The 113735-nt window shown below is 67.8% G+C and carries 107 protein-coding genes (2 of these 107 only partly in view); 51 read left to right on the top strand and 56 right to left on the bottom strand.

The genetic code is table 11. From position 1 onward, the window contains the following. Window positions 1-212: the start of a PAC2 family protein gene (locus tag KIH31_RS04135; RefSeq protein WP_214425825.1), read on the bottom strand. Its footprint begins 673 nt before the window's first position; the window shows 212 of its 885 coding nt (coding positions 1-212); its start codon is at window positions 210-212; the stop codon falls past the left edge of the window. A 116-nt stretch (window positions 213-328) separates the two neighbouring features. Here KIH31_RS04135 and KIH31_RS04130 point away from each other — a divergent pair, with 116 nt between their 5' ends. From KIH31_RS04130 to KIH31_RS04045, 18 genes are all read left to right on the top strand, one after another. Next, window positions 329-1084, top strand: coding sequence for an HAD family phosphatase (locus KIH31_RS04130; protein ID WP_214425824.1), 756 nt, complete (start codon window positions 329-331; stop codon window positions 1082-1084). Further along, a complete protein-coding gene (locus KIH31_RS04125) occupies window positions 1081-2235 on the top strand; it encodes a site-2 protease family protein (protein ID WP_214425823.1) in 1155 nt (384 codons plus the stop codon). The genes KIH31_RS04130 and KIH31_RS04125 overlap by 4 nt, the downstream gene beginning before the upstream one ends. A 42-nt stretch (window positions 2236-2277) precedes the next feature. After that, window positions 2278-3315, top strand: coding sequence for a tRNA (adenine-N1)-methyltransferase (locus KIH31_RS04120; RefSeq protein ID WP_214425822.1), 1038 nt, complete (start codon window positions 2278-2280; stop codon window positions 3313-3315). Window positions 3316-3460: 145 nt separating this feature from the next. Next, window positions 3461-5161 carry a proteasome ATPase gene (arc, locus tag KIH31_RS04115; RefSeq protein ID WP_214426225.1) on the top strand — a complete coding sequence of 567 codons (1701 nt, stop codon included), beginning with the start codon at window positions 3461-3463 and terminating at the stop codon, window positions 5159-5161. Window positions 5162-5175: 14 nt separating this feature from the next. Further along, window positions 5176-6765, top strand: coding sequence for a depupylase/deamidase Dop (gene dop / locus KIH31_RS04110; protein ID WP_214426224.1), 1590 nt, complete (start codon window positions 5176-5178; stop codon window positions 6763-6765). 102 nt (window positions 6766-6867) lie between these two features. Next, the gene (locus tag KIH31_RS04105) at window positions 6868-7071 is read left to right on the top strand and encodes a ubiquitin-like protein Pup (RefSeq protein WP_214425821.1); all 204 of its coding nucleotides are present in this window, start codon (window positions 6868-6870) and stop codon (window positions 7069-7071) included. Between the two features lie 5 nt (window positions 7072-7076). Beyond that, window positions 7077-7886, top strand: a complete 810-nt coding sequence (prcB, locus tag KIH31_RS04100) for a proteasome subunit beta (RefSeq protein ID WP_214425820.1) — start codon at window positions 7077-7079, stop codon at window positions 7884-7886. A gap of 1 nt (window position 7887) precedes the next feature. Further along, window positions 7888-8631 carry a proteasome subunit alpha gene (prcA, locus tag KIH31_RS04095; RefSeq protein WP_214425819.1) on the top strand — a complete coding sequence of 248 codons (744 nt, stop codon included), beginning with the start codon at window positions 7888-7890 and terminating at the stop codon, window positions 8629-8631. A gap of 1 nt (window position 8632) precedes the next feature. After that, window positions 8633-9997 carry a Pup--protein ligase gene (pafA, locus tag KIH31_RS04090; protein WP_214425818.1) on the top strand — a complete coding sequence of 455 codons (1365 nt, stop codon included), beginning with the start codon at window positions 8633-8635 and terminating at the stop codon, window positions 9995-9997. 85 nt (window positions 9998-10082) lie between these two features. Further along, window positions 10083-11063, top strand: a complete 981-nt coding sequence (locus tag KIH31_RS04085; RefSeq protein WP_214425817.1) for an FKBP-type peptidyl-prolyl cis-trans isomerase — start codon at window positions 10083-10085, stop codon at window positions 11061-11063. Between the two features lie 25 nt (window positions 11064-11088). Further along, window positions 11089-11484: an FKBP-type peptidyl-prolyl cis-trans isomerase gene (locus KIH31_RS04080; RefSeq protein ID WP_214425816.1), complete on the top strand. Its 396-nt coding sequence runs from the start codon at window positions 11089-11091 to the stop codon at window positions 11482-11484. A gap of 116 nt (window positions 11485-11600) precedes the next feature. After that, window positions 11601-13604, top strand: coding sequence for a YafY family protein (locus KIH31_RS04075; RefSeq protein ID WP_214425815.1), 2004 nt, complete (start codon window positions 11601-11603; stop codon window positions 13602-13604). A gap of 23 nt (window positions 13605-13627) precedes the next feature. Beyond that, window positions 13628-13975: a hypothetical protein gene (locus KIH31_RS04070; protein ID WP_214425814.1), complete on the top strand. Its 348-nt coding sequence runs from the start codon at window positions 13628-13630 to the stop codon at window positions 13973-13975. Between the two features lie 26 nt (window positions 13976-14001). Beyond that, the gene (gene tatA / locus KIH31_RS04065; RefSeq protein WP_214425813.1) at window positions 14002-14271 is read left to right on the top strand and encodes a Sec-independent protein translocase subunit TatA; all 270 of its coding nucleotides are present in this window, start codon (window positions 14002-14004) and stop codon (window positions 14269-14271) included. Window positions 14272-14317: 46 nt separating this feature from the next. Further along, complete coding sequence (gene tatC / locus KIH31_RS04060) at window positions 14318-15112, top strand: twin-arginine translocase subunit TatC (protein ID WP_214426223.1); 795 nt, start codon at window positions 14318-14320, stop codon at window positions 15110-15112. 24 nt (window positions 15113-15136) lie between these two features. Beyond that, on the top strand, window positions 15137-17959 hold the full coding sequence (locus KIH31_RS04055) for an RNA helicase (RefSeq protein WP_214425812.1): 2823 nt from the start codon (window positions 15137-15139) through the stop codon (window positions 17957-17959). Between the two features lie 44 nt (window positions 17960-18003). Beyond that, window positions 18004-19650: an amidohydrolase gene (locus KIH31_RS04050; RefSeq protein ID WP_307857535.1), complete on the top strand. Its 1647-nt coding sequence runs from the start codon at window positions 18004-18006 to the stop codon at window positions 19648-19650. A gap of 490 nt (window positions 19651-20140) precedes the next feature. After that, the gene (locus KIH31_RS04045) at window positions 20141-20872 is read left to right on the top strand and encodes a polyprenol monophosphomannose synthase (RefSeq protein WP_214425811.1); all 732 of its coding nucleotides are present in this window, start codon (window positions 20141-20143) and stop codon (window positions 20870-20872) included. A 102-nt stretch (window positions 20873-20974) separates the two neighbouring features. Here KIH31_RS04045 and KIH31_RS04040 read toward each other — a convergent pair whose 3' ends face one another. The 4 genes from KIH31_RS04040 to KIH31_RS04025 form a co-directional block, all read right to left on the bottom strand. Continuing rightward, window positions 20975-21322, bottom strand: a complete 348-nt coding sequence (locus KIH31_RS04040) for an RNA polymerase-binding protein RbpA (protein ID WP_214425810.1) — start codon at window positions 21320-21322, stop codon at window positions 20975-20977. Between the two features lie 196 nt (window positions 21323-21518). Continuing rightward, a complete protein-coding gene (locus tag KIH31_RS04035; protein WP_214425809.1) occupies window positions 21519-22490 on the bottom strand; it encodes an SPFH domain-containing protein in 972 nt (323 codons plus the stop codon). Window positions 22491-22536: 46 nt separating this feature from the next. Next, window positions 22537-23025, bottom strand: a complete 489-nt coding sequence (locus tag KIH31_RS04030) for an NfeD family protein (protein ID WP_214425808.1) — start codon at window positions 23023-23025, stop codon at window positions 22537-22539. Window positions 23026-23180: 155 nt separating this feature from the next. Next, the gene (locus KIH31_RS04025; protein ID WP_214425807.1) at window positions 23181-24587 is read right to left on the bottom strand and encodes a PLP-dependent aminotransferase family protein; all 1407 of its coding nucleotides are present in this window, start codon (window positions 24585-24587) and stop codon (window positions 23181-23183) included. 127 nt (window positions 24588-24714) lie between these two features. On the opposite strand from KIH31_RS04025, the gene KIH31_RS04020 reads away from it, so the two are divergent. Next, on the top strand, window positions 24715-25356 hold the full coding sequence (locus KIH31_RS04020) for a YitT family protein (RefSeq protein WP_214425806.1): 642 nt from the start codon (window positions 24715-24717) through the stop codon (window positions 25354-25356). Here the strand turns inward: KIH31_RS04020 and KIH31_RS04015 are convergent. Continuing rightward, window positions 25340-26191, bottom strand: a complete 852-nt coding sequence (locus KIH31_RS04015) for a methyltransferase domain-containing protein (protein WP_214425805.1) — start codon at window positions 26189-26191, stop codon at window positions 25340-25342. The two genes, KIH31_RS04020 and KIH31_RS04015, sit on opposite strands and share 17 nt — an antisense overlap. A gap of 83 nt (window positions 26192-26274) precedes the next feature. On the opposite strand from KIH31_RS04015, the gene KIH31_RS04010 reads away from it, so the two are divergent. Beyond that, entirely contained in the window at window positions 26275-28296 is a 2022-nt protein-coding gene (locus KIH31_RS04010) for a S9 family peptidase (RefSeq protein ID WP_214425804.1), read from the top strand. Here the strand turns inward: KIH31_RS04010 and KIH31_RS04005 are convergent. Then, the gene (locus tag KIH31_RS04005) at window positions 28293-28925 is read right to left on the bottom strand and encodes a peptide deformylase (RefSeq protein ID WP_214425803.1); all 633 of its coding nucleotides are present in this window, start codon (window positions 28923-28925) and stop codon (window positions 28293-28295) included. The two genes, KIH31_RS04010 and KIH31_RS04005, sit on opposite strands and share 4 nt — an antisense overlap. A 144-nt stretch (window positions 28926-29069) precedes the next feature. Here KIH31_RS04005 and KIH31_RS04000 point away from each other — a divergent pair, with 144 nt between their 5' ends. From KIH31_RS04000 to KIH31_RS03990, 3 genes are all read left to right on the top strand, one after another. Further along, window positions 29070-29294 (top strand): hypothetical protein, encoded by a 225-nt coding sequence (locus KIH31_RS04000; RefSeq protein ID WP_214425802.1) that lies wholly within the window; start codon window positions 29070-29072, stop codon window positions 29292-29294. Next, the gene (locus KIH31_RS03995) at window positions 29287-30405 is read left to right on the top strand and encodes a Vms1/Ankzf1 family peptidyl-tRNA hydrolase (protein WP_214425801.1); all 1119 of its coding nucleotides are present in this window, start codon (window positions 29287-29289) and stop codon (window positions 30403-30405) included. Before KIH31_RS04000 ends, KIH31_RS03995 begins: the two co-directional genes overlap by 8 nt. 62 nt (window positions 30406-30467) lie before the next feature. After that, window positions 30468-30932: a hypothetical protein gene (locus tag KIH31_RS03990; RefSeq protein ID WP_214425800.1), complete on the top strand. Its 465-nt coding sequence runs from the start codon at window positions 30468-30470 to the stop codon at window positions 30930-30932. A gap of 20 nt (window positions 30933-30952) precedes the next feature. On the opposite strand, the gene KIH31_RS03985 is transcribed toward KIH31_RS03990, so the two are convergent. Next, window positions 30953-31114 carry a hypothetical protein gene (locus KIH31_RS03985; RefSeq protein ID WP_214425799.1) on the bottom strand — a complete coding sequence of 54 codons (162 nt, stop codon included), beginning with the start codon at window positions 31112-31114 and terminating at the stop codon, window positions 30953-30955. 162 nt (window positions 31115-31276) lie between these two features. Between KIH31_RS03985 and KIH31_RS03980 the strand changes: the two genes are divergently transcribed. Beyond that, entirely contained in the window at window positions 31277-33667 is a 2391-nt protein-coding gene (locus KIH31_RS03980) for an excinuclease ABC subunit UvrA (RefSeq protein WP_214426221.1), read from the top strand. A 24-nt stretch (window positions 33668-33691) separates the two neighbouring features. On the opposite strand, the gene KIH31_RS03975 is transcribed toward KIH31_RS03980, so the two are convergent. Together KIH31_RS03975 and KIH31_RS03970 are read right to left on the bottom strand one after the other, a co-directional pair. Then, entirely contained in the window at window positions 33692-34075 is a 384-nt protein-coding gene (locus KIH31_RS03975; RefSeq protein WP_214425798.1) for a nuclear transport factor 2 family protein, read from the bottom strand. Between the two features lie 8 nt (window positions 34076-34083). Then, window positions 34084-34989: an SRPBCC family protein gene (locus tag KIH31_RS03970; protein WP_214425797.1), complete on the bottom strand. Its 906-nt coding sequence runs from the start codon at window positions 34987-34989 to the stop codon at window positions 34084-34086. 706 nt (window positions 34990-35695) lie between these two features. Here KIH31_RS03970 and KIH31_RS03965 point away from each other — a divergent pair. After that, complete coding sequence (locus KIH31_RS03965) at window positions 35696-35920, top strand: hypothetical protein (RefSeq protein WP_214425796.1); 225 nt, start codon at window positions 35696-35698, stop codon at window positions 35918-35920. A 19-nt stretch (window positions 35921-35939) separates the two neighbouring features. Here the strand turns inward: KIH31_RS03965 and KIH31_RS03960 are convergent, their stop codons facing one another. Further along, window positions 35940-36362: a VOC family protein gene (locus KIH31_RS03960; protein ID WP_214425795.1), complete on the bottom strand. Its 423-nt coding sequence runs from the start codon at window positions 36360-36362 to the stop codon at window positions 35940-35942. A 314-nt stretch (window positions 36363-36676) separates the two neighbouring features. Between KIH31_RS03960 and KIH31_RS03955 the strand changes: the two genes are divergently transcribed. Further along, the gene (locus tag KIH31_RS03955; protein ID WP_214425794.1) at window positions 36677-37114 is read left to right on the top strand and encodes a helix-turn-helix transcriptional regulator; all 438 of its coding nucleotides are present in this window, start codon (window positions 36677-36679) and stop codon (window positions 37112-37114) included. 7 nt (window positions 37115-37121) lie between these two features. Here KIH31_RS03955 and KIH31_RS03950 read toward each other — a convergent pair whose 3' ends face one another. The 4 genes from KIH31_RS03950 to mgtA form a co-directional block, all read right to left on the bottom strand. Further along, entirely contained in the window at window positions 37122-37391 is a 270-nt protein-coding gene (locus KIH31_RS03950) for a hypothetical protein (protein WP_214425793.1), read from the bottom strand. 143 nt (window positions 37392-37534) lie between these two features. Continuing rightward, complete coding sequence (locus KIH31_RS03945; RefSeq protein ID WP_214425792.1) at window positions 37535-37858, bottom strand: DUF1508 domain-containing protein; 324 nt, start codon at window positions 37856-37858, stop codon at window positions 37535-37537. Between the two features lie 181 nt (window positions 37859-38039). Then, on the bottom strand, window positions 38040-38993 hold the full coding sequence (locus KIH31_RS03940) for a diacylglycerol kinase family protein (RefSeq protein WP_214425791.1): 954 nt from the start codon (window positions 38991-38993) through the stop codon (window positions 38040-38042). Next, window positions 38947-41628, bottom strand: coding sequence for a magnesium-translocating P-type ATPase (gene mgtA, locus KIH31_RS03935; protein ID WP_214425790.1), 2682 nt, complete (start codon window positions 41626-41628; stop codon window positions 38947-38949). Before mgtA ends, KIH31_RS03940 begins: the two co-directional genes overlap by 47 nt. Window positions 41629-41792: 164 nt before the next feature. Here mgtA and KIH31_RS03930 point away from each other — a divergent pair, with 164 nt between their 5' ends. The 3 genes from KIH31_RS03930 (at window position 41793) to KIH31_RS03920 (ending at window position 42813) form a co-directional block, all read left to right on the top strand. Then, window positions 41793-42026 (top strand): DUF2630 family protein, encoded by a 234-nt coding sequence (locus KIH31_RS03930; protein WP_214425789.1) that lies wholly within the window; start codon window positions 41793-41795, stop codon window positions 42024-42026. Between the two features lie 35 nt (window positions 42027-42061). Next, window positions 42062-42469 carry a DUF3054 domain-containing protein gene (locus tag KIH31_RS03925; RefSeq protein ID WP_214425788.1) on the top strand — a complete coding sequence of 136 codons (408 nt, stop codon included), beginning with the start codon at window positions 42062-42064 and terminating at the stop codon, window positions 42467-42469. A gap of 62 nt (window positions 42470-42531) precedes the next feature. After that, window positions 42532-42813: an Lrp/AsnC family transcriptional regulator gene (locus KIH31_RS03920; RefSeq protein ID WP_214425787.1), complete on the top strand. Its 282-nt coding sequence runs from the start codon at window positions 42532-42534 to the stop codon at window positions 42811-42813. Window positions 42814-42862: 49 nt separating this feature from the next. On the opposite strand, the gene trpD is transcribed toward KIH31_RS03920, so the two are convergent. Continuing rightward, on the bottom strand, window positions 42863-43921 hold the full coding sequence (gene trpD / locus KIH31_RS03915; RefSeq protein ID WP_214425786.1) for an anthranilate phosphoribosyltransferase: 1059 nt from the start codon (window positions 43919-43921) through the stop codon (window positions 42863-42865). Between the two features lie 177 nt (window positions 43922-44098). Between trpD and KIH31_RS03910 the strand changes: the two genes are divergently transcribed. From KIH31_RS03910 to KIH31_RS03895, 4 genes are all read left to right on the top strand, one after another. After that, the gene (locus tag KIH31_RS03910; protein ID WP_214425785.1) at window positions 44099-44737 is read left to right on the top strand and encodes a heme-copper oxidase subunit III; all 639 of its coding nucleotides are present in this window, start codon (window positions 44099-44101) and stop codon (window positions 44735-44737) included. A gap of 84 nt (window positions 44738-44821) precedes the next feature. Beyond that, complete coding sequence (locus KIH31_RS03905) at window positions 44822-45610, top strand: cytochrome c (protein ID WP_214425784.1); 789 nt, start codon at window positions 44822-44824, stop codon at window positions 45608-45610. 96 nt (window positions 45611-45706) lie between these two features. Continuing rightward, window positions 45707-46738 carry a ubiquinol-cytochrome c reductase iron-sulfur subunit gene (locus KIH31_RS03900; protein ID WP_214425783.1) on the top strand — a complete coding sequence of 344 codons (1032 nt, stop codon included), beginning with the start codon at window positions 45707-45709 and terminating at the stop codon, window positions 46736-46738. Then, window positions 46739-48421 (top strand): ubiquinol-cytochrome c reductase cytochrome b subunit, encoded by a 1683-nt coding sequence (locus KIH31_RS03895; RefSeq protein ID WP_214425782.1) that lies wholly within the window; start codon window positions 46739-46741, stop codon window positions 48419-48421. A gap of 152 nt (window positions 48422-48573) precedes the next feature. Here KIH31_RS03895 and KIH31_RS03890 read toward each other — a convergent pair whose 3' ends face one another. The 6 genes from KIH31_RS03890 to KIH31_RS03865 all read right to left on the bottom strand — a co-directional run bounded on the left by KIH31_RS03890 (window position 48574) and on the right by KIH31_RS03865 (window position 54581). After that, window positions 48574-49365: a GntR family transcriptional regulator gene (locus KIH31_RS03890; protein WP_214425781.1), complete on the bottom strand. Its 792-nt coding sequence runs from the start codon at window positions 49363-49365 to the stop codon at window positions 48574-48576. 141 nt (window positions 49366-49506) lie between these two features. Continuing rightward, on the bottom strand, window positions 49507-49905 hold the full coding sequence (locus tag KIH31_RS03885) for a cytochrome c oxidase subunit 4 (RefSeq protein WP_214425780.1): 399 nt from the start codon (window positions 49903-49905) through the stop codon (window positions 49507-49509). Then, entirely contained in the window at window positions 49905-51632 is a 1728-nt protein-coding gene (gene ctaD, locus KIH31_RS03880; RefSeq protein ID WP_214425779.1) for a cytochrome c oxidase subunit I, read from the bottom strand. The genes KIH31_RS03885 and ctaD overlap by 1 nt, the downstream gene beginning before the upstream one ends. Before the next feature lie 15 nt (window positions 51633-51647). Beyond that, entirely contained in the window at window positions 51648-52511 is an 864-nt protein-coding gene (gene coxB / locus KIH31_RS03875) for a cytochrome c oxidase subunit II (protein WP_214425778.1), read from the bottom strand. A gap of 166 nt (window positions 52512-52677) precedes the next feature. After that, a complete protein-coding gene (locus KIH31_RS03870; protein ID WP_214425777.1) occupies window positions 52678-53058 on the bottom strand; it encodes an iron-sulfur cluster assembly accessory protein in 381 nt (126 codons plus the stop codon). A gap of 122 nt (window positions 53059-53180) precedes the next feature. Next, window positions 53181-54581, bottom strand: a complete 1401-nt coding sequence (locus tag KIH31_RS03865; RefSeq protein ID WP_214425776.1) for a dipeptidase — start codon at window positions 54579-54581, stop codon at window positions 53181-53183. Between the two features lie 60 nt (window positions 54582-54641). On the opposite strand from KIH31_RS03865, the gene KIH31_RS03860 reads away from it, so the two are divergent. Both KIH31_RS03860 and KIH31_RS03855 read left to right on the top strand, forming a co-directional pair. Next, entirely contained in the window at window positions 54642-55247 is a 606-nt protein-coding gene (locus KIH31_RS03860; protein ID WP_214425775.1) for a DUF3043 domain-containing protein, read from the top strand. 119 nt (window positions 55248-55366) lie between these two features. Further along, entirely contained in the window at window positions 55367-56371 is a 1005-nt protein-coding gene (locus KIH31_RS03855) for an aldo/keto reductase family protein (RefSeq protein WP_214425774.1), read from the top strand. A 22-nt stretch (window positions 56372-56393) separates the two neighbouring features. On the opposite strand, the gene KIH31_RS03850 is transcribed toward KIH31_RS03855, so the two are convergent. Beyond that, window positions 56394-57461, bottom strand: a complete 1068-nt coding sequence (locus KIH31_RS03850; RefSeq protein ID WP_214425773.1) for a quinone-dependent dihydroorotate dehydrogenase — start codon at window positions 57459-57461, stop codon at window positions 56394-56396. 61 nt (window positions 57462-57522) lie between these two features. On the opposite strand from KIH31_RS03850, the gene KIH31_RS03845 reads away from it, so the two are divergent. Continuing rightward, on the top strand, window positions 57523-59202 hold the full coding sequence (locus tag KIH31_RS03845) for an FAD-binding dehydrogenase (RefSeq protein ID WP_214425772.1): 1680 nt from the start codon (window positions 57523-57525) through the stop codon (window positions 59200-59202). 46 nt (window positions 59203-59248) lie between these two features. Here the strand turns inward: KIH31_RS03845 and KIH31_RS03840 are convergent, their stop codons facing one another. The 3 genes from KIH31_RS03840 to leuA form a co-directional block, all read right to left on the bottom strand. Then, window positions 59249-60064 (bottom strand): isoprenyl transferase, encoded by an 816-nt coding sequence (locus tag KIH31_RS03840; RefSeq protein ID WP_307857534.1) that lies wholly within the window; start codon window positions 60062-60064, stop codon window positions 59249-59251. 2 nt (window positions 60065-60066) lie between these two features. Continuing rightward, window positions 60067-60819, bottom strand: a complete 753-nt coding sequence (gene recO / locus KIH31_RS03835; protein WP_214425771.1) for a DNA repair protein RecO — start codon at window positions 60817-60819, stop codon at window positions 60067-60069. Window positions 60820-60924: 105 nt separating this feature from the next. Beyond that, window positions 60925-62670, bottom strand: coding sequence for a 2-isopropylmalate synthase (gene leuA, locus KIH31_RS03830; protein ID WP_214425770.1), 1746 nt, complete (start codon window positions 62668-62670; stop codon window positions 60925-60927). A 196-nt stretch (window positions 62671-62866) separates the two neighbouring features. On the opposite strand from leuA, the gene KIH31_RS03825 reads away from it, so the two are divergent. Beyond that, a complete protein-coding gene (locus KIH31_RS03825; protein ID WP_214425769.1) occupies window positions 62867-64819 on the top strand; it encodes a M13-type metalloendopeptidase in 1953 nt (650 codons plus the stop codon). A gap of 108 nt (window positions 64820-64927) precedes the next feature. Here the strand turns inward: KIH31_RS03825 and KIH31_RS03820 are convergent, their stop codons facing one another. From KIH31_RS03820 to KIH31_RS03800, 5 genes are all read right to left on the bottom strand, one after another. Continuing rightward, window positions 64928-66535: an LCP family protein gene (locus KIH31_RS03820; RefSeq protein WP_250545476.1), complete on the bottom strand. Its 1608-nt coding sequence runs from the start codon at window positions 66533-66535 to the stop codon at window positions 64928-64930. Window positions 66536-66639: 104 nt separating this feature from the next. Then, window positions 66640-67590: a GTPase Era gene (gene era / locus KIH31_RS03815; RefSeq protein WP_214425768.1), complete on the bottom strand. Its 951-nt coding sequence runs from the start codon at window positions 67588-67590 to the stop codon at window positions 66640-66642. Beyond that, entirely contained in the window at window positions 67587-68990 is a 1404-nt protein-coding gene (locus KIH31_RS03810) for a hemolysin family protein (protein WP_214425767.1), read from the bottom strand. The genes era and KIH31_RS03810 overlap by 4 nt, the downstream gene beginning before the upstream one ends. Further along, a complete protein-coding gene (gene ybeY / locus KIH31_RS03805; RefSeq protein WP_214425766.1) occupies window positions 68987-69460 on the bottom strand; it encodes an rRNA maturation RNase YbeY in 474 nt (157 codons plus the stop codon). The genes KIH31_RS03810 and ybeY overlap by 4 nt, the downstream gene beginning before the upstream one ends. Continuing rightward, on the bottom strand, window positions 69457-70551 hold the full coding sequence (locus KIH31_RS03800) for a PhoH family protein (protein ID WP_214425765.1): 1095 nt from the start codon (window positions 70549-70551) through the stop codon (window positions 69457-69459). Before KIH31_RS03800 ends, ybeY begins: the two co-directional genes overlap by 4 nt. Before the next feature lie 377 nt (window positions 70552-70928). Between KIH31_RS03800 and KIH31_RS03795 the strand changes: the two genes are divergently transcribed. Beyond that, window positions 70929-71819 (top strand): GerMN domain-containing protein, encoded by an 891-nt coding sequence (locus KIH31_RS03795; RefSeq protein ID WP_307857533.1) that lies wholly within the window; start codon window positions 70929-70931, stop codon window positions 71817-71819. A 22-nt stretch (window positions 71820-71841) separates the two neighbouring features. Here the strand turns inward: KIH31_RS03795 and KIH31_RS03790 are convergent, their stop codons facing one another. Genes KIH31_RS03790 through hrcA form a run of 3 tightly spaced genes read right to left on the bottom strand, consistent with a single transcriptional unit; the run spans window position 71842 to window position 74822 of the window. Further along, a complete protein-coding gene (locus KIH31_RS03790; RefSeq protein ID WP_214425764.1) occupies window positions 71842-72615 on the bottom strand; it encodes a 16S rRNA (uracil(1498)-N(3))-methyltransferase in 774 nt (257 codons plus the stop codon). A 3-nt stretch (window positions 72616-72618) separates the two neighbouring features. Continuing rightward, window positions 72619-73752, bottom strand: coding sequence for a molecular chaperone DnaJ (dnaJ, locus tag KIH31_RS03785; protein WP_214425763.1), 1134 nt, complete (start codon window positions 73750-73752; stop codon window positions 72619-72621). Window positions 73753-73808: 56 nt separating this feature from the next. Further along, complete coding sequence (gene hrcA, locus KIH31_RS03780) at window positions 73809-74822, bottom strand: heat-inducible transcriptional repressor HrcA (RefSeq protein WP_214425762.1); 1014 nt, start codon at window positions 74820-74822, stop codon at window positions 73809-73811. A 180-nt stretch (window positions 74823-75002) separates the two neighbouring features. Here hrcA and KIH31_RS03775 point away from each other — a divergent pair, with 180 nt between their 5' ends. Beyond that, complete coding sequence (locus KIH31_RS03775) at window positions 75003-75851, top strand: DUF3097 domain-containing protein (protein WP_214425761.1); 849 nt, start codon at window positions 75003-75005, stop codon at window positions 75849-75851. Between the two features lie 102 nt (window positions 75852-75953). Beyond that, a complete protein-coding gene (locus KIH31_RS03770; protein ID WP_214425760.1) occupies window positions 75954-76379 on the top strand; it encodes a DUF4870 domain-containing protein in 426 nt (141 codons plus the stop codon). A gap of 156 nt (window positions 76380-76535) precedes the next feature. Here KIH31_RS03770 and hemW read toward each other — a convergent pair whose 3' ends face one another. Together hemW and lepA are read right to left on the bottom strand one after the other, a co-directional pair. Next, complete coding sequence (gene hemW, locus KIH31_RS03765; protein ID WP_214425759.1) at window positions 76536-77768, bottom strand: radical SAM family heme chaperone HemW; 1233 nt, start codon at window positions 77766-77768, stop codon at window positions 76536-76538. Then, entirely contained in the window at window positions 77768-79624 is a 1857-nt protein-coding gene (lepA, locus tag KIH31_RS03760; RefSeq protein WP_214425758.1) for a translation elongation factor 4, read from the bottom strand. Before lepA ends, hemW begins: the two co-directional genes overlap by 1 nt. A gap of 115 nt (window positions 79625-79739) precedes the next feature. Here lepA and KIH31_RS03755 point away from each other — a divergent pair, with 115 nt between their 5' ends. Beyond that, complete coding sequence (locus KIH31_RS03755; protein ID WP_214425757.1) at window positions 79740-80237, top strand: type II toxin-antitoxin system PemK/MazF family toxin; 498 nt, start codon at window positions 79740-79742, stop codon at window positions 80235-80237. Window positions 80238-80404: 167 nt separating this feature from the next. Next, window positions 80405-80665 (top strand): 30S ribosomal protein S20, encoded by a 261-nt coding sequence (rpsT, locus tag KIH31_RS03750; RefSeq protein ID WP_214425756.1) that lies wholly within the window; start codon window positions 80405-80407, stop codon window positions 80663-80665. Between the two features lie 147 nt (window positions 80666-80812). Here the strand turns inward: rpsT and holA are convergent, their stop codons facing one another. From holA to leuS, 6 genes are all read right to left on the bottom strand, one after another. Further along, complete coding sequence (holA, locus tag KIH31_RS03745; RefSeq protein ID WP_214425755.1) at window positions 80813-81820, bottom strand: DNA polymerase III subunit delta; 1008 nt, start codon at window positions 81818-81820, stop codon at window positions 80813-80815. A 114-nt stretch (window positions 81821-81934) separates the two neighbouring features. Continuing rightward, the gene (locus KIH31_RS18065; RefSeq protein WP_214425754.1) at window positions 81935-84598 is read right to left on the bottom strand and encodes a ComEC/Rec2 family competence protein; all 2664 of its coding nucleotides are present in this window, start codon (window positions 84596-84598) and stop codon (window positions 81935-81937) included. A 1-nt stretch (window position 84599) separates the two neighbouring features. Continuing rightward, window positions 84600-85559 carry a helix-hairpin-helix domain-containing protein gene (locus tag KIH31_RS03735; RefSeq protein ID WP_214425753.1) on the bottom strand — a complete coding sequence of 320 codons (960 nt, stop codon included), beginning with the start codon at window positions 85557-85559 and terminating at the stop codon, window positions 84600-84602. Window positions 85560-85687: 128 nt separating this feature from the next. Next, window positions 85688-85873 (bottom strand): hypothetical protein, encoded by a 186-nt coding sequence (locus KIH31_RS03730; protein ID WP_214425752.1) that lies wholly within the window; start codon window positions 85871-85873, stop codon window positions 85688-85690. A gap of 86 nt (window positions 85874-85959) precedes the next feature. Then, entirely contained in the window at window positions 85960-86928 is a 969-nt protein-coding gene (locus KIH31_RS03725; protein WP_214425751.1) for a DegV family protein, read from the bottom strand. Between the two features lie 88 nt (window positions 86929-87016). After that, a complete protein-coding gene (gene leuS / locus KIH31_RS03720; RefSeq protein WP_307857532.1) occupies window positions 87017-89536 on the bottom strand; it encodes a leucine--tRNA ligase in 2520 nt (839 codons plus the stop codon). A 212-nt stretch (window positions 89537-89748) separates the two neighbouring features. Here leuS and KIH31_RS03715 point away from each other — a divergent pair, with 212 nt between their 5' ends. The 3 genes from KIH31_RS03715 to KIH31_RS03705 all read left to right on the top strand — a co-directional run bounded on the left by KIH31_RS03715 (window position 89749) and on the right by KIH31_RS03705 (window position 91889). Continuing rightward, a complete protein-coding gene (locus KIH31_RS03715; protein WP_307857531.1) occupies window positions 89749-90006 on the top strand; it encodes a mycoredoxin in 258 nt (85 codons plus the stop codon). 168 nt (window positions 90007-90174) lie between these two features. Beyond that, window positions 90175-91260 (top strand): S-(hydroxymethyl)mycothiol dehydrogenase, encoded by a 1086-nt coding sequence (locus tag KIH31_RS03710; protein WP_214425750.1) that lies wholly within the window; start codon window positions 90175-90177, stop codon window positions 91258-91260. Beyond that, entirely contained in the window at window positions 91260-91889 is a 630-nt protein-coding gene (locus tag KIH31_RS03705; protein WP_214425749.1) for an MBL fold metallo-hydrolase, read from the top strand. The genes KIH31_RS03710 and KIH31_RS03705 overlap by 1 nt, the downstream gene beginning before the upstream one ends. On the opposite strand, the gene KIH31_RS03700 is transcribed toward KIH31_RS03705, so the two are convergent. Further along, window positions 91873-92580 (bottom strand): lipoate--protein ligase family protein, encoded by a 708-nt coding sequence (locus KIH31_RS03700; protein ID WP_307857530.1) that lies wholly within the window; start codon window positions 92578-92580, stop codon window positions 91873-91875. The two genes, KIH31_RS03705 and KIH31_RS03700, sit on opposite strands and share 17 nt — an antisense overlap. A 160-nt stretch (window positions 92581-92740) precedes the next feature. Between KIH31_RS03700 and KIH31_RS03695 the strand changes: the two genes are divergently transcribed. Then, a complete protein-coding gene (locus tag KIH31_RS03695; protein WP_214425747.1) occupies window positions 92741-94417 on the top strand; it encodes a hypothetical protein in 1677 nt (558 codons plus the stop codon). Window position 94418: 1 nt separating this feature from the next. Here the strand turns inward: KIH31_RS03695 and KIH31_RS03690 are convergent, their stop codons facing one another. Then, window positions 94419-95318 (bottom strand): NUDIX domain-containing protein, encoded by a 900-nt coding sequence (locus KIH31_RS03690; RefSeq protein WP_214425746.1) that lies wholly within the window; start codon window positions 95316-95318, stop codon window positions 94419-94421. A 14-nt stretch (window positions 95319-95332) separates the two neighbouring features. Here KIH31_RS03690 and KIH31_RS03685 point away from each other — a divergent pair, with 14 nt between their 5' ends. Next, a complete protein-coding gene (locus tag KIH31_RS03685; RefSeq protein ID WP_214425745.1) occupies window positions 95333-95872 on the top strand; it encodes a DM13 domain-containing protein in 540 nt (179 codons plus the stop codon). Window positions 95873-95902: 30 nt separating this feature from the next. Here the strand turns inward: KIH31_RS03685 and KIH31_RS03680 are convergent, their stop codons facing one another. After that, a complete protein-coding gene (locus tag KIH31_RS03680; protein ID WP_250545474.1) occupies window positions 95903-96499 on the bottom strand; it encodes a peptidase M50 in 597 nt (198 codons plus the stop codon). Between the two features lie 262 nt (window positions 96500-96761). Between KIH31_RS03680 and KIH31_RS03675 the strand changes: the two genes are divergently transcribed. Then, complete coding sequence (locus KIH31_RS03675; RefSeq protein WP_214426214.1) at window positions 96762-97451, top strand: endonuclease/exonuclease/phosphatase family protein; 690 nt, start codon at window positions 96762-96764, stop codon at window positions 97449-97451. 19 nt (window positions 97452-97470) lie between these two features. Here the strand turns inward: KIH31_RS03675 and KIH31_RS03670 are convergent, their stop codons facing one another. The 4 genes from KIH31_RS03670 to KIH31_RS03655 form a co-directional block, all read right to left on the bottom strand. Beyond that, a complete protein-coding gene (locus KIH31_RS03670) occupies window positions 97471-97920 on the bottom strand; it encodes an SRPBCC family protein (RefSeq protein WP_214425744.1) in 450 nt (149 codons plus the stop codon). Window positions 97921-98033: 113 nt separating this feature from the next. Further along, window positions 98034-99995 carry a hypothetical protein gene (locus KIH31_RS18285; protein WP_214425743.1) on the bottom strand — a complete coding sequence of 654 codons (1962 nt, stop codon included), beginning with the start codon at window positions 99993-99995 and terminating at the stop codon, window positions 98034-98036. Between the two features lie 162 nt (window positions 99996-100157). Continuing rightward, entirely contained in the window at window positions 100158-100355 is a 198-nt protein-coding gene (locus KIH31_RS03660) for a hypothetical protein (RefSeq protein ID WP_214425742.1), read from the bottom strand. 89 nt (window positions 100356-100444) lie between these two features. Next, a complete protein-coding gene (locus KIH31_RS03655; protein WP_214425741.1) occupies window positions 100445-100852 on the bottom strand; it encodes a MarR family winged helix-turn-helix transcriptional regulator in 408 nt (135 codons plus the stop codon). A gap of 116 nt (window positions 100853-100968) precedes the next feature. On the opposite strand from KIH31_RS03655, the gene KIH31_RS03650 reads away from it, so the two are divergent. Further along, complete coding sequence (locus KIH31_RS03650; RefSeq protein WP_214425740.1) at window positions 100969-102780, top strand: ABC transporter ATP-binding protein; 1812 nt, start codon at window positions 100969-100971, stop codon at window positions 102778-102780. A gap of 68 nt (window positions 102781-102848) precedes the next feature. On the opposite strand, the gene KIH31_RS03645 is transcribed toward KIH31_RS03650, so the two are convergent. Further along, window positions 102849-104153, bottom strand: coding sequence for an ammonium transporter (locus KIH31_RS03645; RefSeq protein ID WP_214425739.1), 1305 nt, complete (start codon window positions 104151-104153; stop codon window positions 102849-102851). Window positions 104154-104371: 218 nt separating this feature from the next. Beyond that, a complete protein-coding gene (locus tag KIH31_RS03640; protein WP_214425738.1) occupies window positions 104372-104686 on the bottom strand; it encodes a hypothetical protein in 315 nt (104 codons plus the stop codon). Between the two features lie 194 nt (window positions 104687-104880). On the opposite strand from KIH31_RS03640, the gene KIH31_RS03635 reads away from it, so the two are divergent. Beyond that, window positions 104881-105366 carry an NUDIX domain-containing protein gene (locus tag KIH31_RS03635; RefSeq protein WP_214425737.1) on the top strand — a complete coding sequence of 162 codons (486 nt, stop codon included), beginning with the start codon at window positions 104881-104883 and terminating at the stop codon, window positions 105364-105366. Here the strand turns inward: KIH31_RS03635 and KIH31_RS03630 are convergent. The 5 genes from KIH31_RS03630 to KIH31_RS03610 form a co-directional block, all read right to left on the bottom strand. After that, on the bottom strand, window positions 105363-105974 hold the full coding sequence (locus KIH31_RS03630; protein WP_214425736.1) for a hypothetical protein: 612 nt from the start codon (window positions 105972-105974) through the stop codon (window positions 105363-105365). The genes KIH31_RS03635 and KIH31_RS03630 overlap by 4 nt on opposite strands. 88 nt (window positions 105975-106062) lie before the next feature. After that, a complete protein-coding gene (gene nrfD, locus KIH31_RS03625; protein WP_214425735.1) occupies window positions 106063-107013 on the bottom strand; it encodes an NrfD/PsrC family molybdoenzyme membrane anchor subunit in 951 nt (316 codons plus the stop codon). Beyond that, window positions 107010-107828 carry a 4Fe-4S dicluster domain-containing protein gene (locus KIH31_RS03620; protein ID WP_214425734.1) on the bottom strand — a complete coding sequence of 273 codons (819 nt, stop codon included), beginning with the start codon at window positions 107826-107828 and terminating at the stop codon, window positions 107010-107012. The genes nrfD and KIH31_RS03620 overlap by 4 nt, the downstream gene beginning before the upstream one ends. Continuing rightward, on the bottom strand, window positions 107825-111070 hold the full coding sequence (gene fdh, locus KIH31_RS03615; protein ID WP_214425733.1) for a formate dehydrogenase: 3246 nt from the start codon (window positions 111068-111070) through the stop codon (window positions 107825-107827). Before fdh ends, KIH31_RS03620 begins: the two co-directional genes overlap by 4 nt. 118 nt (window positions 111071-111188) lie before the next feature. Then, the gene (locus KIH31_RS03610) at window positions 111189-112361 is read right to left on the bottom strand and encodes an FAD-dependent monooxygenase (protein ID WP_214425732.1); all 1173 of its coding nucleotides are present in this window, start codon (window positions 112359-112361) and stop codon (window positions 111189-111191) included. 205 nt (window positions 112362-112566) lie between these two features. On the opposite strand from KIH31_RS03610, the gene KIH31_RS03605 reads away from it, so the two are divergent. Next, window positions 112567-113735, top strand: partial view of a choice-of-anchor D domain-containing protein gene (locus tag KIH31_RS03605; RefSeq protein WP_214425731.1) — the 5' end (the start) only. The gene runs 2368 nt beyond the window's last position; only the first 1169 of its 3537 coding nucleotides appear in the window; its start codon is at window positions 112567-112569; its stop codon lies off the right edge, out of view.

The raw sequence follows: 113735 nt of genomic DNA, 5'->3' as shown, positions 1-113735 counted from the left end.
AACTGGAAATCGTAATACTCGTCCGGATCGATGGAGGCGACCTTTTTCCCGCCCCACTCCGCGCTGAGGTACTTGAGGGCGTCGCTGGCGGCCTCGCCGGCGTCGTTCCAGCCTTCGAAAGCGGCCAGCATGACGGTGACCCGCTCACCGTCGGCGACGGGACGGACCAGCCTGGGGGCTGTGCCCGCCGCGTCCTCATCGAAACTCATCATCTGTCCACCCTACGACGGTGCGGCGGCTCCGTGCAGGTGCCCGGCCGTATTCCGGCGGCGCTTCGCGCACAGCTGACGGTCAGCGCCTGTCCAGCTGCTCCGCTTAGACTTGGAGCATGCACTCGAACCGCCAGCCCTCGTCCGCGCCCGGACCCGTGTCGCTTCAGGCAGTGCTCTGGGACATGGATGGCACTCTGGTGGACACCGAGCCGTACTGGATCGAGTCCGAATACGATCTGGTGGAGCGTCACGGCGGCTCCTGGAGCGAGGGACAGGCACGCCAGCTCGTGGGTCAGTCCCTGGTCTATTCCGCGGGGCTGCTCCAGGACGCCGGGGTGCGCCTGGAGCGGCGCCAAATCATCGACGAGCTGATCGGCCAGGTGATCTCCAAGGTTCGCCGGTATATTCCGTGGCGCCCGGGGGCCCGGGAGCTGCTCCACGGACTGTACGAGGCTGAGGTTCCCTGCGCCCTGGTCACGATGAGCGAGGGCCCGCTGGCCGCGGAAATCGTCTCCCGCCTGCCGCACCCTTATTTCCGGCTGCATGTCACCGGCGACATGGTCGCCAATGGCAAGCCCCACCCCGAGCCGTACCTGCTCGCGCTGGAACGGCTGGGCGAGACGGTGGAAGGTATCACCGCTGCCGGCTGCGTGGCATTGGAGGATTCGCTCCCGGGGGCCACCTCGGCGCAGGCTGCCGGGCTGACGACGGTCGGCATCCCGCACATCATTGCGCTGCCCGAGGACGCCGGCCGGGTGCACTGGGACACCCTTTCCGGGCGGACCGTGGCTGACTTGCGGAACCTGCTGGCCGCGGGGGACCGGAGTGCCTTCTCCTCCGCAGGTACCCGCGCAGGGGACTGGGCTGAATGAGCGGGACACCCGCGCCCGAGGCGCCCGCCCGCGAAGGCATCCCGCTGGGCCGTATTGCCGGTATCCCCATCGTCCTGGCCTATTCGTGGTTCGTGATCGCCGCGTTCACCGTCCTGGTGTTCGGACCCCAAGTGGCCGCACGGTTCCCGCAGATCGGGTTCGGTGCCTACCTCGTGGCGCTGGCCTACGCCGTGCTGCTGCTTCTTTCCGTGCTGATCCACGAACTGGCGCACGCCCTGAGCGCACGGATCTACGGGTGGCCCACGCAGAAAATCGTCCTGAACCTGTGGGGCGGCCACACGCAGTTCGAGAACTTCCAGGCCTCACCGGGGCGCTCCGTGATCGTCGCGCTGGCCGGACCTGCCGCCAACTTCGTGCTCGCAGCGATCGGCTGGGGGATCGTAGGGATCACGGACCCGCGCACGGTCGCTGACCTGCTGGCGAACATCTTTACGTGGGCCAACCTGCTGGTCGCGGTGTTCAACGTTCTTCCCGGCCTCCCGCTGGACGGCGGCCGGCTGGTCGAGTCGGCGGTCTGGAAGGCCACCGGCAGCCAGGAGAAGGGGACAGTCGCCGCCGGCTGGGCCGGCCGGATCATCGTGATCCTGCTCCTGGTCGTTTCGCTCGGTGTCCCGTTGCTGCAGGGCGACGCGCCAAACCTGCAAACAGTCATCCTCACCGTGATGGTCTGCGCCTTCCTCTGGATGGGAGCGAGCGCGGGCATTGCCGGGGCCAGGATGCGGCTGCGCCTTCCGGCCGTCAGTGCCGGCAAGCTGGCGGTCCCGGCGCTGGGCATGGCCGCCTCTTCCAGCGTTGCCCAGCTCGCGGCAGCCCGTAGGGCGAGCCCTGCTGCCATTGTGCTCTGCGGCCCGGACGGCCGCCCTGAGGCACTGGTCGACGACGGCGCCCTCGCCGGCGTCCCGGACGCTGCGGCGGCAGGCACTCCGGCCACCGCCGTCGCCAGGGCCCTCGCGCCGGGGGCGTACGTTCCCGAGTGGTCCGCCGGCCAGGAGCTGGTGCAGTATCTTGCGCAGCTCGCCGGCAAGGAGTACGCCGTCATCAGCGCCAGCGGCCAGGTGGTGGGCCTGCTCCACCAAGGCACCGTGGTCGCGGCCATCACCGGCAAAGCCGACCCCCGGCCCGGTCTCTAACCCTTTCAGCCCCCTTTTTCCCTCCTCAGAAGGAACTCCCGCATGAGCAGCAACACGTCCGGCACCGAATCAGCCCCCGCCGGCAAGGAACCGCACGGCGCCGCCGTCCGCCGGGGACCGTTCCGGGCCGGCGAACGCGTCCAGCTCACCGACGAGCGCGGCCGGATGAACACGATCACGCTCTCAGCCGGAGGCGCGTTCCACACACACAAGGGCTTCCTGAACCACGACGAACTCATCGGCAAGCCGGAAGGATCCGTGGTCGCCAACACCACGGGCCAGCGGTACCAGGCGCTGCGGCCGCTCCTCAGCGACTTTGTGCTTTCGATGCCCCGCGGCGCTGCCGTGGTCTACCCCAAGGACGCCGGACAGATCATCACGATGGCTGACATCTTCCCCGGCGCCCGCGTCGTGGAAGCGGGCGTGGGGTCCGGCGCACTGTCCATCTCGCTCCTGCGCGCCGTGGGGGACAACGGGTACCTGCACTCCTTCGAGCGCCGCTCCGAATTCGCGGACATCGCCCGGGGCAACGTCGAGACGATCTTCGGCGGTCCGCACCCGGCCTGGAAAGTCACCCTGGGCGATCTTGAGGAACAGCTCGGCCAGACCGAGGAACCGGGCAGCATCGACCGGGTGGTCCTGGACATGCTCGCCCCGTGGGAATGCCTTGATGCGGTGGCCACGGCTCTCGCGCCGGGCGGCGTCCTGATCAACTACGTCGCCACCGTCACCCAGCTCTCGCGCACGGCTGAAGCCATCCGCGCCGACGGCCGGTTCACCGAGCCGGACGCGTGGGAATCGATGGTGCGCGGCTGGCACCTCGAGGGCCTGGCAGTCCGGCCGGACCACCGGATGGTGGCGCACACCGGCTTCCTGCTGACCACGCGCAGGCTGGCCGACGGCGTCACCGGCCTGACGCCGAAACGGCGGCCTTCGAAGACCGAATTCAGCGACGAAGACCTCGCGGCCTGGACCCCGCAGGCCGTCGGAGAGCGGGCCGTGTCGGACAAGAAACTGCGCCGCGCCGCCCGGGACGCGGCGCCGGTCATGCCGGACGCCGCGCCGAAGGACTTGGGGTAACAAAGTCCCTTGCCCGGACGTTGAAGAGGCATAGTGTCTTCATAGAGGCAATATTGCCGCCGGAAGGAGGGCCGTCAACGTGGGCAGCACATCGGAACCGAACCACCCCGCTCCGGCTAGTCCTGAGCCAGGCCAGGCCGCGGGCATGGCGAACGAACTGCTGATCGCCGAGCGCCAGCTCAACGTCCTGCGGGACAAGCTCCGCTACGTCGACAAGCAGCTCGCTGCAGCCACGCAGAACAACGCGCGGCTGGTTAGCATGCTGGAAACCGCGCGGGCCGAAATCCTCAAACTCAAGAGTGCCCTCGAGCAGGAGGGCCAGGCTCCGTTCAGCTTCGGCACCGTCCTGCAGGTCAACCCCAAGCGCCAAGGCAGCGCCGGCGCCTCCGGCATCGCCGCCACCGAGGAGTCGGTGGACATCTTCAACGCCGGCCGCAAGATGCGCGTCGGGCTGAGCCCGCTGGTGAACATCAAGCAGCTGCAGCCGGGCCAGGAGGTCCTGCTCAACGAATCGCTGACCGTGGTGGCATCCCTGGGCTTCGAGCGGGCCGGTGAACTGGTCACGCTCAAGGAGATGCTCGGCGCGGACCGCGCGCTGGTAGTCGGCCGCGCCGACGAGGAACGGGTGGTGCGGCTTTCCGGCGCGCTGCTGAGCCAGAAGCTGCGGGTGGGGGACGCGCTCTCCATCGACAGCCGCACGGGGTACGCACTGGAGAAAGTGCCCCGCTCCGAGGTCGAGAACCTCGTCCTCGAGGAAGTCCCGGACATCTCCTACGAGGACATCGGCGGCCTCGGGCCGCAGATCGAGCAGATCCGTGACGCGGTCGAGCTCCCGTTCCTGCACCCGGACCTCTACCGCGAACACGGGCTCAAAGCACCCAAAGGAATCCTGCTCTACGGCCCTCCGGGCTGCGGCAAGACCCTGATCGCCAAGGCGGTGGCCAACGCACTGGCCGCGCGCGCGGTGGAGCGGGCCGGCCGCGACCAGAAGAGCTACTTCCTGAACATCAAGGGACCGGAACTTCTGGACAAGTATGTGGGCGAGACAGAACGGCACATCAGGCTGATTTTCGCCCGTGCCCGTGAGAAGGCCTCGGACGGCAGCCCGGTCGTGGTGTTCTTCGACGAGATGGACTCGCTCTTCCGCACCCGCGGGACCGGCGTCTCTTCGGACGTCGAGACCACGATTGTCCCGCAGCTGCTGAGTGAGATCGACGGCGTCGAGCGGCTGGACAATGTGATCGTCATCGGCGCCTCCAACCGTGAGGACATGATCGACCCGGCGATCCTGCGGCCCGGCCGCCTGGACGTCAAGATCAAGATCCAGCGCCCGGATGCCGAAGCCGCCGGCGAGATCTTCGCCAAGTACGTCACCACGCAACTGCCGCTGCACGCCAACGACCTGGCGGAGCACGGCGGGGATCCGCAACAGACAGTGGAAGCGATGATCCGGCGCACGGTCGAGGCTATGTACGCGACCGAGAAGGCCAACGAATACCTCGAAGTCACCTACGCCAACGGTGACACCGAAATGCTGTACTTCAAGGACTTCAACTCCGGCGCCGTCATCCAGAACGTGGTGGACAGGGCGAAGAAGTACGCGATCAAGGACCTGCTGACCACGTCGCAGAAGGGGCTGCGGATCGACCACCTGCTCCGGGCCGTCGTGGACGAGTTCCGCGAGCACGAGGACATGCCGAACACCACCAACCCCGACGACTGGGCCCGCATCTCCGGAAAGAAGGGGGAGCGGATCACCTACATCCGCACCATCGTGCAGAGCAAGACAGGCCAGGAACCCGGCAAATCGATCGAGACCACGCCGAACCCGGGCCAGTATCTGTGAGCGTTGTCCGTGTGATGGGCACGGAGACCGAATACGGTATCCACGCGCCCTCTGCCCCGGGGAGCAATGCGACACTGCTCTCCTCGCAGATCGTCAACGCCTACGCCTCGCTCACGCGCCAGCGCGCCGCCGGCGGAGCGGAGACCCGCTGGGACTATTCGGACGAGGATCCCCTGCATGATGCCCGCGGCTGGGACGTGCCGCGGGAAGACGCCCACCCCTCGCAGCTGACCGACCAGCCCGCCGTGCTGGACGCGGAGGCCGTGGCGCTGGCGGACGGCCCGCTGGAGACCGACGGGGAGGACCCGTTGTCCTCCATGCTGATGAACATGGTGCTTGGCAACGGGGCACGGCTCTATGTGGACCACGCGCACCCGGAGTACTCCAGCCCGGAAGTAACCAATCCTTTCGACGCGATGGTGTGGGATGCCGCCGGCGACGCCGTGGTGCTGGCCGCCGTCCGCCAGATCGCCGCCAATCCGGGCCTGCCCGACGTCAACCTGTACAAGAACAACACGGACAACAAGAGCGTTTCCTACGGCTCGCATGAGAACTACCTGATGCCGCGGCATGTGCCGTTCGGGCACATCGTCTCCGGCCTGACACCGTTCTTTGTCAGCCGGCAGGTGATCTGCGGCGCCGGCCGGGTCGGCATTGGACAGGACGGGCGCGGGGCGGGCTACCAAATAGCCCAGCGGTCCGATTTCTTCGAAGCCGAAGTGGGGCTGGAAACCACCATCCGCCGGCCGATCATCAACACGCGGGACGAGCCGCACGCCGTCGCGGACAAGTACCGGCGGCTGCACGTGATTATCGGGGACGCGAACCTTAGCCAGGTGTCCAATTACCTCAAAATGGGCACCACGGCTCTCGTGCTGGACCTCGTCGAGGCGGGCGAGGCGCCGGCCATAGAGGTGGAGAATCCGGTTGCGTCGCTGCGGGCCGTCAGCCACGACACCTCGCTGACCCATACTGTCCGGCTGCGCGACGGCCGCCAGGTCACCGCCCTGGACATCCAGGAGATCTACCTTGAGGCGGCCCGGCGGCGGACCCAGCGCACCGGCGTGGCGGACCCGGCCTCCGGGGACGGCCACACCGCGGCGCTGCTGGCCAAATGGGAGTCGGTGCTGGACCAGCTGCGGCGGGACCCGGCCGGCGCGGCCGCGCAGGTGGAGTGGGTGGCGAAGCTGTCCCTGCTGGAGGGATACCGGCAACGGGACGGGCTGGACTGGAACGATGCCCGACTTGGCCTCATCGACCTCCAGTGGTCGGATGTGCGCCCGGAGAAAAGCCTCTATTCGCGGCTGCTGGCCCGCGGCCGGATGGAACGGCTCGCGACCGATGAGCAAATCGCCCGTGCCGCCGTCGAGCCGCCGCCGGACACCCGCGCGTACTTCCGCGGCAAGTGCGTGCAGCGGTACTCGAAATTCGTGGTCGGTGCGAGCTGGGACTCGGTCATCTTCGACCTGCCGGGCAACCGCCGCCTCCAGCGGGTGCCGACCCGCGAGCCGCTGCGCGGCACGCGGGCCCTCACGGGAGGCCTCTTCGAACGGCATGACGACGCCGAAGGCTTCCTGGCGGAACTGCTCGGCGGCCAACGGTGATTGAGGTCCGGATACCTGCCTCCGGCCGGGTCCGGCGTGGCAAGATTGACATAAGGACACCACAGGGCCGCAGGGCCCGCGAGGCGTAGGAAGGGCAGTACGATGGCCGCTCAGGAACAGAAGAACGTCAGCCCCCGCACGGACGAGGTCGAGGTCGACGACGACGTCGCCACCCCGCCGCCGGCCGCCCCGCAGACCTCCGAAGCCACCGAGGGCGTGGATGACCTGCTGGACGAGATCGACGGTGTGCTCGAGACCAATGCGGAAGAATTCGTGCGCGGCTTCGTCCAGAAGGGCGGCCAGTAGCCTCGATGCAGGAACCGAGAGTCCAGCAGATCGCCGCCGCGGCGTCCTCGTCCTTCTCCGAACACCTGGCCGCCACCCGGCCCGACCTGCTTCCGTACCACCGCAGCCTCCCCGCGGGCACCGTGCCGGACGTGCCCCACGCGACCACCATCGTGGCGCTCGAGTTCGCCGGCGGCGTCCTCATGGCGGGGGACCGGCGCGCAACCATGGGCAACCTCATCGCCAGCCGCCATATTGAAAAGGTCTTCGCTGCTGACCGCTATTCCGTGCTCGGGATCGCCGGGTCGGCGGGCATCGCCATCGACATCACCAAACTGTTCCAGGTCGAGCTGGAGCACTACGAAAAGATCGAAGGCACCCTGCTGAGCCTGGACGGAAAGGCCAACCGGCTCGGCGCGATGATCCGGGGCAACCTGCCGCTGGCGCTGCAGGGCATGTCGGTCGTCCCGCTGTTCGCCGGGTTCGACACCACGCTGGGCGTCGGCCGCCTGTTTTCCTACGATGTGACCGGCGGCCGGTACGAGGAGCAGGAGCACCACAGCGTCGGGTCCGGCTCGATGTTTGCGCGCGGCGCCCTGAAGAAACTGTGGCGGCCGAACCTCACCGAGGACGAAGCGGTGTCGGTGGCGGTCGAGGCGCTCTACGACGCGGCCGATGACGACTCGGCCACCGGCGGCCCGGACATGGTGCGCCAGCTCTGGCCCGTCGTCTTCAGCGTCACCCGCAGCGGGGCGCGGCGGATCCCCGAACGCGAGCTCGCCGCCGTGGCCGGGCGCGTCGTCGAAGCCCGCTCCGCGGCCGGACGGGAGGCCTGAGATGACTCAGCAGTTCTACGTCTCGCCCGAACAGGTCATGAAGGACCGGGCGGACTTCGCGCGCAAGGGCATCGCGCGGGGTCGCTCGGTGATCGTGGTCAGCTGCTCCGAAGGCATCGCGCTGGTCGCGGAGAATCCTTCGCCGTCGCTTCACAAGATCGGGGAGATCTACGACAAGATCGCCTTCGCCGCCGTCGGCAAGTACAACGAGTTCGAGAGCCTGCGCCAGGCGGGCGTGCGCTACGCCGATGTGCGCGGCTACTCCTACCACCGGGAGGATGTGACGGCCCGGGGCCTGGCCAGCGTGTACGCGCAGAGCCTGGGCGCGGTCTTCACCGCCGAACAGAAGCCCTTCGAAGTGGAACTGGCGGTCGCGGAAGTAGGGACCGGCCAGGCCGACGATCATCTCTACCGGCTGACGTTCGACGGCTCGATTGCCGACGAGCCGGGTTATGTCGTGATGGGCGGCCAGGCGGACCAGGTGTCGGCGTCGCTGGCTGCCGGATGGTCCGCGGAGGCCGGCTTCAGCTCTGCCATCCGGGCCGCGGTGCACGCCTTGTCCGTGAACCACCCGGCCGCGAAGCCGTCCGAAGAGCACGCGGCACGGCCCGCCCTTTTGGACGCTTCCCTGCTGGAGGTCGCGGTGCTGGACCGCAACTCCGAGACCATGCGCGGAACCCTGCGCGCCTTCCGGCGGCTCTCCGCCGCGGAGGTCACGGACATCTTGTGGGGAGAGGAGATCTGAGATGGACAAGCGGATCTTTGGCATCGAAACCGAATTCGGCATCGCCTACTCCAGCCCGAACTCGCGGCCGCTCTCGCCGGAAGAGGTGGCGCGCTACCTTTTCCGCAAAGTGGTCAGCTGGGGCCGCTCCTCGAATGTCTTCCTGACGAACGGCTCCCGCCTCTATCTCGACGTGGGCTCGCACCCCGAATACGCCACCGCCGAATGCGACGACCTGGCGCAGTTGATCGCGCATGACCGCGCGGGCGAGCTCATCCTCGACGACCTGGTCGACGAGGCCCAGACGAGGCTGAACACCGAAGGCTTCAACGGCACCGTCTACCTCTTCAAGAACAACACCGACTCAGCCGGCAACTCCTACGGCAGCCACGAGAACTACCTCATCCCGCGCCGGGGTGAATTCTCGCGGCTGGCCGAGATCCTGATTCCCTTCCTCGTCACCCGGCAGCTGGTTGCCGGCGCGGGCAAGGTCCTCAAGACGCCGCAGGGCGCCACCTACGCGTTCTCCCAGCGGGCGGACCACATCTGGGAAGGCGTGTCCTCGGCCACCACCCGATCCCGGCCCATCATCAACACCCGCGACGAACCGCACGCGGACGCCGAGTACTACCGCCGGCTGCACGTCATCGTGGGGGACTCGAACATGTCCGAGACGACGACGATGATGAAGATCGGCACCGTGGACCTGCTGCTGCGCATGATCGAGGAGGGCGTGATCATGCGGGACCTGCGGATGGAGAACCCCATCCGCAGCATCCGGGAGATCTCCCATGACCTGACCGGCCGGCAGCTGGTACGCCTGGCCACCGGGCGGCAGCTTTCCGCGCTCGAGATCCAGCGGGAGTTCCTGGCCAAGGCCACGGACTTCGTGGACCGCAGCGGCGCCCACAACCGGCATGTTCCGCGCATTCTCGAGTTGTGGGGGAGGACCCTGGACGCGATCGAGACCGGAGATTACAGCGGCATCGACACGGAGATTGACTGGGCCATCAAGAAGAAACTGATCGACGGTTACGCTGCCCGTCACGATCTGGCTTTCGATTCGGCCCGCGTCGCCCAGCTGGACCTCACGTACCACGACATCTCCCGCAAGCGAGGACTGTTCTACCTGCTGGAGGCCCGAGGCGCAGCCAAGCGGGTGGTGGAGGACACGCAGATCAAGGACGCGGTGGATACACCTCCGCAGACGACGCGCGCCAAGCTGCGCGGGGATTTCGTCCGGCGTGCCCAGCAGATGGGCCGGGACTACACCGTGGACTGGGTTCACCTGAAGCTCAACGACAGGGCCCACCAGACCATTTTGTGCAAGGACCCGTTCCGCAGCGTCGACGACAGGGTCGAGGCGCTGCTCGACTCCATGGGGTAATTCCCAGCCAGTCGCGCTAGGCTGGATGGGGTTTGCGCGCGCCCGACCGCCGCAAACAGCTACTGTCCTCGACGAAAGTTACCTAGTGCGCCGACTCATAGCCATTGTTTTCTCCGGCCTGCTGCTGGTCCTGACCGGTTGCAGCGCCGGCAACAGTTCCTCGGCCAGCTCCGCCACTGCGGAGCCGACCAGCCAGTCCTCCGGCCAGGTCGCAGCCCTCGACTCCGTGAAGGTCACCGTGGAGGACAAGACCAAGGCCCCGAAGGTGGACTTCAAGAAGCCGCTGAGCGTTTCGGAGCCGACCATCAAGCTCGTCAAGGACGGCGATGGCGAGCGGGTGAAGGCCGGCCAGAGCGTCGTGCTGCGCTACGTGATTTTCAACGGCAACGACGGATCCGTGCTGGAGGACTACTACAAGCAGCCCAAGGGCGAGGCTCTTGAGGTCGGCGACGACCTCAAGCAGGGCAATGCGATGGTGTACAACGCCCTCGTCGGAGCGAAGGTCGGCTCGCAGATCGCCTTCGCCGTTCCCGGGCAGGCCTCCTCGACCGCCCCCTCGCCGTCGGCATCTCCCTCGGCCGCGCCTGCGGGCCCGAGCCAGCTGATGGTGCTTCAGATCGAAAGCGTGAAGGACACTGTCAAGCCGCTGACGAAGCCCGAAGGTGACAAGGTGACCCCGCCGGCCGGCCTGCCGACCGTGGCGGAGGACGCCAAGGGTGTGCCGACCATTACCGTGCCCAAGACTGCTGCGCCGGACAAGCTCGTCGCCCAGGACCTGATCAAGGGCAAGGGTGCGCAGGTCCAGGCCAGCGACACCATCGTCGCCAACTACGTCGGCGTGACGTACTCCGACGGCAAGAAATTCGATTCCAGCTTCGACCGCGGCCAGGCCGCAACCTTCCCGCTCAACGGCGTGATCAAGGGTTGGACCCAGGGCCTGACGGGCAAGACCGTTGGTTCACGCGTGCTGCTCGTCATCCCCGCGGACCTCGCCTACGGCAACGGCGGGTCCGGCAAGCCCAAGGGCACCCTGGTCTTCGTCGTCGACATCCTCGGCGTCAAGTAACTTCGAATCCCCAAAGGAGCACATTATGTCTTTCGGAAAGCGCGACTACGACCGCACCAAGCCCGAGATCGATTTCCCGGACCACGACGCTCCCACCGAGCTCGTGATTGAGGACCTGATCGTCGGGGACGGTGCCGAGGCCAAGGCCGGCGACACCGTCTCGACCCACTACGTGGGCGTGGCCTTCTCCACCGGCGAGGAATTCGACTCCTCCTGGGGCCGCGGGGCCCCCCTGGACTTCAGGGTTGGCGTCGGCCAGGTCATCCAGGGCTGGGACCAGGGCCTGCTCGGGATGAAGGTCGGCGGCCGCCGCCGCCTGGAAATTCCCGCGGACCTCGCGTACGGGGACCGCGGTGCCGGCGGGGCGATCGCTCCGGGCGAGTCGTTGATCTTCGTCGTCGACCTCGTGGGCGTGCGCTAAGCGTGGGTTGAGCCTGGGCTGAGTCCAGCCGTGCAAGGGCGCGCCGGACCGGTTTGAAGAACCGGGCCTGGTGCGCCCTTTGCGTTGCGCGGGAAAGGATTCGGTAGGTTAGGACCGTGTCTGCCTCCCGTACCGAACGCCTGCTCAACCTGCTGATCGCCCTGCTGGAAACCCGGCAGGGCCGCAGCCGCGAGTTCCTCCGCGAGAACATCCCCGGGTACCGGGAGTCGCCCAGCCAGGAGGCCTTCGAGCGGATGTTCGAGCGGGACAAGACCGATCTGCGCACCATGGGCATTCCGGTCGAGACCGTCACGGAAGGCGGTCTGTTCGAAGATGACCTGGCCACCGCGCGGTACCGCATCCCGAAGGAGGCCTACCGCCTGCCGGAGCTGCGTTTCACGCCCGAAGAGGCCGCCGTCCTCTCGCTCGCAAGCAGGCTTTGGCAGCAGGCGTCCCTCGGCTCCGCCGCCGCCCGGGCCCTGCGAAAACTCGAAACCAAGGGCGTGCTCCCCGAAGCGGACATCGTGCTTGGTGTTGAACCCCGCATCCGGCCCGGCGAACCGGCCTTCGAACCCCTGCTGGCGGCGGTCACCGGCCACCGCGAGGTGACCTTCGGCTATCTTGCGGCACGCAGTACCGAGGAGCAGCAGCGCCGCGTGCAGCCCTGGGGGCTCGGCAGCCGGTACGGCCAGTGGTACCTGGTGGGGCTGGACCTGGACCGGCACGCGCGGCGGATGTTCCGGCTTTCCCGGATCACGACGGCCGTGGGCACCGACCAACGCAGAACATTCGAGCCGCCTGCCGACTTCGACCTCAAGGCCTCGCTGGCCGAGCTCGATTCGCTGGCCGAACCCGCTACCGCGCGCCTGCTCCTGAAGCCCGGAACGGTCCAGCTTCTGCGCGACAGCACCCGCCCGGCTCCCGGCCCGGCGCCCGCCGGCTGGGACGCAGTGGAGCTGGACTTCGCGGACACGGAGGTGCTCGCGGACGAACTCGCCGCGCACGGCCCGCACGCCGTGGTCCTGGAACCTGCCGACCTGGCGGCCGCTGTGCGGCGCCGGCTGCAGGGCGTCCTCGACGCGGCCGCGCGGCCGGTGCCTGCCTACTCGTTCGAGGAGTCGAAGCCGGCCGCGCGGCCAAGGCCTGCTCCGGAGGATCGGCTGCGCCGGCTGCTGGACCTGGTGCCCTATCTGGTCCACAACCCCGGCAGGAGCGTGGACGACGTGGCCCGCGAATTCGGCGTGAGCCGGTCACAGCTGGAGAAGGACCTCGAGCTCGTCTTCGTGTCCGGGCTTCCCGGCTACATGCCGGACCAGCTGATGGACGCGCGCTGGGACGACGGCTACATCTACCTCGACAACGCCGATGAACTTTCCGAACCGGTCCGGTTCAGCGTCGACGAAGCCTGCGCGCTCCTGGTCGGGCTCCAGGCTCTGGCCGGAGTGCCGCGGCTCACCGACCGGACTGCTCTGGAGTCGGCCACCGCGAAGATCAGCCTCGCTGCAGGGGAAGCGGGCACGGCGGCGTCCGCTGTCCAGGCAGGTCTCGGTCCGGGGACCGACCCGGAGCTGCTTGAGACCCTGCACCGGGCTGCCGCCGACGGGCAGCAGCTGCAGCTGCGCTACCTGGTGCCGCACCGGGACGAGATCACCGACCGGGTTGTCGACCCGTGGCGGCTCTTCTCGGTCAACGACGCCTGGTACCTCGAGGCATGGTGCCACAGCGCCGAAGCCGTGCGGAACTTCCGGCTGGACCGGATCAAGGAAGCTGTGCCAGCCGGGGCCAAGATTGCCAGGAAACCCGACGGTGGCAGTTTCCCCGCGAGCCTTTTCACGCCCGGCGCCGACGACGTCGAGGTCACCGTCCAGCTGGACCGGCGCTTCCTTTTTGTCGCCGGTCAGTACGAGGCCGTGCGGTCGACGGTCCTGCAGGACGGCACCGCGGTCGCCGTCCTCCGGGTCGGGTCCACGTCCTGGCTGCCGCAGTTCGTGGCGCGCACCGGCGGCGGCGTTCGGGTCCTGGAGCCGCGGGCGGTGGCGGATGCCTCCGCGGAGTGGGCCGCACAGGCGCTCTCCCTTTACGCGGGCGGCAACCCTGGGGCCGGCGGCCAGGGACACTGACCTTCCACGGCTAGACTGGAGGCATGCCTTGGTGGTCGTGGATTGTGATCTGGGTAGCGCTGCTGGCGCTCTCCGCTGTGTACATCGGCCTGTTGGGCTGGAAAGTCTTCCGGGACTTCGCCGCAACAATGCGTTCCCTGCAGGAAGCAGGGGAGCGGTTCGGATCCGGTATGAGCTTTACTGGAGCTGCAGCGGAGGCCACGAAGCCGCGTCCGCAGCCGCAGCCGGCCGTCTTTTCGGAGCCCGAACAGGTACGCCAGGCATACGAAGAAGGCAAGGCGGCACGCCAGACCGAACGGCGCCTGCGCCGGGTGCGACGCAAGGCAGAACGCGGCCAGCCGCAGTCACTCAGGGACCTTGACCTAACGTAGGATTGACTCGAACGAAAGGACTCTTTGTGGGACGTCTATTTGAATCGCCGTGGCCGATCATCGTGATCATCATCGTGGCGCTGCTCCTGTTCGGAGCCCCGAAACTTCCCGGCATGGCCCGCAGCCTCGGCCAGTCGATGCGCATCTTCAAGTCCGAAGTGAAGCAGATGAAGGATGATGACAAGCCGAAGGCCGAAGAGCCCTCGGAGCCCGTTGAGGGCAGGATTGTCAACAACCCGGCCAGCCCGCGCGAGACCGGCGGCACAGAAGAGCCGCCGACCAACCGACCTGTCTGAGGACGTGGGCGCCACAAAGAGCCGCAAGTCCAATCCCGAAGGACGGATGGCCCTTGCGGACCATCTGCGCGAACTCAGGAACAGGCTCTTCAAATCCGCCCTCGCCCTGCTCGTCGGAGGAGTGGGCGGCTGGCTGCTCTACGACACCGTCTTCGAGCAGATCCAGCGGCCGATCTTCGAAATCGCGGCCCAGCAGCACCGCACGGCCGTCATCAACTTCGACAGCATCGCCTCACCGTTCGACCTGAAGATCCAGGGCGCACTCTTCATCGGCGCCCTGATCAGCAGCCCGGTCTGGATCTACCAGATCTGGGCGTTCATCACGCCGGGGCTCACCAGCAAGGAGCGGCGCTACACGCTCGGCTACATGGCGGCCGCGATCCCGCTGTTCCTCGTGGGCGTCTGGACCGGCTGGCTGGTACTGCCCAACGTCGTGAGGGCGCTGACCCAGTTCGCGCCGTCGGAAACCGCCAGCGTGCTGCCCGCCACGGACTACATCACCTTCGTGATGCGCATGCTGCTGGCCCTGGGCTTCGCCTTCCTCGTCCCCGTGATCCTGGTGGGGGTGAACATGGCCGGTGTACTCACCGGCAAGCAAATGCTCAAGGCGTGGCGCATCACCGTCTTCCTCGTCTTCGTCGTGGCCGCGATGGCCGCACCCGGAGCGGACGCGCTGTCGATGTTCCTGCTGGCCTCCCCGCTGCTCGTGCTGTACTTCGCGGCGATCGGGATCTCCTTGCTGCACGACCGCCGACGCGAGCGCCGGGAGGCAAAACGCACCGCTGAGACCGAAGCCACGGCCGACGTCGCCACTTCCCGCGAGGATCTGGATAGCCTCTGACCGCCGTGCGGCTAGGCTGGTGGTATGTCCTCGCCGTCCGAGCGCTACGCCGCCGCCGCCTTGAGAACGGCAGCGTCCCGCACACGCCTTGCCTCCTTCAAAAAGACGCTCCAGTTCGAGCTGGACGATTTCCAGGATGAGGCCTGCGCAGCGCTCGAGGCCGGGCGCGGCGTCCTCGTTGCTGCTCCCACCGGCGCCGGCAAGACCATCGTCGGCGAGTTCGCGATCTACCTCGCCTTGCAGCGCGGGCTCAAAGCTTTCTACACCACCCCGATCAAGGCGCTGAGCAACCAGAAATACAGCGAGCTCGCTGCCACTTACGGTGCTGAGAACGTCGGTTTGCTCACCGGCGACACCACGATCAACGGTGAGGCACCCGTGGTGGTCATGACCACCGAGGTGCTGCGCAACATGCTGTACGCGGCGTCCGAGACCCTCGACGACCTCGGCTACGTGGTGATGGACGAAGTGCACTACCTGGCGGACCGGTTCCGCGGCGCCGTCTGGGAAGAGGTCATCATCCACCTTCCGAGCGAGGTCCAGCTCGTCTCGCTGAGCGCGACCGTGTCCAACGCGGAGGAGTTCGGCGCCTGGCTGGACACCGTGCGCGGGCACACGGACGTCATCGTCACCGAACACCGGCCGGTACCGCTGTGGCAGCACGTCATGGTCGGCCGGGAGATCCTGGACCTGTTCGCCACCGACACCCCCTTTGACGAGGTCTCCGGTGAGGACGCCGCGCGAGGGGACTTCGTCGTCAACCCGGAACTGGTCGAACTCGCCCGCGCAGACGCGCAGCTGAACAGCCGGGCCCGCTTCGGCCACCGGGGCAGGACCCGCCGCGGCCCTGAGCGCGGACGGCCCGGGGGCGCTCCGCAGTCCGTGACGAGGACGGCGAGCCGGCCGCAGGTCATCACCGCCCTCGACAGGGCAGGGCTGCTGCCCGCCATCACCTTCATTTTCTCCCGCAACGGCTGCGACGGCGCGGTCCGGCAGTGCGTCGCCTCCGGTCTCTGGCTCACCACCGAGAAAGAGCAGCAGCTGATTGCGGCCCGGGTCGACGAGGCCAGCCAGGACATCCCCTCCGACGACCTTGAAGTGCTCGGGTTCTGGAGCTGGCGGGAGGGCCTGATCCGCGGGTTCGCCGCGCACCACGCCGGCATGCTCCCCACTTTCAAGGAAGTCGTCGAGAAGCTCTTCGCCGACGGTCTGGTGAAGGCGGTCTTCGCCACGGAGACCCTTGCCCTGGGCGTCAACATGCCCGCCCGCTCGGTCGTCCTGGAGAAGCTGGACAAGTTCAACGGCGAAGCGCACGTGAACATCACGGCAGGGGAGTACACCCAGCTGACGGGCCGCGCCGGGCGGCGCGGGATCGACGTCGAAGGCCACGCCGTGGTGCTCTGGCAGCCGGGCACCGACCCGGCCTCGGTCGCCGGGCTGGCCTCACGCCGAACCTACCCGCTGAACTCGAGCTTCCGGCCCACTTACAACATGAGCATCAACCTGATCGCGCAGTTCGGCCGGGAACGCGCACGCCAGATCCTCGAATCCTCTTTTGCCCAGTTCCAGGCGGACCGCTCCGTGGTCGGCCTGGCGCGCCAGGTGCGCAGTCGTGAGGAGTCCCTGGCCGGCTACGCCGAGTCGATGACCTGCCATCTGGGGGATTTCAACGAGTATTCCCGGCTTCGCCGCGAGCTCTCGGACCTGGAAGCCAAGGCCTCGCGGCAGGGGCAGCGGGTACGGCGGTCGGCGGCCGAGGAGTCCCTCGCCCGGCTGCGGCCGGGCGACGTCGTCGACGTCCCCGCCGGGCGGACGCCCGGCTACGCAGTGGTGCTTTCGGTGGACACTATCTCGCATGAGCCGCGTCCGACGATCCTCACGCTGGAGAAGCAGCTGCGCCGGCTGGGCGTCCACGACCTCGAGGGTCCGATCTCGCCGCTGACAAGCATCAGGATTCCCAAGCAGTTCAACGCCAAAACCCCCAAGGACCGGCGGGATCTGGCCTCGTCGCTGCGGAACGCTCTGCACGACCGGCGTCCGCCGCGCCGGACCGAAGGCCGCCAGGACTTGTTTGCCGGGGCCGGCACGTCCGAGCAGGAGCAGAAAATCGCGGAGCTGAGGCGCAAGCTGCGCGCCCACCCCTGCCACGGATGCAGCGACCGTGAAAACCACGCACGCTGGGCCGAGCGCTGGTGGCGGCTCCGGCGGGAGACGGACGGATTGGTCCGGCAGATCCAGGGCCGCACCAACACCATCGCGAAGACTTTCGACCGGGTCTGCGGCGTGCTCGAAGGCTACGGGTACGTGACTGAGAACGCGGAGGGCATCACCTCCCTCAGCGACGACGGCCAGCGGCTGCGCAGGATCTATGGCGAAAAGGACCTGCTGATCTCCCAGGCGCTGCGCGAAGGGGCCATGTCGGACCTGGACGCCGCCGAGCTCGCAGCGCTGGCCACCGTGCTGGTCTACCAGGCCAAGCGCGAGGACCGCGGACTGCGGCCGAAAATGCCCAGCGTCTCGCTCGAGGTTGCCGTGGACATTGTGGTCCGCGAGTGGTCCCGGCTGGAGGACGTGGAGGACGCGCAGAAGCTCCCGCTGACCGGTGAGCCGGAACTGGGGCTGGTCTGGCCGATGTACAAATGGGCCCGCGGCCGCCGGCTGCAGGACGTGCTGGAAGGCACGGACCTGGCCGCCGGCGACTTCGTCCGGTGGGCCAAGCAGGTCATCGACCTGCTCGATCAGCTGGCCAAGATCCGCCACCTCGATCCTGCTCTCAGCCGGCTCTGTACGCAGGCCATCGCCACCGTCCGGCGGGGCGTCGTCGCCTACTCCGCCGTCGCCGAATAGAACCGCTGCTCCGGCTGCCGCCGCCCGACTGAAGGAGATTGAGAGTGCCAGATTCCCCCGTGGGCGGACGCCCCCGCTTGTACCGCAACGGTTCCGTTTACAGCGCTGCCGACCCGTTTGCTACGGCCATGCTGGTCGACGGTGACACGGTGGCCTGGGTCGGGTCCGAGCAGGCCGCTTCCTCACTCGCCGACTCCTCGATGGAGGTCGTCGATCTCGACGGCGCCCTGGTCACGCCGGGGTTCGTCGACTCGCACGTGCACATCACCGAGACCGGGGTGGCCCTGAGCTCCCTGGACCTCTCCGGTGCTGCGTCCCTGGCCCAGGTGCTGGATCTCGTGGCGGGCGCGGCGGCGCGGACCAGCGGCACGATCCTCGGCCATGGCTGGGACGAGACGCGCTGGCCCGAGGGCCGGCCGCCGACGGCAGAGGAGCTCGACCGGGCGTCCGGCGGGATCGCTGTCTTCCTCTCTCGCGTCGACGTGCACTCGGCTGTTGTTTCCTGGTCCCTCGCAGACCGGCTCGACCTGGCCACGATGGACGGCTGGCTGGGGAAGGGCCAGGTGGTCCGGGACGCACACCGCCGGGCCGCGGAGGCCGCGCACTCGTTCCCGCCGGAGGAACGCGGTTCCTATCAGCTGGCCGCCCTGCGGCACGCCGCCAGCCGCGGCTACGTGGCGCTGGCGGAGATGGGGGCCCCGCATGTGGCGCCGCCGGAGGACCTTCGGATGCTGGTCCGGTGGGACTCCGAGGGGGAGACGGCGGGAAGGCTGCCGCGCGTGCTGCCCTACTGGGGGCAGCTCGTCGGCAGCACCGAGGAGGCACGCTCTCTCCTTGCCGGCCTCGGCGCCGGCGTTCTGGGCCTGGCCGGGGACCTCAATATCGACGGCTCCATCGGCTCCCGCACGGCGCTGCTCCGCACGCCCTATGCGGATGCGCCCGCCGAACACGGCACCCGGTACCTCACTGTGGAGCAGGTCACCGCGCACCTTGCGGCCACGTCCGAACTGGGCATCCAGGCTGGGTTCCATGTGATCGGGGACGCCGGAATGGACATCGCCGTCGAGGGGCTGAAGGCCGCCGCAGGACAGGTCGGCGCCGACAAGGTCCGGGCCGCCGGCCACCGGCTCGAGCACGCCGAGATGGCCGATGCGGGGACGATCGCCGCCCTCAAGGAATTCGCTGTCACGGTCAGCGTCCAGCCGATGTTCGACGCCGCATGGGGCGGCACCGACGGCCTCTACGGCAAGCGGCTGGGAACCGAACGCGGACCCGCCCTGAACCCCGTGGCGGACTATTTTGCCGCCGGCGTGCCTGTCTGCTTCGGCAGCGACAGCCCGGTCACCCCGCTCACCCCCTGGGCGAGCGTGCGGGCCTGCGTCATGCACCGTACCCCGGCACAGCGGATCTCCGCCCGCGCGGCCTTCCTCGGCCACACCCGGGCAGGCTGGCGGGCGGCGCGGTCGCGCAACCCGATGGAAGGGCAGCTGGTGCCGGGGGCTCCGGCCAGCTTCGCTGTCTGGGAAGTCGAGCAGCTCATGGTTCAGGTGGCGGACGAGCGGGTCCAGTCCTGGAGCACGGATCCGCGAGCCCGCACCCCGCTGCTGCCGGCCCTTGACACCGGCACGGACCCGCGCTGCCTGCAGACGGTCAGGGACGGCGTCGAGCTTTACCGCAGCAGCGATTTCTGAGCCCGGGCCCGCACGGCGGCGTGCCGCTCCGACACGCCGGGGCTCCGAATCCTTTCCCGGTTTTCCCGCCGAATCGCGCGGGCGCCGCACCCGCGGCTGACCTGCGGAGACAAGCATCCTCGCAGGTCAGCGGCTCGTTGACAGGCACGGCTGAGCACGTAGGCTGTTAGCTCAACGGGTCCGGAAAGCAGCACTCAAAGGGCCTGTCCGTCGCCGCCGCGGAGCACCGCGGAACCGCACTCGGTGCGGCCCCGATGCTGCCGAACGGCACGGTTGTCGAACACGGATGGGTTCGCGCGTCAGTAGATAACGTTCCGCCCCGCCTCCGGGCGGCGGCAGGGTACTGGGCCGACGACGCGCGAACCCACCCGTGGCCAGCCGGCCGCCCGATCCGGACAGCCATCCGCAGTCCGTATACTTGAGGGTTGGGTCAGCTACTGTCTTAGGTGCCCATTTGTCCTGTTGCCGGAGCAAGGAAAGGCACCCCCTCTTGCGTGTCCTCACCATCATTCCCACCTACAACGAGCTGGAGTCTCTGCCGGTCACCCTCGGAAGGCTGCGCGCGGCCGTTCCCGACGCGGACGTCCTGGTCGTAGACGACAACAGCCCCGACGGCACCGGGGAGCTCGCCGATCGGCGCGCGGCGGAGGACAGCAACGTCCATGTGCTGCACCGCAAGAGCAAGGAGGGGCTGGGGGCCGCGTACATTGCCGGGTTCCGGTGGGGCCTGGCCGCAGGCTACGACGTCCTCGTGGAGATGGACGCCGACGGCTCGCACCAGCCCGAGCAGCTTCCGTCCCTGCTTGAGGCGGTCCGTAACGGCGCTGACCTCGCCATGGGATCGCGCTGGGTTCCCGGCGGCAAGGTGGTCAACTGGCCGTTCATCCGCAAGGCCATTTCCCGGGTCGGCAGTACCTACTCCCGGATCATGCTGGGGCTGAAGATCAAGGACGTCACGGGCGGTTACCGGGCATTCCGGCGCGAAACCCTCGAGGCCCTGAACCTGGCCGAGGTTGAGTCCGTCGGTTACGGCTTCCAGGTGGACCTGGCCTGGCGCACCGCAAAGCTGGGGCTGAACATCGTTGAGGTGCCGATCACCTTCGTCGAGCGCGAACTCGGGGATTCCAAGATGAGCGGCAACATCGTCGTCGAAGCCATGGTGAATGTCACCAAGTGGGGTCTGACCGCGCGCTGGAAGAAGCTCACCGGCAAGACTGCCTGAGACTTCCCGGAAGCGGAGGTCGCTCCGCGCACGAAAGAGGGCCGGTTCCCGCGGGAACCGGCCCTCTTTCGTTCCCGCATTCGCGGGGAGGTGCGGTGACTCTTAGGCTGAACGCCGCTCGCCGCGGCGTTCGCGGAGGATGTTCAAACGGTCCTCGAGGATCTGCTCCAGCTCGGGGATCGTGCGGCGCTCAAGCAGCATGTCCCAGTGCGTGCGGATCGGCTTCTCGTTGGAGTCAACCGGCTTCTCGCCGTCGACCAGGAGAGCTTCCTTGCCGGTCTTGGACACCCAGACGGGGGGAATCTCCGCTTCGGCGGCGAAGGTGACGAACACCTGCTCGCCGTCTGCGCAGCGGTATTCCACACGCTGGCGCGGAGCCGGCTCCACGCCGGATTCGGTCTCCATGCTTTGCGCGCCCAGTCGCATGCCACGGAGGCTACGGTCGCTCATGATCTCTCCCTCGTTCAGTTCGCGGAGCAGGGCTCCACGCTAGCCTTCCGGACCAGTCCCGGCAGGCTACGGTGTGCACTAATGAAACGCGCGAGGAACACCGATTGTTCCTGCGAAGTCATTGACGCCAGACAAACAATCGATTATAGGTGCTCCGGGGCCCTGCGGTAAAGCCGGTTCCAGCGGCCGGCAGGCGTCAGGGCCGGGCGTCCTGCCCGCCGCCCGCGGGGGAGGAGGGCGCACTGTCCTCGGCGGCGCCCCCGAACAAGCCGGCCTGGTCCGGACCGCCGCTGAGTGCGCTGCCAACGCCTTTGAGTGCTTCGCCCACCTCGCTGGGGATGATCCAGAGCTTGTTGGAGCTTCCCTCGGCCAGCTTCGGAAGCGTCTGCAGGTACTGGTACGCCAGAAGCTTCTGGTCCGGGTTGCCCTTGTGGATCGCGTCGAAGACCTTCTGGATGGCCTGTGCCTCGCCGTCGGCGCGGAGGATCGCGGCCTGCGCGTCGCCCTCGGCCTTCAGGATCGCGGCCTGCCGCTGACCCTCGGCGGTCAGGATCTGTGACTGCTTGGTGCCCTCGGCGGTCAGGATCACCGCGCGGCGGTCCCGCTCGGCCCGCATCTGCTTCTCCATCGAGTCCTGAATCGAGTGCGGCGGTTCGATGGCCTTGAGCTCCACGCGGGAAACGCGGATGCCCCACCGGCCGGTCGCCTCGTCGAGCACCACCCGCAGCTGCCCGTTGATCTCGTCCCGCGATGTGAGGGCCTGTTCCAGGTTCAATCCGCCGACCACGTTGCGCAGCGTCGTCGTCGTCAACTGTTCGACAGCCTGAATGTAATTGGCGATCTCGTAGGTCGCTGCCCTTGCATCGGTGACCTGGAAGTAAACCACCGTGTCGATCGAGACGACGAGGTTGTCCTCAGTGATCACCGGCTGCGGCGGGAAGGATACGACCTGCTCGCGCAGGTCCAGCAGCGGCAGCAGCCGGTCGACGAACGGTATGAGGATCGTCAGGCCCGGGTTCAGCGTGCGCTGGTACTTGCCGAGCCGCTCGACGACGCCGGCCCGCGCCTGCGGGATGATCCTCACCGCCCTGACCAGGACAATGATGACAAAGACCACCAGCACGAGCAGGACAACTGTCAGACCCAGTGCGCCCCCCGAAATATTCATCCGTTCCTCAGTTCCCCACGTAGATTGGCGTGCATAGCATGGCGGCCTATTGCTGCGGACCGGCTGCGTGCCGGCCAGGCTCAGCAACGGTGCCCGGGCCGGCCACGATGGCGGTGGCACCGGAAATTTCGCTCACGGCCACCCGTGTGCCGGCGGGGAAGATCTCTCCGCGGCTGCGGGCGGTCCAGGTGTCGCCGCCGATCTTCACCAGCCCTCCGGCTTCGCTGACATCCTCCAGGACGACGGCGGGCTGGCCGAGCAACCGGTCAACGTTGGTGCGTTGCTCGGGCGGTCCTTTACGCAGGTGGCGCAGGCCCAGCGGGCGGACGAAAAGGATCATCAGGAGCGCGACGACACAGAACACGACGATCTGCAGCCACAGGGGCGTTCCCAGGAAGTATGCGACAAGGGCCGCCAGCGCGCCGCCCGACATCATGATGAAGAACAGGTCGAGGGTGAGCATCTCGACGACGGCAAGCACAAGGAACACGGCGAGCCACAGGGCCCACCCGTTCCCAACCAACCAGTCCAACATCCGTCCCCCTGGTGTGCACCGGAGCGGCTGCGGGCCATTGCCCGCGAGTCCTGACCTGCGCTACCGCCAGCCTACTACCGGCAGTTCGCGGGCAGGCAGAGTAGAAAGGTTGCGGATCGCTTACGGTTACGCACCAGGCTCGGCTGAGCGGCCCCTCAGATCACGGCCTGCAGCGGCACCCGTGCCGGGGCCTCACCCACCCGCATCATCGCGCGGCGCAGCATCGCCACTGCGTCGGTGAGGTCCTCCTGCGGGTAGCAGAACGGCAGGCGCAGGTAGCGTTCGAAGGCACCGTCGATGCCGAACCGCGGGCCCGCCACGATCCCGAGGCCCTCGTTGCGCGCTGCCAGGACCAACGACGACGTCGAGGTTTCGCCTGCAGGAAGCCAGAAGGACAGGCCGCCCTGCACCCGCGGCAGCTCCCACTGGGGTAACTCCTTCCGCAGCAGTGCGGCCAGATGGTCGCGGCCCTGCCGGAGCTGCCGGCTGCGGAAGGCCAGCAGGGCGTCCTCCTGCCGCAGCAGCGCGGCCGCCGTGAGCTGTTCCAGCAGGGGAGTGCCAAGGTCCACCGAAGGCCGCCGGCGCAGCACCCGGGCCAGCAGGTCCCGCGGCCCGCGGATCCAGCCGATGCGCAGGCCGCCCCAGGCGATCTTGCCCATCGAACCGATGGTGACGGCGCCGCTGCCGAAGGCAGCCATCGGCTGGCGCGGCCCGCGCTCAATATCCAGGCCGGCAGTGGTCTCGTCGATGATGAGGGTGGTGCCCTCCCGGGATGCCGCCCGGCTCAGCTGCTCCCGGTCTGCCTCCGGCATGCTGGATCCGGTCGGGTTCTGGAAGTCCGGCATCAGGTAGGCGAGCGAAGGAGAGGACCTGCGCAGCAGCGTTTCGGCTTCGGAGATGTCCCAGCCGTCGGGTCCCACGGGCACGGCGAGCAGCCGGGCGCCTGCGGCGGTAAACGTGTCCAGGGCGTGCGGGTACGTGGGGTGCTCGACCAGGATCCGGTCGCCCGGCGTGTACAAGGCGCCGGCGAGAAGGTTCAGGGCGTGCTGGGCTCCGACCGTGACCAGGATCTGCTCCGGCGATGTCGGCAGGCCGCGGCGTTCGAAGTGGGCGGAGATGGCTTCGCGCAGCTCGGGCAGGCCGACCAGGTCGAAGCCGGGGTGGCCGAAGTAGCCCGGCAGCCGGTCCATGGCCTCCCGGTAGGCAGCCTCCAGGCCCGGGTACGCCGGCGGCGTCGCCTTCGTGAAGTCCACGGCGAGACCCTCCTCCGGCTGATAGCTGCCGCGCCGGCCGTCCGGCAGCGCGAGGGTGGTGCCCGAGCCCCGGACGCTCACCGCGAATCCGAGCTCGCGCAACAGCGCGTAGGCGCCGGCCACGGTCGTCCGGCTGACGTCAAGCATCTGACTCAGTTCGCGCTCGGCGGGCAACCGCGACCCGGTGGACAGGCGCCCGTCCAGGAGCAGGATCCGGATGCGGTCGGCCAGCGCCTGGTAGGCGGCCCCGGACCCACGCCAATCGCCAAGGTCGCGCAGGAGCCGCCGGGCAGTGATCAGGGGAGTCATGGAGCCACATTATTCGATTTGGACCTGTACGGGAATGCCAATTCCGCGGTCAACTGGTTCAAACGGAGCCCTACGGGCTGCCCAGGGACCCGGCCCCGAGACACTGCCCAGAGACAAAGGAGAGGCGATGCGCGCGATTCTGACGAGCCGAAAGATTGGAGTGCGGCTCGGCCGGCTCTTCACAGGACTTTTCGGCTACGGCATCGCCATCGCCCTGATGATCCGCGCCAACATCGGCGCCTCACCGTGGGATGTGTTCGGCCAGGGTGCCGCGCGGACGCTGGGGATCAGCTTCGGGGCGAGCACGATCGCGATCAGCGCCCTCGTGCTGCTCCTGTGGATCCCGCTGCGGCAGCGTCCCGGCTTTGGCACCATCAGCAACGCCGTGCTGGTGGGAATCTTCGCGGATCTGGGCCTCTCGGTCCTGCCCGCAGCGTCCGGTCTCCCGATGCAGGTGCTTTCCTTCGCCGCTGGCCTGGCACTCCTGGCTGTCGCCACCGCACTGTACATCGGAGCAGGGCTGGGGCCCGGACCGCGTGACGGGCTGATGACGGGCCTGGTGCGGGTGACCGGATGGAGGGTGTGGGTGGTGCGGACGGGGATCGAACTTTCCGTGGTGGCGGCCGGTTGGGCGCTCGGCGGCGTCGCGGGCGCAGGCACCGTGGCGTTCGCCGCGGCCGTGGGGCCGCTCACGCAGCTGGCCCTGAGACTGCTCGGCGTCCGGTTGGAGTCACGAGAGCGCCCGGCAGCCGTCAGCGCCGCCGCGTGAACTCCTGAAGGCGGAACCGCGCAGCTACCGGCCACGGGTCAGGTGCCGCCGCCAGCTTCTCCCGCAGGGCTGCAGGGTCCAGGTGATGTCCCGCAGGTCCCATCAGCGCCGCGTTGGCCACGTCGGTCCGGGACAGCGACAAGGACAGGGAAATCCGGCGGTCCGGGCCGGCCTCAAACGCATCCTGCAAGGCCTCGGCAAGGTGGCGCTGCTTGTCTTCCTCGATGCCCAGCAACCCTGCCGCTTCGGCGATCTCCGCCAAGTGGCCGCGATCCGGCGTCACCACAAGGAGTCTTCCGCCCGGTTTGAGGACGCGGGCGAACTCCGGCGGATTGCGCGGCGAGAAGATGTTCAGGATGACATCGACCGACTTGGCGGCAACGGGCAGCGGATCCCAGAGATTCCAGGCGAGGTTGAGCGCCCCGGGGTTCGTCCTTGCCGCCCGCCGAAGCGCGAACTTGGAGATGTCCAAGGCGATTGCCTGAGCCGGGTGCGCGGCGAGGACCTGCCGCAGGTAGTAGCCCGTGCCCGTGCCCGCGTCGAGGATCACCGGCTCGGCGGAAGCGTTCTTCACGGCGTCCACAGCGGCGGATACGACAGCGTCGGCGAGCGGGCTGTAATGGCCGGCAGCAAGGAAATCGGCCCGGGCCGCGATCATGGCTGCCGTGTCCTGGCTGAAGCGGGTCCCATGGCCGGTCAACAGGTTGATGTAGCCCTGACGGGCGGCGTCGAAGGCGTGGCCTTCGCTGCAGCGCAGGGCTCCGTCCACGGCACGGGCGGGAAAGGTGCCGGCACAGTGCGGGCACATCAGGGCGGCCAGGGCGGCGTCAGGCATGCTCCCATCCTAGGTGCCGCCCTTCGCAGCCGACGGCGAGGCGTGTTGACGCAGGAGACGAGGAGCAGATTAGGCTCACTCGTGTGAAAGCAGAACATCTTCCCTTGCTCAAGTCCGTGTCCGCCCCCGCGCTGCACCCTGACGGCAGCAGGGTCGTCGTCGCCGTAACCCGTCCGGATTTCGCCGCCGACAGCTACGTCGGCCAGCTGTGGGAAGTGCCGCTGGAAGAGGGCAGCCCGCGCCGCCTGACCCGCGGATTCCGCGACACGGCGCCGCGCTTTTCGCCCGACGGCAGCATGCTCGCCTTCCTTCGTGCCGAGGCTGGCGGACGGCCCCAGCTGCATGTCGCCGATGCCCGCGGCGGGGAGCCGTTCGCGCTCACTGACCAGAAGCTTGGGGTCAGTGAATTCGACTGGTCTCCCGACTCGACCCAGCTCGTCTTCGGCTCACGGGTGCCCGAGGAAGGCCGCTACGGCACGGTGGACGGCGTGGCGCCCGGCGCGGAGGACCCGCGGCGGATCACCGGCTTCAAGTACAGGATGAACGGGGCGGGCTACCTCACCGACAAGCGCGCCCAGCTCTTCGTGGTCGACGTCCCTGACCTGGACCACGAGCCCCCCGTGCCCCCGGCCGGCCGCGCCAAGAAGGACGCGGGGGAGACCCCCTTCAGCGCCGTGCCGCAGGCGCGGCAGCTGACGAAGGCGGACGCCGACCACACCGGGGCAGCCTTCACCGCCGACGGCGCCCGGATCCTCTTCACCGCCTCCCTGCACGAAGGCGCGGATGAGGACCTGATTTCGGACCTGTACGCTGTCGGCGTCGACGGCGGTGAACCGGAGCGGCTTACCAACACCGTCGGCAACCCGCGCCTGTCCGTGGCCGCGGGGACGACGTCGGCGGACGGCAACTGGCTCTACTTCCTGGCCCAGGATGTTTCAGCCACGGGCATCGACTTCGTGGCCAGGAACACCGTCCTGTGGGGCGCGCCGATCGGTCAGCCGGCCGCCGCTGAACCGCTGACAGACGCCGAACAGATCGACCTCGGTGAGGCCGGTTCCGGGCTGGTCCGGTACGGCAGCGACGGCGTGCTGGTGCAGAACCGCACCCGCGGCGCGGTCGAACTGCTTGCGGTGGGCCCGCGCGGCGGCACGCAGCGGCTGCTGGGCGGCCCGCTGGTGGTGACCGGTGCAGACGCAGCCGCAGGGACCGTCGTCGTCAGCTACAGCGATGCCCGCACGGCCGGTGACGTCGGAGTGGTTGCGGACGGCGCGCTGCGGCCGCTCACCGATTTTTCCGAAGAGCTGCGGGGCGCCGGCGTCATCGAGCCTCAGGAGGTCACCTATCCATCCAAGGACGGGTATCCCGTGCACGGTTGGCTGCTGGTCCCCGAGGGCGAGGGACCGCATCCGGTGCTGCTGAACATCCACGGCGGCCCCTTTGCCCAGTACGGCTGGGGGTTGTTCGACGAGGCCCAGGTTTACGCCGGCGCCGGCTACGCGGTCCTGATGTGCAACCCGCGCGGCGCTGCCGGCTACGGGCAGGAGCACGGACGCGCGATCAAGGAGCAGATGGGCACCCTGGATCTCGACGACGTCCTCGGTTTCCTCGAGGGAGCCCTCGCGGCGCAGCCGCAGCTCGACGCCGACCGCGTCGGCATCATGGGCGGGTCCTACGGCGGCTACCTCACCGCCTGGACCATCGCACAGGACCACCGGTTCACGGCCGCCATCGTCGAACGTGGCTACCTGGATCCGCTCTCATTCGTCGGCTCCTCCGATATCGGCTGGTTCTTCGCCGAGGAGTACACGGGATCCGACCCGGATGCGGTCGCCGCGCAGAGCCCGATGGCACAGGTCGGCAAGGTGCGCACGCCGACTTTCGTCATCCACTCCGAGGAAGACTGGCGCTGCCCGCTGGAGCAGGCCCAGCGCTACTACACCGCGCTGAAGAAGCAGGGGGTGGAAACCGAACTGCTGGTGTTCCCGGGGGAAAACCACGAGCTCTCACGCGCCGGAACTCCGCATCACCGGAAGCAGCGCTTCGAGCACATCCTGCAGTGGTGGGCCAGCTACCTCCCGACTGCGGCGAACGGTGCCGAGAGCTAGAACCCCAGCCCGCGGCGGGCGTCCTCAATGCCCGGATGCGCCCACCAGCGGGCGTATTCCGCATTGGTCGACAGTGACCTGGTGAAGGCCTTGTCGATGTACAGGACACCGCCGAGATGGTCGGTCTCGTGCTGCACGATCCGCGCCGGCCAGCCGGAGAATTCCCGGCTGACCGGCGCGCCGCGCAGGTCTTCATAGTCCAATTGCACGCGCCGCGGCCTTTCCACGACCGCCTGCAGGCCGTGGAGCGACAGGCACCCTTCATAGAAGGCCGCCAGCTCTGACCCGAGGGGCGTGTAGGACGGGTTCAGCACCACCAGCAGCGGCAGGGGCGCCCGTTCGCGCACTTCCGCCGTCTCTCCGGGCACCTCGAAGCTGTCCTCGATAACCGCCAGCTGCAGCGGAATGCCGATCTGCGGAGCGGCGAGGCCGACGCCGGGGGCCGCGTGCATCACCTCGCGCATGAGTCCGATCAAGGCGTGCAGCTCGGCCTCGGTGAGCTGGCCGTCGTACCGGGCAGCGCGGCGGCGCAGTACAGGATGGCCCGCCTGGAGGATCGGGGGCGGAACATCCCCCTCCAGGACCTCAGCCACTAATTCCCTGATTTCGGCGGTGGTTGGAGAGCTCATGCGCACAGCCTAGCGCCAGGGGCCTAACGAGGGTTGACGGCGCTGTACCCCGGGTGAAGCATTACAGGGGTACGGAGCTTCTTGTCGGAGTCTCTGCTCTTCCGGGAGATGCTCATGCAGCGCGGAGTTCGGAAGGAGCGCGCGATGATCGAACGTGGAAGCAGCAAGCACGGGCCGCATGTCGACGACGAGATGAAGCACGAAATGCTGGGCGTGGTGAAGGGCGGCAAACCGGCGCACGTCGAGGAATGGCGCCAGACGGAGCCGTTCCCCGATGAGACCGACGACGCGGAGACCCAGGCGGCGGTGGGCCTGGTTCCCGGGCAGCCCGAAGCGGCACCCGAGGACAAAGAAGAGTCCAATGATTGACCCGCTCAACGACAAGTTCCCTGCCCTCGAACTGGCGGGCCCGTGGTGCACCGTCTACGTCGACGCCAGCACGGGCACTGTCGACACTCTGGAAGCCAAGGACGTCCGGCCCGGCAACGTCTCGGCCGCCCTCGAGGCCGCCGGCGCCTCGCCGGAGGACGTTGCAGCCGCGGGTGCTGCGGCCACCAGCCCGGCGGGACGCCCTGCGCCGGTAAGCCGGTTCTTCCTCGTCCGCAACGGACGGGTCGAGCTGGACCAGGTGCTCGACGGCGAGCTCGCTACGACCCAAGTCATTGAGGTCGGAGCCATCCCCAACCTCGTTCCGCTGCTCAAGCACCGCGCCTCCGCCATGCCGTATGTCTTCGCCGAAGTCAGCCGGAGCACGGCGTCCGTCCAGTTCCATCCCGGCGGGGGAGGTGCTGTGGTCACGCAGGAATTCGAAGGCTCAGACGACACCCTGACCAAGGTCCCGGGCGGAGGATGGTCGCAGGGCAAATACCAGCACCGCACGGAAGAGGTCTGGCGCCAGAACACCCGCCCCGTCGCTGAAGCCATCGATGACCTGGTGCGCCGGCAGCAGCCCGGCGTCGTCGTACTCGCTGGCGACGTCCGTGCCTGCGGCATGGTGGAGGAGGAGCTGTCCAAAGCCAGCAAAGACCTGGTGGTGACGATTCCCTCGCATACTTTCACCCAGGGCGCGGATGAAGAACACACCGAGGACCTGGTCGAGGCGACCGTCGCTGAAAGCGAAGCCCTTGAGGTGCAGGAAGTCGTCGAGCACCTGGCCGAGCAGGCGGGCAAGGGCAACGCCGCCGTGGGCCTGGGGGAGGCGGTCTCAGCGCTCCAGCAGGGGCAGGTGGACACGCTCGTGCTGGACGAGTCCGCGGTGGCAGGAAAGCACCTGTATGCACTGGCTGCGGCGCCGTGGGTGGCTGCAGGGTCCGACCAGGCGGCCGGGGCCGAGGTGCTCGGAGAGGTGGAGGCACCCGCGGCTCTGGTACGCGCCGCACTGCTCACCGATGCCAAGGTCATCTTCCTGCCAAAGGCCGTCCTTCCGGATGCCACCGAGGTGGCAGCGCTGCTGCGCTGGACACCTGCGCCGGCCCAATAGCCGGCGCAGCGAAGCCGGCCGAAAGTTCTGTTCTATCCCATGAGTGAAAGAGGCTGAGTTCTATGGATGCAGGCACCGTCATCGCCATCATTGCCGTACTGGTAGTGCTGGCCTTGGTTCTTTACTTTGTGCGCCGGCGCAGTGCGGCACAGCGCGAAAAGGAACTGGAGGAACAGCGCGGCAAGGCAGCGCAGCTGCGGCAGGACGCCCAGGATGCAGGGCTGCAGGCCCGCGAGCATGAGGCGGCCGCCGCACGGGCGGAGGCGGATGCCAAGCAGGCCGAAGTCGAGGCTGCGAGGCTTCGGCGCGAGGCCGAGGCCCGGCAGGGCGGGGCGGCGGAAATCCGCGAACAATCACAGGACCAGCTGCGCCGGGCCGATGAACTGGACCCCGACGTCGAGCGGGCCAACGCTGAGCGGGCCGCCGCTGAGCGGACGCAGGGCGAACGGGAGACGCTGCCAGCCGAGGGCGAGCGGACCCGGATCGAGGGCGAGCGGCCTGAGTCCGAGGGGCCCGGCCGTCCCTAGGCCCGCCTGCGACCGGGCGGTCATGACCAGGCGATGGTCCTGTCCGCCCGGTCCCGGCCCGCTGCGATCAGGCGCGCCATTCTCAGTTCCTGCTCGGCGTCGACGTACCAGACCTCGTCCAGGTGTGAGCGGACCCGCTGGCACGGCGGACTGTCGTTGAGAAGATCATTGCCTTCCGTCACGATCAGGTGCACCTCCGCCGGGACGGCGATGGAGGCGGCAATCGGCTCGTCGATCTCCCGCCTGAAGCCAGCACGATTGGAGAAGCAGTGGACGCGGCGCCGCGCCTAGACTTGGGGGGCATGCCAGGCCGCAGGGCGGCCGGTACGAAGACAGGGGAGAGCATGGGCAGGGCGGAACGCGGGGGGACTCCGTCTCCCGCACGGCACATCGCCGACAGCCACGACCTCATCCGCGTCCAGGGCGCGCGCGAAAACAATCTCAAGGACATCAGCCTCGAGATACCGAAGCGCCGGCTCACCGTCTTCACAGGGGTCTCCGGATCAGGCAAGAGTTCGCTCGTGTTCGGCACCATCGCGGCCGAGTCGCAACGGATGATCAACGAAACCTACAGTGCCTTCGTGCAGGGGTTCATGCCCACGCTGGCGCGGCCCGACGTCGACCTGCTCGAGGGGTTGACGACAGCGATCCTCGTGGACCAGGAACGCATGGGGCCCAATCCCCGGTCCACCGTCGGCACAGTTACCGACGCGAACGCGATGCTGCGCATCCTCTTCAGCCGGCTCGGCAAACCGCACATCGGCTCGTCGCTCGCCTTTTCCTTCAACGTCCCCACCCGTACTGCGAGCGGGGCGATGAAGGTCGACAGGGGCAGGGGAGAGCGCGTGGTGGTCCGCGACGTCGTCTACCAGGGCGGCATGTGTCCGCGCTGCGAGGGCATGGGCTCGGTGAGCGACTTCGATCTGTCCGCGCTCTATGACGACAGCCGCTCGCTCAACGAAGGCGCCCTCACGATTCCCGGCTACAGCATGGACGGCTGGTATGGCCGGATCTTCCGCGGATGCGGCTTCTTCGACCCTGACAAGCCGATCAGCAAGTACACCAAACGGGAACTGAACGACCTCCTGTACAAGGAACCGACCAGGATCAAGGTCGAGGGCATCAACCTGGCCTATGAAGGCCTGGTCCCCAAAATCCAGAAGTCGATGCTGTCCAAGGACATCGACTCGCTGCAGCCACATATCCGGGCGTTCGTGGAACGGGCCATCACCTTCAGCGTCTGCCCCGACTGCGGCGGCACCCGGCTGAGCGACGCAGCACGGTCCTCGAGGATCAACGGGAAGAACATCGCGGACGTCTGCGCCATGCAGATCAGCGACCTGGCCGCGTGGGTCCGGGGCATCGCCGAGCCGTCCGTGGCGCCGTTGCTCGCCGGGCTGCAGCACCTGCTCGATGCGTTTGCGGAGATCGGCCTCGGCTATCTGTCCCTGGACCGGCCCTCGGGCACGTTGTCCGGGGGAGAGGCGCAGCGCACCAAGATGATCCGGCATCTGGGGTCCTCGCTCACCGATGTGACCTACGTCTTCGACGAGCCGACAATCGGACTACACCCGCACGACATCCAGCGGATGAACTCGCTGCTGCTCCAGCTGCGCGACAAGGGGAACACTGTGCTGGTGGTGGAGCACAAGCCGGAAGCGATAGCCATCGCCGACCACGTCGTCGACCTTGGGCCGGGTGCCGGGGCTGACGGCGGCCAGGTGGTCTTCGAGGGCACGGCCGAAGGCCTGCGCAGCAGCGGCACCTTGACCGGCCGGCACCTCGATGACCGCGCCCGCCTGAAACCCGCTGTGCGCACCCGTTCCGCAGTGCTCGAAGTGCGCGGCGCCAGCACACACAACCTCGCCAACGTCGACGTCGACATCCCGCTCGGTGTGCTGACCGTGGTCACCGGCGTGGCGGGTTCGGGAAAGAGCTCGCTGATCCAAGGATCGGTGGCCGGGCGTGAGGGCGTCGTCTCCGTCGACCAGGGTGCGATCCGCGGCTCCCGCCGCAGCAACCCGGCGACGTACACGGGGCTGCTGGATCCGATCCGCAAGTCCTTCGCGAAGGCGAACGGCGTGAAGCCGGCACTGTTCAGCGCCAATTCGGAAGGGGCGTGCCCCACCTGCAACGGAATCGGCGTGGTCTACACCGACCTCGGGATGATGGCCGGCGTGGCCACGCCATGCGAGGAGTGCGAGGGCAAGCGCTTCCAGGCCTCCGTGCTGGAATACCGTCTCGGCGGCAGGAACATCAGCGAAGTATTCGAAATGTCGGTGGCGGATGCGGGGGAGTACTTCGGAGCCAGCGACGCCCGGACGCCGGCCGCGCTAGCCATCCTCAGCCGGCTCAGCGACGTCGGGCTCGGCTACCTCAGCCTCGGCCAGCCGCTCACCACCCTCTCCGGCGGCGAGCGGCAGCGGCTCAAGCTGGCCACCCGGATGGCCGAGAAGGGCTCCGTCTACGTCCTCGACGAACCGACCAGCGGGCTGCATCTGGCCGACGTGGAACAGCTGCTCGGCCTGCTGGACCGCCTCGTCGACTCAGGCAAGTCGGTCATCGTCATCGAACACCACCAGGCGGTCATGGCCCACGCGGACTGGATCATCGATCTGGGCCCCGGTGCCGGCCACGACGGCGGCAGGGTTGTCTTCGAGGGCACGCCCGCAGGCCTGGTCGCCGCGCGCTCGACCCTCACGGGGGAGCATCTCGCGGCGTACGTCGGCACTTGAGGGCAGTGCGCCAGGAGTTGCGGGTCAGCGGCCGCCTTTGGCCAGGTAGTCCGCCGGGTTGTACTGGATGTGCAGTTCACGGATCCTTCCGCCGTCGAACGCGAAGAACTCTGAGAACCGCACGACGCCGCCGGGCAGCTCCGCGTCATACAGCACGGCGGCGCTGTCCGTCCCGACCACGGCCTGCAGGGGAGTGAGGTCCCGAACGGCCTCGATGAATCCCCGCACACCCTGCGCGAACCTGGCGGCCCCGGCGATCCGGCCCGCGATGGGCCCGTCGAACACGAAGTCCTCCGTGAGCAGCGGCAACAGCCCACGGCCGCCGTCGTAAGCGTGCGCGCCGGCCCGAAGGATGGCGTAGTACTCCTGAAGTACAGGATTGTTTTCAATGGTGGCTGCTGCCGACATGCCGGTTCCTAACTCTGGGCGCCGCCTGCCTCCGCGAAGGTCTTGATGCTTGCCAGAAGGTCAGCCTGGCTGTGCTCGGACATTTTGATGACGAGCGAGTCGACGGCCGCTTCCGCCCAGTTGGCCGGCACGACGTCGGAGCGCATGCTGAGCCGGGTTCCACCGTTTTCCGCCGACACGGCCACGTTGAAGACGGGGCCCAACGCAGCCTTCGACGTGAAGTGCTCGTTGGGAACGAATTCGGTGTACTCGTGGGTCGTCTTGAGCGGGATGCCAAGCACCTTCCACGCGGCCTCGAACGTTGTCCCGACGCCCTGCGGTGTCAGGTTGAGGTTGGACACCTGGACGTCTGGGCCGAGCCACACTTTCGGATCCTTCACGAGGTCGAACACCCGCTGCACGGGGGCGTCGATGCTGATCGCATCGGACCAGGTGAGCGTATGGTGGACCTTCGCCTTCTCCTTGCCAGTGAACGTCTTCTGGCCGGCTTCCACGAGGCTCTTGATGTTGGCCACGAGACCCTCGATGTCGTCCTCGGTCCACCGGGCGAAGAGAACCTGGACCGGCACCCGCACGAAGGGCGCCTGGATATCGAAGCTTTGCTCGACGCTCAGTTGCGTGCCGTCAGCCACCGGCTCCAGCGAGAAGGTGAGCACGGGCCCCACCGAGGCCTTGGACACGATGCGCCTGTCCGGGACGACCTCACGGTATTCGTGGGTGGTGAACATGGTGACACCGAACATTTTGGCGGACCATCGCGCGGACGTGCCGACGCCGTCCGGCTTGATGTCGACCTCAGTGACCTCGCTGTCGCCGGGGAACGCCATCATCCAATGCGCGGGATCGCTCAGGAAGGTGAATACCTTCTCCGCCGGGGCGTTGATGGTGACGCTCCGCATCAGGTTCTTCGCCATCGTTGTTTCTCCTTCCAGAAGGGATTTTGGTCAAGGGGCGCGTCCGGGCGCCTGCTGGGTCCAGTCCAACCTAAAGCGATCCGTCAACCCAGAGGAGAAAGTCACTGCGCCGCCGATCCGCCGCCACCGAGCACTGTTCCTCCGTGAAAAGGTCAGAGCTTTGTCTGAGCTCGCCGCGGACGACGTCCGACTCCGCTACCACATCCTGCAAAGCGCCGATAATCGACATTATGTCAACTACCGCGAATCCGAGGTCCTGCTCCTCCCCGGAAAAACGGACCGGCAAGCGCCTAGGAAGGCTTGGAATCCGAAGGGGTCCTCTTCAACTGCAGCCACATCACGAAAGAGGCAACAGAAAGCACAAGCGAGATGACGCTGAGAATGAGATGAAGATCATCAGGGTTTCCTCGAGATACTTCAATGACCACCGGTGACAGCCATACGACGGCATTCAAGGACCAAAGGACCATCCAAAAAGCTGTGACTCGGCGGCCGGGTCTTGGTAACCGCCGGTAAAGAGCTTGGGAACAGCCACAAGTCAACAACACCAATGTGAGCGCCTCTCCCCCTGTGCTTGTCCGCCGCACCAGAGCGATCGAGCCTCCGCCCCCGCTTAGGGACATTTTTCGGCTCGACGGTGTGAGCTTCGCCACGGAATGGCGCTTCACAGGCCGACACGTACGGCGCATGCGAAACAATATGTGCCATGAGCAACATTTACGGTCTTCTCGAGTGGGTTCTGGCCCTGGTGGCAGCTGTCACCGGAGTCTGGGCCCTGGTCCTTTCCGAAGCACTCTCCAGCAATTCCGGGCCGAGCCTCAAGCGCAAGCCGGGATCCCTCGTCGTGATGGCGTCCATCTGCAGCCTTGCCACCCTGTGCGCGTTCGTCGTCGGCATCGTCGCGATGCGGAACGGAACTAACGGCGCTTAGTACTCGACCTCGCAGCGGCTCAGCTTTCCGGCTGGGCCCCTGCGATGTTGACCAGCCACGCGACGCCGAATTTGTCCTTGCACATGCCAAAGACGTCGCCCCAGGGCGCACGCTCCAAGGGGACGGTCACCATGCCCCCGTCAATGAGCTTGGCCCAGTAGCTGCGCAGGGTCGCCTCGTCGTCGCCGCTGAGGGAAACCGAATAGTTGTCCCCCGGCGTGTAGTCCATGCGGTTCGGGGTGTCGGCGCCCATCAGCACGAGGCCATGGTCGCCGGTGAGCATTCCGTGCATGATTTTCTGCGCCTCGGCAGGATCTTCGCTGGCGTGGAAGTCCTCGAAGGTGCTCAAGGCGAGATCGCCGCCAAAGACCGACTGATAGAACGTCATGGCCTCACGCGCGTTGTCGCGGAAACCAAGATACGGGTTGAGCACTACGGCCATGGTGGCCCTCCAAGCTGAATAGGTTTCTGGTGCGGCTTATCCTGCCGCAAGTGCCGCCAGCGGTACAGGGCCGAAACGACCTCAAGCTGGACACCGGAAAGCCAGGTCGGGCGCCGCTCCCCCGCCGGGAAATTCCTGATCGCCGGCTCCCTGTTCCCTCGACGGCAGCATGCGCGTACGATCAAGAGATCAAGCCTATGCTTGAGGTTTGCGTGCGAGAGCACCAGAGACTGACCTGTCTTTCTCTGTTTGGGGGGCAAGGGAAGGCACAGGCTCCGCCTGATCCTTCGAGCCAGAACAGACGAAGGACCGTGATGGACAAGACCTGGGATTCCCCCGTTCCCCTTTCAGATGTAAGGGCGGACCTGTTCAAGGGCCTCGCCCACCCCGCGCGAATCCAGATCCTGGAGATCCTCAGCGCCGCGGAGTCGGAGCCGGTCAGCAGCCTGCGGACGCGGACGGGTCTTGAGGCGTCGAATCTCTCGCAGCATCTGGGTGTTCTCCGCCGCAACCACCTCATTACGGCATCGCGCCGCGACGGGCAGCTCTATTATCAGCTCGCCTGTCCGGAGGTCGAGGGGTTACTGACGGCGGCCCGCCTGCTGCTGCAGACGTTGCTGGAGACCACCCGGCACCATCTCCGCCAGGCGTCGTCCGAGCGCGAGGAGGAGGTCCCTCCCGAGCAGGTTGATCGTGACATTGATTCGATGGAACCGCAGTCGCAGGACCGTCCGCTGCAGGCAACGGGCTAACGAGGCGTCAGGCGGCCATCGGCTCAAGGATCCGCAGCTCGCAGGGAGCGTTATAGGGATCGCTTGCGGCCGGCAGGCGGCCGACCCGCGAGCTCGTGGTCAATTCGTCCATCGGCTCCGGCTGAACAGCCGCGTGCCGCAGGTCCACCACCAGACTGAGGTGTGGGACCATCGCGTTTGCGCGGCGCGCGATGACATATAGCGCGCGCACATTCCGGCTGGTCACGATTCCGCGCACTTCGATGAGCGCGGAATGCAGATCCATGTCGATGCGCACCAGAACTTTGAGTTTATGAGGCATGAGTTGTTCTCCGCGTCTGTGGGGCCTTCGCCCTAGGTTTTCGGCCACACGCCAGCCGACGGCCGGAGCAGCCCGGCGCGCCTGCGTAGCAGTGAGTATGAAAAGAAGCAAGCGTCCGGTCAGATGCCCTGAACGAGACGGAGGGTGTTCGTCCGCGCCGAACGGGCAGGACGGCCCAATGCCGCCTCCATGCGCGCCCGTCCGGTCACCAGCTGGGAGGACCGGCCGATCTTCTCGGACTCGGCTGGGTAAAGCGTCGGGAGGTCGGTCAGATCAACGATGTGTCCCATGGCTGCGTTTTCACGCACCGCGGTGATCGCTGCCACCGCCTGGGCCTTCTGGTCGTAGCCACCGGAAACCGCGAGGACATTGCCGTCATCGCTCGTCAGTCGGAAGCGGAACTGCGAGTCGCGGTCAGTGAAAATTTCGAACTTGCCGGCCATGAAATCCCCTGGTCATGCTTGTTTCTCGGATGGCGCCCCAGCCCACCGATTGCGACTTGATGAAATAATCAATCCATCAAGTGACAACATCGTGCCCTGTGACACACCCCGTGGTCAAGGGGTTTCTGGGATTATTTCGCTGCATGGAGTAACCTACCGCCGGGTAACAGCGGCTGTTCAGCTAGCCGACCATCGCCAGGGCTCCCGGAGCGCATTCGATGAGCACATCCGCGTCGCCGGGCAGTTCAACCACTTCGCCGTCAATCTGGCAGCTCAGGGCGTCCGTTGTGAAGAAGCGGTAGCTGCTGGCGCTCGGCTGCGGACCGAGGCCGGGAGCGGTCGCATGCAGCGCGAACCACAGTATCCGCCGGCGCGCCGCGTGCGGCAGGGCAATCACCTCGAAGCGTCCGTCGTCCGGGAAGGCCGAGTTGCTCAACGTGAAGTATTTAGCCATCTGCGGGATGTTGGCGAAAATCAGGCTGTCAAGGCGGGACAGGGCGCCGCCCGAGTGCGTGACCGTAAAGGGCTTCAGCCGGCCGTAGGTCCGCAGCGCCGCCAGGAACTCTCCCAGACGTCCTCTGTTTCCGCGCTGCAGGCCAAGGGCCATGCTGGGAGTGAGGCCGAATCCGATATAGGAATGGGCATACCGGCTCCACTCGGATCCACTCTGCTTGACGGTGAGCTTGAGCAGGTCGATCCGGCGCACATCGGCAGCCACGATGGCCTCGAGCATCGGCATGCGCCGGGTGCAGCGGCGATGGTCGTTCGCATTGCCGGCGGCGTGAACGGCTGAGACGGCGAACGGGTTGCCGGCCGCAAGGACGCCGTTGACGACCTCGTTATACCCGCCGTCGCCGCTGACGGATACGATCAGCGGCCGCCCTCCCGCCGCCGCCTCGCGTGCCAGTGCCCGGCCATGCTCCGGGGAGGCGGATGCAAGCACCGTGACAGGGACGCCGGGCAGGCGTACGCGCAGCGCCGCCGCCAGCTGCGCGGACTTCGTAGCCGCCGGCCCCTTGCTCCGCGGGTTGTAAATCAGCGTGATCCGGTCGAAGCTCCGGCGCTCACCAACCTCCCCAGCCACCTCCTCACACGCCCCGGGCAGGCCGCCGGACCCGCCGCGGACGCGGCGCATTTCGGATCCTCGGCACGCTGACTGGTAAGGGCACCGGCAGGCTAAATCGTGCCGCGCGGCGGTGGATGTGGTGGCTCTTCCCCCGGCGTCGTACGCCCGGCGGCAGCTGCGCAGCCCGCGAAAAGAACCACTGTTTGGCCAGCTCCACCAGGACGAGGTAGACCACAATCATCGCCAGCAGTGCGATGAAGAACGGAACCGGCAGCGGGTCGAATCCCAGAAAGGCAGCGAGGGGGGACAGCGGGAGGAAGATCCCGAGTGCAACGACGCCAAGTGATGCCGCCAGCAAACCGGCGGACGGACGGCTTCGCAGGAACGGCACCCGCCGTGTCCTAATCGCGAAAATGATCAGGGTTTGGGTGGCGATCGACTCGATGAACCACCCGGCCCGGAACTCGCCCGGCACGGCGTGGAAGGCGAACAGCATAAGGGCGAAGGTTGCGAAATCGAAGAGCGAGCTGATTGGCCCGAACAGCACCATGAACCGGCGGATGAAACCGATGTTCCAGTGCGACGGCGCGTACAGCTGTTCCTTGTCGACCCTGTCCCCCGGGATGGCCAGCTGCCCGCTGTCGTACAGCAGGTTGTTCAGCAGGATCTGCCCCGGCAGCATCGGCAGGAAGCTGAGCGCCACCGAAGCTGTGGCGGCACTGAACATGTTCCCGAAGTTGCTGGACGTGCCCATCAAGACGTACTTGATCGTGTTCGCGAAGATGCGGCGCCCCTCCATCACGCCCTCAGCGAGCACGCCGAGGTCCTTGGCCAGCAGCACGATGTCCGCGGCGTCCTTCGCGACATCCGTGGCGCTGTCCACGGAAATCCCGACATCGGCCTGATGCAGCGCCAGCGCGTCGTTGACGCCGTCGCCCAGGAAGCCGACCGCCCTGCCCTCCTGCCGCAGAAGCCTGATGAGACGGGCTTTCTGTTCCGGCGACACCCTGGCGAAGATGCTCGCCGTGCGCGCAGCCGCCGCAAGCGCCGTGTCACTCAGTTCATCAATCTGGCTCCCGGTCAGCGTGCCGCCGGAGTCCAGCCCGAGGTCGGCGCAGACCTTCTCGGCCACGCGCGGATTGTCTCCGGTCGCGATTTTGACCGAAATTCCCAGTGACGCGAGCCGCTCCAGGGATTCCGCCGCGTTCGCCTTGGGCCGGTCCAGGAAGATGAGGAAGCCGGCAAGCTGCAGGTCGTGCTCGTCGGATGGTTCCACGGTCTGCAGCCCCGGCGCCGGCCGGGTGGCTACCGCCACGACCCGCGAGCCGGCAGCGAACTGTTCCTCAAGCAGGGTTTGCGCCTGTTCGGAGACATCCGGGCACAAGGCCAGCACTTGTTCAGGCGCTCCCTTGGTGATGATTGTTCGGGGAGCGCCGGGCTCCTCGACGAGGACTGAGGTCATCCTTCGCTGGTGGTCAAAAGGCAGCAGGTCCACCCGCCGCTGCCGGCCGCCGTTGAACCCGGCGGCTTCCGGCGATTCCCACAGGGCAGCGTCCAGGGGATTCTGTCCGGCGGCTGTTGTCGGCGTCGAATAGTCCGCCTCGGTGGCCAGCAGGCCCAGCCGGAAGATGTCCGCCTCCGTTGCCGTCGGCCCCACCGGAAGCGCGCCGGTGTAGGTGATCCGGCCTTCCGTGAGCGTGCCGGTCTTGTCCGTGACGAGAGTGTCCATGTCACCCAGGTCCTCAATGCACACGAGTCGCTTCACCAGCACCTTGCGCTGTGCGAGCTGGCGGGTGCCCGTCGCAAGGCTCGTGCTGACCACGGCCGGCAGCAGCTGGGGGGTGATGCCGACGGCGATCGCCAGCGAGAAGAGCAGAGACTCGATGAGCGGCCGGTTCAGCAGGAGATTGGCGATGAAGATCAGGGTGGTCAAGGCGACAGCGACCTGCAGCAGCAGGAATGAGAAGCGCTTCAGCCCCAGCTGGAACTCCGTCTGCGGCTGCCGTTCGCCGAGGCCCAGGGCGATGCGGCCGAACTCCGCGCGGCCTCCGGTCGTCACGACCACACCGGTGCAGCTGCCCGACTGGATGACCGTGCCCATCAGCACGCACGACGTCAGGTCACCCAGGGCCGCCCCGGGCTGCGACGGCTCCGGGCTCTTGTTCACCGGCTGCGATTCACCGGTCAGGATGCTTTCGTCGCAGAGCAGGTCCTTGCTCGTGAGCAGCCGCACATCCGCCGGCACGATAGATCCCAGGCCCAGGTGGACAACGTCCCCTGGCACGAGTTCTGTCACGTTCACTTCCCTCGGTGTGCCGTCCCGGACGACGACGGCGCGGTGCGTCACCCGCGAGTGCAGTGCCTCCGCCGCCCGCTCGGCGCGGAACTCGTTGCTGAACCCCAAACCCACGCTAACGACCAAAATGACCGCGATCACAACCGAGTTCGTCGCGTCGCCCAGAAAGAGGGAAATCCCCGCGGTGACGAACAGCAGGATCAGAATCGGGCTGCGCAACTGCCGTCCGAGCACCAGCCAGCCGTTGGCCTTATGTGTCCGAACCGCATTGGGGCCGAACTGCGCCAGCCGCCGCTGCGCTTCCTCGCTGCTCAAGCCCGACGCCGCAGAGCCCAGCCGGCTCAGCGCGCTCTCCGCCGGCTCGCTCGCCTCGGTGCCGATTGTCTCCTCGGTCCCAAGCTGTGCCATGCAAGATTCCTCCGTCACCGTCATCACGGCGGCATTCCACCGGCCGAAGATCAGCCGCTGCACCCGTCGACCGGCCTCCGGACGCTCAGCCGATAGACACAGAGTACGGCCGGCAGGTGCGAAATGTGGATGTATCCGCGGCCGCCCTGCGGTAGATTCGCAGCATGAGTGACGAGACGAGCATCGCGAGGATCGACGAGCTGGTGACCGAAGAGCATGAGCTTCGGAACAAGCCGGACAAGACCGAAGCCGACCTCGGCCGGCTGCACGACTTGGAAGTGCAGCTCGACCGGTGCTGGGACCTCCTCAGGCAGCGGCGCGCGCTGCGCGAGGCAGGTAAGGACCCGGAGGACGCGCAGCTTCGCCCCGGTCCGGAGGTTGAGGGCTACCTGAGCTGAACCTGCCGCACGTCGCGCTCCCGTAGGCTGGATCCATGCAAAGTACAGACCCGGTACAGTCGCGCCCACGCCAGGGAACGTTGATTTACGCCCTCGCTGCCGATGTTGTCGTCATCATGGTCTTCGTCGTTCTCGGCAGGGAAACCCATGACAAGGTCAATCCCCTCCTCGGGGCGCTCGGAACGGCGTGGCCGTTCCTTGCGGGTGCCGCTCTCGGCTGGCTCGCCTCGCGGAACTGGCACGCCCCGCTCCGGATCTGGCCGAACGCGGTCATCATCTGGCTCGCTTCGGTCATCGTCGGGATGCTCCTGAGGGCCGCCACGGGCGCGGGAACCGCCTTCGCCTTCCAAGTGGTCGCTCTGGTGGTACTGGGCACCTTCCTCCTTGGCCACCGCCTGGTGGCCTCCCTGGTGCTGCGCCGCAGGGCGCGGACGGGCTCATAGACTAGCCTGAGAACATCGCGGCGGCTGCCGCCCGGGCATCAGCAGTACCAGGAAGGACTCACGTGATCACGGCATTCGTACTGATCAAGACCGACGCTCACCACATTCCGGAGACCGCGGAGGAAATCTCCGCGATCGAAGGAATCAGCGAGGTGTACTCGGTCACCGGCGAGTGGGACCTGATCGCCGTGGCACGCGTGGCCAAGCACGAGGACCTCGCGGACGTCATCGCCGACCGTCTTTCCAAGGTGCCATCGGTGGTGGCGACCACCACCCATATCGCCTTCCGCGCCTACTCCAAGCACGACCTCGACGCCGCGTTCTCGCTGGGGTTCGAAAACTAAGCGCCAAGTCCGCCTTCACCGCCCCCGCAGCCAAGGGCGTGCGCGAGGCCTAGCCCGCGCTCTTGGCGATCCACTTCTCCAGCACCGCGGCGGCGCTCCCGTCATCGATCACCCGGGCCGCACGGTCCGCTGCGCGCGCCAGCCGCTCCGTCAGCGTCCCTTCGCATTCCTCGTCGAACGCCACGAGCCCGGCCGCCGCGTTAAGGACCACGGCGTCGCGCACCGGGCCCTTCTCACCGCCGAGCACTCTCCTGACAACGTCCGCGTTGTGCACCGCGTCCCCGCCGCGCAGCTGCGCAACGGTTCCGCGCGGAATGCCGATGTCGGCCGGGTCGAACGTCGATTCAGTCACCGTGCCGTCACGGACTTCCCAGACCTGCGAGGGACTCGTGGTGGTGAGTTCGTCCAGGCCGTCGTCCCCGCGGAAGACCAGCCCCCGGCTCCCGCGGCCGGCCAGCACTCCCGCCATCAAGGGGGCCATCCGGGCGTCCGCACAGCCGATCGCCGAGGCGATCACGTGCGCCGGGTTGGTAAGCGGTCCGAGGAAGTTGAAAGCCGTCGGCACACCCATCTCGCGCCGCGGCACTGACGCATGGCGCATCGAGGGGTGGAACACGTTGGCGAAGCAAAAGGTGATGCCGACCGTGTCAGCGGCAGCGGCCACTCTCTCCACCGGAAGGTCGAGACGGACGCCGAGCGCCTCGAGCACATCCGCGGAGCCGGACGACGACGACGAGGCCCTGTTGCCGTGTTTGACCACCTTTGCACCGGTCGCGGCGATCACGAGGGCCGCCATCGTGGAGATGTTGACGGTGTTCAGCCGGTCTCCGCCAGTGCCCACAATGTCGACTGCGGGCCCGGGGACGTGCAGCGGCCGGGCATTTTCCAGCATCGCGTCGACCAACCCGGCGAGCTCGTCCACCGTCTCGCCCTTGACCCGCAGCGCCATCAGGAACGCGGCCATCTGGGAAGGCGTCGCGGCCGCTTCCATGATCTGGTTCATGGCCCACCGCGTGTCCACCGCATTGAGGTCCCTGCCGGCCAGAAGTGCGTTCAGGAGCACGGGCCAGCTGCGTTCGGTGTCGGTCGGATGCGCAGCGGAAGTCACGGGGTGATCTTATCCACCCCGCGCGGCAGCGGCGAATGTGACCGCTCCCGGTGAGTGCACAGGCCCCTCCGCGGTTCTTCGCAGGTTTGTAGAAGAAAATTCGTGAGTCTGTAGAAAAGAAACGCCGAAAGCTCCCGCGCATTGGGCACGGCGGCTTTTTATAGACATAATGTCTATGTGACGACTGCGACCCATGCCCCCAGTACCCCGGCGCACCCGACGCTGAACCGCCCGAACATGGTCTCTGTGGGGACCGTTGTCTGGCTCTCCAGCGAACTGATGTTCTTCGCCGGACTTTTCGCGATGTACTTCACCCTCCGCTCCACGTCGGGCGAGCTGTGGGCCGCGGAAACCTCAAAGCTCAACTTCCCCTACGCCCTCGTGAACACGATTGTGCTGGTCGCCAGCTCCTTCACGTGCCAGATGGGCGTCTTCGCGGCCGAGCGCCTTCAGCCGCGTCGCACCGGCGGCCTGCTGCGCTTCACCCGCTGGGGAATGGTCGAGTGGTACGTTCTGACCTTCCTGATGGGATCCTTCTTCGTGGCCGGCCAGGCCACCGAGTACACGATGCTCACCTCCGAGCACGTGACCCTGGACGCCAACGCCTACGGCTCCTCCTTCTACATCACCACCGGCTTCCACGGCCTGCACGTCATCGGCGGCCTGATTGCCTTCCTCTTCATCATCGGACGTGCTTTCGCCGCCAAGCGGTTCGGCCACTTCGAGGCCACCTCGGCCATCGTGACGTCCTACTACTGGCACTTCGTCGACGTGGTCTGGATCGGGCTCTTCCTGGTCATCTACGTACTGAAGTAAGCCTGACTTGACTCTTTTTCTACACGAGACAGAATTTCAAGAAGTGGCCCCAGGGGCCGACGCAGAATCGAAAAAAGGAACCACGTGAAGGCACTATCGCAGAAGCGGCGTCATCCTCTAGCGGCAGTAGCACTGCTGCTAATGGGTCTACTGTTCACGGGCGGGCTCTACGCGGTCGCCACGACCGTGAACCAGGCCAAGGCCGACACTCAGAGCTTCAGTGCCTCTGACGTCAAGGAAGGCGAGAAGCTCTTCCTCGCCAACTGCGCCACCTGCCACGGCATGGGCGGTTCCGGAACCAACTCGGGCCCGTCCCTGGTCGGCGTCGGTGCAGCGGCCGTGGACTTCCAGGTCGGAACCGGACGCATGCCGATGCAGATGCAGGGACCGCAGGCCCAGGTGAAGCCGAAGCAGTTCACCGATGACCAGACGCACCAGCTGGCCGGGTACGTTGCTTCCCTGGGCGCCGGCCCGAGCATTCCGGCCGCCGAATACCTTGACGAGAAGGGCGACGCTGCCAAGGGCGGCGAGCTGTTCCGCGTCAACTGCGCCATGTGCCACAACGCCGCCGCTGCCGGCGGTGCCCTGACCCGCGGCAAGTTTGCACCGGCTCTCGCCGGCGTGAGCGGGCAGCACATCTACGAAGCCATGGTCACCGGTCCGCAGAACATGCCGGTGTTCAACGACGCCAACATCACCCCCCAGAACAAGCGCGACATCATCACCTTCCTGAAGACGATCGAGGCCAACGGCTCGCCGGGCGGCGCCGACCTCGGTTCGCTTGGGCCGGTTTCCGAGGGCCTGTTCCTCTGGATCGCGGGCCTCGGCGTGATCATCGCCTTCACCATCTGGCTGACCTCCCGCACCTCCTAAGGCCGCCAGCGCTTTACTTCCGCCTCCGGCGGCACAATTGAACCAACACAAACCCACCTCGGTGACCCCGGGGTCAAGAGAAGGATGAGGGGGATTATGGGAGACCATAGTCACGACAGTCCGACCGGCTCGGATGTCGTAGCTGCGGCTGGCCAGAGCGAAACGGAACGGTTCCAGGATCCTGGTATCCCGCCGCACCGTCCGCGCCTGGCCGACACCGACCCCCGCGCGGCCAAGCGCGCTGAACGCCAGGTTGCGATCCTGTTCGCAGTCTCGGTGATCGGCACGCTGCTGTTCTTCGTCGGCTACTTCGCGTTCGACCCGAACGCGAGCATCGGAACGCTCCGCCTGCAGAACCTGTTCCTCGGCCTCGGCACGGCTTTCGCCATGCTGGGCATCGGCGTCGGCATCGTGCACTGGGCCAAGACGCTCATGCCCGACCACGAAGTCTCGGAAGAGCGCCATGCGATCCGCACTGAGGACGACCGCGTCGCAGCCGAAAAGATCGTCGAGGACATCCTCGAGGAGACGGGCATCAAGCGCCGTCCGCTGATCCGTAACACGATCATCGGCGCCCTGGCTCTGGCACCGCTGCCGGCCATCGTCATGTTCCGCGACCTGGACAACAGCTCGCTGTCGGTGGACCGTCTGCGCCACACCATGTGGAAGGAAGGCGTCCGCCTGACCAGGGACCCCTCCGGGACCCCCATCAAGGCTTCGGACGTCACCATCGGTTCCGCGTTCCACGTCATTCCGGAAGGGCTGAACGAGTCCCCGAACAAGCTGGAAGAGAAGGCGAAAGCCGTCGTCCTGCTGATGCGTCTGGACCCCGCTGCCCTGCACCCCTCCCCCGGCCGCGAGGACTGGGGCTACAACGGCATTGTTGCCTACTCCAAGATCTGCACGCACGTCGGCTGCCCGGTGGCGCTGTACGAGCAGCAGACGCACCACCTGCTGTGCCCCTGCCACCAGTCGACCTTCGACCTGACGCAGGAGTGCAAGGTCATCTTCGGCCCGGCCAACCGCCCGCTGCCGCAGCTGCCCATCAAGGTGGACTCAGAGGGTTACCTGGTTGCCCAGAGCGACTTCCATGAACCCGTTGGACCGAGCTACTGGGAGCGTGGCTAGATGAGCGCCTCGACCGCAAGCACAAACTACACACCGAAGACCAAGGTCGGCCGGATCACGAACTTCGTCGACGAGCGGGTCGGCGGATCGGGCATCCTGCGCGAGTTCGGCCGCAAGGTCTTCCCGGACCACTGGTCCTTCATGTTCGGCGAGGTGGCGCTGTACTCCTTCGTCATCCTCCTGCTCTCGGGTACCTTCCTGACCTTCTTCTTCGATCCGTCGATGACGGAGACGGTCTACAAGGGCAGCTTCGTCCCGCTCAAGGGCGTGGAAATGTCCGCAGCCTACAACTCGTCGCTGAACATCTCGTTCGACATCCGCGGCGGCCTGTTCATGCGCCAGGTCCACCACTGGGCCGCACTGCTGTTCGTCGCCTCCATCGCGGTGCACATGCTGCGCGTGTTCTTCACCGGCGCATTCCGCAAGCCCCGCGAGATGAACTGGGTTGTCGGCGGCTTCCTGCTGATCCTGGCCATGGCCGAAGGCTTCACCGGGTACTCGCTGCCCGATGACCTGCTCTCCGGCAACGGCCTGCGCATCATCGACGGCGTGATCAAATCCATCCCGATCGTGGGCACGTACATCTCGTTCTTCCTCTTCGGCGGCGAGTTCCCGGGGACCCACATCATCAGCCGGCTGTACACCCTGCACATCCTGCTGATCCCGGCCATCATCCTGCTGATGATCGCGGTGCACCTGTTCATGGTCGTCGTGCACAAGCACACGCAGTACCCCGGCCCCGGCCGGAACGACCACAACGTCGTCGGCTACCCCCTGGGCCCGGTCTACGCGGCTAAGGCCGGCGGGTTCTTCTTCATCGTCTTCGGCGTGGTGGCCTTGATGGCCGCAGCCTTCACGATCAACCCGATCTGGAACTACGGTCCCTACGACCCGTCCCCCGTGTCGGCCGGTACCCAGCCCGACTGGTACATCGGCTTCGTCGACGGCGCTCTGCGCCTGATGCCGGGCTGGCTGTTCGGAATCCCCATGGAGTGGCACGTCCCGCTGCCGTGGGGCACGAACACGCTGACCCTGAACGTGCTGCTTCCGGCCCTCGTGCCGGCAGGCATCATCTTTGCCGTCCTCTTCACCTACCCGTGGATCGAACGGTGGATCACCAAGGACAACCGCGAACACCACGTCCTGGACCGCCCGCGGAACGCGCCGACCCGCACCGCGATCGGCGTCGCCGGCTTCATCCTCTACTGCGTGATGTGGGCCGCGGCCAGCTCGGACCTGATCGCCACCCACTTCCACGTGTCGCTGAACGATGTGACCTACTGGCTGCGTGCGCTGTTCTTCATCGGCCCGATCATTGGCTTCATCGTCAGCAAGCGCATTTCGCTGGCCCTGCAGCGCAAGGACCGGGAGATCGCACTGCACGGCCGCGAGACCGGCCGCATCGTGCGCCTGCCGCATGGCGAGTTCATCGAGGTGCACGCACCGGTGGATGAGTACAAGCGCTACAAGCTGGTCGGTTTCGAATCGCCGCTTCCGCTTCCGGCCACGCCCAACGCCCAGGGTGTTGTGGACCGCCGCGAGAAGCGTCGTGCGAAGCTCTCCCGTTGGTTCTTCGAGGACCGCGTGGCACCGGTGACCCCGCGCGAGCTGGAGGCCGCCCACGGCCACGGCCACCACGAGGAAATCGCTGCCGAGGAAGACAAGAAGGCAGTCATCCGCTAGGGATCAGCACAGCCCGAGGGCCCGGTTCATCCGAACCGGGCCCTCGGTGTTTTAACGGGGCTGGCCTTAACGGGTCTGTGCCCCTCCCCCGGCAGCGCCTTGGCAACGGTGTGCACTCCGGGGCACGGACGGCCCGTGCGGGCCGCTGCTCGTCAGCTGTACTTCCGGCTCGCGCTGTAGGCCCGCGGCGTCCTCGTCCCGGGCCGCTGGAGGGGCACCCAGAGCTTGTAACGGTCCGCCCGGTAGAAGGACACCGAGTAGTCGACCATCGCGCGGGAGACGAACGCGTGGCGCTGGATCTTCAGCAGCGGCGCTCCCATCTCGACGTTGAGCAGGCGGGCGATGGATGGCGACGCCGCAGTCGCTTCGATCATGTCCTCGCCCCATTCCATCACCAGCCCGTAGCGCTCACTCAGCACGTTGTACAGGGAGGTGGGGGGCGGGTCATCGAGGATGCCGGGCACCCGGCTGGCCGGGATGAAGTTCTCGTCGACGCTCATCGGCTCGTTGTCGGCGAGCAGCAGGCGGCGGAAGCGGACCACAGGCTGGCCCTCGTCCAGCTGCAGCTCGCGCGCGAGCAGGCCCGTGGCGCCGATCTGCTCGAAGCTCAGCACGCGGGCCGCCGGCACCATGCCGCGGCGCTGCATCTCCTCGCTGTAGGAGGTGAGCTTCACCTGCAGGTCCACCTTGGGCCGGGCCACGAAAGTGCCAAGGCCCACCACGCGCTCCAGGACCGACTCCCCCACCAGCGCATCGATCGCCTGGCGGACGGTCATCCGCGCCAGCCCGAAGCGTTCGCTCAGTTCCCGCTCGGAGGGGAAAATCGACCCCGGCGGGCAGTTCGCTTGGATGTGCGCTCTGAGGATGTCCCGCAGCTGTACGTGCTTGGAGGTCTTCAGCGTGGCGTCAATATCTCCGACGATCGCCGCTGCCGAGCTGTTCAATCCCGCCGTCCTCCCGATTAGGCCCTCCCCATCCTACCGGCCGTTACGCCACTGGTCTAGACCGGCACCAAGGCTCGGGCCTTAAACGGCCGTGGGCCCCTCCGAAGAAGGGCCCACAGCAGGCAGAACGGAACCGGACGCTTAGTGCGCGTGGTCCCCGCGGCTGTATTCGAAGACCCAGCCGACCAAGGCAACGATAGCCAGGCCCGCGGCGACGAAGGTGATCCAGAACCCGACGGCCAGGCCGAGGAAGCCTCCGGCACAGGACAGGCCCAGCACCAGCGGCCACCAGCTCCACGGGCTGAAATGTCCCTGCTCGCCCGCGCCCTCATGGACCTCGGCGTCGCTGCGGTCCTCCGGGCGGCTGCCCACCCGGCGTGCCGTGAAGCCCAGGTAGGTGCCGATCATCACGCCCAGGCCGCCGACCAGCAGCAGCGCCAGCGAGCCGGCGGGCTCAAAGTGCGTCACGACCGTGTAGACCGCGGACACGATGAGGAAGAAGATGCCCAGGCCCACGAAGAGCCACGATTCGATTTTCACTAGGCGTCCTTCTGGTCAGCCGAGCCGAGCACGTTGGCAGCGGGTTGCGGCGAGGCGGGCGTGTATTCGCGGGAGAGCTCCGGGTGGTGCAGATCCAGGGCCGGACGCTCCGAACGGATACGCGGCAGCGAGGTGAAGTTGTGGCGCGGCGGCGGGCAGGAGGTTGCCCATTCCAGCGAGGCACCGAAGCCCCACGGGTCGTCAACTTCGACCTTCTTGTCGCTGCGCCAGGTGATGAACACGTTCCAGAAGAACGGGATCAGGGAGGCGCCGAGGACGAACGAGGAAATCGTGGAGAACTGGTTCATCCAGGTGAAGTTGTCTTCCGGCAGGTAGTCCGCGTAGCGGCGGGGCATGCCGAGCACACCGAGCCAGTGCTGGATCAGGAAGGTGCCGTGGAAGCCCAGGAACAGGAGCCAGAAATGGATCTTGCCGAGGCGCTCGTTGAGCATCTTGCCGGTGAACTTCGGCCACCAGAAATAGAAGCCGGCGAACATCGCGAAGACGACGGTGCCGAAGACGACGTAGTGGAAGTGCGCCACCACGAAGTAGGTGTCGGACACGTGGAAGTCCAGCGGCGGCGAAGCGAGGATGATGCCGGTGAGGCCGCCGAAGAGGAAGGTCACCAGGAAGCCGAGGCTCCACAGCATCGGGGTTTCGAAGGTGAGCGATCCGCGCCACATGGTGCCGATCCAGTTGAAGAACTTCACGCCGGTCGGAACCGCGATCAGCATCGTCATGAAGGAGAAGAACGGCAGCAGCACCGATCCGGTCACGTACATGTGGTGCGCCCACACCGTCACGGACAAGGCGGCGATGGAAATCGTCGCGTACACGAGGCCCTTGTAGCCAAAGATCGGTTTGCGGCTGAAGACCGGGAAGATCTCGGAGACGATGCCGAAGAACGGCAGGGCAATGATGTACACCTCGGGGTGGCCGAAGAACCAGAACAGGTGCTGCCACAGGATCGCTCCGCCATTGGCGGGGTCGAAGATGTGGGCGCCGAACCGGCGGTCCGCCCCGAGGGCGAAGAGGGCGGCAGCGAGCGGCGGGAACGCCATCAGGACGAGGATGCCGGTGATCAGTGTGTTCCAGGTGAAGATCGGCATGCGCCACATGGTCATGCCAGGAGCGCGCATGCAGATGATCGTGGTGATGAAGTTGACCGCACCGAGGATGGTGCCGAAGCCGGAGAGCGCAAGGCCGAAGACCCAAAGGTCACCGCCGACCCCTGGCGTGAACGTCGTGTTCGACAGCGGCGCGTAGGCGAACCAACCGAACGATGCGGCGCCCTGCGGGGTGATGAAGCCGGAGACGGCGATGGTGCTGCCGAAGAGGAAGAACCAGAAGGCCAGCGCGTTCAGACGGGGGAAGGCCACGTCCGGGGCGCCGATCTGCAGCGGCATGATGACGTTCGCGAAACCGGCGAAAAGCGGCGTTGCGAACATCAGCAGCATCACGGTGCCGTGCATCGTGAACAGCTGGTTGTACTGCTCCTTGGTCTGCAGGATCTGCATGCCGGGCTCGAAGAGCTCGGCACGGATCAGCAGCGCCATGACGCCGCCGAAGCAGAAGAAGATGAAGGAGGAGATCAGGTACATGTACCCGATCGTCTTGTGGTCAGTGGAGGTGATCCAGTTGACGACGATGCGTCCCTTGGACCTGGGCACCACGCGGGGCGCCGCTATGGCCGCGGTGTCCTCCGCGGTGTACTGGTAGGTAGACACGATGTCCGGCTCCCTTTACTTCTGCACAGTCGAGTTGCTGGAATTGCGGTCGTACTGGTTGCCCAGCACCCCGGTGTTGCCCTGTTGGCGAAGCTGGCTGATGTGGTTGGCGTATTCCTGGTCCGAAACCACCTTCACGCGGAACAGCATTTCCGAGTGGTATTCACCGCAAAGCTCTGCACACTTGCCGTCGTAGGTTCCCTCGCGGGTCGGCGTGAAATCGATGTAGTTGGTCTGGCCCGGGTAGAGGTCGCGCTTCTGCAGGAAGGCCGGCACCCAGAAGGAGTGCTGCACGTCGCGCGAGTTCAGCTGGAGTTCCACGGACTTGTTCACCGGAAGCCACAGCACGGGCAGGTGGTCCGGAACGCCGGGGGCGCCGGTTTCGTGTGCCTGGATGCCCGGGTTTTCGTGGACGTCTTCCTTCACGTAGTTGAAGTCCCAGGACCACTGCTTGCCGCGGACGTCGATGGTGACGTCGGGGTTGGCCGGTCGGGCGTCGATCGCCCGCTCATCCTGGTCGGTGAAGTAGAAGAACACCATGATCATGAACAGCGGGATGCTCAGGTAGAAAACCTCAAGCGGAAGGTTGTAGCTGATCTGGCGCGGGAAGCCGGTGGTGGCCTTGCGGCGGCGGTAGGCGATCAGGCACCAGATGATCAGGCCCCACGTGATCAGGCCTACGATCAGCGCCGCGATCCAGGAGTTGACCCACAGATCGATGATGCGGCCCGTGTGGTTCGTGGTATCCCGTTCGGTCGGCAACCAACCGTTCTTCATCTCTGGTGTGCATCCAGACAAAACAAACGCCCCAGCCACAGCAAGGCTGGTGATCCCCAGGATCTTTGTGCGTCGGCTGCCGGTTCGGTCCTGCGAACTCACAGACGGCCCTTCCTCTTGTTGCTTGTGCTCCAGGCGGCAAAATAGACCGCCGGCACCGATTTAGTTTTACTACTCACCGTAGAGCTTACCCCTCGCCCGCACGATGCGCGCACAGGCGCGCACCGTGGGTCGAGGGCCGCATACGGTGTCCTGCGGATCGCTCCGGTTAGTGGAACGAGTCGCCGCAGGCGCACGAGCCGCCTGCGTTCGGGTTGTCGATCGTGAAGCCCTGCTTCGCGATGGTGTCCTCGAAGTCGATGGTCGCGCCCGCCAGGTAGGGCACGCTCATCTTGTCGACGACGACCTCGACGCCGTCGAAGTCGCGGACGGCGTCGCCGTCGAGAATGCGCTCATCGAAGTACAGCTGGTAGATCAGGCCGGAGCAGCCACCGGGCTGCACGGCAACCCGCAGGCGCAGGTCCGTCCGGCCCTCCTGCTCCAGCAGGCTCCGGACCTTGCCGGCGGCCACGTCGGTCAGCGCCACCTCATGGGTCTCGAGGGCGCCCTCTTCGACGTTGCTCGTGGTGTCATTGGTCGTGGTGCTCATAGCCAATACCTCTTCTGTGCTCGAGTCGCTTGTCAGGGCTGGTCACGCCCGCAAGCCGCCGCGGAGTGGTCCGAGGCCTGCTTCCATGCTACGACTCCGACCCGGCCCGCCGTAACCGTGGCTCAGAGTCCGCTGGCGTTAATGCGGGCGAGCAGGAGCGCTTCCGCGAGGACCGCGTTGCGGAAATCGCCCAGATGCAGCGATTCGTTGGCGCTGTGGGCCCGTGAGTCGGGGTCCTCGACGCCGGTGATCAGGATCTGTGCCTGCGGGTACAGCTCGGTCAGGTCCGCGATGAACGGAATCGAACCGCCGATCCCGCTCTCCACCGGCTCCACGCCCCAGGCCTCCCGGAGGGCCCACAGCGCGCTGCGGGCGGCGGACGACGCCGTGTCGGTGGCGAAAGCGCTGCCGGTCTCCCCCGGTGTGAAGACCACCTGGGCGCCGAAGGGGGCGTGTGATTCGACGTGGCGCCGTACCGCTTCCATCGCCTCGCCCGGGTCGCTGCCCGGGGCGAGCCGCAGGCTGAACTTGGCCCGGGCGGAGGGCTGCATGCTGTTCGCGGCGACCGACACGGCCGGCACGTCGATGCCGATGATCGACAAGGCGGGCTTGGTCCAGAGCCGCGAGGCGATGCTTCCGGTGCCCGCCAGTTGGACGCCGGCAAGCACCGACGAATCGGCCCGGAACTGTTCCTCCGGCATGTCCACGGCCGCGTGGTCCTCGGCGACCAGGCCCTCGATGGCCACCGCGCCGTCGTCGTCGTGCAAGGTCGCTATCAGCCGCGCGAGCAGCGTGGGGGCGTCGAGGACCGGGCCGCCGAACATGCCCGAATGGACCGCATGTTCCAGGACCTTGACTTCAATGGTTCCGTCCACGAGCCCCCGCAGGCTGGTGGTGAGGGCGGGAACGCCGACCTTCCAGTTGCCGGAGTCCGCCACGACCATCACGTCGGCGCGGAGCAGCTCGCGGTGGGTCTCCAGGAACGTGCGGAACGTCGGCGACCCGGCCTCCTCTTCACCCTCGATGAAGAGCGTGATGCCGAGCCCGAGATCCTCCCCCAGAACCTTGTGCAGGGCACGGAAGGCGCCCACATGGGCGAGGATGCCTGCCTTGTCATCCGCGGCGCCCCTCCCCCAAAGGCGGCCCTCGTGTTCGACGGCGTTGAAGGGCTCGAAGGTCCACAGGTCAAGGTCCCCGGGGGGCTGCACGTCATGGTGGGCGTAAAGGAGCACTGTCGGTTTGCCCTCGGCCGCGGGCTTGCGGGCGACCACCGCAGGGCCTCCCGGAGTGCCGTCGGCCTTGTCCACCCGCAGGATCCGCACGTCCTCGATGCCGGCGTCGCGGATCAGTTCGGCAACGGCCGCCGCACTGCGGTCAAGCTGCTCGGGGTCGAACGCCTCCCAGGCGATCCCCGGGATCGCGACAAGGTCCTTGAGGTCGGCCAGGATCGTGTTGAAATCGGCGTCGACGTGCCCGCGCAGGGCGTCGACCGGGAGGGAAGCGTTATCCGGGGCTGAGGTCATACGCCACACCCTACCTGCGGGTAGGTCGGGCACCAACCGGCGGCAGGGTATTCTGGTTCGGTGTTTGGACGCCATAAAGAGACCCCTTCCGCGCAGCAGGCCGCGGATGAAACAGCCGCGCTAGCTGCGGACCAGGAACGCAATCGGACGGCCGGCAAGGGTGCCCCCACCCCGACGCGCAAGCAGCAGGAAGCGGCCCGACGACGCCCCTTGGTTCCAACCGACCGGAAGGCCGCCACGGCGGCTGCCCGCGAGGCGGACCGCGCGGAGCGTGCCAAGGTCCGCCAGGCGCTCGACACCGGCGACGAGCGCTACCTGCCGATCCGTGACAAGGGCCCGCAGCGCCGCTTCGCCCGCGCCTACGTCGACTCCCGCTGGAACCTCGGCGAGTTCCTGATGTTCGCTGCAGTCCTCTTCGTGATCCTGTCCCTCGTGGTGCCGGTGAGCAGCGTCGGCCAGGTGTACGTGCTGGGAGCCTTCTGGATCCTGTTCATCGCGGTCTTCATTGACGGCTTCATTGTTTTCCGCGGGCTCAGGAAGGCGCTGGTCGCCAAGTTCGGCGTCGCCGAGCGCGGTGTGCCGTGGTACGGCACGATGCGCGCCATGCAGTTCCGGCGGCTGCGCCTGCCCAAGCCCCAGGTCAAGCGCGGCGAACGCCCCAGCTGACTCCTGCCGCATTTCGGCACCACAGCGGATCCCCGTCCTCACCGAGGCGGGGATCCTCTTTTTGTCCAAATCACCTTCTGGCAGCTTGGTTTGGGCTGGCCCGTGAGTAGGGTGGGCCCATGGCATATCGATACCTTGGAAACTCCGGTCTGAAGATCTCCGAAATCACCTACGGCAACTGGCTCACGCACGGCTCGCAGGTGGAAAACGACGTGGCGACAGCCTGCGTCCGCGCGGCGCTGGACGCCGGCATCACCACTTTCGACACGGCGGACGCTTACGCCAACGGCCGCGCCGAGAAGGTCCTCGGCACGGCGCTGAAGGAAGAGCGGCGTGAATCGCTGGAGATCTTCACGAAGGTCTACTGGCCCGTCGGCGAGAAGGGGCCCAACGACGTCGGGCTCTCCCGCAAGCACATCATGGAGGGCATCCACGGCTCGCTGCGGCGGCTGCAGATGGACTATGTGGACCTGTACCAGGCACACCGCTACGACTACGAAACCCCGCTCGAGGAAACCATCCAGGCGTTCGCCGACGTGGTCCGGGCCGGCAAGGCGCTCTACATCGGCGTTTCCGAATGGACAGCGCAGCAGCTGCGGGACGGGCAGCGGCTGGCCCGCGAGGCAGGCTTCTCGATCATTTCCAACCAGCCGCAGTACTCCGCGCTCTGGCGCGTCATCGAGGCCGAGGTCGTCCCGGCCTCGAAGGAACTGGGCATCTCCCAGGTGGTCTGGTCCCCCATGGCCCAGGGCGTTCTCTCTGGCAAGTACCTTCCGGGCAAGCCTGCTCCGCAGGGGTCCCGGGCTACGGACGAGCAGGGCGGGAAAGACACCATCTCGCGCTTCATGAGCGACGAGGTGCTCAGCCGGGTGCAGCTGCTCAAGCCGGTGGCGGACGAGCTGGGCATCAAGATGTCCCAGCTGGCGATCGCCTGGGTGCTGCAGAACCCGAACGTCGCAACAGCCCTGGTGGGCGCGTCGCGGCCCGAGCAGGTGGCGGAGAACGTCAAGGCCGCGGGCGTGGTGGTTCCGCCGGAGCTGATGGCGCGGATCGACGAAGCGCTGGGCGACGTCGTCGAACGCGACCCGTCCAAGACCGTGAGCCCGGAGAAGCGGCCGGCCTAGTTGCCTGCCCGCGCCGCCTGCCTCAGCGGGCGGTGCGGGCGAGCTCCCGGTTGATCCGCGCGGCCCAGAACGGGCCCTCGTACAGGAATGCGGTGTAGCCCTGCACCAGGGTGGCGCCGGCGGCAAGGCGTTCGCGGACATCGGCGGCGGTTTCCACTCCCCCGACCGAGACCAGCACCATCTCCTCCCCTACAGCAGCGCGCAGCTGCTTCAGCACGGCCAGCGACCGGGCTTTCAGCGGCGCTCCGGAAAGACCGCCGACGCCGAGCGCGACCACCTTTGCCGGATCTGTGCGCAGCCCCTCGCGGGTGATCGTGGTATTGGTGGCGATGATGCCGTCCAGTTCCATGTCCTTGGCCAGGTGGGCGACGTCGAGGATGTCCTGGTCGCTGAGATCAGGGGCAATCTTCACCAGCAGCGGCACATGGCGGCCCGCGGCGCCGTCGGCAGCCGCCCGGACCGCCTTGAGCAGCGGCCGGAGGGAGGCAACATTCTGGAGCAGGCGGAGCCCCGGCGTGTTCGGGGAACTGACGTTGACCACGAGGTAGTCGGCGTGCGGCGCCAGTTCGCGGGCGGACAGCTCATAGTCCGCCACGGCGTGCCGCAGGTCCACCACCTTTGTCTTGCCGATGTTGACGCCCACCACCGGACGGCGGCTGCGGTAGCTCTTCTCCAGGCCCGCACGCGCGGCCCGGAGCCGGGGGGCCACCGCCGCAGCGCCGTCGTTGTTGAAGCCCATACGGTTGATGACCGCCCGGTCCTCCACGAGCCGGAACAGCCGGGGCCTGGGGTTGCCGGGCTGGGCCTGGCCGGTGATGGTGCCGACCTCGACATGCCCGAATCCGAGGTCCGTGAGCGCCTGGACCCCGTGGCCTTCCTTGTCGAACCCGGCAGCGAGGCCGAACGGCGAGGGAAACACCAGTCCCAGGGCGTGGGTGGTGAGGTTTGCCGGCGGCTGGGTGAAGCGGCGGAGGGCGGCTCCGGCCCCCACCCGGTGCGCGAGCCGGATCAGGCTGAATCCGATGCGGTGAGCCCGCTCGGCGTCCATGCCGGAAAAGACCACGCGGAAGAAGGTGGGGTAAATTCGCATGCCCTTAGTTTTCCGGTTGGGCGTTCCCAACACCAAACCGGTGACGGGCTAGCATGAGGCCATGGCCAACTCAGAGCAAGCCGGGGCAGAGGCGCTCCAGGCCGACGTCATCGTCGTCGGTGCCGGGCTGGCGGGCCTGGTGGCGGCCGCGCATGCCTATGCTGCGGGCCGGACGGTGCTGCTGCTCGACCAGGAGCCCGAGGCCTCCGCAGGGGGCCAGGCGCACTGGTCCTTCGGGGGCCTGTTCCTCGTGGACTCGCCGGAACAGCGCCGCCTTGGCGTCCGTGATTCGGCCGAACTGGCCCTCGCCGACTGGATGGGCTCCGCCGGCTTCGACCGGCCCGAAGACCACTGGCCGCGGCGGTGGGCAGAGGCGTATGTCGCCTTCGCCGCCGGGGAGAAGCGCGCGTGGCTGAAGTCCCTCGGCGTCAGCTGGTTTCCGCTCGTGCAGTGGGCTGAACGGGGCGGGTATGACGCCCTCGGCCACGGCAACTCGGTGCCGCGCTTCCACGTGACCTGGGGCACCGGGCCCGCACTGGTGCAGCCCTTCCTGGCCAAGGTGCAGGAGGGAGTGGACCGCGGCCGGGTGAAGGTCCGGTACCGCCACTGCGGCCGGGAGCTCGTCCGCACCGGCGGGCGGGTCAGCGGGGTCGCCGGCGATGTGCTGGAGCCGTCGGCGAGCCGGCGGGGCGAACCGTCGTCGCGCATCCCGGTCGGCAGTTTCACCGCCGAGGCAGGCGCCGTCGTCGTCACCACCGGCGGGATCGGCGGCAACCACGACACGGTGCGGGACCTCTGGCCCGGGGGTGCGGCGCCGGACTACCTGCTCAGCGGGGTGCCGGCCTCCGTCGACGGAAACTTTCTCTCCGCGGCCGAACGTGCGGGCGCCCGGCTGGCCAACACGGACAGGATGTGGCATTACCCGGAGGGCGTGCACAACGTCGACCCGGTGTGGCCGCGGCACGGGATCCGGATCCTCTCCGGGCCCTCTCCTTTATGGCTTGACGCCCTCGGGCGGCGACTGCCCGTACCCCTGGTCCCGGGTGCGGATTCCCTGGGCGCGCTGAACCACATCGCCGCCACCGGCTACCCGCATTCCTGGTTCCTGCTCAACCGCACGATCCTCGACAAGGAGTTCGCCCTCTCCGGCTCGGAGCAGAACCCCGACCTCACAGGAAAGGACCTGCCGCTGCTCGCCCGGCGCGTGCTCCCGGGCTCGACCGGGCCGGTGCAGCGGTTCCTTGACGAGGGCATTGACTTCCTGCAGGACCCGCGCCCGTCCGGCCTGGCCCGCAAGATGAACGCGCTGGCCGGCGAGGACCTCATCGATCCCGTGTCGCTGGCACGGGTGATCGAGGCGCGGGACCGGCAGGTCGAGTCCGGACTCGGGAAGGACTTCCAACTCAACGCGGTGCGCGCGGCACGGCGGTTTGCCGGCGACCGCCTGATGCGCGTCGTGCCCCCGCACCGCCTGCTGGATCCGCGGCACGGACCGCTGGCAGCGGTCAGGCTTTCAGTGCTCACGCGCAAGAGCCTGGGCGGGATCGGGACCAACCTGTCCGGCCAGGCCCTCGATGCCGACGGTGGCGTGGTGCCCGGGCTGTACGCGGCAGGAGAAGCCGCCGGCTTCGGCGGCGGGGGCATGCACGGCTACCGTTCGCTGGAGGGGACGTTCCTCGGGGGCTGCCTCTTTTCCGGGCGGCTGGCGGGGCAGGCAGCCGCCGCAGACGTCGCCGGCTGAGCGGAGGTCCGGTAGCAGCGGTCCGGTAGCGGCGGCCCGGCGGCGTCTAGCTTCCGGCAGCCGGGGCCGGGGCCGCCGCGTCCACGGCGCCCCCGTAGCGCCGGTCGCGCCGGGCGAACGTGTCGACGGCGTCCCACAGGGTGCGCCGGTCCACGTCCGGCCAGAGCGTGTCGAGGAAGACGAACTCGGCGTAGGCGGACTGCCACAGCATGAAGTTGGAGAGCCGCTGTTCCCCGGAGGTGCGCAGGAACAGGTCGACGTCGGGCAGGTCCGGTTCGTCGAGGTGCTTCTGGATGGTCTTTTCGCTGATGGCCCCCGGCCGGAGCCGGCCGGCGGCCACCTCTTCGGCGATGGCGGTCACGGCGTCGGTGATCTCGGCGCGCCCCCCGTAGTTCACGCACATCGTCAGGGTGCAGGTGCTGTTGCCGCGGGTCTGCTCCTCGGCAACTTCGAGTTCCTTGATCACCGACTGCCACAAGCGCGGCCGCCGGCCCGACCACCGGATCCGCACGCCCCAGCTGTCCAGCGTGTCCCGCTGGCGGCGCAGGACGTCCTTGTTGAAACCCATCAGGAAGCGCACCTCTTCGGGCGACCGCTTCCAGTTCTCGGTCGAGAACGCGTAGACGGTGATGTACTCGACGCCCAGCTCGATGGCCCCGGCCACAACGTCCAGCAGCGCAGGCTCCCCCGCCTTGTGCCCCTCGATCCGCGGCAGCCCGCGCTGGTTGGCCCACCGGCCGTTGCCATCCATCACGATGGCCACGTGGCGGGGCACCAAGGCCGCCGGCAGCTCGGGCGGCACGGCGCCGGACGGGTGCGGATAGGGGCGGACGACGGACGGGCGACGGCGCGAAAAGGCCACTATTAGACTCGCTCCACGTGCTTGAGGGACCGGACGGCACGCTCGAGGTGCCACTGGAGATAGCTTGCCACAAGCCCCGCCGACTCTTTGCGGTGCTGCGGGTCCGAGCTGTCGGCGACCTGCCAGTTGCCCGACAGCAGTGCGGCGAGCAGCAGCATCGTCTCGCGGGCCGGGGCCGGGGAGCCCGGCGGGCGGCAGTCATGGCAGACGGCGCCGCCGAGCGGGGCCGAAAACGCCCCGTGCGGCCCCGGGGCGCCGCAGCGGGCGCAGTCGGTGAAACTCGGGGCCCAGCCGCCGGTGGCCAGCGCCCGCAGCAGGTACGAGTCCAGGATGAGTTCCGGGGCGTGGTCCCCCCGGCTGAGCGAGGCGAGGGCGCCGACGAGGAGCAGGAACTGGGCGGTGGCGGACTCGCCGTCGACGTCCGTGAGGCGTTCGGCGGTTTCCGTCATCGCGGCGGCGACCGTGTACCTGGTGTAGTCGGCCACGATGCCCTCGCCGTACGAGCCGATCGAGACCGCCTGCGTCACGATGTCCAGCGTGCGGCCGGACACGAGCTGCAGGTCGGCCACCATGAACGGCTCCAGCCGGGCGCCGAACTTGCTGCTCGTGCGCCGCACCCCCTTGGCGACGGCGCGGACCTGACCATGCCGGCGGGTCAGCAACGTGATGATGCGGTCCGCTTCGCCCAGCTTGTGCGTGCGCAGGACGACGGCGTCGTCGCGGTAGGTGCGCGAGGCGAAGGAGCTTTTGGACACCCTTCATTCTCCCACCGCCCGGCCTGAACGCGCGAACGGCCAGCTGTGGCGGCCTCGCGTCACGCGAGGCCGCCACAGCTGGCCGTTCGGCCGGCCCCGAGGGGCCTAGATGTTGTGGTCGCGGATGGCCCGGTTCACTGCTGAGATGACCGCCTTGAGCGAGGACATCGACGTGTTCGCATCGATGCCCACGCCCCAGAGCACCCGCTCGCCCACGGCTGCCTCGACGTAGGCCGCAGCGCGCGCGTTGCCGCCCTCGGACAGGGCGTGCTCGCTGTAGTCCAGCACCCGCACGTCCACCCCGTCCTGGTGCAGGATGTCCAGCAGTGCCGCGATCGGGCCGTTGCCTGTTCCCGTGCGCCGCTGCTGCGCGCCGTCGACCATCATGGTCGCGTGCAGAGTCATGTTCCCGTCGTCGTCGGTTTCCGTGTTCAGCGTGCCGATCGAATAGCGGCCCCACTTGCGGTCCGCGTCCCCCGAGGTGCTGGGCAGGTACTCGTCGCTGAAGATCTCCCAGAGCTGCTTGCCGCTGACCTCGCCGCCCACCGTGTCGGTGCGGCGCTGGATGACACCGGAAAATTCGATCTGCGCCCGGCGCGGCAGGTCCAGGCTGTGCTCGTTCTTCAGCAGGTAGGCCACGCCGCCCTTGCCGGACTGCGAGTTGACCCGGATGACTGCCTCGTAGCTGCGGCCCAGGTCCTTGGGGTCCACCGGCAGGTACGGAACGGCCCAGGTGAACTCGTCCACGGGTACACCGGCAGCCGCCGCGTCCTTCTCCAGCGCCTCGAAGCCCTTCTTGATCGCGTCCTGGTGCGAGCCGGAAAAGGCGGTGAAGACCAGGTCGCCGCCGTACGGGGAGCGCTCCGGCACCGGCAGCTGGTTGCAGTACTCGACCGTGCGGCGCACCTCGTCGATGTTCGAGAAGTCGATCATCGGGTCAATGCCCTGGCTGAACAGGTTCAGGCCGAGGGTCACCAGATCCACGTTTCCGGTGCGTTCGCCGTTGCCGAAGAGACAACCCTCGATCCGGTCGGCGCCGGCGAGGTAGCCCAGCTCGGCGGCCGCGACGCCCGTGCCGCGGTCGTTGTGCGGGTGCAGCGAGAGGATGATGCCCTCACGCGGATGCAGGTTCCGGCTCATCCACTCGATGGAATCCGCGTAGACATTGGGCGTGGCCATCTCGACGGTGGCGGGCAGGTTGATGATCACCTGGCTGTCCGCGGAGGCCTCGAACACATCCGCGATGGCGTTGCAGACACGCACGGCGTACTCGGGCTCGGTGCCGGTGAAGGACTCCGGCGAGTACTCGTAGGTGATGTGCGTGTCCGCCAGCGTCTCTTCGTACTTCTTGCACAGCCGGGCACCCTGCAGGGCGATGTCCAGGATACCGTCCTCGTCCTGGTTGAACACCACGCGGCGCTGCAGCACCGACGTCGAGTTGTAGAGGTGCACGATCGCCTGCTTGGCGCCGACCAGCGACTCGTAGGTGCGCTCGATCAGGTGCTCACGGGCCTGGGTCAGCACCTGGATGGTGACGTCGTCGGGGATGTGCCCGCCCTCGATCAGCTGGCGGACGAAGTCGAAGTCCGTCTGCGAGGCCGACGGGAAGCCGACCTCGATCTCCTTGTACCCCATGCCGACCAGCAGCTTGAACATCTTCAACTTGCGGGCCGGGCTCATCGGGTCGATCAGGGCCTGGTTGCCGTCGCGCAGGTCCACTGCGCACCAGCGCGGAGCCTTGGTGATGACTTTGTCCGGCCACGTGCGGTCCGGCAGCTGGACCGTGATCTGGTCCTGGAAAGGGGTGTAACGCTGGAACGGCATTCCGGAGGGCTTTTGTGCGTTTCGCATGAGATGGCCTTTGCTCAGAGGTTCTTAGGACTCGGTAGACCGGGCATACCAAACTCCGCAGCGAGGGTTCGGCCTGTCACAGATTCGTGTGTGTGGCCCCGCCGCGGCAGCTAAGAAGGAGCATTCCATTGCGCACATTCCCAACTTAGCACGGCACGTAGGATGAAAGTGAACCGCAGCACAGTGAGGAGCTCCAGTGACCCGTTCCGGAATTATCCTGGCCAACATCGACCCCGAGGTCCGGCCGCAGGACGATCTCTACGCCCATGTCAATGGCACATGGCTGCGGTCGGCGGTGATTCCCGACGACCGGCCGCTGGAGGGGTCCTTCACCGAACTGCGTGACGGCGCCGAGCTGGCGGTGCGCAGCATCATTGAGGATGCGGCCGGCCACGAGGGCGACGACGGCGGCCTGCGCGCCAAGATCGGCGACCTGTACGCCAGCTTCATGGACGAAGAGGCCATTGAACGGCGCGGCGACGCTCCGCTGCAGGAGCGCCTGGCCCGGGTGGCCGCGGTCGCCGACCGGGAGGCGTTCATCAGCCTGCTCGGGGAGTTCGACCGCTCCGGCGTCTCCGGCCTGATCGACTATTCGGTCAACAGCGACGCCGGCGACCCGACCCGCTCCCTGCTCTACCTCTACCAGGGGGGCCTGGGCCTGCCCGACGAGTCGTACTACCGCGAGGAGAAGTTCGCCTCCATCCGCACGGCCTACGTCGAGCACATCACCAGGATGCTGTCCTTGGCCGGTCTCCCCGGAGCGGCGGAGTCCGCTGAGGCCGTGATGGGCCTGGAAACGGCCCTCGCCAAGCACCACTGGGACAACGTCACGCTGCGGGACCCGCAGAAGACCTACAACCTCAAGGACGCCGCCGCTGCCGCCGCCCTGATGCCCCAGCTGCCCCGGTGGTTCGAAGGAGTGGGGATCCCGGAGGACAAGCGCACCGAGCTGGTCATCGGCACCCCGGATTTCTTCTCCGGTGCCGCCACCCTGCTCGAGTCCGAGGACCTGGCCACCTGGCGGTCCTGGCTGGCATTCCGGCTGATCCGCTCCGCCGCGCCGTACCTGCCCGCCGCGTATGTGGCAGGGAACTTCGCGTTCTACGGCACCACGCTCAGCGGCACGCCGTCGAACAGGGAACGCTGGAAGCGCGGTGTCAGCCTGGTCGAAGGGGCCCTCGGCGAAGCGGTGGGCCAGTTGTATGTGGAGAAGCATTTCCCGCCGTCGCACAAGGCCCGGATGGAGGCGCTCGTGGGCAACCTGATCGAGGCCTACCGCGAGAGCATCAGTTCGCTGACCTGGATGAGTGCCGAGACCATTGCCAAGGCGCTTGAGAAGCTGGAAAAGTTCCGGCCCAAGATCGGCTACCCGGTCAAGTGGATCGACTACTCGACGCTCCAGGTGGACCGTTCGGACTTGCTCGGCAATGTCGAACGGTCCCACGTGTTCGAGCTCAACCGCCAGCTCGACAAGATCGGCGAGCCGGTGGACCGTGACGAATGGTTCATGACCCCGCAGACCGTCAACGCCTACTACCACCCGCTGCTGAACGAGATCGTCTTCCCGGCCGCGATCCTGCAGCCGCCGTTCTTCGACGCGGAGGCCGACGACGCGGTGAACTACGGCGGCATCGGTGCCGTGATTGGGCACGAGATCGGGCACGGCTTCGACGACCAGGGCTCGCAGTTCGACGGCGACGGCGCGCTGCGGAACTGGTGGACGGACGAGGACCGTAAGGCGTTCGAGGCGCTCACCGCGAAGCTGGTCGAGCAGTACAACGCGCTCTCCCCCGCGATCGCACCCGGGCACCATGTCAACGGCGCCCTCACCCTGGGCGAGAACATCGGCGACCTCGGCGGTCTGACGATCGCCCATCGCGCCTACGTGATCAGCCTTGACGGCAAGGAGCCCGAAACGCTGGACGGCCTGACAGGCTTCCAGCGCTTCTTCTTCTCCTGGGCCCAGGGCTGGCGGCAGAAGATCCGGCAGGAGGAAGCCATCCGCCGCCTCGCCGTGGATCCGCACTCCCCCAACGAGTTCCGCACCAACGCGATCGTGAAGAACATGAGCGAGTTCCACGAGGCGTTCGGCGTCACGGACCGGGACGGCCTGTGGCTCGACCCGGCGGACCGGGTGCGCATCTGGTAGCTGCCAGGCAGCGCGAAAGGCCAGTTACGGCGGCTTCGCCTGAGTCGAAGCCGCCGTAACTGGCCTTTCGCGCAAGGTGCGGGAGGCGGACGTCCGCCGTCCGCTGCGTCAGTAGTTGCCGAACCCGGACTGGCAGGTCACCTGCTCGGCCGTCTGGCCGTTGAGCCCGGAAGGGAGCCCGCCCCCTTCGTTCAGCTTCACGCCGGAGGCGAAGTCCTGTCCGATCCGCAGCTCCAGGCCGGAGAATCCGGCCAGCGGGGAAATCTGGGCTGCGGGGATCCCGTAGAGCTTCGCGGTTTCCTGGGCGATCTCCTGGTAGCCGGGCCCGTAGAACAGCTGGGTGCCGGAGATCGTGGCGGGACCGTCGTTGGGCACCGCCTGCGCCTGGGTGTACCCGTTGCTGACCGCGACCTTGCTCAGCGCAGTGTCCCGGCCTGCCGTGCCGGAAGCGTTCACGAAGCTGAACGGCACAGCCGCCTTGTCGAACGCCGGAGCTGCCGGAGCGGCGGGGGTGCTCGGCGCGGCGGGCGCGGCACTGGCCGGGGCCGCCCCGGAAGAGGCGGCAGGCTTCGACGCGGCAGCCGACGGCGCCGGCTTGGCGCTGGCGGTCACATCGCCGTCGGCCCGCAGCGTCGCGAACAGCTTCGCGGACGCGTCAGGCTGCAGCTGCAGCCGGTTCGGGTCCTGGTCCCAGGGCTCGACCGGGGCGGTGATAAAAGCCACCTTGGAGAGGTCGACGTCCTTGAGCCGGTTCGCCATGGAAACGAGGGCCGGCACGTTGTTCAGCCCCTCGTCGACGGTGAGGTTCTTGGTCACGGTGTCGGCAATCGCCAGGACCTTGCCGACGTCGGTCAGGGTGCCGTTGGACTTGATCTTGCGGGTCATCGACGCGAGGAAGCTTTGCTGGGCCTTGATCCGCCCCTCGTCGCCGCCATTGCCGAAGCCGTGTCGGGTACGCAGGAAGGACAGTGCCTGTTCGCCCTGGATGGAACTGACACCGGCCGGAAGCTTGAGCCCGGAAAGCGGGTCGTCGATCGCCTGGTTCACACAGACGTCGACGCCTCCGAGGGTGCTGGTCAGTTCCTTGACGGCGTTGAAGTCGGCCATCATGAAGTGGTCCACCTGCAGGCCCGTCATCTTGTTGATAGCGGCAACCGTGCAGCCCGGGCCGCCGAAAGAAAGGGCGCTGTTGAGCTGGCCGACGGCCTGGGGTGCCGAGGTCTTGCCTGTCGCGGGGTTTTTGCAGGCCGGGATGGGAACCATCAGGTCACGGGGGAAACTGACGACCGTCACACGCTTGCGGTCCGCCGAAAGGTTCATCAGCATCATCACGTCCGAGTTGCCCGAGCCGGTCGAGTCCGCCGCGCTGCCGTAGGCGCCGTTCTTCCCGGCGCGCGTGTCCGTGCCGAGGATGAGGATCTGCAGCGGGTCGTGGTTCTCGTCCACGGGGGCGGCGCTCGGCGCGTCAGGGTTGAGGTTCAGCGGGGCGGAGACAATGTTGCCCTGCAGCCGCCCCACCTGGATGGCAGCGAAAGCGATGACGCCCACGAGGACAGCAGCGACCGCGGCGGCCGCGATCTTGAACCAGCGCGGCAGTCGCTTGGGCGCACGCATGTGGCGCCCGGCGGTGGTGCTCTCACCAGCCGGGTGCGGTGCGCCGGCATCGATATTGCCCTGTGCGGCATTGCCGCCGCGAGCAGAACGACGTCGGCTCAAAATTCAACCCTTTTCTCGAACAGTAAAGCGATCAAGCCATTCTACGGGCCGAATCTGGGAATCTTCCCGGAACAGCCAGGCGGACGCGCCAGTGCGGTCGGCTGTCAGAAGCCCAGCCGCACGAGCTGCTTCGGATCACGCTGCCAGTCCTTGGCCACCTTGACGTGCAGGTCCAGGTAGATCCGGGTGCCCAGGAGGGCCTCGATCCCGCGGCGCGCGTTGCTGCCGACCTCGCGCAGCCGGGAGCCGCCCTTGCCGATGATGATGGCCTTCTGCGACGGGCGCTCGACGTACAAATTCACCCGGACGTCCAGCAGCTGGTTGTCCTCCGACCGGCCTTCCCGGGGGATGATTTCCTCCACGACGACGGCCAGTGAGTGCGGCAGTTCGTCCCGCACGCCCTCCAAGGCTGCTTCGCGTACCAGCTCGGCCACCATCACGGCCTCGGGCTCGTCGGTCAGTTCGCCGTCAGGGTAAAGGGGCGGCGACAGCGGCATCTGCTTGATCAGCACGTCCGCCACCGTGTCCACCTGGTAGCCGTCGGCGGCGGACACCGGCACGATGTCGGTGAAACCGTCCTCGCCAAGGACCTCCCGGCCCAGTTCGGTCACCGCGAGCAGCTGTTCGGCCAGCCTTGCGCGGTCCACCAGGTCGGTCTTGGTGACGAGGGCGATGATCGGCTTGCGGCCGACGGCGGCGAGCTGGGCGGCGATGAACCTGTCGCCGGGGCCGATCTTTTCATTCGCGGGCAGGCAGAAACCGATTGCGTCCACCTCGGAGAGCGTGTCCGCCACGAGGTCGTTCAGCCGCTGTCCGAGCAGGGTGCGGGGCCGGTGCAGTCCGGGGGTGTCGACGAGGATGAGCTGCGCGTCCTCCCGGTGGACGATGCCGCGGATGGTGTGCCGCGTGGTCTGCGGCTTCGCCGAGGTGATGGCGACCTTCTGGCCGACCAGCGCGTTCGTGAGGGTCGACTTGCCCGCGTTGGGGCGCCCGACGAGGACCGCGAAGCCTGCCCGGTAGTCCGCTGCCGGACCGTCCTGTGGTGTGCTGCTCATCGGCTTCTCCCTGCTGTTCGTCGTTCCCGGTGCCCGTTGTGGTGCCCGTTATGGTTCGAGTTGTTGTTCCCTGCCGGCGACTCGGCGGCGTCCTGCTCGTCCCGCCGGCCGGCCTCGGACATCAGATCCATCAGGTCCGTGTCCTGTTGGGGCGCCCTGCTGGCGATGATCTGGCTGACCCGGTTGCGGCGGCCCTCCAGCCGTTCCGCGCGGAGGCCGATGCCGGCGACCTCTACCTCGCTTCCGACAATCGGAACCCGGCCGAGGGTCTTCGCCAGCAGACCGCCCACGGTGTCCACTTCGTCGTCCTCGAGCTCGATACCGAAGAGCTCCCCGAGGTCCTCCACGCTGAGCCTGGAGCTGACGCGGTACACGTCGTTGTCGAGCTGCACGACTTCCGGCTTCTCAGAGTCGTATTCATCGACGATCTCGCCAACGAGCTCCTCGATGAGATCTTCGAGTGTCACCAGCCCGGCCGTCCCGCCGTATTCGTCGATGACGATTGCCAGGTGGGTCGACTCGCGCTGCAGTTCACGCAGCAGCTCGCTGACCAGCTTCGACTCGGGAACATAGCGCGCTTCCCGGGCAATCGCGTCGACCGGCGGGGCCTCCGCGCCCTCGGCAAGCGAATGCAAGGTGGCGACGACGTCCTTGAGGTAGATGACGCCAAGAATCTGGTCGGCGTTTTCCCCCAGGACGGGCATCCGGGAGTAGCCGGACCGGAGGAAGAGGGACATCGCGTCCTCCAGCGTGGCGCCCGCGTCGATGCTGACGATGTCGGTGCGCGGCACCATCACCGAGCGCACCATGGTGTCGCCGAAGTCGAACACGGACTGAAGCAGTTCCGCTTCGTCGTTCTCGATCATCTCGGACTCGCTCGCCCGGTCCACCAGCTCGCGGAACTCCTCCTCGCTGAAGAAGGCTCCATCGATCCGCGGCGCACCGGGAGTGACGGCGCTGCCGAGCGCCACCAGCCAGCCGGGGATGGGGCCGAGGACCCAGCAGAGAAAGCGGATCAGCGGCGCGGTCCAGCGCACGACACCGGCGGAATGCATGCGCCCGAGCTGGCGGGGCGAGACTCCCACGAGCACAAATCCGATTCCCGCCATCACCACGGTGGCCAGCAGGCCGGCACTCCAGACGTTGGCGAGCAGGCTGTTGAACAGCACGGCAACGGCGACCGCCGCGGCCATCTCGAACCACACGCGCCAGAATCGAAGGGCGTGGATGTGCGGAACGGGGGCCTGCAGGATGTGGTTCAGCGCCGGACGCTGCCGCCCGGAGGTCATCGTCTCGGCTTCGTGCCGGGGCAGGTAGCTGAACGCAGCTTCGGCTGCCGTCAGGACGGCGGTCACGGCCAGGAAGACCAGCGCCATGCCGATCAGGGCCAGGAAAGTCACTGCATGGTCTCCAGCGGGGCATCCCTGCCGAGGAAGCCGGAGAGCAGTTCGCGCTGCAGGCCGAACATCTCTTCCTTCTCCTCCGGTTCGGCGTGGTCGTAACCAAGCAGGTGCAGCAGACCGTGGGTTTCGAGCAGGAGGATCTCCTCCTCCATCGTGTGGCCGGCGGCTTTAGCCTGGGCGGCCGCCACCTGCGGGCAGATCACGATGTCGCCGAGCATCCCGGCGGCCGCGGGGCGGCTCGCCGTGCCCGGCCGCAGCTCGTCCATCGGAAAGGACATCACGTCCGTGGGGCCTGGCTCGTCCATCCACTCGATGTGCAGGCGCTCCATGGCTTCTTCGTCGACCAGGATCACTGACAGCTCGCTCTGCGGGTGCAGGTAGAGCTTGTCCATGATGAACCGGGCGAGGCGCGTCAGCTCCTCCTCGTTGGCCGGCAGTGCGGATTCGTTGTTGACCTCGATGCTCATGCGCGGCCCTCCTGGCGGCTGCGGCCCGGTCCGGCGTGCTGTGCGCGCCGGCGCTTGGCGTCGTCCCAGTTGCTGTAGGCGGTGACGATGTCGCTGACCAGCCGGTGGCGAACCACGTCGGACGCGTCCAGTGTGCTGAAGTTGACGTCCTCGATGCCCTCGAGGATGTCCGCGACCACCCGCAGACCGGAGCTGGCCCCGGACGGCAGATCCACCTGCGTCACGTCGCCGGTAACGACCATCTTGGAGCCGAAGCCGAGGCGGGTGAGGAACATTTTCATCTGCTCGGGCGTCGTGTTCTGCGCCTCGTCGAGAATGATGAACGCGTCATTGAGGGTGCGGCCTCGCATGTAGGCCAGCGGCGCCACCTCGATGGTGCCTGCCGCCATCAGCCGCGGGATCGACTCGGGGTCCATCATGTCGTGCAGGGCGTCGTAGAGCGGGCGCAGGTACGGGTCGATCTTGTCGCTGAGCGTGCCGGGGAGGAACCCCAGCCGCTCCCCCGCCTCTACGGCCGGCCGGGTCAGGATGATCCGGTTGACTTCCTTGTGCTGCAGCGCCTGTACGGCCTTGGCCATGGCCAGGTAGGTCTTGCCTGTGCCGGCGGGGCCGATGCCGAACACAATAGTGTTGCGGTCAATGGCGTCCACGTAGCTCTTCTGGTTCACCGTCTTGGGCCGGATGGTGCGGCCGCGGCTGGAGAGAATGTTGTGCGTCAGCACGTCCGAGGGGCTTTCGACCGCCTGGTCCTTCATCATGACGACGAGCCGCTCAAGCACCGCCGGCGTGACGGCCACATTTCGGCCCACCAGTCCGCGCAGTTCGCCCAGCAGGCGCATGATCAACGGGACGTCAGTGTCCGGACCGGTGATGGAGAGCTCGTTGCCGCGGACATGAAAATTGACTTCGGGATAGCTCGCCTCGATGAAACGCAGCGCTTCATCATGCGTGCCGAGGGTGAGCACCATCTGTTCGGTCGAATCGAAGGACACGATCTCTGTCCTCGTTCCGGCAACCGTGTGCGGGAACGAGCCGGCAGCAACATCGGTGAGTGGTCCGGGAATACTGGTGCCCGTCGACGAATCAGTCATGGTAGCGGCCCGCGGCCTTTGTTCTCTCCTTGGTCAGTCCGGCCGCCGCCGGAGCCTGCCGGCGGCGGATTCTTGTCCTCCTATGGTACGGCACCGCGGGCCGCCGGGAAGGGCGGCGGCGCAGGTATCGACTCAGTCTCGGCACGGTATCAATCAGGTTTCAGTTCGGGCCCAGGCGGCTCCAGCCCCCGATTCGGGCCTCCGGCTATGCCAAGCTGAAATGCGTGGGTGGTCCGCCGGGGAGGCGGACGCACCGGCACACACTTGTCCCGGCGGACCACCGCCGGTCCCTCCGCCTCAGAAAGGGTCGCATCATCAGGTCCACCGGCGTCCGTTCCGCCTCCAGCGCCCTCGCCCGCGCCGCGGGGTGGTTGCTGGTGCCCGCAGCGGCGCTCGTGCTCAGCGGCTGCACCGGCGTTCCGCGGCCCGAAGGGTCCGGCTCCTCGCTGCCGATGAGTCCGTATTCGTATTCGACGTCGGCGAACCCGACCATCAGCAACGCCCCGCTGGAAACAGCGCAGAGCGCGTCGAAGACGCCCGTGTACTGGCTGGGCCGCAGCAATGATGCGGTGAATCTTTACCGCGAGTTCCTCGATGTCCCGGATCACGGTGACCCGATTTCGTCGGCGTTGTGGGCCATGATGAGCCAGCGGCCCGCCGATCCGGAGTACTTCACCGCGTGGCAGCGGCCCACCCGGCTCGGCGCCTCCATCTCGGGGAAAAACCTGATCACCGTGGACGTGTCGCACGACGCGTTCGGAGGGGACCTCGACGCCGGGATGGCACAGCGCGCGGTCCAGCAGCTTGTCTTCACCGCCACCGCGGCCGCGGGAGCCGCCGGACTGGTCGATTCGAACGAAGCGATCCAGGTGGTGGTGCTGGTCGACGGCCATACTGACTACGCCGCATTCGGCCATGTGAAGCTCGGGCAGCCGATGCTCCGCGACAGTTCGCTGCAGGCGCCGGTCTGGATCATCGACCCGCAGGAGGGCTCCCAGGTCCCGGACGGACATCTGAAGATCACCGGCCGCGGGGTGTCGCCGACCTCGACCCTGAGCTGGCAGATCCTCAAGCTGGACGGCAACGGCAGCAAGAACGTGTACCTCAGCGGCAGCACCCAGCTCAACAGCCCCAAGGGGCAGATGGGCGACTTCGCCGTGACGGTGAACCTGGCGCCGGGCAAGTACGAGGTCCGGGTCTTCCAGCCGTCCCCCGGTCCCGCCCAGCTTCAGCAGAACGTGGACAGCAAGTCCATCACGGTTAAATAGGCTGGCCAAGTGGGCCGGCCGGTCAGTCCCAGCGTCCGAGGTATTCGCTGATCACTGCGATTGCGGCCGGTCCGGCCGTCGAGGACCGCAGGACGTGCGGACCCAGCCTGACGGTGGACGCGCCCGCCGCGCTCAGCCGTTCCACTTCGCGCGGGCTAATGCCGCCTTCCGGGCCGACAATGACCATGATCCGCTCGGCGCCGCGCTGGTCCGCCGGTCCGACCCTGCGCTGCAGGACGGAGCGGATCGACTCCTCTGCGTCCTCGTGCAGCACCAGGGCCACAGTGCCGGGAGCTTCGGCTGCGGCGGCAAGCGCAGCCGTGTCCGCAAGGCCGGATACATCGGGGACGACGGCGCGGCGGGCCTGCTTCGCGGCGGCAGCCACCACGGACTGCCATTTGGCCAGCGACTTGGCGGCGCGCTCGGCCTTCCAGCGCACGATCGCCCGCTCGGACTGCCAGGGCACCACCGCGTCGACGCCGAGTTCGGTTGCCGTCTCGATGGCCAGCTCGTCCCGGTCCCCCTTGGCCAGCGCCTGCACCAGGGTCAGGGACACCGGCGGCGCGGGTTCGCGGCCGGCGGCCTCCACCGTCAGCTCCAGCTCCCCGTCCGCGGCTCCGAGCACGGTGCAGCGCACCCGCAGACCGGCGCCGTCGACGACGTCGACAGCCTCGCCGGGGCCGAGACGCTTCACCGTCGCGGCGTGCCGGCCTTCCGGGCCGCCCAGGACGAAGGTCGAGCCTGGAACCAGCGGTGCGAGGAGTTCGGCGGGCGCGAAGAAGATCGGCGCTGTCACGGCCTAGAGGTTGCCGAAGCGGTCGCGCAGCTTCGCGAACATCCCGCCGCTGGTGACGAGCTTGCCCTCCGAGGAATGCTCCCCGCGCAGTCCGGCCAGCTGTCGGAGCAGGTCTTCCTGGGCCGGGTCGAGCTTCGTCGGGGTCTCCACCTGGAGGTGCACCTTCAGGTCCCCGCGGCCGTAGCCGCGCAGGTGGGTCACGCCCATGGCCTTCAGGGTGACCACTTCGCCGGACTGGGTTCCGGGCTTGACCGCGATCTCCTGCTCGCCGTCGAACGTCTCCAGCTTGAGGTCGGTGCCCAGCGCAGCAGCTGTCATCGGCACGCTCAGCGTGGCATGCAGGTCATCGCCCTCGCGGACGAAGGTCGGGTCATTGTTGACCCGGATCTCGACATAGAGGTCGCCCGCCGGGCCGCCGGCGACACCGGCTTCGCCCTGGCCGCCCAGCTGGATCCTGGTGCCTGTGGCGACGCCTGCGGGGACCTTGATGGTCAGCGACCGGCGGCTGCGGATGCGGCCTTCACCGTGGCACTCGTTGCACGGGTCCGGGATGACCGTGCCGAAGCCCTGGCAGGAACCGCAGGGGGCCGCCGTCACGACCTGGCCCAGAATGGAGCGGACGGTGCGCTGGACCTGCCCGGAACCACCGCAGATGTCGCAGGTGACCGGCGAGGTGCCCGGGCGGCAGCAACTGCCGTCGCAGGTGGGGCAAACGACGGCTGTGTCCACCTCGATCTTCTTGTTGGCGCCGAAGACGGCGTCCTTGAGGTCGATGCGCACGTTGATGAGCGCATCCTGGCCGCGGCGCACCCGTGAGGCCGGCCCGGCCTGGCCCCCGCCGCCGCCGAAGAAGGTCTCGAAGATGTCCTGGAAGGCGAAGCCCGGCCCGGCGTAACCGCCGCCGCCCCCGAAGCCGTTGTCGGTGCCGTTCTCGTTGCCGGTTGTGTCGTAGACGCGGCGCTTCTGGGGGTCCGACAGCACCTCGTAGGCGTGCGAGACCTGCTTGAATTTGTCCGACACGTCCTCGCCGGGGTTCACGTCCGGGTGGAGTTTGCGGGCGAGCTTGCGGTAAGCCTTCTTGATCTCTTCGCTGGTGGCGTCCCGCGAAACCCCAAGGACGTCATAGTGAGTGCTCACAGTATGCTTTCTCTTCCTCTTGTACTACTGGTGCAGCCGGCGGCGCTGGCGCGCTGCTATCCGGCCAGAATTTTTGACAGGTAGCGGGCGACGGCGCGCACGGCGGCCATCGTCGTGGGATAGTCCATCCGGGTGGGCCCGAGGATCCCGATCTTGGCGGTCGAGTCCGGCCCGTAGGCGGTGGCGACGACCGAAGCTTCGGCCAGGCTGTCGTAGGCGTTTTCCCGTCCGATGCTCACGGCCACGCCGCGCGCGTCCTGCGCCATTTCGGACAGCAGCCGCAACATCACCACCTGCTCCTCCAACGCTTCGAGCACCGGCCCGATGCTCAGCGGGAAATCGACGTTGGAGCGTGCGAGGTTGGCAGTTCCGGCAAGCACGATCCGGTCCTCCTTCGCGGCCTGCGACAGCGCTTCCAGCGCCGTGGCAGCCCGTTGCGCCACGGCCTGCAGCTGCGCCGGCACGGAGCCCAGGATGAGAGGAAGGACCCGCGGCAGCGCGCTGAGCGACGTGCCCACGCATTTGGCCAGGAACGCGGCCCGCAGTTCGGCCACATTTGCGTCCGTGATGTCCTGGCCCGTCTCGATGACCCGCTGCTCCACCTTGCCGGTCTCGGCGATCAGCACGATCAGCAGCTGCCGGGGAGCCAGCAGGACGAACTCCACATGCCGCACCGCAGCGCTGTTCCAGTGCGGGTACTGCACGACGGCGACCTGGTTGGTCAGCTGCGAGAGCAGCCGCACCGTCCGCTCGAGGATGTCATCGAGGTCATCCGCCCCGTTGAGCAACGCCTGGATGGCCCTCCGCTCAGCCGCCGACAGCGGCTTGACCGCGGAAATCTGGTCCACGAACAGGCGGTAGCCCTTGTCCGTGGGAATACGTCCGGCACTCGTGTGGGGGGCGGCAATCAGGCCTTCCTCTTCTAGGGCGGCCATGTCGTTGCGGATGGTCGCGCTCGACACCCCGAGCTTGTGCCGCTCGACGAGCGCTTTGGAGCCGACGGGCTCACGCGAGTGGACGTAGTCCTCCACGATGGCCCGCAGGACTTCCAGCCGCCTCGGTTCGCTCACGGGTCACCTCCACTGTTCGTCGCAGCCGTTGGGAATGAATGCAGTTAGCACTCAACATGCTCAAGTGCTAAGTCTAATACGACCACCCGGCTTGTTAATATGGGTTAGCCCCGGGCGAAAAGCACGCCGCGCCGCGCCGCGGCCGGGGAATCAGCACCGACGGCCGGAAGAGGCGGAACCTTGTCCTACCACCAGTGGGGTCCCCAGGACCTGAGCGCCCCCCGCAAGGAAGCCCTGCCCGAGGTGCCGGCCGAGCCGGGCCTGGTACTCGAAGATGTCCAGAGCGGATGGGTCGGCGCGGTGACCCGGGTCGAAAAGTCCGGCGGGATGCACGTCATGGCGCTGGAGGACCGGCGCGGCAAATCCAAGTCCTTCCGGCTCGGCTTCGGCTTCCTGCTCGACGGCAGGCCGGTGAAGGTCGTCGCACCCGTGGCGAAGACAGCTGCGGCGCCGCAGCGCACCGCCTCCGGTTCCGTGAAGGTCGCCGGGCAGCGGGCGCGCGTCGCCAAGGCCAGCCGCATCTGGGTCGAAGGAAAGCACGACGCTGAACTGGTCGAAAAGGTCTGGGGAGATGACCTGCGGGTGGAAGGCGTCGTCGTCGAACCGCTGCACGGCGTTGACGATCTCGCCGCCGCCGTGCGGGACTTCTCCCCCGGCCCGGACCGCAAGCTCGGCATCCTGGTGGACCATCTGGTGGCGGACTCGAAGGAGTCGCGCATCGCCGCAGCCGCCATGGCGGTTCCCGGGGCGCGCGGCAACGTCCTGATCGTCGGGCACCCCTACGTCGACGTGTGGCAGGCGATCAAGCCGCAGGTGCTCGGCATCGAAGCGTGGCCGCAGGTGCCGCGGTCGGTGGAGTGGAAAGTCGGAATCCTCACCGCGTTCGGCTGGCCGCACGAGGGTCCGGCCGACATCGCCATGGGGTGGAAACGCCTGCTTGGCGCGGTGCACAGCTACGCGGACCTCGAGCCGTCGCTGCTCGGCCGCGTCGAGGAGGTCATCGACTTCCTGACCGCTGAAGGCGGTTGAGCCGCCGCCGCGAGCGGGGCGCCTCCGGCAGCACGTATCCTTGAAGCAGTAATGGACGCGATCAGCGGCCCGAATAAGCACCGCAGAGGAAAGACAGTGACCATGAGCCCGCGCGAAGAACACCCGGACCGTCTGGACCGTGGCGCCGCTCCGCAGCAGCCGCCCTACCAGGGTGTGGCCCCGAACGCCTTGCCACTGACAGCGACCGAGGACCGCCAATGGGCCACCCTCGCGCACTTCGGCGGGATCCTCGGCTTCGTGCCGTCCCTGCTCATCTACCTGGTCTTCCGCGACCGCGGCCCCTTCACTGCCCAGGAGTCCAAGGAAGCGCTGAACTTCACGCTGCCGCCCACGGTGGTGGCGATGCTCGCCAACCTGCTGGTGATCATTCCGGCGGTCGGCAACATTTTCGCGGTGCTGGCCACCTTGATCTGGCTCGGCATCGCGGTGTTCTCCGTCATCGCCGGAATCCGCGTCAACCGCGGCCAGCCGTACCGCTACCAGTACAACCTGCGCCTCATCAAGTAGCCCCGCCAGGCCAGCTGCCCCGGGTCAGGACCCGGGCAGGACGCAACCCCGGGTCAGGACCCGCGCGAACGGCCAGTTGTGGCGGGCTTTCCGCGCCGGAAGCCGCCATTGGCGCCCTTTCGTGCGGTGTGCGCGGTGCGAGGAAGTTCCGGGGCGTCAGTCCTCGGGCAGGAGGCGCCGGACGACGGCGTCGGCCAGCAGCCGCCCGCGTAGGGTCAGCACGACCCGTCCACCAAGGGCGGCGGCCCCGTCCACGAGCCCTTCGGCGATCAGGCCCGCCACTTCCCGCCGCGCCGGCACCGCCAGGCTTGAGCTCTGCAATCCCTCCGCCAGCCGTGTCAGCAGCATCACGCGCTCCACCTCGCGCGTCGGCGCGTCCAGCGTCTCCCGTCCGGCCGCCGGGGACTCCCCGCGGCCCAGCCGGCCGGCGTAGGCCACCGGGTGCTTCACATTCCACCAACGGACTCCGCCCACGTGCGAGTGTGCGCCCGGCCCGAGGCCCCACCAGTCCTCGCCGCGCCAGTACGCCAGGTTGTGCCGGCAGGCGTCCTCCGGGGTGCGCGCCCAGTTGCTCACCTCGTACCAGGACAGTCCGGCTGCCTGCATCCTCTCGTCGGCCAGCACGTACTTGGCAGCATGGTCGTCGTCGTCCACCGGGGGGACCTCACCGCGCCGGATCCGGGCGGCCAGCTTCGTGCCGTCTTCAACGATCAGGGCGTAGGCGGAGATGTGGTCCGGCTCGTAGCCGAGCGCAGCATCCAGTGAGGTCTCCCAGTCCTGCATGGATTCGCCGGGGGTGCCGTAGATCAGGTCAACGCTGACCTTCAGGCCCGCTTCCCGCGCCCATTCGACCGCCAGCGGGACGCGGGACGGTTCGTGGGTGCGGTCCAGGACCTTGAGCACATGCGGCACCGCCGACTGCATCCCGAAGGAGACGCGGGTGAACCCACCGTCGGCGAGCTGCTGCAGCGATTCCGGCGTCACGGAGTCCGGGTTGGCTTCGGTTGTCACCTCGGCGCCGTCCTCGATGCCCCATTCGGCCGTCGCCGCAGCCAGGATATCCACGAGGTCGGGCGCCGGCAGCAGCGTCGGGGTGCCGCCGCCGAAAAAGACCGTGCTCAGCGGCCGCGGAGGCAGGCCGGAGGCGCGGAGAGCTTCGGCCGCGAACCGGACCTCCTGCACGGCAGTGCCAGCGTAGGCGTCCTGCGAGGCTCCTCCGCCAAGTTCACGCGCGGTGTAGGTGTTGAAGTCGCAGTAGCCGCAGCGCACCGCACAGAACGGGATGTGCGCGTACAGGCCAAAACGCCGCTCGGCGGCGCCGGCGGCGGCCTGGGCCGGCAGCACGCCGTCGGCGGGAGCCGGATCCCCGAGGGGTAGAACGCTGGGCACTACTTCTTGGCCTTGTCCTTCGATGACTCGTCGGAAGACAGTGCGGCGATGAAGGCTTCCTGCGGGACCTCGACGCGGCCCACCATCTTCATCCGCTTCTTGCCTTCCTTCTGCTTCTCGAGCAGCTTGCGCTTACGGGTGATGTCGCCGCCGTAGCACTTGGCCAGCACGTCCTTGCGGATCGCCCGGATGTTCTCACGCGCGATGATGCGCGCCCCGATCGCAGCCTGGATGGGCACTTCGAACTGCTGGCGCGGGATCAGTTCGCGCAGCTTGCTGGTCATCATCACGCCGTAGGCGTAGGCCTTGTCGCGGTGGGTGATGGCGCTGAACGCGTCCACCTGCTCGCCCTGGAGCATGATGTCCACCTTGACCAGGTCGGCCACCTGGTCCCCGTCCGCCTTCCAGTCCAGCGAGGCGTAGCCGCGGGTGCGGGACTTGAGCATGTCGAAGAAGTCGAAGACGATCTCGGCCAGCGGCAGTCGGTAGCGGATCTCGACCCGGTCCTCGGACAGATAATCCATGCCGCCGAGGACGCCACGGCGCTGCTGGCACAGCTCCATGATGGAGCCGACGAACTCGTTCGGGGCCAGGATGGTGGCCGACACCATGGGCTCACGGACCTCCATCACCTTGCCCGTGGGGAACTCGCTCGGGTTGGTGACCGTGACGATGCTCTTGTCCTCCAGCGTCACCTCGTACACCACGTTCGGCGCCGTGGAGATCAGGTCCAGGTTGAACTCGCGTTCCAGCCGTTCCCGCACGATTTCCAGGTGCAGCAGGCCAAGGAAACCGACACGGAAGCCGAACCCGAGGGCTGCGGAGGTCTCGGGTTCGTAGACGAGGGCGGCGTCGTTGAGCTTGAGCTTGTCGAGCGCGTCCCGCAAGACCGGGTAGTCGGTGCCGTCGAGGGGGTAGAGGCCGGAGAACACCATCGGCTTCGGGTCCTGGTAACCGCCCAGGGACTCCGCGGCCGGGTTAGCCAGATTGGTGACGGTGTCACCCACCTTGGACTGGCGCACGTCCTTCACACCGGTGATGAGGTAGCCCACCTCGCCCACGCCAAGGCCGTTGGACGGCGTCGGCTCCGGGGAGCTCACGCCGATCTCGAGCAGCTCGTGGCTCGCCTTCGTCGACATCATCTGGATGCGTTCCCGGGGGCTCAGCTTGCCGTCGACCACCCGCACGTAGGTGACCACGCCGCGGTAGGTGTCGTACACCGAGTCGAAGATCATGGCCCGCGCGGGGGCATCAGGATCGCCGACCGGGGCCGGGATCTCCTGGACCACCTTGTCCAGCAGCGCCTCCACGCCGACGCCGGTCTTGCCGGAGACGAGCAGCACGTCCTCCGGCTCGCCGCCGATCAGCTTGGCGATCTCCGCGGCGTACTTCTCCGGCTGCGCGGCCGGCAGGTCGATCTTGTTCAGGACCGGGATGATCGTCAGGTCGTTTTCCATCGCCAGGTAGAGGTTCGCGAGCGTCTGCGCTTCAATCCCCTGCGCCGCGTCGACCAGCAGCACGGCGCCCTCACACGCCGCGAGCGAGCGGGAGACCTCATAGGTGAAATCCACGTGGCCCGGCGTGTCGATCATGTTCAGGGCGTAGGCGGTGCCGTCGACTTCCCACGGCATGCGCACGGCCTGGGACTTGATGGTGATGCCGCGTTCGCGCTCGATGTCCATCCGGTCCAGGTACTGGGCGCGCATGTCCCGGGATTCGACGACGCCGGTCAGCTGCAGCATGCGGTCCGCAAGGGTGGATTTCCCGTGGTCGATATGCGCAATGATGCAGAAGTTACGAATGATCGCCGGATCGGTGGCGGCAGGCACCGGAGCGGTGCGGGCCATCGGTGACACGCGGGTTCCTCACTGTTGGACACTATGGAGTTAACAGTCTCCCACGATCGCAGCGCCGACGTCGTCCCCGCGCGCCGCCCACTCCCCCGGGCCCGGCGGCCCTTAGCGTGGGGCCATGCCACCACGCCCTTCACCGCTTGTCCGCGGATTCCTCCGCGCCCTCTGGCGCGCGCTCACCGGCACCGCGCCCCGCGGCCGCTACCCGGGCGACTTCACCGGGCGTTCGACGGTGCTGTACTCGCCCCGCCGCAACGGACGCCCGGAGCCCGGTGAGGTCGTGTGGGCCTGGGTTCCGTTCGAGGAGGACCACGGCCAAGGCAAGGACCGTCCCGTGCTGCTCGTGGGCCGGGACCGGAAATACCTGCTGGGCCTGATGCTGACATCGAAGAATCCTCCCCCGCCGGGCGCCACGCCCGGCCGGAAGGCGCAGCGCAGCGAGTACCTCAGCCTCGGTGCCGGCCCCTGGGACCGGCAGGGCCGCGGAAGCACGCTGCGTCTGGACCGCGTGCTGCGCGTGGACCCCGCTGCGGTGCGGCGCGAGGGCGGTATTCTGGAGCGTGTGCGCTTTTCACTAGTGGCAGATGCACTCCGGGCCCGACACGGCTGGCGCTGAAGAAGGACCCCGTGGCCCGTTGTCTGCTAATATCTATAGCTGTGTGTCCGCTTGTGTCGGCGGGCACTACAAGCTGACTGCCATTACGGTATCCCCACGCCGCTCAGTCAATGGTCAGTTTGAAATGCCCTCACCGACCCAGTCCGCATTACAAAGAGAGTTTATTAGTGGCCAACATTAAGTCCCAGAAGAAGCGCATTCTCACCAACGAGAAGGCGCGCCAGCGCAACAACGCGGTCAAGTCCGAACTGAGGACTGTCATCCGCTCGGTCAACTCCGCTGTTGAGTCCGCCGACAAGGATGCTGCGGCGGCTGCTCTGGCCGTTGCCGGCAAGAAGCTGGACAAGGCTGTGAGCAAGGGCGTCATTCACAAGAACAACGCTGCCAACCGCAAGTCCGCGATCGCCAAGAAGGTCAGCGCGCTCTAAGGTTTTCCGCAGCCTCCGGGCAGCGCGCTGTGGCCGGCACCTTCGGGTGCCGGCCACAGCTGTTTAACGGTCCGGCTGTTTAACGGTCCGGATGTCTAACGGTGCGGTGGTTTAACGGTTCGGAAGCCCGGGATGCGGCGTGCCGGCTCAGCCCCGGCGTGCGGCCAAAGCGACGGCCGTGACAGCGCGTTCGACGGCGTAGACTGGGTCCCGCGCCTCGCCCTTCACCTGGGCGTCAGCCTCGGCGAGAATCCGGACGCAACGCACGAGGGCCTCTTCGGTCCAGCGGTTCGCATCGCGCCGCGCCTGGTCCACCTGCCACGGCTGCATGCCGAATTCTTTGGCTATCTGGGCCGAGGACCCGCGGGCACCGGCCACCTTGGCGACCGTGCGGACCTTCATGGCGAGGGCAGCAACGAGCGGCACCGGATCCACCCCTGTGGCCAGCGCGTGGCGGAGCATGGACAGGGCCAGCGGACCTTGACCGCCCACGGCCGCGTCGGCGACCCGGAAGGCCGTCGCCTCGACCCGGCCGCCGTAGTACTTCTCCACCGTGTCGGTGGTGACGGCGGTTGTTGAGTCCTCAATGAGCTGCCGGCACGCCGCGGCGAGTTCGGACAGGTTAGCTCCGACCGCTGCCACCAGGGCCTGCACTGCGGCACCCTCGATACGCCTCCCACCGGCCCGGAACTCGCCGGAGACGAAGGCGGCTTTGTCCGCATCCTTCTTCAGCGGCTGGCAGTCGACCACCGGAGCTCCCGCCGCTTTCACGGCGTCGAGCAGCTTCTTGCCGCGCACTCCCCCGCCGTGGTGCAGCACGAGGACCACGTCCTCCGCGACGTCATTGAGATAGGCCAAGCCGTCGGTGAGGAAGTCGTCGTTCATCGCGGCGAGGCCGCTCACCTCGATCAGCTTGCCTTCGCCGAACAGGGACGGGCTGGCCGTCATGGCGAGCTGTCCGGCGGTGTAGCTGCCGGCGTCGAGCTTCGTCACCTCCAGATCGGGGTGGGACACGCGCAACTTGGCCCGCACAGTGTCCATTGCGCGTATGGCCAGGTACTCCTCAGGCCCGCTGACCAGCACCACCGGGGCCGGGTCGACGTCCCGCCAGCTGACGGCATTGGCGCGTGCGGCGGCCTGCTTGGGAGGGGTCATGCGCTGACGGGGTGCGGGAGGAACATCACCCTCCAAGCCTGCCACGGCGCGGATTCATTCCCAAGCCAGGCAACGCTCTTTCCGGCGGCGGCGCCCGGCAGCTCAAGCCGGCGGTCATTTCGATCCCGACCACTCCAGTACCCCCGCTTCCTTGTCCACATAGATTCGTCCCTGCAGGTCCGTCCGGGCGACCTGTACCCGGAAGTGACTGAGCGCCTGCAGGGTTGCCGGGGCCGGATGACCGTAATCGTTGCCCGCACCAACCGAAACGAGAGCGAGGGCCGCGCGGCTGGAACGGATGACGTCGCTGCCACCGTTCCGCGCCCCGTGATGGGCCACCTTGAGCACGTCAACCGCAGCGAGCCTGCCGCGGGCCAGCAGCCTCGCGGCAGCGTCCTCTTCGATGTCCCCGGTCATCAGTGCGCTCAGCCTTGATCCGTCCGAGCCGGCCGCCTCAACGTTCAGAACGATGCTCGAGTCGTTCGGGTTTGGCGGCACCGCCGCCGGCGGCGGCAGCGGTGCGACGGGCCAGAGAACCCTCCAGTCGACTGAGCCCGTCGTGCCGGACCTGCCCTCGGAAGCGCGCTCCAGCGGGACTCCGGCGCCGCGCAGCTGATCGTCCACGGTCTTCGGCACCGGGCCGCCTGCCGCCGACGCGAGTGCGGCCCGCACCTTCCTGCCAGCGAGCACGCCGGCGGTGCCGCCGTAATGGTCGGCGTGGAAGTGCGTGATGACGAAGAGGTCAACGGTCGTCACGGCGAGGTCGTCAAGGCATCGGCGCATCGGGACCGGGTCAGGGCCGGCGTCGATCACGAGGGCGCTGTGGGGCGCTGTCCGCACTACCAGTCCGTCGCCCTGGCCCACATCGCACGCGACGATGGTCCACCGCCGCTGGTCTTTCAACCAGCCTGCACCGACAGGGATCGCTGCCAGGGCAGCAGCTACCAGAGCAGTCGCCACGAACAGTGCGGCGTACTTCGCCGCGGCCCGTAGCCCTGCACGGCGGCGCAGCCACCGCCGCGGTGCGGCCCGGCCCGCCCGGCTGCCTGCGCGCCGCACCGCGCTGACGGCCGCGGAATGATGCGAGGCCGCAGCCAGGAGACAAAACCCGGCAACCGAAAGCGCTGCCATGAGGGCCACACCTCCGGCTCCTTCCGGCCAAGGCAGAGCAGCACCGGGGAGCGCCGCGAAGACGAGGGCAATGCCGCCGACCGCCTGCGCAGCGACACCTGCCGCACCAGTCAGCACGGCGGCGGCGGGAGGAAGCAACGGCAGCACGACCAGGGATGCGGTGCCGGCGATGGTGACCACGCCGACCAGGGGCGCCGTCAGGACGTTCGCGGGCACCGCGTACACGGTGAGCTGGGGCTGCAGCAGGACCAGCACCGGGCCGCAGAAGAGCTGCGCGGCCAGAGGCACAGCCACGGCCCGGGCGAGCCAGCCCGGCAGCCACCGGTGGAGCCACGTGGCGCACCGGCCGCCGAACAGGACCAGGCCCGCGGTGGCGAGGACTGACAGCACGAAGGCGTAACCGGTCGCGAGCCACGGGTCCGCAGCAAGCAACAGCACGACGGCGGCGCAAAGAGCGGCGCCCGGCTTCCCCGGCCGACCGGGGAGCACGGCTGCGAGCCCGATCCCGCCCATGACGGCCGCGCGCAGCACACTGGCGTCCGGGCCGACCACCCAGACGAAGCCCAACAAGGCCGCCGCTGCCGCAGCCGCCGCGACCCGGCGGGGCAGCCGCACCGAGCGGCAGAGCAGCAACACAGCGCCCAGTACGAGGCTGCAGTTGGTGCCGCTGACGGCCGTCAAGTGCGTCAGTCCAGTTTCCTTCATGGCGGCGTTGAGCCCTGCCGGGATGGCGGATCGGTCTCCGACCACCATGCCCGGCACCAAGCCGGCAGCTTCGGGCCAGAGCCAGCCAGCGGCGGCGCGGAACCGCTCCCTGACTGCCTGCGGTCCGGGAGACGAGCCCGCCCCGCCGCCTCCGGGACGGAGGAGGGAACCGGCGGCGGTCTTTACAGGGGGCGCCCCTGGTGAGAAGGTCGCGACCACACTGTCCCCTGGCTCCGCCTCGCGAAGGGTTCCTGCTGCCCGCACCCGCTCCCCCGCCTGCAGCGCCAGCCAGGCCCTGTCACCAAGGACAAGGACGGGGGCGGCGGCTTCGAAGAGTAGTCCATTTGATGCGGCCGCCCGGATCGTGGCGGCGACGGCGACCCGGTCGCTGCCAGTGTGCACGTCCGGGCGTACCAGTGCCTTGGGTTCGCCGGTGACCTCCAGCTCAGCGATGACGGTCGCGCCGCCGGCGATTGCCTGCCCGACCGGCCCGGCCGTCGCGGCACTCATTCTCGCGCCTGCAGCGGCGAGGACCACGGCTGCGGCCAGGAGCGGGAGAGCGAACGCCACCGCAGCCGCGCGAAGGGAGCGCCGGCGTCCGCCGCGGCACAGGGCCAGCAGCAAGACCGCTGAGGTAAGTAGCCCGAGGGCAGTCAGACCCGATGCTGAGGGAGCAATACGGGCACCTACCCAGGCCGCCGTCCAGCCGGCCAGCGCACTCGGGACCAGCCGGAAGTCGGCCCGTTGCGCCCGTTCGGGTGCCCGCGCCTCGGCCGGCACCCGTTCGGGTGCCCGCGCCTCGGCCCGCGCGCGCTCGGGTGCCCGCTCTCCGGCCGGGGCATCGGCGCCGTCGGGTTCCACCGCAGGCGGTGGGTCCGGCGACGCGGCGGGCCCGGCCGCAGCTCTGGCTGCGGCGACGTACCGTTCCCACGGCGCTGGCACCTCAGACCGCCACCAGCGGCAACAGTGCTTCAAGCAGCTTTGGCCCCACGCCCTCCACGGCATCGAGCTCCTGGGCGCTCCCGAAGGCACCATGCTGGCTCCGCCAGTCCACAATCCGCTGGGCGAGCACCGGCCCGACCTTGGGCAGCGTGGTTAGCTCCTCGACCCCCGCCGTGTTGAGGTTCACCTTTCGGGTCGCAGCTGCCGATCGCTTCGCTGTGCCGGAGGCAACGGTCGGAGCGGCCGCGGGAAGCTGTTCCCCCTTTGCCGGGACGAGCACCTGTTCGCCGTCGCTGAGCACCGCCGCGAGGTTGAGCGCAGCGGTGACCGCCTCCGGACGAGGGCCGCCCGCCGCCTGGAGCGCCTGGACGACCCGGCTGCCCGCAGCCAGGGTGAACACGCCGGGCTTCGCAACGGCGCCGGCCACGTGGACGACCACCGTACCGGACGCGCCCCCGGACGCGCTGTCGGACGCAGTTCCGGAGGCACTTCCGGACGCCGCCGGCAACCCCGCGTCGGCTGCCGCCGAGGGCGGCGCTGAGGCGCCTGGCGCGGCGTCCCGCGGACCAGCGGAGGCGGGGCTCCGCACTGCGGAGGCATCGACGCGGTGAACCTCCATCGAACGCGTGGCGGACTGGAACCACAGCACCGCCAGCACCCCCGCGGCCACCGCCAGCAGCATAACTGCCGCGCCGGCACCGACCCGCCACCGCAGCGACCACCGGCGTCGAGCCGACTCCAGGTCCGCCGTGGCCGGAGGCGGACTTCCGCCGGCCACGGCCGGCTCCCCGCGGCCGGGCAGCAGCGGCGCCGCACCGCGGTCCTGGCTCAGCAGCCGCCTCCACCGCGCCGAACGCAGCGCCGCAGCTCCCGACGCCGTGCGCGCGACGGGCACCGGCGGGGCAGCCCGGGGTGGCTCCGGAGGGTGACCGGCCCGGTGCCGGCCCTGCGCATGGTCCATGGACCCACGCTAGGAGTCCCCGCCACGCCACGGCCGGCGGCCGGAGCAGTATCTGCACACCCGGCGACCGGCGCCCGCCTGTGCAGGACGAGATGCGCGGCCGGACGGGCAGGACGGTGAGTTGCCTGCTACGAGTTGAACGTCACGTACGCCTCGTACAGGACGGCGGACCTTCCGGCAGTCTTCGGATCCGGCACTGCCGTCGTCACGAACTGCACACTGATCAACTCGTGATGGAAGGCTTTGAGGAAGTAGGACACCTCCCTCGTCACGTCCCCGTCGTACTTGGCAATGCGGTGAACCTGGACCGTCATGATGGCCTCCTCAAAGGCGCTGCCCGGCCGGGAAAGCACGGGCAGCCGATGCGCCCAAGTTTATCGGCCGGAGCGCCGCAGCGGACCTAGTCGCCCGGCAGGACCGCCTCCGCCGTCACCACCACCAGCACGCCCAGTCCCGCATGCGCGGCCAGCACCGCCGGCAGCCGGCTGAGCTGCGCCTCCACGCCCGACGGCCCCGCCGCGACAAGCTCGTCGAGCAGCTCCTGCGCCTGCGGTTGGTTGCCGAAATGGTGTACTGCAAGCCGCGCGCGTTCCGGCGGCAGCTGGGCGAGCCGCTCCGCGGCCAGCTCCTTGAGCCGCGCCACCGCACGCGGAACGGTGCGGACGCGTTCAAGCGGGACGACTATTCCGCCCTCCACCGCAAGAATCGGCTTGATCGCGAACACGGTGCCGATCCAGGAGGCCGCCGCCCCCACCCGGCCGCCGCGGCGCAGCTGTTCCAGGCTCGGGACATAGAAGAGCACCTTCGTCGCATCGACTTGGCGCCGGCACAGCCGGGCGACGTCGTCCAGCCCCATGCCCGCAGCGGCCGCCAGCACGGCCGCTTGCACCCCGAAACCCTGGGCCATCCCGACAGTGCGCGTGTCGACCACTTCGACCGGGATGCCTACCCGCGACGCCGCCAGCCGGGCCGCCTCCACCGTGCCGGACAGGTCCGCGGACAGGTGCGCCGACACGATTCCCGCGAACCCGGCGACCTCAGCGGCCCGGTAGGCGGCCTCGAACTGCCCGGGCGAAGGGCGCGAAGTGCGCACCGGCTTGCCCGCCGCGAGGGCGAGCGAAATCGTCTCGCCGATATCGTCTTCGCCCTCGCCGAAGATCTCCTCGCCCACCATGACGGGCATCGGAACCACGGTGAGCCGGCGGTCTGCGGCGAAAGCCGCAGCCCACTCCGGCGGCAGCGCGGCGGCCGAATCCGTGACGACGGCGATCGCGGGCCGCGCCTCCACTGCGGCGGCACGCCAAGGAAGGCGGACCCGGCCCAGCCGGGAGCGCAGCCACGCCAGCGCAGGCTGTTCGCCCTCAGCCACGGCTCCCCTTCCCGCCCGGACCGAGCCCGGACCGCGTCAACAGGACTGCATCAACAGGCCCGGTTCAACAAACCAGCGTCAGGCCGCATCAGGCCGGAACAATGTTGACCAGCTTGGGCGCCCGCACAATGACGGTCCGGATTCCCCGGCCGTCGAGGATCTTCTGCACGTTCGCCGATGCCAGGGCGGCTTCGCGCAGCTGGTCCTCGCTGATGTCCGGGGCAACCTCCAGCCGGTCGCGCACCTTGCCCTGCACTTGGACGACGGCGGTGACCGTGTCCTGCACCAGCAGGGCCGGATCGTGCACGGGCCACCCGGCGTTTGCCACCGAGGCCTCCCTGCCGAGCAGGCTCCACAGGTCCTCGGCGGTGTAGGGAGCGAACAGGCTCAGGATCACTGCCACGGCCTCGGCGGCTTCGCGCACCGCCGGATCAGCAGCGCCAGGGCCCGCGTCGATTGCCTTCCGGGTCGCGTTCACGAGCTCCATCACCTTGGCGACGACCACGTTGAACTTGTTGTTCTCCAGCAGCTCCGTCGCCTCGGCGATGGTCCGGTGGGTGACGGCGCGCAGCGACGCATCGCCGGCGGCCGGGTCGGTCCCGGGCGCGCTGGTGACGTCCTGCCCCAGCCGCCAGGCGCGCGCGAGGAACTTGGCCGAACCCGACGGCGACACGTCAGCCCAGTCGACGTCGTCCTCGGGCGGGGAGGCGAACACCATGGTCAGCCGGACGGCGTCGACGCCGAACTTGTCCAACTGCTCGCCCAGGTCCACGCCGTTGCCCAGCGACTTGCTCATCGCCTTGCCGCCGTTGAGCACCTGGCCCTGGTTCAGCAGCGCCTTGAACGGCTCGGTGAAATTGACCAGGCCCAGGTCGTGGATCACCTTGGTGAAGAACCGCGCGTACAGGAGGTGCAGGATCGCGTGCTCGACACCGCCGACGTACTGGTCCACGGGCAGCCAGCGGTTGGCGGCTGCCGGGTCGAACGGCCCGTCGGTGTACTCCGGGCTCGCGAAGCGCAGGAAGTACCAGGACGAATCGACGAAGGTGTCCATGGTGTCCGTGTCCCGCTTGGCCGGTCCGGAGCACGCCGGGCAGGCGACGTTGACCCAGTCCTGGGCCGCGGCCAGCGGGGAGGTGCCCTTCGGGGCGAGCTCCTCGCCGCGCAGGTTGTCCGGCAGGCGCACGGGGAGCTGGTCGTCGGGGACCGGAACCTCGCCGCACGCGGGGCAGTGGATGATGGGAATCGGCGCGCCCCAGAACCGCTGCCGCGACACGAGCCAGTCGCGCAGACGGAAGTTCACGGTCTTCTCGCCGGTGCCCTTCTCCTCGAGGATGCTGATGGCGGCCGGAATGGCTTCAGCCTTGCTCAGGCCATCCAGCGGCCCCGAGTTCATCAGTTTGCCCTCCCCGGCGGTCGCCACGCCGGTGCCGGCCGGATCCTCCTGACCGGTGTCGACGACGGCGCGCACCGGCAGGTCGAACGCCCGGGCAAAATCGAGGTCGCGCTGGTCGTGCGCGGGCACGGCCATGATGGCGCCGGTGCCGTAGTCGGCCAGCACGTAGTCGGCGGCCCAGACCGGCAGCTTCTCGCCGTTGAGCGGGTTGACCGCGTACCGGCCGAGGAAGACGCCCGTCTTCTCCCGCTCGGTGCTCTGCCGCTCGATCTCGGACAGGGCCTTCACCTTGTCCTGGTACCCCTCCAGATCCTGGCGGCGGTCAGCGGTCACCAGCTCGGCGGCGATGTCGGCGTCGGCCGCAACGACGAAGAACGTTGCGCCGTACAGGGTGTCGGGCCGGGTAGTGAAGACCGTGACCTCCCGTGCCGGTGCGTCGCCCTCACCTTCGATCACGAAGTTCACGTGGGCGCCCTCGGAGCGCCCGATCCAGTTGCGCTGCATGGCCAGCACGCGCTCGGGCCAGTGCCCCTGCAGGTCCGCCATGTCATCCAGCAGCCGGTCCGCATAATCGGTGATCTTGAAGTACCACTGGTTCAGGGACTTCTTCGTCACCTGGGTCCCGCAGCGTTCGCAGGCGCCGTTGACGACCTGCTCGTTGGCCAGCACGGTCTGGTCCTTCGGGCACCAGTTCACCGGGTGGTTCTTGCGGTAGGCCAGTCCGCGCTCGTAGAAGCGCAGGAAGAGCCACTGCGTCCACCGGTAGTACTCGGCGTCGGAGGTGTGCAGCCGGCGGGACCAGTCGGCGCTGATGGCGTACCGCTTGAACGACGCGGCCTGGGTCTCAATGTTCGCGTAGGTCCACTCGCTGGGGTGGGCGTTGCGCTTGATGGCGGCGTTCTCGGCGGGCAGGCCGAACGAGTCCCAGCCGATCGGGTGCAGCACATCGTAGCCGCGCTGGCGCAGGAACCGTGCGACGACGTCGCCCATCGCGAAAGCCTCGGCGTGGCCCATGTGCAGGTCACCCGAGGGGTAGGGGAACATGTCCAGCACGTAGCGGCGCTCTTTGGAGCCGTCGTCGGCCGGGGTGAAGACCTTGAGCTCGTCCCAGACGGCCGGCCACTTCGCCTCCATGGCGGCAAAGCTGTAGGAGGCCGTTTCTGCCTCTGCTTCCTTCTCCGCCTGCTGTCCTGTTTCCGCCTGCGCGCTCACGATGCCTCGACTCCATGTTCTGTGTTTGTACCGGACACACAAAAGCCCCTCACTTCAGGAGGGGCTGCCGCGCACTCGCCTGTGGTGCGAGCGGCGGCTATCGAAGAAGCAGTGCGTCCATGGCGCTACTTTACCAGCCCGCGGGAATAGCCGGACGACGCGTTACCGTTATCCCAAACGGACCAATTTCCGCCATTTTTCAAGGAGCACTCGTGGACTACACACCCGACGCCGGCACGATCACCATGTTTTCGACCTCGTGGTGCGGCTACTGCCGCCGCCTGAAGACCCAGCTGGACGCATCCGGCATCGGCTACACGGAGGTCAACATCGAGGACACTCCCGGCACCGCGGAGCTGGTGGAGAAGCTGAACAACGGCAACCAGACCGTCCCCACCGTGATCTTCCCGGACGGCTCCTCCGCCACGAATCCGTCGCTGAACCAGGTCAAGGAGCGCCTCGCCGCCTGAGCCTGCCCGGCACGGACCGAGCCGGACCGGCACCTTCGGAAATGACGCGGTTTCCCGTCCGCGACGCGCCATCAAGCGCGTCACCGGCGGGAAACCGCGTCATTCCTGCTTTCCGGACCGCTGTGGTGGAATGGGAAAGACCGCCCCGCCGACGAAGGGAGCCTCACCATGGCCCATTCCGTGAAAGCCGTCATCGCCCGTTCCAAGAACGCCCCGGTCACCATTGAAACCATCCTGGTGCCGGACCCGGGTCCCGGCGAGGCCCTGGTGGACATCCTCACCTGCGGCGTCTGCCACACCGACCTGCACTACAAGCAGGGAGCGATCAACGAGGACTTCCCCTTCCTGCTCGGCCACGAAGCCACCGGAGTGGTCGCCGCCGTCGGACCCGATGTCACCGAGGTCAAGCCCGGGGACCGCGTGGTGCTCAACTGGCGCGCCGTCTGCGGCGAATGCCGGGCCTGCCGCCGCGGCGAGCCGCAGTACTGCTTCAACACCCACAACGCCACGCAGAAGATGACCCTCGAGGACGGCACCGAACTCTCCCCCGCCCTCGGCATCGGCGCCTTCGCCGAGAAGACGCTGGTCGCCGCCGGCCAGTGCACGAAGATCGACGACGACGTCGACCCGGCCGCGGCAGGCCTGCTCGGCTGCGGCATCATGGCCGGCATCGGCGCGGCGATCAACACCGCCGGCGTCCGCCGGGGCCAGTCCGTGGCCGTGATCGGGTGCGGCGGCGTTGGAACCGCCGCGGTCGCCGGGGCGGCCCTCGCCGGGGCGACGACGGTCATCGCCGTCGACATTGACGAGCGGAAGCTGCAGAAGGCCCAGGAACTTGGAGCCACCCACACGGTCAACTCCAAGGAAACCGACCCCGTGAAAGCGATCCAGGACCTGACCGGCGGTTTCGGCGCCGACGTCGTCATCGACGCCGTCGGCCGGCCCGAGACCTACAAGCAGGCCTTCTACGCACGCGACTACGCCGGAACGGTGGTCCTGGTCGGGGTGCCGTCGCCGGATATGACCATCGAACTGCCCCTGCTGGATGTGTTCGGCCGCGGAGGCGCACTGAAATCCTCCTGGTACGGGGACTGCCTGCCCTCAAGGGACTTCCCGATGCTGGTGGAGCTGTACAAGCAGGGCCGGCTTGACCTGGACGCGTTCGTCAGCGAGCGGATCGCGCTGGACCAGATCGAGGAAGCCTTCGCGAAGATGGACGGCGGAACCGTCCTGCGCTCGGTGGTGGAACTCTGATGGCCCTGCGCATTGAACAGCTGGTCACGTCCGGCACCTTCAGCCTGGACGGAGGCAGCTGGGACGTGGAGAACAACGTCTGGGTGATCGGCGACGACGAGGAGTGCATCATCATCGACGCCCCCCACGACGCCGCAGCGATTCTGGAGCACGTCGGTGACCGCCGGGTGAAGGCCGTGCTGCTCACCCACGCGCACAACGACCACATCGACGCTGCCGACGCCCTCGCCGCGGCGGTGCACGCACCGACATACCTGCACCCTGCGGACCGGGTGCTCTGGGATCTGGTGTATCCGGAGGCCGGGCCGGCGCGTGACGTGGCGGACGGGGACGTGTTCGAGGTTGCGGGCGAGTCGCTGAGGGCCCTGCACACCCCGGGGCACTCCCCCGGGTCCACCTGTTACTACCTGCCGGTCGAGGGAACAGTCTTCACCGGGGACACGCTCTTCCGCGGCGGCCCGGGCGCGACCGGCCGTTCCTACAGCGACTTCCCGACCATCATCGACTCCATCCGGTCGAAGCTGCTCACGCTGCCCGAGGACACGGTGGTGCGCACCGGGCACGGCGACTCCACCTCGATCGGCGAGGAGAAGCCGCACCTGGATGAGTGGATCAGCCGGGGACGCTAAGGCCGTAGGCCCCGGTCACGGCGCGCTCGACGTCGTCGACCGTTACCCCGGAGACCAGATCCTCGACTGAGCCGGCTGTGGCCGGATCCCAGTCGAGTCCGAGGGCCGCATAGACCTCGGTGAGCACGGCCCGGACCGGCGCGGAATCCTGCACCACGAGCACCGAGCTGAAGAACCAGGCCCCCGAGACCACACGCTGCGCCGTACCGACGAGCTTGACCCGGCGGCCCGGATCCTGCGGGGCCCACCCGTGGACGCTGAATTCGCCGGGGCAGTATTCGCCCGGGATCTCACCGACGTCTGCCGGCACTCCGAGTGAGGAGAGCGCATCGGCGAACAGCGCGCCGAACACAGCGAAGCGCGCCTTGGCGCCCATGATGGCGTCCTGTTGCGGCTCGATGTGGTCCACCACCAGGCAGCCCTCATGGTAGGCGGCGGCCCTGCCACCGGCCTTGCGCACGAGCGGCTCGAATCCGTGCCGGCGGCAGGCGTCGGCCGCGGCCTCGAACCCGGCAAGGTGTGCGTCCCGCTGGCCGAAGGCGACGGTCGGCCGGGGCCGGTAAAAGCGAAGAGTCGGGCCGAGCCGCCCGGCCTTCGCCTCGGCCAGCAAGTCCAGGCCCGTCTGGAGATCGGCGGCGGCGCCCCGGCTCTCGTCGTGCCGGACGCTGAGCCGCGGAGGTTTCGTGAACACGAAAACCAACTCTAGCCCGCGCCTGCCGGTCGCCGGCTTTTTGCCACGTGCCGGTCCTACTCTGGTGCAGCCGCCTCCGCCGTGGCACTCTACCCCCGGGCGGGGTCCTCGGTTGTTGATCGGCGCCAGCCGTGCGCCTGACACGAGGAGGAGTACCGTCATGAAGTACAGACCGTTGAAAGCCCTGCGCCCGGCTGCCGTCGCCGCCGCGGTTACTGGCCTAACCCTACTGACGTCGGGGCTTGGCTTGGTGACGCCTCCCGCTGCCAGCGCCGCCGGGGGCACGTTGTTGTATTCGTACGTGCTGGGCAAGTCGACGACATCGGTGCCCAACGCCGCACCGGTCAACACCGCCGTGCCCCTGAGCCTCTACGGCAACGTCTCCATCGCCGACTCAGGCTCCGCCCTGCGCTTTGACGGAAACACCGTCGACCAGCAATCCGTCGGCTACGCCAAACCCGCCTCCGGCACCACCATGGCCGCCGCCGCATCCGAATCCTACGGCGCCGCCGTCAAGTTCACCTTCGAACTGCCCGGTACCCAGAAATGCTTCACTGACTCCCCCAACTACACCCAGATCGGCCGCTTCGGTACGGGCCTGTCACAACTGAAAATCCAGATGAGCAAGTGCAGCACCAACACCACAGCCGTCTTTCCGGAATGCCGCGTCGCCGGCACCCTCAGCGCCACCACCATCCCCGTCGTACGCGGCACCCAGGCGCTCATTCCCGGCAAAACACACATCATCACCTGCATCAAGAGCCCCGACCGCTCGGACGGCACCTCCACCGTCACCGTCGAAACCACCCGGCTCGAACCCACCGGCAACATCACCACCACCAACACCGTCAAAGTCGCCCGAACCGGCGACTTCTCCTCCACCGCCTACCTCACCGTCGCCAACAAATACCAACTCCCCGCCCAGCAGAACAACACCGACCAGGCAATCGGAAACTTCTACGGCGTCAGCTACTGCAAAGCAACACTCCCCGACGACGTCCGCACCTGCCTCACGGCGACTGCCGCCGGGACCGCAACAAGCACAAGCACGGGGACCGGCACCGGCACGAGCACGGGAAGTACCGCCGGGGGCACGTTGTTGTATTCGTACGTGCTGGGCAAGTCGACGACATCGGTGCCCAACGCCGCACCGGTCAACACCGCCGTGCCCCTGAGCCTCTACGGCAACGTCTCCATCGCCGACTCAGGCTCCGCCCTGCGCTTTGACGGAAACACCGTCGACCAGCAATCCGTCGGCTACGCCAAACCCGCCTCCGGCACCACCATGGCCGCCGCCGCATCCGAATCCTACGGCGCCGCCGTCAAGTTCACCTTCGAACTGCCCGGTACCCAGAAATGCTTCACTGACTCCCCCAACTACACCCAGATCGGCCGCTTCGGTACGGGACTGTCACAACTGAAAATCCAGATGAGCAAGTGCAGCACCAACACCACAGCCGTCTTTCCGGAATGCCGCGTCGCCGGCACCCTCAGCGCCACCACCATCCCCGTCGTACGCGGCACCCAGGCGCTCATTCCCGGCAAAACACACATCATCACCTGCATCAAGAGCCCCGACCGCTCGGACGGCACCTCCACCGTCACCGTCGAAACCACCCGGCTCGAACCCACCGGCAACATCACCACCACCAACACCGTCAAAGTCGCCCGAACCGGCGACTTCTCCTCCACCGCCTACCTCACCGTCGCCAACAAATACCAACTCCCCGCCCAGCAGAACAACACCGACCAGGCAATCGGAAACTTCTACGGCGTCAGCTACTGCAAAGCAACACTCCCCGACGACGTCCGCACCTGCCTCACGGCGGCGGGCTGAGTCAGGTGTGGGCAGAGTCAACATGGTCGAGCAGCCAGCCCGGTGCCGCCGCCCGGGCCCCCAGCTTCTCGATCCGCTGGCGCAGTCCACGGTCGGCGGTCACGACCTCGATGCTGGCACCGCCGCCCGCGGTGAGTTCGCGCACTGTCTCCACCACCGCATAATCCCCGTCCCCGTGCGCGGCCACCGTACGCACCAGCCCTGTCGGGTCCTCGGCGCCACGCGCCTGCCCCTCCGTGACGACTACGATGCGCGGCCAGCTTCGGCCGGCACGGCGGGGCAGGCCGGTCCGGGCCAGCTGCACCAGGCCGTCGACGAGCCTCTGCGCGGCAGCCCGGCGGTCGCGCCACCAGCCGTCCGGCCGCGACCCGACCACGTTGGCGGCGTCGACGACAAGGAACTCGCGGGAAGCGAGCCGCTCCCGCAGCTCCGGCCAGGCGGCAGCGAAGCCCGAATGCAGGGGCTTGAACTCCACCTCGTCCAGCGGGACCCAGGCAAGTTCCAAGCTCTCGGGGTCCGTGATCGCCGGCTCGAACGGTGTCAGGACTTCGGCGGCGACCGTTGTGTAGGACCAGTAGCCGACGTCGAAGACCGAGGTGAACAGCACGCGCAGGTGACCGGCCGGCACGGCGGCCTCCTCGTGCGCCTCGCGGAGCGCGCCGGTCACGGCGTCCTCGCCTGCGTGCAGAGCACCGCCAGGAAGCGCCCACGTCCCGCCCTGGTCGCTCCACTCGACCCGGTGCTGCAGGAGAATCCCGCGGCCGGCGTCATGCACCAGGGCTCCCGCGGCTCCGAAGCGGCCCCAGAACCGGCCGTGGTCCCCCTCGACCCAGGCGTCACCCGGGTCGCGCGGACCGTGCGGTCGGCGCGGGTCTCCGGGCAGCGGCGCGTTGATGCTCATAACCTCAGAATCTCATGGCCGGCTTCGAAGGGCCGCCGATGAAGGCCCGGACTTCCCGCAGCGCGGCCTGGCTGGCCGCGGGACTCATCGTCATCGGCGCCGGCCTGACCGGCTGCACCATCGAGACGCGCCTCCAGCCTGCTTCGCGGGCCGCGGCGCCCGTGACTGCCGGCCCGTCGCCCGCAGCCGTGCATCCCGCACTGGTCCTCTCCGGGAAACTGGTACCCCTGCGTGCGCCGACGCACGGCACCGTGACCATCGTGAACCTGGGCGACACGGTCAACCTGACGCTCGAGCAGTTCGCCACGCGCCCGGGCCGCGACCTCCTTCTCGGACTCCGCCCGGGCCCGTTGAACAGCAACGACACGCCGGGCGCTGCCGCCCCGGCACCATTCGAACTGGTTCCGCTGAAGGCCGCCTCCGGCAACCAGACCTACAACATCAGCTTTGTCCTGCCCCGGCTGCAGGAGTTCCACAACCTCGTCATTTACGACGCCGCCAGCGGCGACGTGTACGGGTCGGCAGACCTTGCGGAACAGGTCACGGTGCCCTAAGCCGGCCGGGCCGGCGTCCTGCCGGCTGCCCTAGGGCAGCCGGCCGGTGCAGGCGGGGCAGTCCCCCGGTGTGCACGGCAGCGCTGCGTTGCCGGTTCGTCGGGCCAGCAGCAGGAAGCGGGCCAGCTTCCAGCCGTCCCCGGCGGGGTGGAAGGGCAGCAGGTTGCTCGTGCCATTGATCAGGGCCACCACGCCGGCGACGCCGAGCGGCGTCAGTGCGCCCTCTGGTCCGCCGCCCGCAAGCTGCCAGTAGGCCGCGCCGACCGCGATCTCGGTGAGCGGGCCCGCGCCGATCGCGAGGGCCCGGCGCAGCGGGGTGGTTCCGCCGCTGGTGTACACACCGATCATCTTTCCGAGCACGACCCGTTCCACCCGCCTGCCCGTCGCCGCGGCCGCTGCCGCATGGGCCAGTTCGTGCACCAGCATCGCGGTGAGGACCAGCACGCCGGCTGCCAGGAAATCCAGCGCGCTGGTCGGCATGCCATCGCCCAGCCGAACGCGCAGCCCGAAGAGCAGGAGCCCTGCCGCGCCCGAGCAGGCAGCCAAGGCCACCAGGAGCCCCGGTTCGACGACCAGCCGCAACCGCCCCACACCGGGACGCATCGCGGCATCTGCTGCATGGCTCATGGAGGCCTCCCCATCGGGCAAGGAACTGCGCGGTCCTGAACCGGATTCCGATTCAGTATTGAGGCTCCCACCGGCCACCGAAGAACCCGGCGGCGTTGAGTCAAGAACCGGATAAGAAAGAAGCAAGAGTTCCACCCGCCGGCGGCGCCGGCCTGGGGGCGGAACAGAGGCACGACGGCGGCGGATATCACCTGTCCGGCCGCCTTCTGGGTAGACTCAGGTTCGGCCCCCGGTCTCAATCCTCAGAAGAGGTGCTCCCCTGATACGAGTCATCAGCTACAACCTCCGCAAGCACAAGGCAAGCGGCGAGCTCGCCGATCTGGTGCGCGACTTTGACGTCGATGCCCTCTGCTTGCAGGAGTGCGACGCGACGGATATGCCGGACAAGATCGGCAATTTGGAACTGGCCGACATCACCAAGGGCAACCGGCTGGGCCTCGCCATCTACTACAGCACCGAACGCTTCTCTGCGCTGGAGACGAACGCGTTCTCGCTGAAGAAGTCGCTGCACGACATGGTGCTCGCCCCCGCGCACGAACGCCTGCTCGGCACGCGCCTGATCGACAGGCAGACCAACCACGGCCTGGTGCTCGCCTCCTTCCACGCGGCACCGCTGACGGCCTCGAACTCGCTGCGCCGCAAGCAGATCGACGCGGCCCATGCGGAGCTGGTGGAGATGGGCGGCGAACAGGTGACGCTGATGGTGGGCGACTTCAACTACCCGTTTTTCACGCAGAACCTGACGGAGCACATGAAGAGTTCCGGCTACGACCTCTCGCTCAGCGACCGGCGGACCTACACCCGGTACAAGGTCTTCCGCGGCCACTTCGATTTCGCCACGTCGCTGGGGCTCGAAATCGACAGTGTTGAGACACTGCCCCGCGGCGCTTCCGATCACCTGCCGATCCTGGTGACAGCCGAGTACGGTCAGGGCACCAAGCCCGTCGGGTAGCTCCGGCGCGCGGCGGGCATCAACCCGCTTCGGCCATCAGCTTCAGGTTTTCCAACGTCTGCTGGCGTGCCCGTTCCTGCATGCGTTCGATCAGCATCTGGTCCGCGAACTTGCCGATGGCGCTGCCGGGCACGTTGTATTCAATTTCGGCGGTGACATCCGTGCCGTTCGCGGCCGGCTCGTAATCCCAGGTCTGCCACCCCTTGAGCGGGCCTTCGAACTCGATGCGCAAATGCCGTCCGCCCGCGGGGGTGGGGGTGCTTTCCGTGACCCGCGTGGTGACGTGGAAAGGCACACCGGCCATGAGGTAGCTGTGCTCGACGACGGTCCCGGGCCCGCCGTCCCCCTGGACGGACTTGGCTTCGCCCAGGTTCACCCACCACGACGACCAATGCTTGGGGTCCATGGCGATCTCCGTGACGCGCTCCACTGGAGCGTCGATTTGAATGCTTTGCTTGATATGTCCCATCGGGTTCTCCCCTGCGGTTCGGATGCGGCTGTAGCGTTGCTGACGCTACGCGTGCGGCATCGGGGCCGCTACGGCCCTTCGGCCCGGCGTGGGTTCGCCCAACCTGCCGCCGGTCAGGGCGTCCTGGTGACTGCGAATGCTGCCGGCGTCGAGGTTGGCACAGGGGTCGAGGTCGGTTCAGGCGCTGACGTCGGCTCAGGCGTCGCAGTCGGCGTCGGGTTCGGCGTCACCGTGGGATCAACCGTGGCCAAATCAGTCGGGCCCGCGCCCGGGCTGGCGGTGGGGCCCAAGCTCGGGTTCGCGGTCGGTCCGCCCGTCGGGGGCGGCGAAGGTTCCACCGGGGCCACCGGGGTGTAGGCGACGGTCACGCCACCCCCGGCGGCGACCGAGATGCTGCCGCCTTCAAATTCCTGCACCACGGCTGTCCCCGCCGCATACTGGTCCGACACGGGGTAGCCCAGCTTCCCGTTTTCCCAACCGGTCGCAGCCCAGGCCGCCCGGACTGCCCCGCTCGTCACATGCGCCCCAGTACTCTTCGACCAGTGAATGGAGCCGCCTTGGAAGTTTTGATAAACGCCACCGTCGCGGATCGAGCCGGCCCCGCTCGTCGGGTAGCCGAGGACGCCGTTGATGCCTGAAGCGGATACGTATTTCGAGGCGACCGCACCGGTCAGGATGCGGGCCCCCGTCGCCGGCGACCAGACGATCCGTCCGCCCTCGAACGTCTGGTATGCACCCCCGCTGCGCTGGCCGGTCGCTTCGCTTCCGGTCGGATAGCCCAGCACCCCGGCCGGTCCACCCGCGCCGGCATAGGCAGCCCCGATCGCGCCGCGAAGCACATGGGCTCCCGTGGCAGCGGACCATGCGATCCGTCCGCCCTGATAATCCTGGACCCGCCCGGCGCCGGCGGAGGCGTACTCGTTCGAAACGGGGTAGCCAAGGAACCCGCGTTCGAAGCCCGTGGCGCCCCAGGCCGCGCGGATCGCGCCCTTACTCTCCCGTGCTCCCGTCGCCGGGGACCAGATGAGAACCCCGCCCTGATAGGACTGGTAGGCGCCGCCGCCGCGGAGACCCCTGACTTCGTCTGTCACCGGATATCCGAACGGCCCGTTGATGAAGCCCGAACCGAACCACGCTGACCGGATGGCCCCGCCAGCCGTCCGCGCTCCTGTCGGCGCGGACCACGCGATGGTTCCCCGCTGGAAGTGCTGGTACGCTCCGCCGTTGCGCAGGCCCGAGTATTCATTGGAAGCCGGCTGACCCAGCCATCCCACTTGGCCGCCCAGCGCGGCATAGCGGCTTGTGATGGCGCCGAAGACCTTGGACGAATAGGGGGTGAACACGTCGTCGACGGCGCCCATGATGATCCGGTCCCCCGGGACAGCCGAACGCAGGTAACGCACCACCATGTCCGCGGGGATCGCGATACACCCCGCCGTCGGCACGGGGTTGGAGTGCAGGAAGATCGCGAACCCGGCGTCCTGCACGATCGCATGGTCGGGCGGCCGGTTATAGTTGACCACCACTCCCTGCTGGTAGTCGCGGCCGACCCCGACCGCGATGGCCCACATGTTCTCATCGGGCCACTCCCGCAGAGGCAACGGGGATTCGAAGTACTTGTTGTACGTGGATGTCCACGGATGCCCGCCCCACCGTGACCCAGGGTTGAGGGTCTGGTAGCGGAGCGCCGTTCCGGGGTTACCCAGGCCGAAGGCGTCGGTCACGGAATAGGAGCCGGTGGGCGAGAACAGGTACATCGTCGGTCCGCTGGGAACGCCGGGCGCCTTGAAGCCGCTCTTGCCGACGGTGCCGCTCACCTGCCACTCCTGCATGTAGCCGGCCCCGGAGCGCACGCAGCTGGTCACCAGGGCGCGGTATTGCGTCCGGTCCGTCGTCGTCGCGAAGGTGACCCGCTTCGCACCATAGCCCGAATACTTCACCTGTCCGCTGCTCAGGCGCACGCAGGGGTCAAAGACCTGGGCGGCGGCCGCGGCCGGGCCGGCGCTGCCTACCAGTGAACCCGCGATCAGGGCACCGACAGCGGCCAAAGCAGGAAGCTTCTTCAGAAAGACCACGGGAGACCTCACCTAACGGGACTGCGTCCTCCTCACTCTCGCGAGCGGCGGGCCGAGAAGAATGCGATGCCGTTGTTATTGCCCCCGGTGCGAATGCTATCCGCTCCGGCGCAGCCGCCGCAGTACTGCACGCGTGTCGCTGTCCTTGTCCCGGGTGCGGTGTCAGCGCTTCTTCCTTCGTCCGAGGGCGATGATGGCGATCAGCAGTTGCGCGCAGACCGCGGCGGCAAGGGAGACGATCACGAAATTTGCCTCCACCGCCGCCAGCACCAGGGCGGCGACGGCGATGCAAAAGGCAGAGACGAGCAACGGCATGATCCGGCTGCCCTGTTTAGGGCGCCGCCTGTCCGGCACGGACATCTATTCTTCTCCTCACCGGCCTGTCGCCTGCTTCACGGACATTGTGCTCCTTGGCTTTGCCGCGCGGGAAAGTACCCGTGCGCGGATTTTCAGCGCACCAGCTTGCCCAGCGTCTCGACGAGCCGGCGCTGCTCGTCCTCGCTGAGTGCGTTGAAGAACTCCTTCGCCTGGCTCCGCTGTGCGTGCTTGATTTTTGCGCTGAGCGCCTGTCCCTCCGCGGTCAGCGAAACGACGGTCGCACGCCGGTCCTGGGGATCAGCGTCGCGCACGAGCAGACCGAGACGCTGCAGGGCATCCACCACTTCCGTCGCCGAGCGCGGTGCAATACGCAGATGTTCCGAGAGCGAACCCAGGCGCATGGGCCCGTGCCGCCGCAGGATGGCCAGGGCGCGCGACTGGGACGGCGAGATCCCGAGCGGAGCCAGCGCATCCCGCGACAGGGCGCGCAGCTGCCGGGCGACCGCCCAGAACGTATCCACCAGCATCTCGTCGGCCACCGGAATAGGCTACCAGCAATCGCTGTTGTAGCCTCATGTTGAGGTAGCCTCAGTAATTGCCGGCCGCCGCAAACCGCCCGCGCGGTCCGCACTCTCTAGAAACGGGGTCTTTACGTATGGAACCCGCCACCTTCCCGCATGATCCCGGCAGCAGGGGCCCCCGTGCCCGCGGTCAGATCACCGACGCCGAGCGCAGCCAGGCGCGCAGCGTCCCCTTCCGCCGGGTTGCCCGCCTGTTCACTGCTTACCGGCGGCAGCTTGCCGCCGTCGTCTTCATCATTGTGGCCTCCTCGATCGTTTCAATGGCCTCCCCGTTCCTGTTGCGCGCGGTGATTGACACGGCGCTGCCTCACCAGGACCTCCGGTTGCTGGCTTTCCTCGTTGCCGGAATGCTCGGCGTCGCGGTCCTGACCGCGGCATTCGGCGTCATCCAGACATGGATCAGCACCAAGGTCGGCCAGCAGGTCATGCACCGCCTCCGCTCCGACGTCTTCACGCATCTGCAGCGCCAGTCGGTGGGCTTCTTCACCCGCACCCGCAGCGGCGAAGTGCAGTCGCGCATCACCAACGACATCGGCGGAATGCAGGCCGTCGTGACGTCCACGGCGACGAGCATCGCCGCGAACCTGACCACTGTGGTTGCCACGATAACCGCCATGGCAGCGCTGTCCTGGCAGCTAAGCCTGATCTCGTTGCTTGTGCTCCCGCCCGCCGTCCTGCTCAGCCGCCGGGTCGCCGCCATGCGTCGCGAGATCACCGCCGAGCGCCAGCGGGAGCTCGCGGACCTGAACGTGACCATTGAAGAGTCCCTCTCGGTCAGCGGTGTCCAGCTAAGCAAGACCTTGGCCACCGGACCGGCCCTCGCCGACCGCTTCATAGCTTCCTCCCTGCGGCTGACGGACCTGGAACTGAAATCGGAACTGGCCGGCCGGTGGCGGATGGCCTCCATGAGCATCATCTTTGCTGCCGTGCCGGCCGTGATCTACTTTGCCGCAGGACTGCCGCTCGGTGCCGCGGCCATGAGCATCGGAACCGTGGTGGCTTTCACTGCCCTGCAGAACTCACTCTTCCGGCCTCTGCTGGGCCTGCTCAACGTCGGGGTTGCCCTGACCAGCTCACTGGCTCTTTTCGCCCGCATCTTCGAATATCTGGACCTCCCGGTGGACATTGCCGAACCAGCCAGTCCGGTGCGGATCGACGTTGCGCAGATGGTTGGACACATCCGGTACGAAGATGTCAGCTTCAGCTACCCGGGGAGTGGCGCGCCCGCTCTCAGTTCCGTCACGCTCGACATCCCGGCAGGCACCCGCACCGCACTGGTCGGAGAGACCGGATCCGGCAAAAGCACGCTGGCGTCGCTGCTCGCGCGGCTGAACGACCCCGCCACGGGCCGCGTCACGATTGACGGGATCGACGTGCGCTCCTTTCGCCTGCAGGATCTGGCCGCCATTGTCGGGGTGGTCAGCCAGGACACCTACCTGCTGCACACCACCGTGCGCGAGAACCTGCGCTATGCCAAACCGGATGCTTCCGACGCAGAGATCGAACAGGCGGCCCGGGACGCCCGGATCCACGACGTGATCGCAGGATTGCCCCGCGGATATGACACAGTGGTCGGCTCCCGGGGCCACCGGTTCTCCGGCGGCGAGAAGCAGCGGCTAGCCATCGCCCGCACGCTGCTGCGTAACCCGCGCATCCTCATCCTCGACGAAGCCACGAGCGCTCTGGACACCCGGACCGAACGAGACGTCCAGCAGGCATTCGACGCGCTCGCCAGCGGACGGACCACCCTGACCATCGCCCACCGGCTCTCCACCGTCCGGCACGCCGACCAGATCGCAGTGCTGGGCTCGGGCCGCGTCGTCGAGCGCGGCACCCATGAGGAGCTGCTCGGACTCGACGGCCGCTACGCTTCGCTGGCAGCCTGAGGCCACAGGACGTACCGCACCCGGACCGTGCACCGCCGCCACTGCTGAGGTCGGCGCGCGAGGCGCCGCTACGCCTCGTCCCTGACGCGGTGGGGCTGGATCACAATGGACGGCTGGAGGTGGTGGGGGAAGGAGCTGAACTGGTTCTGGCCCAATCCGCCGAACTCGTAGGCGGTCTCGGCGTGTTCTGAGACATCCACGCCTGCCACTTCGTCTTCGCGGCTGACGCGGAAGCCCATCGTCTTGTGGATGACCAGCCCGACGACGCCGGTGACGAGTCCGGAGAGCACCAGCGCGATCAGGACGGCAACGATCTGCGCGACCAACTGCTGCAACCCGCCGCCGTAGAAGAGGCCGCCACCCTTGCCGTCGACCGGCAAAGCGATGAAGCCAAGAGCAAGAGTGCCGATGAGGCCGGCGAAGAGGTGGACGGCAACCACATCGAGCGAATCGTCAAAGCCGTACTTGTACTTCAAACCGACCGCCAGGGAGGACACGACACCGGCCACGGCACCGAGTCCGAGCGCCCAGGCAGGGCTGATGTTGGCGCAGGAAGGGGTGATCGCCACCAGGCCGGCCACCACGCCGGAAGCAGCACCCAGGGAGGTCGGGCGTCCGTCGCGCACCTTCTCGGTAATCAGCCAGCCGAGCATGCCCGCGGCCGGTGCGGCCATCGTGTTGATCCAGATCAGACCCGCCTGGTCGGCCGAAGTCGCCGCGCCGCCGTTGAAGCCGAACCAGCCGAACCAGAGGATCCCGGCGCCCAGCATGACCAGCGGCATGTTGTGCGGGCGGTGGTTCGGGTCCTGGCCGAAACCGTGGCGCTTGCCCAGGATCAGGGCCAGGACAAGGCCCGCAATGCCTGCGCTGATCTCGACAACGGTGCCGCCGGCGAAATCGATCACCGGCCCAAACACGCGGCTGACCGCTCCGCCGGGGCTGAGCATGCCGCCGCCCCAGACCATGAACGCCAGCGGGCAGTAGACAAGGGTGATCCAGATCGGGACGAACACCGCCCACGCGCTGAATTTGGCGCGGTCCGCGATGGCTCCGCTGATCAACGCGACCGTGACCATGGCGAATGTTGCGCTGAACCCGGCCTTGATCAGGTCGGTGGAGCCGATGAGGTTCTGCAGCCCGAAGCTCGCGAAGGGATTGCCGACAAATCCGCCGCCCTTGCCCACGCTCATCGAGTAGCCCCACAGGACCCAGACGGCGCCGACGATGCCGGCCGAGATGAAGCTCATCATGATCATGTTGAGCGCTGCCTTTGCCCGTGTCATGCCGCCGTAGAACACGGCCAGCCCGGGGGTCATGAGCAGCACGAGCGCCGCCGACACCATCATCCAGACGTTTCCCGCAGTAATCTGCACCTGCGCGTCCCTTCCTGTCGTTTCAGCCGTACCGGGCGCTCTCGCCACCCGCCCCCGTGATCCACCGTTAACATTCGTTGGTCTATGTTTCGAACGATCGGGGAAAAAGTTGCGGGGAGGTTACAGGAATCCGCGGAATGTAAGGACCGCGTGACCGGGATGTTTCGGGCGTGTTAACGGCCGGCCGCAACGGCCATCGAGACGCAGGGCCCTGGCGGTCAGTCCTCGGGACGCGTCCGCCGGTCCATCTCTGCCGTGTAGGCATCCCACTCTTCGGGCGGAATCCGGCGGTGCACGTGGATCGGGAGCCCGTGGTTCCAGGCCAGCGCCAGCACCGCCCGGCGGTAGACGCGGTCGATGTAGTCCCGTCCGACGCAGTACACGTGGTTGGCCTCAGGGCAGTCGAGGAACACGGCAATGTAACTGAAGTCGTCGAGGATCTCCACACGCCGCGGCTCCTCCTGGAGGGCCGTGACCGCCATCGGAAGGGCCTCGGCAATACCGAAGCTGGACAGATCGTACGGAAGCTTCATCGCGTCCTCCTCGGCACCGCTGGTGAGGCAAGCATCGCAACTGTCGTTCCGGCGGGAAAGAACGAGGACTACCTGTTTTGAGGTGCTGTTTGGGTGACCGTGCAGCCGCGAGCGGTACAGTGGCCCGGTGGCGGTTTGCCGCCTGCGGCGGAAGTCCGGGGCGGACCAGGAGCGGATCAACAGAGGAGGGGCGGATGCCGGTGCGCAGCGCGGGCCTCCTGCTGTACCGGCGCCCCCGGGCACGGGGCCTGGAGATCTGGATCGCACACATGGGCGGCCCGTTCTGGGCTCACAAGGACGCCCACGCCTGGTCCCTCCCCAAAGGGGAGTACTCCGACAGCGAGGATCCGCTGGAGGCCGCCCGGCGGGAGTTCACCGAGGAGATGGGCTCGCCCCCGCCGGACGACGCCGAGTACAGGCTGCTGTGCAGTTTCCGGCAATCCTCGGGCAAGGTCATCACGGTCTTCAGCGCCGAGACGGACTTCCGCCCGGCGAGGATCGTCAGCAACACGTTCGCGCTGGAATGGCCGAAAGGATCCGGGAGCGTGCGCGACTATCCCGAAATTGACGACGCCGGATGGTTCAGCGTGCCTGAGGCGCGCACCAAGCTCGTCCGCGGCCAGCTTCCCGTGCTCGACCGCCTCCTCGCTGTCCTCCAGGCCGGTCCGCCGGAGGACTAGAGGTGAAGGGCGCGCAGCGCGGTGACCCAGTTAACGGCAATGGCGTGCTGGGCAGCCCCCAGGCTCACCCGGCGGGAGCACACCGCGCGGTGCAGGGTGTTCTCCACGGCGTCCTTCGGATTGGTGGTGCCCCGCGCCCCTGCCTTATTCGGCTCCGGCCACAGGTTGGAGACTGAATTCGCCCCGCCGAGCTCAAGGCTGACCAGATGGTCGTACTCGGTGGTGGTGTTGGACCGAAGACCGTACTGGGCCAGGCTCGCGGTCTTGAACTTTGAGGTCAGGTACGAACTCGGCCGCACCTTCGTGCTGTAGCCGGTCCGGCAGATCGTCGAACCGATGTTCGCCTGGGTCACGGCCGGGTCAAAAGCGCCCGGGGTGCAGCGGCCGTCGGGCAGGTACTGGCCCAGCTTGCCGTTGACCAGGCGCAAGTGGCACTGGCCCGCTCTCAGCCGCTCGTCCGCGGAAACCGTGCCGGGAGCATGAACACTCCGCAGGCCGGGTGCGGCAGCCTGGGCAGCGGGAGCGGGAACAAGAACGTCAGCGGTGGCGCCAAGCCCGCCGAGAAGGGCGACGGCCAGCACGACGGCTCGGATGCGGAAGCGTTTCACAGCTAAGTTCTACGCCACCAATGGCACCATCGGTCACATTTGTCCCGCGTGTCACGGCGGGACAAGGGGGACCGATGGTGCCGGCAGCCTACTTGGCCGGCGCTTGGGTGGAGACCGCCGGCGCAGCAGCAGCCTCGCGGGCTTCGAGGCGCTCGCGCTGCGGAACGACGACGTACTTCGGGTCGATCGTCGAGGCCTTGCCTGCTTCGAAGATGCCGAACCGCAGAAGCGCCGAACCCGCCGCCACGCTGGCGCCGCTGACCGCGCTGACCAGGCGGGAGTGCCGGCCGCCGAGTGCCAGGCCGACGGCACCGCCGACCGTGCACGCCTTGGACAGCCGCAGCAGCGTCCCGGCGCGGCCCTGGTGCAGCGTCTCGGTGGAGAGGTTGCCGCTGCGCTCCATTTTCAGGCTCATCACGGTCTCCAGCACTGCTCCCCCGACAGCCATCCTGCGGGCCGGGCCGGCCTGTACGACCGGGGACAGGGCGGCGGCGACACCGCCGGCCGACGCGGCAGCGGAGCCGGCGAACACGAAGGGCAGCACCTCGTGGGCATCGTGCCAGGTGGGAACCGCCGTATCGGCAAGGAGGACCGCCGTGTAGGTGGCTACGGCGGAGCCGGCAACCGCGGCGCCGACTCCGGCTGCCCGCCCGGCACGCGGCAGGACGCCGGTCAGGTTGGACAGGGCACTCGCTCCGGCGAGCGGGCCGTAGACCGAGAGGATCCAGGAGCCGACGCTCATCGGCGAGGTGGGCTTGGCGACCCGCAGCATATTGACGAACCGCTCCGGCCGGCCCAGGTCGTGAACCAGCGCCACCACCGACGCCGATATCGCGGTCAGGGCGGTGAGCTTGGCGCTCCGCTCCAGGGCTGGCCGGCCGCTGTGCTGGGCTCCGGCCCCCAGCATCGAGGAGGCGGCGGCGAGACCCCCGGCAAAGATGTACCCGGCGATGTCGAGCGCGTGCCACGTCGGCTGCTTGAGGATGGGCCGCCCGTAGTAGGAGGTGAATTCCTCGTTGCGCTGCCGGCGCGGGCTCATTTTCGACCTCCCCAGAAGATAACCGCAGCGCCGACCAGCATGCCCGCGGCGGCGCCGGCGGCACGCTTCCACATCGCCGGCAGGTCCCGGGTCGTCACCACCGGGTCCGGCGGCAGCCCGTATGTTTCCGGCTCGTCGAGCAGCAGGAAGAACGCACCGTCACCGCCGACGCCGTCGTCCGGGTCCCGTCCGTACAGCCGGGCACCTTCCTCGCCGCGTTCGTGCAGCTCCTCCAGCCGGGCGTCCGCCCGTGCGCGCAGCTCGTCCAGCTCGCCGTACTGGATCGACTTGGTGGGGCAGGCCTTCGCACAGGCCGGCTCCTCCCCCGCGCCCAGGCGGTCGTAGCACATGGTGCACTTGAACACCCGTCCGTCTTCCTTGCGCTGGTCGATGACACCGTACGGACAGGCGGAAACGCAGTATCCGCAGCCGTTGCAGACATCCTGCTGGACGACGACCGTGCCGTGTTCGGTGCGGAACAGCGCACCGGTGGGGCATACGTCCAGGCAGGCCGCGTTGGTGCAGTGCTTGCAGACGTCCGAAGACATCAGCCACTTCACTCCGTCATGAGCAGACGGATCCGTGGCGGGCACCTTTTGCTCGATGAATGCCACATGCCGCCAGGTGTCGGCGCCCAAGGCCGACGTATTGTCGAAGGACTCACCGGTGAGCTGCATCGAGGTATCCGCCGGCACCGAGTTCCACTCCTTGCAGGCCACCTCGCAGGCCTTGCAGCCAATGCACAAACTGGTGTCGGTGAAGAACCCCTTGCGCGGAACTCCGATGGCGGGCATCCCCAGTTGTGTGACGCTCATGCGCGGACTCCTTCCATGCCGGTGTGCTCGTTGATGCCGGCACGCCGGCGGTAGTCTTCGACCAGGGCGGGCAGGTCCGCTCCCCGCGGACGCCGCCCCGGCCGGATATCCACTGTGAGTGCCTTGACTTCCTGGATATGGACATTGGGGTCCATCGCTATGGAGGACAGCTCGTTCATGGCGTCGCCCTTGCTCAGCCCGTTCGGCCCCCAGTGGTACGGCATCCCGATCTGGTGCACGGTGCGGCCCTGCACGGTCAGCGGCTTCATCCGGTCGGTGACCAGCACGCGGGCCTCAATCGCGCCGCGGGCGGAGACCAGCGTGGCCCACCCCTTGTGCGTCAAGCCGCGTTCGGCTGCCAACGCCGGTGAAACCTCGCAGAAGGACTCCGGCTGCAGCTCCGCCAGATACGGCAGCCAGCGCGTCATCGCCCCGGCTGTGAAGTGCTCGGTGAGCCGGTAGGTGGTCAATACGAAGGGGTAGATGTCGCTGCCCCGCTCGCGGCCGCTGGGGTGGTAACGGTTGCCTTCGAGAGGCATCAGCTTCCGGACCGGATTGCGCTGTTGCTCGTAGAGCGCGTTGTCGAACGGCGACTCCTGCGGTTCGTAGTGGACCGGCAGCGGGCCGTCGATCAGCCCCGCCGGCGCGTAGAGCCAGCCCTTGCCGTCCGCTTGCATGATGAACGGGTCGATGCCGGAAATCGCCTCAGTTCCCAGGGCGTCCTCGTCGGGACGGTAGGACGGCGGTTTTGTCGGTTCGAAGTCCGGGACGTCGTCGCCCGTCCATTTCCCGGCCTCCTCATCCCACCAGACGAGCTTCTTCCGCTCGCTCCACGGGCGCCCTTCCGGGTCCGCCGACGCGCGGTTGTACAGTTCCCGGCGGTTGGCCGGCCAGGCCCACCCCCACTCCCGGCTCGAGATGCTCTGCTCGGTGTGCGGTTTGCGCCGCGCCGCCTGGTTGACGCCGTCGGCCCGGCAGCCGCAGTAGATCCAGCAACCGCAGGACGTCGAGCCGTCGTCCTTGAGTTCGGTGTAGGCGGCCAGGGGCGTTCCGTCAGCCTTGCTGCCGTTGATTTCGGCGAACACTGCGTCGGCGTCCGGCTCCGCATCCTTGCCGATTGTCGGGTAGTCCCAGGTCAGGTCGAGGACAGGCCGGTCCACGTCGTCGCCGGATCCCTCGAGCAGGGCACGGATCTTGTTCCCTAGGTGCCAGATGAACCAAAGGTCGCTTCGCCGTTCGGCCTCCGGCTCCACAGCCTGATCGCGCCACTGCAGCAGCCGGTTCGTGTTGGTGAAGCTGCCGCTCTTTTCCGTGTGCGCGGCCGCCGGGAAGAAGAACACCTCCGTGGCGATGTCCTCGGTGCGCATCTGGCCGGTTTGGATCTCCGGGCCGTCCTTCCACCAGGTGGCGCTCTCGATCAAGGAGAAGTCGCGGACGACGAGCCACTCCAGCGAAGCCATGCCCTTGCGCTGCAAATGGGTGTTGGCGGACCCGACGGCGGGGTTCTCCCCCATCAGGAAGTACCCCTTGCAGGTCCCCTCGAGCTGCGCCTGCACGGTGTCGTAGGTGCTGTGGCTGCCGGTGATCCGGGGCAGGTAGTCAAAGCAGAAATCGTTCTCGGCGGTGGCTGCATCACCCCACCAGGCCTTCAGGAGGCTGACCGTGTAGGCCCGCATGTTGGCCCAGAAGCCCCGCTCGGCCGAGTCCGCCTCGACATAGCTGTCCAGGTCCAGGTGCGTCCGCGCATGCGGCATCGGCAGGTATCCGGGTAGCAGGTCGTAGAGGGTGGGGATGTCGCTCGAACCCTGGATGCTGGCGTGGCCGCGCAGGGCCATGATCCCGCCGCCGGGGCGCCCGATGTTTCCCAGCAGCAGCTGCAGGACGGATGCCGCCCGGATGTACTGGGTTCCGGTGGTGTGCTGGGTCCAGCCCACGGCGTAGGTGAAGGCTGTCGTGCGTTCCCGCCCGGAGTTGGTGGTGATCGCCTCGGCAACCTCGGCAAAGAGTTCCTGCGGGATGCCGCAGACCTGCTCGACCATCTCGGGGGTGTAGCGGGAGTAGTGCCTGCGGAGCGTCTGGAATACCGTCCGCGGGTCCTGCAGGGTTTCGTCCCGCCGCCAGTGCCCGCGCAGTCCGGGGCCGCCGGAGCCGTGGGACTGGGCGTGCGAGGACCCGCCGAGCGTGCTGCCTTCCTCTTCCGCCTGCGATTCCCGCTCACCGGAGGACGCCGCGACGTCGGCCCCCTCGTACTGCCAGGTCTGCAGGTCGTAGGACGGATCATCCGGGTTGAAACCGGAAAACAGGCCATTAAGGTCCTCGGTGTCCTTGAAGTCCTCGCGAAGGATGGTGGCGGCGTTGGTGTAGTTCACCACGTACTCGTGGAAGTAGGCATCGTGCGTGATGACCCAGTTGATCAGGCCGCCAAGGAAGGCAATGTCGGTTCCCGCGCGGATCGGCACGAAGGTGTCGGCGAGGGCGCTGGTGCGCGAGAACCTGGGGTCGACGTGGATGATCTTGGCGCCGCGTTCCTTCGCTTCCATGACCCACTGGAAGCCCACCGGGTGCGCCTCGGCGAAGTTGGAGCCCTGGATGATGATGCAGTCGGCGCGCTGCAGGTCCTGCAGGTACGTGGTCGAGCCGCCCCTGCCGAAGCTGGTGCCCAGCCCGGACACGGTGGAACTGTGGCAGACCCGTGCCTGGTTCTCGACCTGGACAATGCCGAGGGATGAGAAGAGCTTCTTGATCAGATAGTTCTCCTCGTTGTCGAGGGTGGCACCGCCGAGGCTGGCGATCCCGAGGGTCCTGCGGGTCCTTACGTCGTTCTCCTCCCACTTCCACGTCTTGCGGCGCGTTTCGACGACGCGCTGCGCGACCATGTCCATGGCCTTGTCGAGCTCCAGCCGTTCCCAGTCCTTGCCGTGCGGGGGCCGGTACAGCACGTACTTCTCGCGGGAGTCGCCGGTTGTCAGCTGCAGCGAGGCCGAGCCCTTGGGGCACAGGCGTCCCCGGCTGATCGGCGAATCGGGGTTTCCCTCGATCTGGACGACCTTCTCGTCCTTGACATAGACGTTCTGCGCGCATCCGACCGCGCAGAACGGGCATACCGACGGAACCACCCGGTCCGCCGTGGCGGTCCGGGCCTTCAGGTTTTCGGTGGTCGGGGACTCGACGGAATGATGTCGCCCCGAGGGGTCATGCTCGAGAAGCTGGCGCAGCACCGGCCATTGCAAAGGACTTACCATCGGGGACCTCCGGATCATCGAGCCGCCGCCGGGTGACCTTCGCCACACGGCGCCATTCCCGCCATCCTAACCCCACCCCGGACCTCCGTGTAGGAGCCCTAACGATTCCGGGAGGACGTCAGATGGACGGGGGCGCCCAGTCGCTGATCCGGGACAGCGGCGCCAGCGCGATTCGCGGCGGTGTCAGCCTGACTGCCAGGTTGCGCAGCGCGACGGCCGCCGGATTGCCCCATTCGCTGATCCATCCCATCCGCCGGGCGGCGGTGGCGACAGCCTGCGTGCGTGGCCGGCGGCCGGCGTCGTACGCGTCCAGCGCCGAGGCGACGTCGCTGCCCTGCGCGACACAGGTGGCGAGCACCACGGCGTCCTCCAGGGCCTGGCAGCCGCCCTGGCCAAGGTCCGGGGTCATGCCGTGGGCGGCGTCACCAAGGAGCGCGACGCCTCCGCGCACGTACGTGGGCAGCTTCGGAACGTAGTCGACGTCGGTGCGTATGATCCGGTCGCTGGGAGTGGCGCGCAGCAGCGACGGGATCGGCTCGTGCCAGCCGGCAAAACGTTCCAGCAGCGCCGCCCGCTCGTTGTCGTCCCGGCGGCCGGCCGGGGCGGGCAGTTCGGCATACCAGTACACACGCTCCCCCTGCAGCGGGAGGTACCCGAATTTCGCGCTGCGGCCCCAGGTCTCGCCGCTGTCCCCTGTTGACAGCGTGCCAGCCGGGGTGATCCCGCGCCAGGTCGTGTACCCGCTGTAGACCGGATCCCCGGCTTCGGGGGCCACGTGACGGCGGAGGCTGCTGCGCATGCCGTCGGCCGCGACCACCAGGTCCGCCGCCAACTCCGTCGTCCCCGCGGCGCCCCGGGCGAACACCGTGGGCCGGCCGGCCTCCGTCGGCGCGGGCGCCACGCCGACGGCTGTGACCCTGGTCCGTAAGCAGCCGGGTGGAAGGGCGCCCAACAGCACGCTATGAAGGTCGGCGCGACGCAGGACGACGACGTCGGGCAGCGAAGCGGAACCGGCCGCGGTGCGCGTCAGCCAACGGCCGGAGGGCACGCGCAAGCCGCCTACGGACGGAACGGGCGCCGCCAGGGCGCGGACCTGGTCCGCGAGCTTGAACTGCTCCAGCACCCGCATTGCATTCGGCCACAGGGAAATGCCTGAGCCGGCGCCGGACGGGCGCGCATGCTCTTCCAGCACCGTCACGGACCAGCCGACCGCACGCAGCGCTATCGCGGCTGCCATACCCCCGATACCGCCTCCGACGATGACAGCCGACCAGTCCTGACCAGACTTCATCCCGGCGAGTCTGGCCTTCGTCCGGCACCTGCGCAAGGCCCTGCACCACGCGTTTTCCTGCCGCAGACAAGTGGTGCCCCCGGCCGCCCGAGTGATGGCCCTGTAAAGACGGGTGGTCCCCACTCATGCGCGTCCCCGGCGCCATTTTTACGCTCAGGATTGTCGGCGAATCCCGTCCGACGGTCTCTCGGTAAGCAGGTCTCCCATGCGCATTTTCACCTCTGTTTCCAGCTCCGCTGCGCTTCGCGGTGGGGGTCCCGCCGGCAGGCGGCGGTCCTGGGCCGTCGTGCTGTCCGTACTGCTTACGGCTGCGTCTGTGACGGTCGGCTCCACCGCCGCAGCGGATGTAGGGACAATCGCGCATGACACGCTGCGGACGGGGTGGGACAGCGGGAGTGCTTTGACGCCGTCGTCGGTCGCATCCTCGACCTTCGGCAAGCTGTTCTCGGCAACGGTCAACGGCCAGGTCTACGCGCAGCCGCTCGTCATCGGCACCACCGTGGTGACCGCGACCGAGAACAATGCCGTCTACGGTCTCGACAGCACCACCGGTGCCGCCATCTGGTCGCGCAGTCTCGGACCGTCCTGGCCGGCCTCAACGGTGAGCTGCGGCGACCTCACACCGAACATCGGCGTAACGTCGACGCCGGTCTATGACGCCGCCACCAACAGCATTTTCCTGACTTCGAAGACCAACGACGGACCGAGCGCACAGTATCCGCACTGGTACATGCATTCACTGGACCTGGCCACCGGCGCGGAAAGGGCGGGCTTCCCAGTCATGATCCAGGGCGCGCCGACCAACGACCCGACCCGCGCCTTCAACGCCATGACCGCCCAGCAGCGCCCGGGCCTTCTGCTCATGAACGGCGTCGTGTACGCGGGCTTCGCCAGCCATTGCGACTACACGCCCTTCGTCGGCTACATCGTCGGCGTGTCGACCAGCGGACGGCAGACGACGATGTGGGCTACCGAGTCCGGCAACAGCAACGCCGAGGGCGGCATCTGGCAGTCCGGCGGCGGACTGGTCTCTGACGGCGCGGGGCAGATCCTGTTTTCCACCGGGAACGGCATCTCCCCGAGTGCCGGCCCCGGCAAGACGCCGCCGGCCACCTTGGCGGAATCAGTGGTCCGCCTGCAAGTGGGAGCCGACGGAAACCTGACCCCCACCGACTTCTTCAGCCCTGCCGCTAACGTCAAGATGGACCAGAACGACGCCGATCTTGGCTCCGGCGCTCCCGTCGCCATCCCCGACGGGTACGGCACGACGGCCCACCCGCACCTGATGGTCCAGGCCGGGAAGGACGGACACGTCTACCTGCTGGACCGGGACAGCTTGGGGGGCATGGCGCAGGGACCGGGAGGCACGGACGC

This window comes from Paenarthrobacter sp. DKR-5 (assembly GCF_018531425.1).
Classification (GTDB): domain Bacteria; phylum Actinomycetota; class Actinomycetes; order Actinomycetales; family Micrococcaceae; genus DKR-5.
This window is presented reverse-complemented; position numbering and strand designations above follow the sequence as displayed.

What these genes read in the sequence shown, in the direction of transcription:
- KIH31_RS04005 (WP_214425803.1), bottom strand. Translation starts at nt 28,925, where the DNA reads ATGAGCTCTCCAACCACCGCCGAAATCAGGGAATTAGTGGCTGAGGTC.
- mgtA (WP_214425790.1), bottom strand. Translation starts at nt 41,628, where the DNA reads ATGGCACAGCTTGGGACCGAGGAGACAATCGGCACCGAGGCGAGCGAG.
- tatC (WP_214426223.1), top strand. Translation starts at nt 14,318, where the DNA reads ATGGCCCTTGCGGACCATCTGCGCGAACTCAGGAACAGGCTCTTCAAA.
- KIH31_RS03660 (WP_214425742.1), bottom strand. Translation starts at nt 100,355, where the DNA reads ATGTCCGTGCCGGACAGGCGGCGCCCTAAACAGGGCAGCCGGATCATG.
- KIH31_RS03735 (WP_214425753.1), bottom strand. Translation starts at nt 85,559, where the DNA reads ATGGACCATGCGCAGGGCCGGCACCGGGCCGGTCACCCTCCGGAGCCA.
- KIH31_RS03980 (WP_214426221.1), top strand. Translation starts at nt 31,277, where the DNA reads ATGGGCAGGGCGGAACGCGGGGGGACTCCGTCTCCCGCACGGCACATC.
- KIH31_RS03710 (WP_214425750.1), top strand. Translation starts at nt 90,175, where the DNA reads ATGGCCCATTCCGTGAAAGCCGTCATCGCCCGTTCCAAGAACGCCCCG.
- KIH31_RS03730 (WP_214425752.1), bottom strand. Translation starts at nt 85,873, where the DNA reads ATGACGGTCCAGGTTCACCGCATTGCCAAGTACGACGGGGACGTGACG.
- fdh (WP_214425733.1), bottom strand. Translation starts at nt 111,070, where the DNA reads ATGGTAAGTCCTTTGCAATGGCCGGTGCTGCGCCAGCTTCTCGAGCAT.
- KIH31_RS04015 (WP_214425805.1), bottom strand. Translation starts at nt 26,191, where the DNA reads ATGCCTGACGCCGCCCTGGCCGCCCTGATGTGCCCGCACTGTGCCGGC.
- ybeY (WP_214425766.1), bottom strand. Translation starts at nt 69,460, where the DNA reads ATGAGCATCGAGGTCAACAACGAATCCGCACTGCCGGCCAACGAGGAG.
- KIH31_RS03800 (WP_214425765.1), bottom strand. Translation starts at nt 70,551, where the DNA reads ATGACTGATTCGTCGACGGGCACCAGTATTCCCGGACCACTCACCGAT.
- KIH31_RS03870 (WP_214425777.1), bottom strand. Translation starts at nt 53,058, where the DNA reads ATGAGCACCACGACCAATGACACCACGAGCAACGTCGAAGAGGGCGCC.
- KIH31_RS03855 (WP_214425774.1), top strand. Translation starts at nt 55,367, where the DNA reads ATGGCATATCGATACCTTGGAAACTCCGGTCTGAAGATCTCCGAAATC.
- KIH31_RS04030 (WP_214425808.1), bottom strand. Translation starts at nt 23,025, where the DNA reads ATGTTGGACTGGTTGGTTGGGAACGGGTGGGCCCTGTGGCTCGCCGTG.
- KIH31_RS03755 (WP_214425757.1), top strand. Translation starts at nt 79,740, where the DNA reads ATGCCACCACGCCCTTCACCGCTTGTCCGCGGATTCCTCCGCGCCCTC.
- KIH31_RS04125 (WP_214425823.1), top strand. Translation starts at nt 1,081, where the DNA reads ATGAGCGGGACACCCGCGCCCGAGGCGCCCGCCCGCGAAGGCATCCCG.
- KIH31_RS03865 (WP_214425776.1), bottom strand. Translation starts at nt 54,581, where the DNA reads ATGACCTCAGCCCCGGATAACGCTTCCCTCCCGGTCGACGCCCTGCGC.
- dop (WP_214426224.1), top strand. Translation starts at nt 5,176, where the DNA reads ATGGGCACGGAGACCGAATACGGTATCCACGCGCCCTCTGCCCCGGGG.
- KIH31_RS03650 (WP_214425740.1), top strand. Translation starts at nt 100,969, where the DNA reads ATGGAACCCGCCACCTTCCCGCATGATCCCGGCAGCAGGGGCCCCCGT.
- KIH31_RS04055 (WP_214425812.1), top strand. Translation starts at nt 15,137, where the DNA reads ATGTCCTCGCCGTCCGAGCGCTACGCCGCCGCCGCCTTGAGAACGGCA.
- KIH31_RS03610 (WP_214425732.1), bottom strand. Translation starts at nt 112,361, where the DNA reads ATGAAGTCTGGTCAGGACTGGTCGGCTGTCATCGTCGGAGGCGGTATC.
- prcA (WP_214425819.1), top strand. Translation starts at nt 7,888, where the DNA reads ATGACTCAGCAGTTCTACGTCTCGCCCGAACAGGTCATGAAGGACCGG.
- KIH31_RS03850 (WP_214425773.1), bottom strand. Translation starts at nt 57,461, where the DNA reads ATGCGAATTTACCCCACCTTCTTCCGCGTGGTCTTTTCCGGCATGGAC.
- KIH31_RS03975 (WP_214425798.1), bottom strand. Translation starts at nt 34,075, where the DNA reads ATGTCGGCAGCAGCCACCATTGAAAACAATCCTGTACTTCAGGAGTAC.
- KIH31_RS03685 (WP_214425745.1), top strand. Translation starts at nt 95,333, where the DNA reads ATGGCCGGCTTCGAAGGGCCGCCGATGAAGGCCCGGACTTCCCGCAGC.
- KIH31_RS04000 (WP_214425802.1), top strand. Translation starts at nt 29,070, where the DNA reads ATGATCGAACGTGGAAGCAGCAAGCACGGGCCGCATGTCGACGACGAG.
- KIH31_RS03965 (WP_214425796.1), top strand. Translation starts at nt 35,696, where the DNA reads ATGAGCAACATTTACGGTCTTCTCGAGTGGGTTCTGGCCCTGGTGGCA.
- KIH31_RS04040 (WP_214425810.1), bottom strand. Translation starts at nt 21,322, where the DNA reads ATGAGCGACCGTAGCCTCCGTGGCATGCGACTGGGCGCGCAAAGCATG.
- KIH31_RS03770 (WP_214425760.1), top strand. Translation starts at nt 75,954, where the DNA reads ATGAGCCCGCGCGAAGAACACCCGGACCGTCTGGACCGTGGCGCCGCT.
- KIH31_RS04025 (WP_214425807.1), bottom strand. Translation starts at nt 24,587, where the DNA reads ATGACTCCCCTGATCACTGCCCGGCGGCTCCTGCGCGACCTTGGCGAT.
- KIH31_RS03640 (WP_214425738.1), bottom strand. Translation starts at nt 104,686, where the DNA reads ATGAAGCTTCCGTACGATCTGTCCAGCTTCGGTATTGCCGAGGCCCTT.
- KIH31_RS04080 (WP_214425816.1), top strand. Translation starts at nt 11,089, where the DNA reads ATGTCTTTCGGAAAGCGCGACTACGACCGCACCAAGCCCGAGATCGAT.
- KIH31_RS03995 (WP_214425801.1), top strand. Translation starts at nt 29,287, where the DNA reads ATGATTGACCCGCTCAACGACAAGTTCCCTGCCCTCGAACTGGCGGGC.
- KIH31_RS03705 (WP_214425749.1), top strand. Translation starts at nt 91,260, where the DNA reads ATGGCCCTGCGCATTGAACAGCTGGTCACGTCCGGCACCTTCAGCCTG.
- KIH31_RS03955 (WP_214425794.1), top strand. Translation starts at nt 36,677, where the DNA reads ATGGACAAGACCTGGGATTCCCCCGTTCCCCTTTCAGATGTAAGGGCG.
- KIH31_RS04120 (WP_214425822.1), top strand. Translation starts at nt 2,278, where the DNA reads ATGAGCAGCAACACGTCCGGCACCGAATCAGCCCCCGCCGGCAAGGAA.
- KIH31_RS03990 (WP_214425800.1), top strand. Translation starts at nt 30,468, where the DNA reads ATGGATGCAGGCACCGTCATCGCCATCATTGCCGTACTGGTAGTGCTG.
- arc (WP_214426225.1), top strand. Translation starts at nt 3,461, where the DNA reads ATGGCGAACGAACTGCTGATCGCCGAGCGCCAGCTCAACGTCCTGCGG.
- KIH31_RS03930 (WP_214425789.1), top strand. Translation starts at nt 41,793, where the DNA reads ATGAGTGACGAGACGAGCATCGCGAGGATCGACGAGCTGGTGACCGAA.
- KIH31_RS04105 (WP_214425821.1), top strand. Translation starts at nt 6,868, where the DNA reads ATGGCCGCTCAGGAACAGAAGAACGTCAGCCCCCGCACGGACGAGGTC.
- pafA (WP_214425818.1), top strand. Translation starts at nt 8,633, where the DNA reads ATGGACAAGCGGATCTTTGGCATCGAAACCGAATTCGGCATCGCCTAC.
- KIH31_RS04035 (WP_214425809.1), bottom strand. Translation starts at nt 22,490, where the DNA reads ATGAATATTTCGGGGGGCGCACTGGGTCTGACAGTTGTCCTGCTCGTG.
- leuA (WP_214425770.1), bottom strand. Translation starts at nt 62,670, where the DNA reads ATGCGAAACGCACAAAAGCCCTCCGGAATGCCGTTCCAGCGTTACACC.
- KIH31_RS04070 (WP_214425814.1), top strand. Translation starts at nt 13,628, where the DNA reads ATGCCTTGGTGGTCGTGGATTGTGATCTGGGTAGCGCTGCTGGCGCTC.
- KIH31_RS03960 (WP_214425795.1), bottom strand. Translation starts at nt 36,362, where the DNA reads ATGGCCGTAGTGCTCAACCCGTATCTTGGTTTCCGCGACAACGCGCGT.
- KIH31_RS04130 (WP_214425824.1), top strand. Translation starts at nt 329, where the DNA reads ATGCACTCGAACCGCCAGCCCTCGTCCGCGCCCGGACCCGTGTCGCTT.
- prcB (WP_214425820.1), top strand. Translation starts at nt 7,077, where the DNA reads ATGCAGGAACCGAGAGTCCAGCAGATCGCCGCCGCGGCGTCCTCGTCC.
- KIH31_RS03695 (WP_214425747.1), top strand. Translation starts at nt 92,741, where the DNA reads ATGAAGTACAGACCGTTGAAAGCCCTGCGCCCGGCTGCCGTCGCCGCC.
- KIH31_RS03690 (WP_214425746.1), bottom strand. Translation starts at nt 95,318, where the DNA reads ATGAGCATCAACGCGCCGCTGCCCGGAGACCCGCGCCGACCGCACGGT.
- KIH31_RS03680 (WP_250545474.1), bottom strand. Translation starts at nt 96,499, where the DNA reads ATGAGCCATGCAGCAGATGCCGCGATGCGTCCCGGTGTGGGGCGGTTG.
- KIH31_RS03945 (WP_214425792.1), bottom strand. Translation starts at nt 37,858, where the DNA reads ATGGCCGGCAAGTTCGAAATTTTCACTGACCGCGACTCGCAGTTCCGC.
- KIH31_RS03635 (WP_214425737.1), top strand. Translation starts at nt 104,881, where the DNA reads ATGCCGGTGCGCAGCGCGGGCCTCCTGCTGTACCGGCGCCCCCGGGCA.
- KIH31_RS03845 (WP_214425772.1), top strand. Translation starts at nt 57,523, where the DNA reads ATGGCCAACTCAGAGCAAGCCGGGGCAGAGGCGCTCCAGGCCGACGTC.
- KIH31_RS03900 (WP_214425783.1), top strand. Translation starts at nt 45,707, where the DNA reads ATGGGAGACCATAGTCACGACAGTCCGACCGGCTCGGATGTCGTAGCT.
- KIH31_RS03670 (WP_214425744.1), bottom strand. Translation starts at nt 97,920, where the DNA reads ATGGGACATATCAAGCAAAGCATTCAAATCGACGCTCCAGTGGAGCGC.
- nrfD (WP_214425735.1), bottom strand. Translation starts at nt 107,013, where the DNA reads ATGAGCCCGCGCCGGCAGCGCAACGAGGAATTCACCTCCTACTACGGG.
- KIH31_RS03620 (WP_214425734.1), bottom strand. Translation starts at nt 107,828, where the DNA reads ATGAGCGTCACACAACTGGGGATGCCCGCCATCGGAGTTCCGCGCAAG.
- era (WP_214425768.1), bottom strand. Translation starts at nt 67,590, where the DNA reads ATGAGCAGCACACCACAGGACGGTCCGGCAGCGGACTACCGGGCAGGC.
- holA (WP_214425755.1), bottom strand. Translation starts at nt 81,820, where the DNA reads ATGACCCCTCCCAAGCAGGCCGCCGCACGCGCCAATGCCGTCAGCTGG.
- KIH31_RS03925 (WP_214425788.1), top strand. Translation starts at nt 42,062, where the DNA reads ATGCAAAGTACAGACCCGGTACAGTCGCGCCCACGCCAGGGAACGTTG.
- KIH31_RS03940 (WP_214425791.1), bottom strand. Translation starts at nt 38,993, where the DNA reads ATGCGCCGCGTCCGCGGCGGGTCCGGCGGCCTGCCCGGGGCGTGTGAG.
- KIH31_RS03895 (WP_214425782.1), top strand. Translation starts at nt 46,739, where the DNA reads ATGAGCGCCTCGACCGCAAGCACAAACTACACACCGAAGACCAAGGTC.
- KIH31_RS04020 (WP_214425806.1), top strand. Translation starts at nt 24,715, where the DNA reads ATGCGCGCGATTCTGACGAGCCGAAAGATTGGAGTGCGGCTCGGCCGG.
- KIH31_RS03970 (WP_214425797.1), bottom strand. Translation starts at nt 34,989, where the DNA reads ATGGCGAAGAACCTGATGCGGAGCGTCACCATCAACGCCCCGGCGGAG.